At 68.6% G+C, this 102,261-nt stretch carries 44 protein-coding genes (1 of these 44 running past the window's edge); 29 read left to right on the top strand and 15 right to left on the bottom strand.

Annotated elements, in window-relative coordinates:
• The first annotated feature begins 351 nt into the window (after window positions 1-351).
• From ACFW6D_RS11405 to ACFW6D_RS11375, 7 genes are all read left to right on the top strand, one after another.
• The gene (locus ACFW6D_RS11405) at window positions 352-9,690 is read left to right on the top strand and encodes an amino acid adenylation domain-containing protein (protein ID WP_379327151.1); all 9,339 of its coding nucleotides are present in this window, start codon (window positions 352-354) and stop codon (window positions 9,688-9,690) included.
• Window positions 9,691-9,843: 153 nt separating this feature from the next.
• Entirely contained in the window at window positions 9,844-15,621 is a 5,778-nt protein-coding gene (locus tag ACFW6D_RS11400) for an amino acid adenylation domain-containing protein (protein ID WP_379327149.1), read from the top strand.
• 287 nt (window positions 15,622-15,908) lie between these two features.
• Complete coding sequence (locus ACFW6D_RS11395) at window positions 15,909-28,313, top strand: amino acid adenylation domain-containing protein (protein WP_379327147.1); 12,405 nt, start codon at window positions 15,909-15,911, stop codon at window positions 28,311-28,313.
• 191 nt (window positions 28,314-28,504) lie between these two features.
• Window positions 28,505-36,040: an amino acid adenylation domain-containing protein gene (locus ACFW6D_RS11390; protein WP_379327145.1), complete on the top strand. Its 7,536-nt coding sequence runs from the start codon at window positions 28,505-28,507 to the stop codon at window positions 36,038-36,040.
• A 50-nt stretch (window positions 36,041-36,090) separates the two neighbouring features.
• Window positions 36,091-53,496, top strand: a complete 17,406-nt coding sequence (locus ACFW6D_RS11385; protein ID WP_379327143.1) for an amino acid adenylation domain-containing protein — start codon at window positions 36,091-36,093, stop codon at window positions 53,494-53,496.
• Between the two features lie 235 nt (window positions 53,497-53,731).
• Window positions 53,732-54,754 (top strand): alpha/beta hydrolase, encoded by a 1,023-nt coding sequence (locus tag ACFW6D_RS11380; protein WP_379327161.1) that lies wholly within the window; start codon window positions 53,732-53,734, stop codon window positions 54,752-54,754.
• Between the two features lie 147 nt (window positions 54,755-54,901).
• Complete coding sequence (locus ACFW6D_RS11375; RefSeq protein WP_379327141.1) at window positions 54,902-56,143, top strand: TetR/AcrR family transcriptional regulator; 1,242 nt, start codon at window positions 54,902-54,904, stop codon at window positions 56,141-56,143.
• Between the two features lie 107 nt (window positions 56,144-56,250).
• On the opposite strand, the gene ACFW6D_RS11370 is transcribed toward ACFW6D_RS11375, so the two are convergent.
• Entirely contained in the window at window positions 56,251-57,753 is a 1,503-nt protein-coding gene (locus ACFW6D_RS11370) for an aldehyde dehydrogenase family protein (protein ID WP_379327139.1), read from the bottom strand.
• A 320-nt stretch (window positions 57,754-58,073) separates the two neighbouring features.
• Between ACFW6D_RS11370 and ACFW6D_RS11365 the strand changes: the two genes are divergently transcribed.
• The 3 genes from ACFW6D_RS11365 to ACFW6D_RS11355 are packed head-to-tail and all read left to right on the top strand — an operon-like array spanning window position 58,074 to window position 60,726.
• Window positions 58,074-59,075 (top strand): ATP-binding cassette domain-containing protein, encoded by a 1,002-nt coding sequence (locus ACFW6D_RS11365; RefSeq protein ID WP_379327137.1) that lies wholly within the window; start codon window positions 58,074-58,076, stop codon window positions 59,073-59,075.
• Window positions 59,075-59,884, top strand: a complete 810-nt coding sequence (locus tag ACFW6D_RS11360) for an ABC transporter permease (RefSeq protein WP_379327135.1) — start codon at window positions 59,075-59,077, stop codon at window positions 59,882-59,884. The genes ACFW6D_RS11365 and ACFW6D_RS11360 overlap by 1 nt, the downstream gene beginning before the upstream one ends.
• Window positions 59,881-60,726, top strand: coding sequence for an ABC transporter permease (locus ACFW6D_RS11355; RefSeq protein WP_379327133.1), 846 nt, complete (start codon window positions 59,881-59,883; stop codon window positions 60,724-60,726). The genes ACFW6D_RS11360 and ACFW6D_RS11355 overlap by 4 nt, the downstream gene beginning before the upstream one ends.
• Before the next feature lie 69 nt (window positions 60,727-60,795).
• On the opposite strand, the gene ACFW6D_RS11350 is transcribed toward ACFW6D_RS11355, so the two are convergent.
• From ACFW6D_RS11350 to ACFW6D_RS11335, 4 genes are all read right to left on the bottom strand, one after another.
• The gene (locus tag ACFW6D_RS11350) at window positions 60,796-61,983 is read right to left on the bottom strand and encodes a lycopene cyclase family protein (RefSeq protein ID WP_379327131.1); all 1,188 of its coding nucleotides are present in this window, start codon (window positions 61,981-61,983) and stop codon (window positions 60,796-60,798) included.
• A gap of 89 nt (window positions 61,984-62,072) precedes the next feature.
• Entirely contained in the window at window positions 62,073-63,236 is a 1,164-nt protein-coding gene (locus ACFW6D_RS11345) for an ABC transporter permease (protein ID WP_379327129.1), read from the bottom strand.
• A 67-nt stretch (window positions 63,237-63,303) separates the two neighbouring features.
• Window positions 63,304-64,182 (bottom strand): ABC transporter ATP-binding protein, encoded by an 879-nt coding sequence (locus tag ACFW6D_RS11340; RefSeq protein WP_379327127.1) that lies wholly within the window; start codon window positions 64,180-64,182, stop codon window positions 63,304-63,306.
• A gap of 66 nt (window positions 64,183-64,248) precedes the next feature.
• On the bottom strand, window positions 64,249-64,725 hold the full coding sequence (locus ACFW6D_RS11335) for a hotdog fold domain-containing protein (RefSeq protein ID WP_379327125.1): 477 nt from the start codon (window positions 64,723-64,725) through the stop codon (window positions 64,249-64,251).
• Window positions 64,726-65,282: 557 nt separating this feature from the next.
• On the opposite strand from ACFW6D_RS11335, the gene rpsJ reads away from it, so the two are divergent.
• From rpsJ to rpsQ, 11 genes are read left to right on the top strand one after another with little or no spacing between them, the layout of a single operon-like run.
• Window positions 65,283-65,588, top strand: a complete 306-nt coding sequence (gene rpsJ / locus ACFW6D_RS11330) for a 30S ribosomal protein S10 (protein WP_040804197.1) — start codon at window positions 65,283-65,285, stop codon at window positions 65,586-65,588.
• A gap of 14 nt (window positions 65,589-65,602) precedes the next feature.
• Window positions 65,603-66,268 carry a 50S ribosomal protein L3 gene (gene rplC / locus ACFW6D_RS11325; RefSeq protein WP_379234187.1) on the top strand — a complete coding sequence of 222 codons (666 nt, stop codon included), beginning with the start codon at window positions 65,603-65,605 and terminating at the stop codon, window positions 66,266-66,268.
• Window positions 66,265-66,939, top strand: coding sequence for a 50S ribosomal protein L4 (rplD, locus tag ACFW6D_RS11320; RefSeq protein WP_379327123.1), 675 nt, complete (start codon window positions 66,265-66,267; stop codon window positions 66,937-66,939). The genes rplC and rplD overlap by 4 nt, the downstream gene beginning before the upstream one ends.
• Window positions 66,936-67,241 (top strand): 50S ribosomal protein L23, encoded by a 306-nt coding sequence (gene rplW, locus ACFW6D_RS11315; protein WP_067448314.1) that lies wholly within the window; start codon window positions 66,936-66,938, stop codon window positions 67,239-67,241. Before rplD ends, rplW begins: the two co-directional genes overlap by 4 nt.
• A 32-nt stretch (window positions 67,242-67,273) precedes the next feature.
• Window positions 67,274-68,110, top strand: a complete 837-nt coding sequence (gene rplB, locus ACFW6D_RS11310) for a 50S ribosomal protein L2 (RefSeq protein ID WP_378915816.1) — start codon at window positions 67,274-67,276, stop codon at window positions 68,108-68,110.
• A 14-nt stretch (window positions 68,111-68,124) separates the two neighbouring features.
• Window positions 68,125-68,406 (top strand): 30S ribosomal protein S19, encoded by a 282-nt coding sequence (gene rpsS / locus ACFW6D_RS11305; protein WP_056818481.1) that lies wholly within the window; start codon window positions 68,125-68,127, stop codon window positions 68,404-68,406.
• A complete protein-coding gene (rplV, locus tag ACFW6D_RS11300) occupies window positions 68,403-68,816 on the top strand; it encodes a 50S ribosomal protein L22 (RefSeq protein WP_379327121.1) in 414 nt (137 codons plus the stop codon). The genes rpsS and rplV overlap by 4 nt, the downstream gene beginning before the upstream one ends.
• Entirely contained in the window at window positions 68,817-69,614 is a 798-nt protein-coding gene (gene rpsC, locus ACFW6D_RS11295; RefSeq protein ID WP_379327119.1) for a 30S ribosomal protein S3, read from the top strand.
• Between the two features lie 3 nt (window positions 69,615-69,617).
• Window positions 69,618-70,034 (top strand): 50S ribosomal protein L16, encoded by a 417-nt coding sequence (rplP, locus tag ACFW6D_RS11290; RefSeq protein WP_056818475.1) that lies wholly within the window; start codon window positions 69,618-69,620, stop codon window positions 70,032-70,034.
• The gene (gene rpmC / locus ACFW6D_RS11285) at window positions 70,034-70,273 is read left to right on the top strand and encodes a 50S ribosomal protein L29 (RefSeq protein WP_378598401.1); all 240 of its coding nucleotides are present in this window, start codon (window positions 70,034-70,036) and stop codon (window positions 70,271-70,273) included. The genes rplP and rpmC overlap by 1 nt, the downstream gene beginning before the upstream one ends.
• Window positions 70,270-70,539 carry a 30S ribosomal protein S17 gene (rpsQ, locus tag ACFW6D_RS11280; protein ID WP_101464453.1) on the top strand — a complete coding sequence of 90 codons (270 nt, stop codon included), beginning with the start codon at window positions 70,270-70,272 and terminating at the stop codon, window positions 70,537-70,539. The genes rpmC and rpsQ overlap by 4 nt, the downstream gene beginning before the upstream one ends.
• Window positions 70,540-70,726: 187 nt before the next feature.
• Here the strand turns inward: rpsQ and ACFW6D_RS11275 are convergent, their stop codons facing one another.
• From ACFW6D_RS11275 to ACFW6D_RS11255, 5 genes are all read right to left on the bottom strand, one after another.
• Window positions 70,727-72,928, bottom strand: coding sequence for a hypothetical protein (locus tag ACFW6D_RS11275; RefSeq protein WP_379327117.1), 2,202 nt, complete (start codon window positions 72,926-72,928; stop codon window positions 70,727-70,729).
• A 256-nt stretch (window positions 72,929-73,184) separates the two neighbouring features.
• Window positions 73,185-74,021 (bottom strand): SDR family oxidoreductase, encoded by an 837-nt coding sequence (locus tag ACFW6D_RS11270; protein ID WP_379327115.1) that lies wholly within the window; start codon window positions 74,019-74,021, stop codon window positions 73,185-73,187.
• 200 nt (window positions 74,022-74,221) lie between these two features.
• Window positions 74,222-74,953 (bottom strand): type II CAAX prenyl endopeptidase Rce1 family protein, encoded by a 732-nt coding sequence (locus ACFW6D_RS11265; protein ID WP_379327113.1) that lies wholly within the window; start codon window positions 74,951-74,953, stop codon window positions 74,222-74,224.
• A gap of 127 nt (window positions 74,954-75,080) precedes the next feature.
• Complete coding sequence (locus tag ACFW6D_RS11260; protein WP_379327111.1) at window positions 75,081-76,022, bottom strand: RluA family pseudouridine synthase; 942 nt, start codon at window positions 76,020-76,022, stop codon at window positions 75,081-75,083.
• Window positions 76,023-76,153: 131 nt separating this feature from the next.
• Complete coding sequence (locus tag ACFW6D_RS11255) at window positions 76,154-76,729, bottom strand: putative glycolipid-binding domain-containing protein (protein ID WP_379327109.1); 576 nt, start codon at window positions 76,727-76,729, stop codon at window positions 76,154-76,156.
• 409 nt (window positions 76,730-77,138) lie between these two features.
• On the opposite strand from ACFW6D_RS11255, the gene ACFW6D_RS11250 reads away from it, so the two are divergent.
• Window positions 77,139-78,971: an ABC transporter ATP-binding protein gene (locus ACFW6D_RS11250; protein ID WP_379327107.1), complete on the top strand. Its 1,833-nt coding sequence runs from the start codon at window positions 77,139-77,141 to the stop codon at window positions 78,969-78,971.
• Entirely contained in the window at window positions 78,968-80,698 is a 1,731-nt protein-coding gene (locus ACFW6D_RS11245) for an ABC transporter ATP-binding protein (RefSeq protein WP_379327105.1), read from the top strand. The genes ACFW6D_RS11250 and ACFW6D_RS11245 overlap by 4 nt, the downstream gene beginning before the upstream one ends.
• 42 nt (window positions 80,699-80,740) lie before the next feature.
• On the opposite strand, the gene ACFW6D_RS11240 is transcribed toward ACFW6D_RS11245, so the two are convergent.
• From ACFW6D_RS11240 to ACFW6D_RS11230, 3 genes are all read right to left on the bottom strand, one after another.
• Window positions 80,741-81,952 (bottom strand): pyridoxal phosphate-dependent aminotransferase, encoded by a 1,212-nt coding sequence (locus ACFW6D_RS11240; protein ID WP_379327103.1) that lies wholly within the window; start codon window positions 81,950-81,952, stop codon window positions 80,741-80,743.
• Between the two features lie 71 nt (window positions 81,953-82,023).
• Window positions 82,024-82,443: a TIGR03667 family PPOX class F420-dependent oxidoreductase gene (locus ACFW6D_RS11235; protein ID WP_379327101.1), complete on the bottom strand. Its 420-nt coding sequence runs from the start codon at window positions 82,441-82,443 to the stop codon at window positions 82,024-82,026.
• Window positions 82,444-82,517: 74 nt separating this feature from the next.
• Window positions 82,518-83,225: a siderophore-interacting protein gene (locus tag ACFW6D_RS11230; protein ID WP_379327099.1), complete on the bottom strand. Its 708-nt coding sequence runs from the start codon at window positions 83,223-83,225 to the stop codon at window positions 82,518-82,520.
• A 104-nt stretch (window positions 83,226-83,329) separates the two neighbouring features.
• Here ACFW6D_RS11230 and ACFW6D_RS11225 point away from each other — a divergent pair, with 104 nt between their 5' ends.
• Entirely contained in the window at window positions 83,330-84,595 is a 1,266-nt protein-coding gene (locus tag ACFW6D_RS11225) for a SidA/IucD/PvdA family monooxygenase (RefSeq protein WP_379327097.1), read from the top strand.
• An 81-nt stretch (window positions 84,596-84,676) separates the two neighbouring features.
• Here ACFW6D_RS11225 and ACFW6D_RS11220 read toward each other — a convergent pair whose 3' ends face one another.
• Window positions 84,677-85,336, bottom strand: coding sequence for a GNAT family N-acetyltransferase (locus ACFW6D_RS11220; protein ID WP_379327095.1), 660 nt, complete (start codon window positions 85,334-85,336; stop codon window positions 84,677-84,679).
• Between the two features lie 272 nt (window positions 85,337-85,608).
• Here ACFW6D_RS11220 and ACFW6D_RS11215 point away from each other — a divergent pair, with 272 nt between their 5' ends.
• The 5 genes from ACFW6D_RS11215 (at window position 85,609) to ACFW6D_RS11195 (ending at window position 101,750) form a co-directional block, all read left to right on the top strand.
• Window positions 85,609-86,361, top strand: a complete 753-nt coding sequence (locus ACFW6D_RS11215; protein ID WP_379327093.1) for a thioesterase II family protein — start codon at window positions 85,609-85,611, stop codon at window positions 86,359-86,361.
• On the top strand, window positions 86,358-87,671 hold the full coding sequence (locus ACFW6D_RS11210) for a polyketide synthase (protein ID WP_379327091.1): 1,314 nt from the start codon (window positions 86,358-86,360) through the stop codon (window positions 87,669-87,671). Before ACFW6D_RS11215 ends, ACFW6D_RS11210 begins: the two co-directional genes overlap by 4 nt.
• Window positions 87,664-91,269 carry a nocobactin polyketide synthase NbtC gene (nbtC, locus tag ACFW6D_RS11205; protein ID WP_379327089.1) on the top strand — a complete coding sequence of 1,202 codons (3,606 nt, stop codon included), beginning with the start codon at window positions 87,664-87,666 and terminating at the stop codon, window positions 91,267-91,269. The genes ACFW6D_RS11210 and nbtC overlap by 8 nt, the downstream gene beginning before the upstream one ends.
• A 13-nt stretch (window positions 91,270-91,282) precedes the next feature.
• Window positions 91,283-96,910, top strand: a complete 5,628-nt coding sequence (locus ACFW6D_RS11200) for an amino acid adenylation domain-containing protein (protein WP_379327087.1) — start codon at window positions 91,283-91,285, stop codon at window positions 96,908-96,910.
• A gap of 145 nt (window positions 96,911-97,055) precedes the next feature.
• Entirely contained in the window at window positions 97,056-101,750 is a 4,695-nt protein-coding gene (locus ACFW6D_RS11195; RefSeq protein WP_379327085.1) for an amino acid adenylation domain-containing protein, read from the top strand.
• Between the two features lie 24 nt (window positions 101,751-101,774).
• Here the strand turns inward: ACFW6D_RS11195 and ACFW6D_RS11190 are convergent, their stop codons facing one another.
• Window positions 101,775-102,261, bottom strand: partial view of an ATP-binding protein gene (locus tag ACFW6D_RS11190; protein WP_379327159.1) — the end only. It continues 932 nt past the right edge of the window; only the last 487 of its 1,419 coding nucleotides appear in the window; the start codon falls outside the window, past its right edge; its stop codon occupies window positions 101,775-101,777.

The following is a 102,261-nucleotide window of genomic DNA, read 5'->3' as shown; positions in this document are numbered from 1 at the left end:
GTTCAGGCACCGTTGCTTGCTCCTTCGTCGCGTACGCAACGGCGCCTGAACAGCGGGACGGCCGCGAACCGCCGACTGCGTCGGCGGACCCTCCTCGAGGTCGGGTCGTGGGGGGCTGGGTCGGGAAGTATGTTCAGCGTTGTGTGAGCGTGTGACGGTGGTTCTTATGAGCCCCGTCACTTTGCTGTTTTATGCGGCAACACGTTCTGTGGGTGTGCCGATACTCCTGTGGACCCCTGGGTGCTGGGGGCACGCTGGGTCTGGCTCGCGTCGCCGGTCTATATGATGGCTCGATCTGCACTGTGCGGGGTCGCCGCGCGTTCAGGCTCGATGAGAGGTGAATGAACTCGAATGGAAACTGCCCGTCGTTCTGCCCGCGGTCCCCGTCGTCGCCGGTCGAGCAGTCCGACATTCGGGCAGTTACTGACGGGAGCCGTCGAGTCGGCCGCCGATCGGGTCGCGGTCCGGTTCAATCCGACCGGTGATCCCGCCGATCAGCGTCAGCTCACCTATTCCGAGTTCGATCAGCAGTCCTCGCGGCTGGCCCGCGCGCTCATTGCCCGTGGCATCGGCCCCGGTGACGTCGTCGCCATCGGTATCGCCCGTTCGATCGAATCCGTGCTCGCGGTGTGGGCCATCGCCAAGACCGGCGCCGCCTATGTCCCGGTCGACCCGAAGTACCCGGCCGACCGCATCGCCCACATCGTGTCCGACTCCGGCGCGGCCCTCGGGCTCACCACCGCCGCCCATCGCGAGCAGCTCGGCTCCGACCTGACCTGGCTCGAGCTCGACGACGCCGCGACGGCCGCCGACATCGCGGCGCAGCCCGCGCACCCGATCTCCTACACCGACCGGATCCGCACCCTCGACGAGCGGCACCCGGCCTACGTCATCTACACCTCCGGTTCCACCGGCAAGCCCAAGGGCGTGGTGGTGACCCACACCGGTCTGGCCGGTCTGGTCGCCGCCGAGCGCGCGCACTACCGCGTCGACGCCGATTCCCGCGTGCTGCACGTGTGCTCGCCGAACTTCGACGTGTCGGTGCTCGAACTGCTGCTCACCTTCTCGGCGGGCGCCACTCTGGTGATCTCCCCGCCTGCGGTGTTCGGTGGTTTCGAGCTCGCGGATCTGCTGCGCCGCGAACAGGTTTCGCACATGCTCATCACCCCGGGCGCGCTCGAGTCGGTCGATGCGAGCGACCTCGACGACCTGCGGGTCGTGGTCGTCGCCGGTGACAAGTTCGGGCCGGAACTGGTCGGGCGCTGGGCCGTCGGCGAGCGCGAGTTCTACAACGGTTACGGCCCCACCGAGGCCACCATCCTGGCCACCAGCACGCCGCCGATGGATCCGGCCGCGCCGGTGACGATCGGTGCCGCGATCGCCGGTGTGGGTGCGTTCGTGCTGGACTCGCGGTTGCGGCCGGTGCCTGCCGGGGTGATCGGTGAGCTGTATCTGTCGGGCCCCGCGCTCGCGCAGGGTTACCTGAACCGTCCCTCGCTCACCGCGGAACGGTTCGTCGCCAGCCCCTTCGGTGCCGAGTCCGGTGACCCGACCGCGCGGCTCTACCGCACCGGAGATCTGGTGCGGCGCAGCGAATCCGGTGACGGTGTCATCGAGTACATGGGCCGCTCGGACTTCCAGGTGAAGATCCGTGGCTTCCGGATCGAACTCGGTGAGATCGACAACGCGCTCACCACGCATTCCGCCATCGATTACGCGGCCACCCTCGGCAAGACGCTGCCTTCGGGTGCGACCGCGCTCGTGTCGTATGTGCTGGCGAGTCCCGGCGCGACAGTCGATATCGCCGCGCTGGGCGATCATCTGCGGGAGGTGTTGCCCGCGTACATGGTTCCCGCCTCGATCATGGTGCTCGACGAGATCCCGCTGACCCCGGTCGGCAAGCTGGATCGAAACGCGTTGCCGGAACCGGTGTTCGACTCGGGCACCTCCCGGGCGCCCGAGGGTCCGGTGGAGACCGCGCTTGCCGCATTGTTCGCCACGCTGCTCGGGCTCTCCGAGGTCGGCGCCGACGACTCGTTCTTCGCCATCGGTGGCGACAGCATCCTGTCCATGCAGCTGGTGGCCAGGGCGAGGGCCGCGGGTATCGCCTTCACCCCGCAGGACGTCTTCGAGCATCGCACCGTCGCCGCGCTGGCCAAGGTCGCCGCGGTCGGTGACGACACCGAGGTCGTGCGCCTGGACGAGCTGCCGGGCGGTGGCGTCGGTGCGGCCCCCGCGACGCCGGTGCTCACCCAATACCTCGACGAAGGTGTCTTCGGCCGCTTCTCGCAGAACATGACGCTCGGCCTGCCCGACGGCATCGACCGCGCCGGGCTGGTCAGCACCCTGACCGCCGTGCTCGCCCATCACGACGTGCTGCGCTCACGCGTGATCAACGAAGACGGCGCCTGGCGGCTCGACATGCCACCGGCCGACGGCTACGACGTCGAGGCTCTGCTCACCGAGGTCGACGTCCCGGCCGGCGTCTCGGCCGACGAACTGACCGAAATCGGCAGCACCGCACTGGATTCCGCGCTCGATCGGCTGGACCCGGCCGCGGGACGGATGCTCGCCTTCACCTGGCTGCGCAGGCCCGATGCCACCGATGCCCTGATCGTGGCCGCGCACCACCTGGTCGTCGACGGCGTCTCCTGGCGCATCATCATCCCCGACCTCGTCACCGCCTGGGCACAGCTGTCCGCCGGGCAGCGGGTGGGCCTCGACCCGGTAGGCACCTCCTTCCGGCGCTGGGCGCACGCCCTGGTCGACGCGGCCGCCGACAGCACAAGGGCCGACGAGATCGGTTACTGGCGTGAGGTTCTCACCGCCGCCGACCCGCTGCTCGGCACGCGGGCACTCGACCCGGTCGCCGACACCTACGCGACCGTGCGGCGGTTCAGCGTCGAGGTGCCGACCGAGGTCACCGAGGCGCTGCTGACCGAAGTTCCGGCGCTGTACCGCACCGGTGTGAACGACGGCCTGCTCGCCGCGCTCGCGCTGGCCGTGCGGCAGTGGCGAACCGATCGCGGCATCACCGCGCCGGTGACCCGGATCCGGATGGAAGGGCACGGCCGTGAGGAATCGGTGGTGCCCGGTGTCGACCTCACCCGCACTGTCGGCTGGTTCACCAGCGTCTACCCGATCGCGCTCGACCTGTCCGAGATCGACACCGCCGCCGCACTCGACGGCGGCGCCGAAACCGCCGCGACGCTGCGCTCGATCAAGGAGCAGCTGCTCGCGGTGCCCGACCGTGGTGTCGGCTTCGGCCTGCTGCGTCATCTGAATCCGGCCACCGCCGGTGGGCTCACCGGTCCGATCGCCCAGATCGGCTTCAACTACCTTGGCCGGGTCGGGAATGATTCGGCCGCAGCCGAATTCGCAGGCGCCGGTTTCCTGCCCACCGACGCGCTCGGTGAGATCAGCGCGGAACAGGATCCCACGATGCCGGCGGGCATGGTGGTCGACATCAACGCGATCGTCACCGACGGCGAGGCCGGACCGCGCATGTCGGTGTCGTTCCAGTACGCCGCGGGCGTGGTCGACGAGTCCGATGTCCGTGAGCTGGCGCAGGGTTGGGTCGCGGCGCTGACCGCGGTGGCCCGCCACACCCAGGATCCGGCGGCCGGTGGCCTCACCCCGGCCGACGTCGCGCTGGTGCGGGTGTCACAGTCGGAGCTGGATCGCTGGCGGGTCGACTATCCGGGCGTGAGCGACGTGCTGCCGTTGTCGCCGCTGCAGGAAGGCCTGCTTTTCCACTCCCAGCTCACCGCGGGGGAGACCGACGACTACGTCATCCAGTTCGCCCTCGAGCTGGGCGGCGACGTCGACCTCGAACGGCTGCGCCGGGCCGCCCAGGCCGTGCTCGACCGCAATTCGAGCATTCGCTCGGTGTTCGTCACCGCCGCAGACGGCACGCCGACGCAGGTCGTGGTGGACGGTCTCGATGTGCCGTGGCAGGTGATCGACGGTGTCGTCGACGCGGAACTGCCCGCGCTGCTGGAGCAGGATCAGCGCACCCGTTTCGACCTCACGCAGGTGCCGCTGGTGCGATTCACGGTGTACCGCACCGTATCCGGGCGGATCCAGCTGGTGCTCACCTCGCACCACCTGCTCTTCGACGGCTGGTCGCTGCCGCTGCTGATGAAGGATCTGCTGGTCCTCTACGCCACCCACGGCGACGCGACGATGCTGCCCCGGGTGCGCCCGTACCGCGACTACCTGGCCTGGCTGGCCAGGCAGGACCGCGATGTGACGATGCAGCGCTGGCAGTCGGCGCTGTCGGGTGCCCGGCCGACGGCCGTCGCGGAGGTGCTCGCGCCGCCCGCGCAGCCCGAAATCGGTGTCGGGGAAATCGAATTCGCGCTCTCCAAGGATCAGTCGGCGGCGCTGGGTGCGTTCGCGGCGGAGTCCGAGGTCACCGTGAACACGGTGATGCAGGCGATCTGGGGTCTGATCGTCGCCGCACTGACCGACCGCGACGACGTGGTGTTCGGCGCGGTCGTCGCGGGCCGACCGCCGCAGTTGGACGGTGTCGACGACATCATCGGTCTGTTCGTCAATACGCTGCCCGTGCGGGTGCGTCTCGATCACGCGGGCTCGGTGCGCGATCTGCTGCGCACGCTGCAGGCCGAGCAGGCCGCCCTGATGGACCACCACTACCTCGGCCTCGCCGAGATCCAGAGTGCGGTGGGCACCGGTGGTCTGTTCGATTCGCTGGTGGCCTACGAGTCCTATCCGATCGACGAGGAGGGCCTGAAGGAGGCCGGATCCTCGATCGACGGGCTGGCGGTGGGCGGGATCCAGTCGGTGACCTTCACCCACTATCCGGTCGCGGTGGTGGTGGAATCCGGTCCGCGACTGAAGGTTCGGATGTGGAATCGCCGCGACACCGTCTCCGATGCGGGTGCTCGCGCGCTCGCCGACATCGTGCGTCTGCTGATCGACCGGTTCACCGGTCACGACGGCGCGGAAGTGCCGCTGTCACAACAGGACTGGTGGCAAGCGCCCGCCGCGACGATCGATCGGCTGGAACTGCCGGTCGATCGACCGCGTGCGGCCCGCGCCGAGCACACCGTCGCCGAGGTGCGCACGGAAGTTCCGGTCAGCGTGCACGCGGCGCTGAATCAGCTTGCCGCCCAACGTGGTATCTCCTTGTTCACCGTGCTGCACGCCGCCTACGCCGCCCTGCTGGCCCGGCTGGCCGACGAGCGTTCCGTCGCGATCGGCGCCTACCCGCCCGAGGGTATGGTCACCGAGCCGGTGGTCGTGACGACCGAGGTCGCTCCCGGCGATACGTTCGCCGGACTGCTCGAACAGTTGCGACAGGCCGACGCGGCGGCATTCGTCCAGGCCGACACCGGTTCCCAACCGCTCGCCCACGTGCGTGACCTGATCCGCGTGAGCGCGGGCGCGCCGCCGTTCCGGGCCGCACTGACCCTGGGCGAGGACACCGTCGGTACCGCACCGGTCGAGCTGACCCTGCATGCGGTGGAGCAGCTGGACGGGACCGGCGAGCCGGTCGGCATGACGCTCGTGTTCGCCTATGCCGCTGAGCTTTTCGACGCCGATACCGTGTCCGGCTTCGCCGCGCGGTTCGGCCGGATTCTCGACGCGGCGGTCGCCGACGCGGACGTGGTACTCGGCGACATCGATGTGCTGGCCCCCGGCGAACGCGCATCCCTGCTCGAGGCCTGGACCACCCCCGGTGTCGACGCGGGCGCGGTCACCCTGGCCGACCTGATCACCGACCGTGCCCTGCGCACGCCGGACGCACCCGCTGTCCGGTTCAACGCGACCACCCTGACCTACGGCGAGCTGCTGCGCCGCTCCAGTGCCGTCGCCCGCACGCTGATCGCGGCGGGCGCCGGCCCGGAATCGCTGGTGGCGGTTGCCGTCTCGCGTGACGAGCGCCTGCCGATCGCTCTGCTCGGCGTCCTGCTCTCCGGTGCGGCCTATCTGCCGATCGACACGGCGTACCCGACACAGCGACTCGAGTTCATGCTCGGCGACGCGGCGCCGGTGTGCGTGTTGACCACCGCCGACGAGCTCGCGGCGGTTCCCGCCGGGCAGACGCCGGTGCTGCTGCTCGACGAGATCGCCGTCGAGGACGACGCGCCGGTCACCGACGCCGACCGCCGATCCCCGTTGCGCCCCGACCATCTCGCGTACGTCATCTACACCTCGGGCTCCACCGGTGTGCCGAAGGGCGTCGGCGTCGCGCACCGCAACGTGGCCGAACTGTTCGCCAACAGCCAGGTCAAGTTCGAGTTCGACGCCTCCGATGTGTGGACGATGTTCCACTCCTTCGCCTTCGACTTCTCGGTCTGGGAGCTGTGGGGTGCGCTCGCCACAGGCGGCTCGGTCGTGGTGGTCGACCACCTCACCTCGCGCTCGCCGGAGTTGTTCCGCGAGTTGCTGATTCGCGACGGCGTGACCGTGCTCAACCAGACGCCGTCGGCGTTCTATCAGCTCGCCGAGGCCGACCGGACCGCGTCGGCGGGCGAACTGGCGCTGCGGCACGTGATCTTCGGCGGCGAGGCCCTCGACCTGCGTCAGCTGACGCGCTGGTACGAGCGGCACCCGGCCGACGCGCCGCGGTTGGTGAACATGTACGGCATCACCGAGACCACCGTGCACGTGTCGTTCCTCGCGCTGGACCCCCAGCTCGCCCAGCGTCCGGCCAGCGTCATCGGCCGCCCGCTGCCCGGCCTGTCCGCGCGGGTGCTCGACGAGCGCCTTCGCCCGGCGCCGATCGGCGTGCGCGGGGAGATTTACGTCGACGGCGATCAGCTCGCGCGCGGCTACCTGGGTCGCCAGGCGCTGACCGCCACGCGGTTCGTCGCCAATCCGTACGGCGCACCCGGTTCACGGATGTACCGCACTGGCGACGTCGGTCGCTGGGCCGAGGTGGACGGCGTCGTCGACCTCGAGTACGCGGGCCGCAGCGACCAGCAGGTGCAGCTGCGTGGTTTCCGTATCGAGCTCGGCGAGATCGAGTCCGCGTTGCTGCGTTGCGAAGGCGTGAGCCAGGCGGTAGTGCTGGTTCGCACCGACGACGAAGTCGACCGACTGCTCGGATATGTTGTGCCCGAGGCGAATTCGGTGCTCGATCCGGTCGCCCTGCGGGCCGAGGTCGGCGAATTCCTCACCGGCTACATGGTTCCCGACGCCCTGATGGTGCTCGACGCGTTGCCGCTCACCCCGAACGGCAAGCTCGACCGTAAGGCGCTGCCCGCCCCGACCGTCGTCGGCGCGGGGGAGTACCGCGCGCCGGTCACCGAGGCGGAGCGGGCCGTCGCCGAGGTCTTCGCCGGACTGCTCGGGGTGGAACAGGTCGGCCTCGACGACGACTTCTTCACCCTCGGCGGCAACTCGTTGCTGGCCACCAGGGCGGTATCGCGGATCAATGAGGCACTCGGGGCCGATGTCACCGTCCGCGATCTGTTCGAGCGACCCTCGGTGGTGGCACTGGCCGCCGTCGTCGTCGCCGGTGTGGCGGACCGGCGTCCGCCGCTGGTGCCGGTCGAACGGCCCGACCGGGTGCCGCTGTCCTTGGCACAGCAGCGCATGTGGGTGCTCAGCCAGCTCGATCCCGAATCCCCTTCGTACAACATCCCGTTGGCGCTGCGACTGGCAGGCGCACTCGATGTCGACGCCCTGCGCCTGGCCGTCGACGATGTGCTCGAGCGGCACGAGGCGCTGCGCACCAGTTTCCCCGTCGACGGTCCCGGTGGCCTGCCGTTCCAGCACATCGTGTCGGTGGCCGAGGCGCTGCCCGGTGGCCTGACCGTGCGTCCGCTGGCCGATGCCGCCGATCAGGCCGCGCAACTGCTGTCGACCGGATTCGACGCTGCCGCACAGGTTCCCGTGCGGGCGACGCTGTTCACCGACAACACCGATGAGCACTATCTGGTGGTCGTCGTGCATCACATCTCCGCCGACGGTGTCTCCCTCGCACCGCTGGCGCGTGACCTGATCACCGCGTATGCCGCACGCTGCCACGGTGATTCGCCGCAGTGGACTCCGCTGCCCGTGCAGTACGCCGACTTCGCGCTCTGGCAGCACGCGGTGCTGGGCGAGGTCACCGATCCCGAGTCCGCCGCAGCGCGTCAGCTGGGGTTCTGGCGGGAACGGCTGGCAGGTGCGGGGACCGCGACGCTGCCGCTGGATCGGTCGCGACCGGCCGTACGGACCGGCGCCGGTGCCGAGACCGGGCTCGTCGTCCCGGCCGACGTACACGCCGGGCTGCTCCGGATCGCCAAGGCGCACAACGCATCCCTGTTCATGGTGGTGCACGCGGGCCTCGCGGCGCTGCTGAGCCGGATGACCGGCAGCGACGACGTGACGGTCGGTACCGCGATCGCCGGTCGCGGTGAACGGGTGCTCGACGATCTCGTCGGCATGTTCGTCAACACCCTCGCGCTACGCACCCAGGTCGACAAGACCGCCAGCTTCGACGTACTCGTCGATCGGGCGCGCGACACCGATCTGGCCGCTTTCGGCAACGCCGACATCCCGTTCGAGCAGGTGGCCGAGGCCGCCGGAGCCACCGGCGACACTTTGCTGCCGGTCGTGCTGTCCTTCCAGAACACCGAACGGCCCTCGCTGGAGCTGCCAGGTCTCACGGTCTCCGCCATGGAGAACGGACTGGTCACCGCCAAGTTCGACCTGCAGGTGACGGTCGATCCGCGCGAAGGTGACGACGGTGCCCCCGCGGGCCTCGGCGTCGCTTTGACCTATGCCACCGACGTTTTCGACGAGGCCACCGTGGCCGCCTTCGGCCGCAGGCTGCAGCGGGTGCTCGCGGCAGTGGCGGCCGATCCCCTCGTGGCCGTCGGCTCGGTCGACATCCTCGACGACGCCGAACGCGCACAGGCGGTCGCGTCGGCGAGCGTGTCCTCGGCGCTGCGCGGCATCGCGCTGCCGCAGCTGCTGACCGCCGTGGTGGACGAGGATCCCGACGGTCCGGCCCTGGTGTGGGGCGAGGAGGCGCTGTCCTACGCCGAGCTCGACGCGCGTTCGTCGCGGCTGGCGCGGGCGCTGATCGAGCGTGGTTGCGGGCCGGGTGTCGGTGTCGCGGTGGGTTCGGTGCGAGGTGTCGAGGCTGCGGTGGCGGCGTGGGCGGTCCTCAAGGCGGGTGCCGCAGTGGTGCCGCTGGACGAGTCCGGTGCCCTGCCCGCTGGGATCGTGGTCGAGGTCGGCGTCGGTGCGGGCGCACCGGCACTCGACTGGCTCACGCTCGACGATCCGGCGATAGCTGCCAAGTCGCCGGGGCCGGTCACCTACGCGCACCGCGTGAGCGCGCTGCGGGGTGAGGTCCCCGCGTTCGTCGGCGAGGTCGTGGTGACCTTCGATGAACTCGCGGCCTTGGTGAGCGCGGTCGGCGAGGCCACGGACGTGACTTTCGAGTCGCGCACGCTGTCCGCGGACACGAGTCGCTCCCGCGCCGCATTGGTCGAGTTGCTGGTGGCCGGTGCGGCCGGTGCTTCGGTGGTGTTTGCGGACGGTACGCTGTCGCTGCATGACCAGCTGGCCGAGGAATGGGTGACGCACCTGTTCATCGCCGGAGATCGGATGACCGAGCTCGGAGCGCAACCGCTGGAGGATTTGCAGGCGGTCATTGTGGACCGAGCGGTTTCATTCGTGCCGGAATGGGTACCGAACGTGGTGAGGCTCGACGATCTGAGATGACTGTGGCGCCGGGTGTGTCGCAGTGTCGCGCACCCCGGCGATCCGGGTGTTGCCCTCTCGATCGATATCGATGGTGAGATCCGGCGTTCCACCGTGCGCGCCGATGTGATGCGAAGGGTGCGATGGGGACGTGTTGATCGCTGGAGTGGATGCATGACCCGGCCGGTGCGGCAGCGGCCCACCCGGCAGCGGCAACCAAGGGTTGTCACCCTGCCGCAGCTCATGGCCGCCGCGGTCGAAGCCAACCCCGACGGTATCGCCCTCACCTGCACTGACGGGTCAGGAGCGGTGGCGAGCCTCGGCTATGCCGAGCTGGACGCCCGGTCGACCCAGTTGGCCAGACTCCTGATCGACCTGGGCATCGGCCCCGAGAATCTGGTCGCGATCGGCGCCCCCCGATCGATCGAATCGGTCGTCGCGGTGTGGGCCGTCGCCAAGACCGGCGCGGGTTTCGTGCCGGTCGACCCGGAATACCCGGCCGACCGGGTGGCGCACATGGTGTCGGACTCCGGGGTGGTGATCGGCTTGACCACCACCGCCGTGCACGAAGGCCTGCCCGATGATGTGGACTGGCTGGTCCTCGACGACGCGGGGTTCGCGGCCAAACTCGACGAGTATCCGACCGAGCCGGTGACCGGTGCCGAGCGCACCCGGCGGATTCGCGCCGAGAACCCGGCCTATGTGATCTACACCTCCGGCACCACCGGCCTGCCCAAAGGCGTGGTGATCTCGCACGGCGCGGTGGCGGCGTACGTACCGGTGATGGCGACTCGATACCGGGCCGCCGTCGACGCGCGGGTGCTGCACGTGGCTTCGCCCTCGTTCGACATCGCGGTGGCCGAACTGCTGCTGACCGTCGCGGCGGGCTCGACCATGGTCATCGCGCCGGCCGGGGTGTTCGGCGGCGAGGAACTCGGTGAGCTGCTGCGCACCGAGCGGGTGACCCACGTGATCATCACGCCGTCGGCGCTGGCGACCGTCGACCCGGAGGGTCTGGAAGCACTGCGCGTGGTGGTCGTTGGCGGCGAGGCGTGCCCGGCGGAACTGGTCGCGCGGTGGACCGGCGCTGTTGCGGATCTGACCTTCCGCAATGCGTACGGTCCGACCGAGACGACCATCGTCACCAACATCAGCGAACCGCTGCGCGCCGGGGTGCCGGTCACCCTCGGCCCGCCGGTCGAGGGCGCGATGGAACTCGTGCTCGACGATCGGTTGCGCCCGGTACCGGACGGCGTCGTCGGCGAGCTGTATATCGCGGGGCCGCAGCTGGCGCGCGGTTACCACCGTCGCCCCGCGCTGACCTCGGGCCGGTTCGTCACCAATCCCTTCGGTGCGCCCGGCGAGCGCATGTACCGCACCGGCGACACCGTCCGCTGGGTGCGCCGCGATGGTGTCTCGGACCTGGAATACCTGGGGCGCAACGACTTCCAGGTGAAGGTGCGCGGCCTGCGGATCGAGCTCGGCGAGATCGACGCCGTCCTGGCCGCCCACGAAACCATCGATTTCGCGGTCACGGTCGGCCACCAGCTCGACACCGGTGCGACCGTCCTGGCCGCCTATGTCCACGCCGCCACCGGCGCGCAGATCGACGTGGCGGCCGTGACCGCCTTCGTCGAACAGCGCTTGCCCGCGCACATGGTGCCCGCCTCGATCACGGTCCTTGCCACGATTCCGCTGACCCCCGCGGGCAAACTGAACCGTGCCGCGCTGCCGAAACCGCAGCTGCGGGTGACGCAATTCCGCGCGCCGACCGGCCGATACGAGGAACTGGTCGCCACGGTCTTCACCGAGTTGCTCGCACCGCGGGCCCCGATCGGCGCCGACGACAACTTCTTCGAACTCGGCGGCAACTCGCTGATCGCCACCCGGGTCGCCGCGCGGCTCGGTGCCGAGCTCGGCGCCAGGATCCCCGCCCGCATGCTGTTCGGCGCGGCCACGGTCGCCGACCTGGCGACCGCGCTCGCACCGTTGGCGGGCGGCGACACCGCGCGCGCGGCACTGCGGCCGATGCCGCGCCCGCCGCACATCCCGATGTCGCCCGCGCAGCAGCGCATGTGGTTCCTGTCCCAGTTCGACCCCGGCTCGCCTGCCGACAACATTCCGTTCGCGCTGCGCCTGCGCGGCCCGTTGGACCCCGCCGTGCTGCGTGCGGCCGTCGCCGACCTCATCGAACGCCACGAAACCCTGCGCACGGTCTACCCGGCGATCGACGGCACGGGCTACCAGGTGATCCTGCCCGCCGAACAAGCCGTGCCCGAGCTGCGCCCACAACCGCTGCGCGAGGACGAGCTGCCCGGCTGGCTGTCGGTCTCGGCCTCGGCGGGGTTCGATGTCGCCGCCGCGGTCCCGCTGCGGGTGGAGCTGGCCGAACTCGGCCCTGACGATCACGTGCTGGCGGTTGTCGTCCACCACATCGCCGCCGACGGTGCGTCCACGGCTCCGTTCGTGCGCGATCTGCTCACCGCCTACCTGGCCCGCGCGGCGGGAAGCGCACCGCAGTTCTCGCCACTGGCCGCGCAATACGCCGATTACGCGCTGTGGCAGCGGGAGCTGCTCGGCGACAGCAAAGATCCGGAATCACTTGCCGCACAACAACATAAGTACTGGCGCGAGACCCTGGCCGGTATCCCGGACCGGCTCGACTTGCCCGCGGACCGGCAACGGCCGACCGAGGCGACAGGCCGTGGCGCGGTATTCACCTTCGACCTCGGGCAGAGCCTGCACACTCGCCTCGAAGCGCTCGGACAGGCAAGTGGCGCATCGCCTTTCATGGTGGTCCACGCGGCCTTCGCGATGTTGCTCGCGCACCTGTCCGGTACCGAGGACATCGTGATCGGCACCCCGGTCGCCGGTCGTGGCGAGGCCGCGCTCGACGACCTGGTCGGCATGTTCGTCAACACCCTGGTGCTGCGCACACCGGTCGATCCGGCGCGCTCGTTCACCGAGTTCCTCGCCGAGGTGAAAGAGGCTGACCTGGCGGCCTTCTCACATACCGAGTTGCCGTTCGAGCAACTGGTCGAACTGCTCGATCCGGTGCGCACCCAGGCGCATCATCCGCTGTTCCAGGTCGCGTTGTTCTTCAACAACTTCGACACCCCGGCGATCGAACTGCCCGGCCTCGCGGTCGAAGCCGTCGAACCCGTCGGCGCGGTCGCGAAGTTCGACCTGCAGCTGTCCATCACCCCGCAGGGGGCCGGCGGCCTGAGCGCGGCATTCACCTATGCCACCGACCTGTTCGACGAGACCACCATCGCCGATTTCGCGCAGCGCCTGGTCCGGCTGCTCGACGTGGTGACCGCCGAACCGGCTGCGGCCATCGGGTCCGCCGATCTGCTCGCGGACAGTGAACGCGAACGAATCCTGCACGGCTGGAACGACACTCGACACCCCCTGGCGTCGGAACTGCTGCTCGACTCGTATCGGCGAGCCGTCGCCGAGCATCCCGATGCCGTCGCGGTGCACTTCGAGAGCACTGAGCTGTCCTATCGCGAGTTCGATCAGAAGGTGAACCGCCTGGCCCGCTTGCTCATCGAGCGCGGGGTCGGCGCGGAGTCGCTGGTCGGCCTCGCTGTCCGGCGCTCGCTGGATCTGGTGGTCGGCATGTACGCCGTCGTCACCGCCGGTGGTGCGTACGTGCCGCTCGATCCCGACCATCCGGCCGAGCGAATCGCGCACATTCTCGATACCGCCCAGCCGACGTGCGTGCTGACCACGACCGCCGACGCGGTGACCACAACCGCCGACCTGGTGTACCTGGACACGGTCGACCTGGCCGAATTCGATGACAGCCCGGTTCGTGCGACCGAACTCCGCCGCCCGGTGCGGCCGGAGAACCCCGCGTACGTCATCTTCACCTCCGGTTCCACCGGCCGTCCCAAGGGCGTGGCTGTCTCGCACGCCGCGATCCACAACCAGATCTCCTGGATGCTGGCCGAGTACCCCCTCGGACCCGAGGACGTGTACCTACAGAAGACCGCCACCACGTTCGACGTGTCGCTGTGGGGCTATTTCATGCCGCTGCGGGTGGGCGCGAAGTTGGTCGTCGCCACCCACGACGGACACCGCGATCCGGCCTATGTCGCCGAAGTCATTGCCCGCCAACGGGTTACGGTCACCGACTTCGTGCCGTCGATGCTGACGGTGTTCGCCGCGCACACCTGCGCCGAGCTGCTGAAAAGCCTGCGGGAGGTGTTCGTGATCGGAGAGGCGTTGCCGCCGGAGACGGTGGCAACCTTCGCCGAGGTGTCCGATGCGCGCGTCCACAACCTGTACGGCCCGACGGAGGCCGCGGTGTCAGTGACGTATTGGCAGGCGCACGGTGGGGACAAATCCGTGCCGATCGGTGTACCGCAGTGGAATGTCGAAGTGTTCGTGCTGGATTCGCGGTTGCGGCCGGTGCCCGCGGGTGTGCCCGGTGAGTTGTATCTGGCCGGTGACCAGCTCGCGCTCGGCTATGTGGGCCGGGCCGATCTGACCTCGGATCGTTTCGTGGCGAGCCCGTTCGCGCCCGGTGCGCGGATGTATCGCACCGGCGATCTGGTGCGGTGGCTGGCGGATCCGACGCCGCGTCTGGACTACATCGGGCGCACCGACTTCCAGGTGAAGTTCCGTGGCCAGCGGATCGAGCTGGGCGAGATCGAGACGGCGCTGCTCGGGCAGTCCGCCGTGAGCCAGTCCGTCGCGGTGGTGTCCGATTCGCCGACGGGTGAGCAGCTGGTGGCGTATGTGGTGCCGGTGCCGGGGACGGAGATCGACGCCGAGAAGCTGCGTGCCGCGGTGACCGAGGTGCTGCCCGGATACATGGTTCCGTCGACGGTGATGGTCCTGGACGCGCTGCCGCTGAACCCCAGTGGCAAGCTCGACCGCAGGGCGCTGCCCGCCCCGGTGTTCGATGCGCGGGAGTTCCGGGCGCCCTCGACCCCGTCGGAGGAGGCTGTCGCCGAGGTGTTCGGTGCGGTGTTGGGGATCGACCGGGTCGGCGCCGACGACGATTTCTTCGCCCTCGGCGGCAATTCGCTGATCGCCACCAAGGTCGTGCACCGTCTGCGCGAGCGCACGGGTGCCGACGTGACCGTGGCCACGTTTTTCGCCTACCCGGTCGTGGCGGACCTCGCGGCGCGGATCGACGGCGCGGGCACCGACGACCTGGCGGCCACGCTCGGCGTGGTGCTGCCGATCAGTCCGGACGGCGACCGCACCCCGCTGCTGTGTCTGCACCCCGTCTCCGGCTTGGCGTGGGCGTACACGAGCCTGGTGCCCTACCTCCCGGCCGACCAGCCGATCATCGGGATCCAATCGCCCGGCCTGTCCGACCCGGACTTCCGGCCCGACTCGGCGGACGAACTGGTCGACCGCTACCTCGCCGAGATCCGCGCGGTTCAGCCGCACGGCCCCTACCAGCTGCTCGGCTGGTCCCTCGGTGGTGTGTTGGCGCAGGCCGTGGCCACCCGCTTGCAGGCAGCAGGCGAGACGGTCAGCTCGCTCGTCATGCTCGACGCCGTACCCGGTACCGAGCTGACCGGTTTCGCCACCGAACTCCGGCAGTCGATCATCGACCTCGGCGTTCCGGAGCAGCAGCTGCCCGAAGCCGACCGGCTGGCCGAGCTGGGCGACGATGCGGTCGGCGACCTGCACAGGGCGTTGACGGGCGAGCTGGACATACCCCGCGAGCAGTTCGTCGGCATGTACCGCAGTGCGCTGCGCTCGATGGACCTTGTCACCGAGCTGGCGCCGGTCCCCTACGACGGTGACCTCACCTACCTCACCGCGGCGCGCACGAACGGCGGCAGCGCCTCGCAGTGGCGACCCTTCATCAGCGGCGTCATCACCGATCACCCGGTCGACGCGACACATCACGAAATGCTCGGCTCGGCACCATCGGCAACGGTGGGACCGGTGCTGGCAGCTGCCCTCGGAGGTCCTCCGGAGTAGCGCATCGACCTGGCGCATCAGGCGGAGTGCGTCTGCTCACGGCCCGGCGATACGCTGTGGTCGGTTGAGTCGATCGATACGAGAGGGGAGTGGTCTGTGAACATTCTCCGCTGCTCCCGATGTAACGGTACGCGTCGGCTCACCGGTTTACAGACGGTCGCCAGGTGCCGATTCGCGCACCTCGACCGTGTCATCGGCACTGCCGGCGTTATCGGAATTCTCGAGGGAACACAAGCATGACTCGTCCGGCCAGGCAGCGCCCGACTCGCACTCGACGGCCCCATGTCGTGACCCTCCCGCAGCTCATGTCGGCCGCGGTCGAGGCCAACTCGGGCGGCACCGCCGTGGTGTTCGCCGACGGCACCGCCACCGTGGCGAGCCTCGGTTACGCCGAACTCGACGAGCGTTCGACACGGTTGGCCCGGTATCTGATCGACCTCGGCGTCGGCCCGGAGAGCCTGGTCGCGGTCGGAATTCCGCGGTCGATCGAGTCGGTGCTGGCCGTCTGGGCGGTGGCCAAGACCGGCGCGGGGTTCGTCCCGGTCGACCCGAACTACCCGGCCGACCGCGTCGCGCACATGGTCACCGACTCCGGTGCGGTGCTCGGCCTCACCGTCGAGGCGGTGCACGCGGACCTGCCGCTGGCGGTGCAGTGGCTGGTGCTCGACAACCCGGAATTCGCGGCACAGCTCGCCGAGTACCCGGTCGAGACCATCACCGGCGCCGAGCGGACCCGCCCGATCCGCGCCGAGCACCCGGCCTATGTCATCTACACCTCGGGTTCCACCGGCACACCGAAGGGTGTGGTGGTCACCCAGGCCGGGCTGGCCGGATTCTGTGAGGAGCAGCGCGAGCGCTACATGCTCACCCCGCAGGCGCGGACCCTGCACTTCGCCTCGCCCTCGTTCGACGCCTCGGTGCTCGAGTTGCTGCTCGCCCTCGGCGGCGGCGCGACGATGGTCGTCGTCTCGCCAGAGGTGCTCGGTGGCGACGACCTGGTAGCGCTGCTGCGCCGGGAACGGGTGACCCACGGTTTCATCACCCCCGCCGTGCTGGCCTCGATCGACCCGGCCGGACTCGACGACTTCCGGGTCGTCGTCGCGGGCGGCGAGGCCTGCCCGCCGGAATTGGTGCGGCGCTGGGCCATCGACGGCCGCGAGTTCTTCAACGGGTACGGCCCCACCGAGACCACGATCATGACCAACATCAGCGACCCGTTGGTCGCCGGTGAGCGGGTCACCATCGGCGCGCCGACTCGCGGCATCACCGAATTCGTTCTCGACGAACGACTTTCGGCCGTGCCGGACGGCGTGACGGGCGAGCTCTACATCACCGGTGCCCAGCTGGCGCGCGGCTACCACGATCGGTCCGCGCTCACCGCAGTGCGTTTCGTGGCGAACCCCTTCGACTCGGGTTCGCGGCTGTACCGCACCGGCGACCTGGTCCGCAGGTTGGCGAGCGGCGAGCTGGAATATCTGGGGCGCAACGATTTCCAGGTCAAGATCCGCGGTTTCCGGATCGAACTCGGCGAGATCGACGCCGTGCTCGCCGCGCACGACACCGTCGACTTCGCGGTCACCGTGGGCCACACCCTCGACACCGGCGCGACGATGCTGGCTGCCTACGTGCACGCCGCCACCGGCGCGCAGATCGATGTCGACGAACTCACCGCGCATGCCGCGCGCAGCCTGCCCGCGCACATGGTGCCGCAGTCGGTCACCGTCCTCGACCGGGTTCCGCTGACCCCCGTCGGCAAGCTGGACCGCGCGGCGCTGCCCGCACCGCAGTTGCGGGTCAAGGAGTTTCGCGCGCCCGAGGGCCGGTTCGAGAAACTGGTCGCGACGGTCTACGCCGAACTGCTCGAACCCACCGACCCGATCGGCGCCGACGACGACTTCTTCGAGCTCGGTGGCAACTCGCTGATCGCCACCCGGGTCGCGGCGCGCCTCGGCGCCGAGATCGCCGCGCGGGTGCCCGCCCGGTTGCTGTTCACCGCGACGACCGTGGCCGAACTCGCGGCCGAACTCGTCGGGCTGGCGGACCAGGACGCGCCTCGGCTGCCGTTGACGGCGATGCCGCGTCCTGACTACATTCCGCTGTCGCTGGCGCAGCAGCGCATGTGGTTCCTGTCCCAGTTCGACGCGGCCTCGGCGGCCAACAACATTCCGTTCGCGCTGCGGCTGACCGGCCCCCTCGACGTGGCGGCCCTGCGCGCGGCGTTCGCCGACCTGATCGAACGGCACGAGTCGCTGCGCACCGTCTACCCGGTGTTCGACGCGGGCACTGTCGTCGACGCCGCCCACCCGGCCGACGGCAGTGGCTATCAGCTGATCCTGCCCACCGAACAGGCTGTGCCGCAGCTACCTTCGCAGCCGATGACCGCCGACGAGATCCCCGGCTGGCTCGCCGGGCTTGCCTCGACCGGCTTCGACGTGGCGGCGCAGGTTCCGCTGCGGGTCGCACTGGCCGAGCTCGGCCCCGAAGAACACGTGCTGGCCGTGGTGGCCCACCACATCACCGCCGACGGCGCCTCGATCGGGCCGTTCGTGCGGGATCTGCTCACCGCGTTCCTCGCCCGTCGCGTCGGCGCGACACCGGTTTTCGCTCCGCTGGCCGTGCAGTACGCCGACTACACGCTGTGGCAGCGCGCGATGCTCGGTACCGAGCACGATCCGCGATCCTTGGCCACGGCCCAGATCCAGTACTGGCGTGACACTCTCGCAGGCGTACCGGACCGGCTGGATCTGCCCGCGGATCGGGCACGTCCGACCGTCGCCTCCGGGAGCGGCGCGGTGTTCTTCTTCGACGTCGATCCCGCGCTGCAGGCCCGGATCGACCAGCTCGCCCACGCGGGCGGTGCGTCGCCGTTCATGGTGGTGCACAGCGCGTTTGCCGCGTTGCTGGCGCGGCTGGCAGGTCAGGACGACATCGTCATCGGTTCGCCGGTCGCGGGCCGGGGCGAGGCGGCGCTGGACGATCTGGTCGGCATGTTCGTCAACACCCTGGTGCTGCGGACCAGGATCGATCCGTCGGCCTCGTTCGCCGAGCTGCTCGCGCAGGTGAAAGAGACCGACCTGGCAGCCTTTTCGCACAGCGAGCTGCCGTTCGAGCGGCTGGTCGAGGTGCTCGATCCGGTGCGCACGCAGGCGCATCATCCGCTGTTCCAGGTCGCGCTGTTCTTCAACAACTTCGACACGCCTCAGGTCGAGCTGCCGGGGCTGACGGCCGAGGCGGTCGAACTCGACGGCGCGGTGGCGAAATTCGATCTGCAGCTGTCGATCACGCCGAAGGGCGCGGGCAACGACGGTCTGACGGCCACGTTCACCTACGCCACCGAGCTGTTCGACGAAGCCACCGTCGCCGTGTTCGCCGAACGGTTCGTGCGGTTGCTGGAGTCGGTGACCGCCGCCCCCGATGCGGCCGTCGGCACCGTGGAACTGCTCGGTGAGTCCGAGCGGGAACGAATCCTGCGGGGCTGGAACGACACTCGCCAGATGCTGGCGCCGGAACTGCTCCTCGACGGCTACCGACGCGCCGTCCTCGACCATCCCGACGCGATCGCGGTGCACCACGAAGGCACCGAACTCACGTATCGCGAGTTCGATCAGCGGGTCAACCGCCTGGCCCGCCTGCTCATCGAGCGCGGCGTCGGCACGGAATCCCTTGTCGGCCTGGCACTGCGGCGCTCGCTGGACCTGGTCGTCGGCATGTATGCCATCGTCACCGCGGGCGGCGCGTACGTTCCGCTCGATCCCGATCACCCGGCCGAACGCATCGCCCACATCCTCGACACCGCCCAGCCCACCTGCGTGCTCTCCACCGGTGCCGACGCGGTGGCTGTACCCGCCGGAACCGAACTGGTACTGCTGGATTCGGTCGAGCTGAGCGGCTACGCCGACACCGAAGTCCGCCCGGCCGAACTGCTGCGCCCGGTGCGACCGGAGAACCCGGCCTACGTCATCTTCACCTCCGGCTCCACCGGCCGCCCCAAGGGCGTGGCCGTGTCGCACGCCGCCATCCACAATCAGACCGCGTGGATGCTGGCCGAATACCCGCTCGGCCCCGACGACGTGTACCTGCAGAAGACCGCCACCACCTTCGACGTGTCGCTGTGGGGCTATTTCATGCCGCTGCGCACCGGGGCGAAGCTGGTGGTCGCCACCCACGACGGGCACCGCGATCCGGCCTACGTCGCCGAAATGGTTGCCCGGCACGGGGTTACGGTCACCGACTTCGTGCCCTCGATGCTCACCGTCTTCGCCACCCACACCGCACCCGGCCTGCTCGACAGCCTGCGCGAGGTGTTCGTCATCGGCGAGGCGTTGCCGCCGGAGACCGTCGCCGCGTTCGCCGAGGTGTCGGCCGCGCGGGTGCACAACCTCTACGGGCCCACCGAGGCCGCGGTCTCGGTCACCTACTGGCAGGCCCGTGGCGACGAGCGCGGCTCGGTACCGATCGGCCTGCCCGAATGGAATGTCGAGGTCTACGTCCTGGACGGGCGCCTGCGTCCGGTCCCGGCCGGGGTCCCCGGTGAGCTGTATCTGGCCGGCGACCAGCTGGCCCGCGGCTATGTGCGCCGTCCCGATCTGACCTCGGATCGTTTCGTGGCGAGCCCGTTCGGTGACGGCGCCCGGATGTATCGCACCGGTGATCTCGTGCTGTGGCGGGCGGGCGTCGGTGAGCTGCCCGCGCGGCTGGACTACATCGGCCGCACCGACTTCCAGGTGAAGTTCCGTGGCCAGCGCATCGAACTCGGCGAGATCGAAACGGCGCTGCTGGCACAGCCTTCGGTGAGTCAGGTCGTCGCCTTGGTAATGGGTTCCGCGCTGGGTGACCAGCTGGTGGCCTACGCCGTACCGACCCCGGGACACGAGATCGAGCCCGACGCCTTGCGGGCCGCGATCACCGAAGTGCTTCCGGCGTACATGATTCCGTCGGTCATCGTGGCCCTGGAAGCGTTCCCGCTGAACCCCAGTGGCAAACTCGACCGAAAAGCCTTGCCGGAACCGGTATTCGGCGCGGGCGAGTTCCGTGCGCCGGCCACGCCGGTCGAGGAGATCGTGGCCAGTGCGTTCGCCGAGGTGCTCGGGATCGAGCGGGTCGGCGCCGACGACGACTTCTTCGCCCTCGGCGGCAACTCCCTGGTAGCCACCCAGGTGGTGGCCCGCCTCGGCGCCGCCCTCGGCGACCGGGTGCCGGTTCGCGCGCTGTTCGAAACACCCACCGTCACCGCGCTGGCCGCCGCGATCGGGACCGAACGACGCGGCGGTCCGGTCGTGGAGCTGGGCAGTATCGAACGCCCGCAACAACTTCCGCTGTCGCTGGCGCAGCAGCGCATGTGGTTCCTCAACCGCTTCGAAGACGGTGGCGACGGCGCGGCGAGCTCGGGCTCGGCGGCCTACAACCTGCCGTTCGCACTGCGGCTCACCGGCGACCTCGACGTCGCGGCGCTCAGTGCGGCCTTCGACGATGTGGTCGCCAGGCACGAAGTGCTGCGCACGGTCTACCCCGAGACCGCGGCGGGTCCGAGTCAGGTGGTGCTGCCGGTCGGCCCGTCGACCGGGCTGACCGCGACCACGGTGACGGCCGACCAGGTCGCCGCCGAGGTGTACGCCCTGGCGATGACGCCGTTCGACGTCACCCGCGATGTGCCGATCCGGGTTCGGTTGCTGGCGGTCGAACCCGAAGGCTCCCGGGAGTTCGTGCTGGCCGTGGTGGCCCACCACATCGCCGCCGACGGCTCCTCGATGGGCCCGCTGGTCCGCGACATCATGACCGCCTACGCCGCCCGCACCACCGGCGGCGAACCCGGCTGGGCGCCGCTGGCCGTGCAGTACGCCGACTACGCGCTGTGGCAGCGCGCGGTGCTCGGTGACGAGGACGTCGCGGATTCGGTCGCCGCCCGCCAGCTCGACTACTGGCGCACCGAACTCGCCGACCTGCCGGATCTGCTCGAACTGCCCGCCGACCGTCCGCGCCCGGCCGTGGCCTCGCTGGTGGGCGCCCGGCGCACCGTCGACATCAGCCCGGATGTCCACGCCGGGTTGGTGAAGCTGGCCCGCGAGCACAACGCGACGCTGTTCATGGTGGTACACACCGCCTTCGCCGTGCTCATGGCCCGGCTGTCGGGGTCGACCGACATCGCCATCGGTACCCCGGTGGCCGGGCGTGGTGAGCGCGAACTCGACGACTTGATCGGCATGTTCGTCAACACAGTCGTCTTCCGCACCCGCCTGCACGGCGGCGAGAGCTTCGCCGACCTCCTCGCAGCCCAGCGGGAAACCGACCTGGCCGCCTTCTCCCATGCCGACATCCCGTTCGAGCGCCTGGTCGAGGCGCTGAGCCCGCCCCGCACCACCGCGCACCACCCGCTGTTCCAGGTCGGCCTGTCCTTCCAGAACATGGCGCGCAGCGCACTGGAGCTGCCCGGCCTGACGGTGGCGCCGGTGAACGCGGACACCGATGTCTCCCAGTTCGATCTGCACCTGATCGTCTCCGACGGCTACGACGAAACCGGCGCGCCGACGGGCATCGGCGGCTTCCTCACCTACGCCACCGAGCTGTTCGACGAAGCGACCGTGGTGAGTTTCCTCGCTCGGCTCGACCGGCTACTCGCCGCTGTCGTCGCGGACGCCTCCGTGATGGTCGGCGACATCGAGCTGCTGGCACCGGCCGAACGCACCCAGATCCTCGACGCCCGCAACGCCACTACGAACCCGATCGATACCGAGGCCACCCTGGTCTCGCTGCTCGATGCGACGGTGGCCGCCGATCCGAAGGCGACCGCGCTGGTCGCCGACGACGGCCCCCACCCGTCGGCCGACCACGAACCCGCGTCGACGCGCCTCACCGACCCGTCGTCCGACCTGCGTCCCTCATCGACGCGCGGCGCTGTTCTTTCCTACGCCGAACTCGACGCGAAGGTGAATCGCCTTGCGCGGCACCTGATCTCGCTCGGTGTGGGCCCGGAGTCGCGGGTCGCGCTGGCGATGCGCCGCTCGGTGGACCTGGTCGTCGCGATGTACGCGGTCGCCAAGTCCGGTGGTGCGTATGTGCCGGTCGATCCCGATCAAGCGGCCGAGCGCACCGACTACATCCTCGAGACAGCAGCACCGGTCTGCGTGCTGACCAATGCCGAGTTCACCACTGATGCAGCCCCTGTGGTGCGTATCGACGAGCTGGGCTTGGAATCGTTCAGTGCCGCACCGATTTACGACATCGAGCGCACGAAGCCGCTGCGCCCGGAGAACACCGCGTACGTGATCTTCACGTCCGGCTCCACCGGTCGACCGAAGGGTGTGGCGGTTCCGCATGCCGCCGTGGTCAACCAGTTGCTCTGGAAGACAGCGGAATTCGACCTCGGCGCCGACGACGCGGTCCTGCTCAAGACCGCCGCCACCTTCGACCTCTCGGTCTGGGAATTCTGGTCGGCCGCCGTCGCGGGTGCTCGCCTGGTGATCGCCGCGCCCGACGGCCATCGCGATCCCGCCTACCTCGACGAGCTCATGGCCCGCGAGCGGGTCACCACCCTGCACGCCGTCCCCTCGATGCTCGACGCCCTGCTCACCACAGACGCTGCCGGACTCGCCGGCCTGCGCCGGGTGCTCGCCATCGGCGAGGCACTGCCCGCCACCGTGGCGCAACGCCTGCGCACGCGCTGCCCCGAGCTCGCGCTGTACAACCTCTACGGCCCCACCGAAGCCGCGGTATCGATCACCTCGCACCGGGTCACCGCCGCCGACACCGGGTCGGTCTCCATCGGCACCCCCGAATGGAACAGCCGCGTCTACGTGCTGGATTCGCGCCTGAACCCGGTACCTGACGGCGTCTCCGGTGAGCTGTATCTGTCCGGCGCCCAACTGGCCAGGGGCTACCACGGCCTCCCCGCCATGACCGCCGACCGCTTCGTCGCCGACCCCTTCGGCCCCGCAGGTGCTCGCATGTACCGCACCGGCGACCTGGTGGCCTGGCGCTGTATTGACGGCGAACTGGACTACCGCGGCCGCACCGACTTCCAGGTGAAGATCCGCGGCTTCCGTATCGAACTCGGCGAGATCGAGGCCGCACTGCTCGCGCTGCCCGAGATCGCCAAGGCCGCGGTCATCGCCAAGTCCGACCCGCTGACCGGCGACCGACTGGTGGCCTATCTGGTCGGTGCCGCGTCGAAGGGTGCGGCGCAAGGGGGCGGGCAGTCCGTCGGCGCTGGCGCGTCGTCGCTGACCGCTACGAGCGAACTGGATCCGCCCACTCGCGGCCGCGCGCACTCGGTCGCCGATCAGGCTGGTGACGCGAATATAGATGTGACACAGATCAAGTCGGTGCTATCGGCCGGGCTGCCGTCCTACATGGTGCCCGCCGCGTTCGTCGTCATGGACGCGCTGCCGCTGAACGTGAACGGCAAGCTCGACCGAAAGGCGTTGCCGGAGCCGGAGTTCGAGGCCCAGACCTTCCGCGCGCCGTCGACCCCGATCGAGGAGATCGTGGCTGGGGTGTTCGCCGATGTGCTCGGTGCCGACCGTGTCGGTGCCGACGACGACTTCTTCGCCCTCGGCGGTAACTCGCTGCTGGCCACCCAGGTCGCGGCCCGCCTCGGCGCCGCGTTCGACACCCGCGTCCCGGTGCGCGTGCTGTTCGAAGCGAGCACGGTGGCCGCCTTGGCGGTCAAGGTCGAGCGATACCAGGGCGCTGGTGGCAGGGTCGCGCTCACCCCGCGCGAGCGGCCTGCTCGCATTCCGCTGTCGCTGGCCCAGCAGCGCATGTGGTTCGTCAACCAGTTCGATACCGCCGCCGCGGTGTACAACGTGCCCGCCGCAGTACAGCTCACCGGTGCGATCGATGTCGAGGCGCTGCGTGCGGCGGTCGTCGATGTGCTGAGCAGGCACGAAGTGCTGCGCACGGTCTACCCCCAGACCGACGGTGTCCCCGAACAGGTCGTGCTGGCGACCAACGGCGACATTCCGCGGCTCGGGGTCGGGTCGGTGACACGTGCCGAGCTGCGGACGCGGATCACCGCCATCGCGAGCGCCGGGTTCGACGTGACGACCGAGGTGCCGGTGCGCGCGGAGTTGCTGCGGATCACCGACGCCGAGGACGACGAGAACGTGCTGGTCCTGGTCGCCCATCACATCGCGGCCGACGGCTGGTCGATGGCGCCGCTGACCCGCGACCTGATGATCGCCTATGCGGCCCGCTCGGCCGGCGCCGCGCCGGGCTGGGCGCCGCTTCCGGTCCAGTACGCCGACTTCAGTCTGTGGCAGCGGGAATCGCTCGGCGACGAGTCCGATCCGGCCAGTGTGCTCGCCGCGCAGGCGAACTACTGGCGTACCGCACTGTCCGGTGCGCCCGATGAGCTGAACCTGCCCACCGACCGGATGCGACCCGCGCGGGCGACATATCGGGGTGGCCGCGTGGTCTTCGCCATCGATCCCGACCTGGCCGCCGGATTGCACCGGGTCGCCCGCGAACACAACGCGACCTTGTTCATGGTGGCCCACGCCGCCCTCGCGGTGCTGCTGGCACGACTGTGTGGCACCGCCGATGTCGTGATCGGCACGCCGATCGCGGGTCGCGGCGAGGCCGAGCTGGACGAGCTCGTCGGCATGTTCGTCAACACCTTGGTGCTGCGCACCGAAGTCGACGAGCGTGGCGACTTCGCCGCGCTGCTCGAGCAGGTCAGGTCGGTCGACCTGGCGGCCTTCGCGCACGCGGACATGCCGTTCGAGCGGTTGGTGGAATTGGTCGAGCCGCACCGCTCGCCCGCCCGCAACCCACTGTTCCAGGTGGCGCTGGCACTGCAGAACGTACCGGAGAGTTCCTTCGAGCTACCCGGATTGCGGGTCGCCGCAGCCGAATTCGACGCCGACAGCACCAAGTTCGATCTGCAGCTCACCTTGCGCGAGCAGGGCGCCGACAACGGGATCTACGCCGAATTGGGTTTCGCGCGTGATCTTTTCGATGAGCAGACGGTGGCCGGTTTCGCTGCGCGGTACCAGCGGATCCTGACCGCGATCGCGGCGAGTCCGGTACCGGTCATCGGTGACCTCGAGCTGCTCGACACCGCTGAACAGGCCGAATTGCTCACGCGCGGCAGCATTCCCGGCGCGGGGCGCGACACGTTGGCCGACATTCTCACGGCTGCGGTGGCCGCCGACGGCGACCGGATCGCGGTGATCGACGGTGACCGTTCGATCACCTATGCCGAGCTGGATCGGGTGTCCTCGCAGCTGGCTCGAGCGCTCATCGTCGGTGGCGCCGGTCCGGAGAAGACTGTCGCGATCGCGATTCCACGGTCTGCGGACAACATCGTCGCGATCTGGGCGGTCGTCAAAACGGGGGCAGCGTTCCTGCCGGTGGATCCGCGCTATCCCAGCGACCGCTTGCGTCACATGATGTCGGATTCCGGTGCGATTCTGGGGGTTACGGTCGCCGCGGAGGTGGCTGCGCTGCCGCTGCCCGCGTCGGGTGCGTGGTTCGTGCTCGACGATCCGGTCGTCGGTTCGTATTCGTCGGCGCCGCTGCCGGATGCCGAACGGCTCGCGCCGCTGCGCCGGGACAATGCGGCCTACATGATCTACACCTCGGGCTCCACGGGATTGCCCAAGGGCGTGACGGTGACCCATGCCGGTATCGCCGATTTCGCGGACACCGAAACCGCGCTGATGGGTGTCGGCGGTGATTCGCGGGTGCTGACGTTCGCGTCGCCGTCGTTCGACGCGTCGCTGCTGGAATTCCTGCTTGCCTTCCGGGCCGCCGCGACACTGGTGATCAGTCCGCCCGGTGTGGTCGGCGGTGCCGAGCTGGCGCAGGTCGTACGCGCGAATCGAGTGACACACGCGTTCCTGACGCCGCTGGTGGCGGCATCGATCGCGACCGAGTCGATGCCCTCGCTCACCGAGCTCGCGGTGGGTGGGGACAAGGTCCCCGCGGAGCTGGTGTCGGCGTGGTCCGCCGCGGGCAGCCGGACCAGGATCCGCAATATGTACGGGCCGACCGAGGCCACTGTCGCCAGCAATATCTCGGCTCCGCTGCGGCCGGGGCAGGCGGTGCTGCTCGGCGCCGCGATCCCCGGCGCGCGCACGCTGGTGCTGGATTCGCGGTTGCGCCCGGTGCCCGACGGTGTCGCCGGTGAGCTGTACCTGGGTGGGCCCGCGTTGGCTCGCGGCTATCACGCCAGGCCGGATCTGACGGCGAGCCGTTTCGTCGCCGATCCGTTCGGCGAAGCCGGTTCGCGGCTCTATCGCACCGGCGACCTGGTGCGCTGGGTCCGTCCGGCCGACGGTGGCCAACCGCAGTTGGAGTACCTGGGCCGCACCGACTTCCAGGTGAAGGTGCGCGGTTTCCGGATCGAGCTGGGCGAGATCGATACCGTGCTCGAAGACCATGCCGACGTCGAGTTCGTCGTCACGGTCGGCGCCGACACACCCGCGGGCAGTACCGCGCTGGTCTCCTATGTGGTGCCGGTCAAGGGCAGGCAGATCGTGCCCTCGGAGCTCACCGCCCACGCCGCACGCAGGTTGCCCGCGCACATGGTGCCATCGGTGATCATGGCGCTGGATGCGGTGCCGCTGACGCCTGTTGGCAAGCTGGACCGGAATGCGTTGCCCGCGCCGGTGTTCGAACAGGCAGTCTTCCGGCCTGCCCAGACCCCGAATGAGATCGCTGTCGCACAGGCGTTCGCCGACGTGCTCGGACTCGCCGAGGTCGGACTCGACGACGACTTCTTCGCCCTCGGCGGAAACTCGCTGTCGGCCAGCCAGGTTGTCGCCCGGCTGCGGGCCGCGACGGGTGCCGACCTCACCGTTGCCTCGTTCTTCAGCTCCTCCACCGTCGCCCAGCTGGCCGAGCGGACGACGACAGGCGGTAGCGGGAAAGCTGACTTCGAGTCCGCGCTCGGCGTGCTGTTGCCGATCCGCGCGGAGGGCACCGCGCCCCCGCTGATCTGCCTGCACCCGATGTCGGGTCTGGCCTGGGTGTACTCGGGTCTGGCCGAGCATCTGCCCGCGGGCAGACCGATTCTGGGTATCCAGTCCCCGGCGCTGACCGAGCCGGATTTCCGGCCCGCCACCGCGCGTGAACTGGTCGAGCGTTATGTCGCCGAAGTCCGTGCCGCGCAGCCGCACGGGCCGTATCACCTGCTCGGCTGGTCACTCGGCGGCACGCTCGCCCATGCGGTCGCCACCGAGCTGCGGGCCGTCGGCGAACAGGTGGATCTGGTGGCGATGCTCGACAGCGTGCCGGGCGCGGACATGGACGGGTTCCGGGCCGAACTGCGCCAGGCATTCGTCGATATGGGTGTGCCCGACGAACAGCTGCCGCCGACCGATCGCCTGCACGATCTCGATGACGAGGCGATGTCGGCGCTGTCCGCGCTGGTGGCCGGGGATTCGCCGCTGACCGCCGAGCAGTTCGCCGGAATGTACCGTGGCGCACTACATCTGGTGGAGTTGGCGGCCACGGTGGAACCGGCGGTCTTCGACGGTGATCTGACATACTTCACCGCGATGGTCGCCACCGAAGGCGCGCGGCCGCACGGCGGGGCCTCGCTGTGGCGCCACCATGTCGCCGGGGTGATCGCCGACCACGCGGTGGTCGCGACGCACCAGGGGATGACCGCACCCGCGGCGCTGGCGACGATCGCACCGGTCCTCGCGGAGCTGCTCGACTCGTCGCCGATAGCTACTCGGACTCTGTAATTGCGCAGGTCGACGCGGGTATAACCGGATCCTGCGATACCTGTCCGTAATCCACTGCATGGGCACTACGATTCCGAAACGTTGGAGTGGGTGTGTCCTGGCGCACACCTCGGCGACGGTCGGCAACTGCTGTGTAGGTGTGGCTATGCTGTGTCCGACTCGGCTGCCGGACGCGAGAGGTTGATTTGTCTGTGGAAACCCCCCGCCGTACGGACCGTGCCGGTCGCCGACGGGCGGTCGGCGCACCCCTGTTCGGTCAGCTGCTCACGGCCGCCGTGGAATCCGCAGCCGATTCGATCGCGCTTCGCTTTAACCCGACGGGCGAGCCCGGCGCGCAACGACAACTCACCTATCGCGAGCTCGACGAGCAATCCTCGCGCCTGGCACGTGAACTCGTCGACCGTGGCATGGGCGCCGGCGATGTCGTCGCGATCGCGATCGCCCGCTCGATCGAATCTGTGCTCGCGGTCTGGGCGATCGCCAAGACCGGCGCCGCGTTCGTGCCGGTGGACCCCGCCTACCCCGCCGATCGGATCGCCCACATCGTCGCCGATTCCGGCGCGAGCATCGGCCTGACCACCGCCGCGCACCGCGCCCGCCTCGGCACCACCGCGTACTGGATCGAACTCGACGATCCCGTTGTCGCCGAGCGCATCGCCGTGCGACCAGGGCACACGGTCAGTTATGCCGACCGGGTCCGCCCGATCGACGAGGACAACCCCGCCTACGTCATCTACACCTCCGGCTCCACCGGCAAGCCAAAGGGTGTCGTGGTGACCCATGCCGGGCTGGGCACGCTGGTCGCCGCCGAGCGCGAGCACTTCGGCGTGGAACCGGATTCGCGGGTGCTGCATGTTTGCTCGCCGAACTTCGATGTGTCGGTGCTCGAGCTGCTGTTGCCGTTCGGCGTCGGTGCGACACTGGTGATCTCGCCGCCGCGGGTGTTCGGCGGGCACGAACTGTCGGACCTCTTGCGCCGCGAGCGCGCGACCCATCTGCTGATCACCCCGGGCGCACTGGAATCCGTCGATTCGGCCGGGCTGCCGGATCTGACGACGGTGATCGTCGCGGGCGACAGGTTCGGTCCGGAACTGGTCGGGCGCTGGGCCAGGGACGGGAGGGCCTTCTACAACGGGTACGGGCCGACCGAGGCGACCATCCTCGCCACCAGTACCGCGGCGCTGGCGCCGCACGCGCCGATCACCATCGGCACCGCGGTGCCCGGCATGGGGCTCTACGTGCTCGACCCGCGGTTGCGGCCGGTGCCCGCCGGAGTCGTCGGCGAACTGTACCTATCGGGCCCCGCGCTCGCGCAGGGGTATCTGGGCAGGCCGGGGCTGACTTCGCAACGTTTCGTCGCCTCGCCGTTCGGGCCGGGCAGGCTGTACCGCACCGGTGATCTGGTGCGCCGCTACGACCACGACGGCACGCTGGAATACCTGGGCCGCACCGACTTCCAGGTGAAGGTGCGCGGTTTCCGGATCGAGCTCGGCGAGATCGACAACGCGCTCACCGCGCACCCCGACCTCGATTACGCGGTGACTCTCGGCCGGGCGACACCCTCGGGTGCGACGGCCCTGGTCGCCTATGTACTGCCCCGCGTCGGGGCCACGGTGGACACCGGCGAGCTGGCGGAATTCATCGGGGAATCGTTGCCCGCGTACATGATTCCGTCGGTGATCATGGTCCTCGACGAGCTGCCGCTGACCACGGTCGGCAAGCTCGATCGGGCCGCGCTGCCGACGCCGGTGTTCGCGGTGCGCGGTTTCCGTGCGCCCGCCACCCCGGCCGAGCAGGTGGTCGCCGATGTGTTCGCCGCGCTGTTGCTGCGCGACGGTGCGGGCCGGGTCGGCGCCGACGACGACTTCTTCGAACTCGGTGGCGATTCGTTGCTCGCCGCACAGGCCGTGGCCCGCATCGGCGCCGCGCTGGACATGCGGGTGCCGGTGCAGACCGTCTTCGAGGCGCCCACCGTCGCGGCGCTGGCCAATCGCGCCGAGCAGCAACGGCTTTCGGCGCATGCGCTGCCGCTCACGCCGCGTCCGCGCCCCGAGCTGATCCCGCTGTCCTACGCCCAGCAGCGGATGTGGTTCCTCAACCGCTTCGATCCCGCCTCGGCCATGGACAACATCCCGGTCGCGGTGCGCCTGTCCGGACGCCTCGACCTGCCCGCCCTGCGCGGTGCGATCGCCGACCTGATCGCACGCCACGAAGTTCTTCGCACCGTCTACCCGGCGTCGAGTGGGTCCGTGGGCAGCGCCTTCGGTGGCGCCGGGCAGGATTTTTCGGCCGAGGGCGGGGGCGCGGTGCTCGACGGGGAAGGCCACCAGGTGGTGCTCGCCGCGGGCGACCCCGCCGCGATCCCCGACTTCGATGTTGTCGAAGTACCGGAGGACGAGGTGACCGAGGCGATCGGCGCCGTCGCGCTGATCGGCTTCGACGTCACCGCCGGGCCGCCGGTGCGAGTGCGGGTGCTCGCCCTGTCCGAGACCGAGCATGTCGTGGTCTGCGTGGTGCACCACATCGCCGCCGACGGTTTCTCGTTCGCGCCGCTCATCCGCGATCTGCTCACCGCCTACGCCGAGCGGCGCGGCGGCGGCGCACCGCATTGGCCGCCGCTGCCGGTGCAGTACGTGGACTACACGCTGTGGCAGCGCGAACTGCTCGGCGCCGAGACCGACCCGGACTCGCTGCTCGCCGCGCAACTCGCCTTCTGGGATGCGACCCTGTCCGGCTTGCCCGAACAGCTCGAACTGCCCACCGACCGGCCCCGCCCCGCCGTGTCGAGCCGGGCGGGCGGCACGTTGAGCATTCAGGTGCCCGCGTCGGTGCACGCCGGTCTGTCCGCACTGGCCCGGGTGCACAACGCCACCCTGTTCATGGTTGTGCACACCGCGCTGGCCGTGCTGCTGGCCCGGCTCTCCGGCACCCGCGACATCGCGATCGGCACCCCGGTCGCAGGCCGCGGTGAGCAGGCCCTCGACGAGCTGATCGGCATGTTCGTCAACACCCTTGTCCTGCGCACCGAGGTGGATTCCGGGGTCGGCTTCACCGACCTGCTCACCGAGGTCCGCGCCCGCGACCTCGCGGCTTTCGGCCATGCGGATGTCCCGTTCGAACGGCTCGTCGAACTGCTCGAGCCGGTGCGTTCGACCGCGCGCCACCCGCTGTTCCAGGTGATGCTGACCTTCCAGAACCTGGGCCGCACCGAGCTCGCGCTGCCCGGCCTCGCTGTGTCCGCCGCCGATTTCACCGTCCCGTTGGCGAAGTTCGACCTGCAGGTGGAACTCGTCGAACACATCGGCGAAGACGGTGCACCGCAGGGCATGGCGGCCAATTTCGTCTACGCCACAGACCTTTTCGACCGTGGCACCGTCGCCGACTTCGCCGACCGCTGGACCAGGGTCCTCGCCGCGGTCGTCGCGAATCCGTCGCGGCCGGTCGGCGATATCGACGTGCTCGCCCCCGGGGAACGCGAATTCGTGCTCCGCGAAGGGACTTCGGCCGGTGTCCCGGTGCCGGAGGTGACCCTCGCCGATCTGATCAGCGCCCAGGCCCAGCAGCGGCCCGATGCGATCGCGGTCAAGGCGGGGGAGCGGTCCCTCACTTTCGCCGACCTCATCGGCCGCGCCTCGGCACTGGCCCGCGCGCTCATCGCGAACGGCGCCGGACCGGAAACCCTGGTGGCCGTTGCCGTTCCACGCACCGAAGAACTGCCGGTCGCTTTACTGGCCGTGCTGCTGTCGGGCGCCGGGTATCTGCCGATCGACTCCGGATACCCCATGCAGCGCCTGGAATACGTGATCGCCGACGCGAAACCCACTGTGCTGCTTTCGACCTCGGCCGACTACGAACTGCTCGGGGCGCCCGCCGCCGGTGATCCGCTGTCGACGGTGCCGCTGGGAACCGCGCTGGCGAAGCTGCCGGTGGTGCTGCTCGACGACGACCTCGACTTCGCCGCCACACCGCTGCGGTCGTCGGAACGCCACGTCCCCCTGCGTCCCGATCACCTGGCCTACGTCATCTACACCTCGGGCTCCACCGGCCTGCCCAAGGGCGTCGGCGTGACCCATCGCAATGTGCTCGAACTGTTCGCCAACACCCAGCTCCTGTTCGACTTCGACGCCGACGACGTGTGGACGGTGTTCCACTCCTTCGCCTTCGACTTCTCGGTCTGGGAACTGTGGTGCGCGCTGGCGGGCGGTTCGTCGGTGGTCGTGGTGGACCACCTGACCTCGCGCTCGCCGAACGAGTTCCGCCAGCTGCTGGCTCGTGAACAGGTGACGGTGCTGAGCCAGACCCCCACCGCCTTCGCCCAGCTCGACGAGGCCGACCGCGCCGCCCAGGCGGCGGGCGCCACCCCGCTGCCGCTGCGCTATGTGGTCTTCGGCGGCGAGGTGCTCGACCCCCGCAAACTCAACCGCTGGTACGACCGCTACGGAAACGGCTCGGGCGCACCGGAACTCGTCAATATGTACGGCATCACCGAGACCGCCGTTCACGTCTCGCACCAGGTCTTGACCACGCGGGCCACCGAGATCGGGGACGCCGACCACGCCGCCGAACTGCCCGGCAGTCTCATCGGTCGCGCACTGCCCGGCCTGTCGGTGGTCGTCCTCGACGACCGACTGCGCCCGGTCCCGTTCGGGGTGGCGGGCGAGCTCTACATCGCGGGCAAGCAACTCGCGCGCGGCTACCTCGGCAAGCCGGGCCTGACCGCGACGCGCTTCGTCGCCGACCCGTTCGGCGAACCGGGCGCCCGTCGCTACCGCTCCGGTGACCTCGGCCGCTGGATCGGTTTCCGCGGCGCCCCCACCCTCGAATACGGCGGTCGCGGCGATCAGCAGGTCCAGTTGCGTGGCTTTCGGATCGAACCGGGCGAGATCGAGGCGGCCCTGCTGTGCGTGCCCGGCGTCGGACAGGCCGCGGTGATCGTGCGTGCCGACGAACACGCGGGCGACCGCCTGATCGCCTATGTGGTCCCGGCCTCGGAGGTGGTACCCGCTGCCGTTCCGAAGGGTCCGGTGGGGGCTCGTTTCGGCCGCCCCGATGCCGACGCCGAGTCCGCGGACGAACCCACCGCGCTCGACCCCGTGGCAGTGCGCACCGCCGTCGGCGAATTCCTGACCGGTTACATGGTTCCCGACGCCGTGGTGGTGGTCGCGGAACTGCCGATGACCACCAACGGCAAACTCGACCGGGCCGCGCTGCCCGCGCCGGAGTTCACCGCCGCCACCGTCTTCCGCGCCCCGACCACCCCCATCGAACTCAGCGTCGCCGAGGTCTTCGCGACCCTGCTCGGCGTGCCCGAAATCGGCCTGGACGACAACTTCTTCGACCGCGGCGGCAACTCGCTGCTGGCCACCAGGGCCATCGCCCGCATCGACCAGGCGCTGAGCACCGATCTGGTGGTGCGTGACCTGTTCGAGGCGCCGACGGTCGGCTCGCTGGCCGCCCGCGTGCGTCCCGGTTCGGTGGCCGCGCCGCGCCCGCCGCTCACCCCGGCGCCCGAGCGCGGCGTCATCCCGCTCTCGCCCGCGCAGCAGCGGATGTGGTTGCTCAACCGCATCGACCCCGACTCCCCGGCCTACAACATCCCGCTGGTGCTGCGGCTGCGCGGCACCCTCGACACCTCGGCGCTGCGCTACGCCGTCGCCGATGTGCTCGAACGGCACGAGGCACTGCGCACCCGTTTCCCCGCCGACGGCCCGGAAGCTGTTCCCTACCAGGAGATCCTGCCTGTCAGCGCGGTCCTGCCGACCGGCCTGCCGATCGAGGAGTGCGACGATCCGCAGGATCGGGTAACACGTTTGCTCGCAGGCGGATTCGACGTCGCCGAGCGAGTTCCGTTGCGCGCCGGTCTGTTCACGGTCCCCGGCGAGGATCCGCTGGCCGAGGAAGAGCATGTGCTCGCCGTGGTGGTGCAGCACATCATCGCCGACGGCGCCTCGCTCGCACCCCTCGCTCGCGACCTGGCGATCGCCTACCGAGCGCGCGTGGAAGGCCGCTCCCCGAGCTGGGCGCCCCTACCCGTGCAGTACGCCGACTACGCCCTGTGGCAGCGCGCGGTCCTCGGCTCCGAAGACGACGAGACCTCCACCGCCGCACGGCAGTTGGATTTCTGGCGAACCGGACTGGCCGGGTTGTCGGGCACGGTCGAACTGCCCTACGACCACCCGCGCCCACCGCACGCCTCGCTGCGCGGTGCGCAGGTGCTCACCACGCTGCCCGCCGAGATCCACGTCGCACTGGCCGAGATCGCCCGCGAGCACAACGCCTCGCTGTTCATGGTCGTGCACGCGGTACTGGCCGCGCTGCTCGCGCGGATCTCCGGCAGCACCGATATCGCGATCGGCACCCCGATCTCCGGGCGCGGCGAACCCGAACTCGACGACCTCGTCGGCATGTTCGTCAATACCCTCACCCTGCGCACCCAGGTGGACCCGCAGCGCGGATTCGACGAATTGGTCAGCACCGCACGCGAAGTCGGCCTCGCCGCGTTCGCCAACGCCGACCTGCCGTTCGAGCGCATCGTCGAGGAGGTGGCGCCCACCGGCACGACCTCGCACAATCCGCTGTTCCAGGTGGCGCTCTCGTTCCACAACACCGAGACGCCCGCGCTGCGCCTGCCCGGCCTCACGATCGAGGCGATGGACCGCACCGCCCGCTCGGCCAAGGTCGACCTGCAGGTCAACGTGGAGCCACACCTCACCGCGACCGGCGAACCCGATCAGCTCGGCGTCGTGATCACCTATGCCACCGACCTTTTCGAGGAGCCCACGATCGCCACGATCGTGCGCGGGCTCACCGAACTCGTCACCGCCGTGGCCGCCGATCCAGCAGTCCGCATCGGTGACATCGACCTGCGCGACGCCGACGAACGCGAACGCGCGCTGACCGCGGCCGCCTACGCGCCCGCACCGTCGGCCAACGGGGCCGCACTGGCACAGGAACTGGCCGCCGCCGTCGACGAGGACCCGGACGCGCCCGCCATCGACCTCGGCGGCGAGGAACTCACCTATCATCAGTTCGACGCCCGCTCTTCGCAATTGGCGCGGTCGCTGATCGCGCGCGGTGCCGGGCCCGGCACCGGTGTCGCGGTGCGCCTCGATCGCAACGTGCACGCCGCGATCGCCACCTGGGCCGTGCTCAAGGCGGGCGCCGCGCTGGTGCCGCTGATGTCGATGGACGCGTACCTGCCCGACCAGGTCGAGGTGAAGCTGGGCTTGGCCTTCGACATCCTCGACCCGCCGGACGGTCTGGACTGGTACGACCTGTCCGACCCCGCGCTGGTGGCCGAACTGGCCGCCGAATCGCCGCGCCCGATCGGCTACGCCCACCGGACCCGCGCCCTGCGTGGTGACGATGTGGCCTTCGTCGGCGGCGATCGTTGCCTGAGCTACGACGTCCTCGCCGGTGCGGCCGGGCGGGTGGTCGGGCAGGCCGGGCTCACCTACGAATCACGCACCAGAGCAGCCGGACGGCCGGATTCGGTGGCCGGTGTGCTGGAGATCGTCGCGGCGAGCATCGCCGGTGCGACCCTGGTGCTCGCGCCCGAGGACGGCACCGACGAGGTGAGCCATGTGTTCACCGAGTCGGCGGTGGCCGTCGCGGCACCGGGTGACGGTGCAGGCGCGACCATAGTCGCGCTGAGTGAGATGATCGGCAACGCCGGACAGTCGCAACAGCGTCACGCGGCAGTCGGGATGGATAGAACAGGTGGTTAGTGCATGACTGGGCAGCGACTGGTCGGCTCCGTCGTTCGGAGGGGACTGTTGTGACCCGGATGTCTCGGGCATCGCGTGCCGTGCAGCGTGGGAAGTCTCTGCCGCAACTGTTGTCGATCGCCGTGGAGTCCAATCCGGACGGCGTCGCGCTGTCCTGGTCAGACGGTGTTTCCGAGCCCGTGCGGGTGACCTACGCCGAGCTCGACCGGCGCGCCAACCAGCTGGCCCGCTTGCTGATCGCGCGCGGTGTCGGACCCGAAGACGTGGTCGCCATCGGCATTGCGCGTTCGCCGGAGTCGGTGCTCGCCCTGTGGGCGGTGACCAAGACCGGTGCCGCGTTCCTGCCCGTCGACCCGAACTATCCGCCCGCCCGGCTGGCCCACATGCTCGGCGATGCCGATGTGATCCTGGGTGTCGCGGTCGGTGCCGCGATGGACCGGCTCCCCGACACCGTTGACTGGCTGCGCCTCGACGATCCCGCCCTGCACCGGGTCACCGACGAGCTGTCGGGCGACCCGGTGACCCGCGACGACCGGGTCCGTCCGCTGCGCCTAGCCCACCCCGCCTACCTCGTCTACACCTCCGGCTCCACGGGGCTGCCCCGCGGCGTCGTGGTGACCCACGCCGGCCTGTCGAACGTCTACGAGTACCAGCGCGAGCACTACCGGCTCGGTCCTGATTCGCGGATTCTGCAGCTCGCCTCGCCGTCCTTCGACGCCTCGGTGTTCGAGGTGCTGATGGCGCTGTGCGGTGCGGCGACCCTGGTGGTGGCCCCGCCGACCGTCTACGGCGGTGACGACCTGGCTCAGCTGCTGCGCCGGGAACGCGTCACCCACGGTTTCGTCACCCCGTCGGCGCTCGCCTCGGTGGATCCGCACGGTCTCGACGACTTCCGGGTGGTCGTCGTCGGCGGCGAGGCGTGTCCGCCGGAATTGGTGCGGCGCTGGGCGATTCCGCTCGCCGACGGCGGCACCCGTGCGCTGCACAACGGCTACGGCCCCACCGAGGCCACCATGGGCACCAATTTCAGTGCGCCGCTGGTGGCAGGGGAAGCGGTGACGATCGGTCCGCCGATCCGCAATGTCACCGAGTACGTACTCGACGAGCGGCTGGTGCCGGTACCCGACGGCATCGTCGGTGAGCTCTACGTCGCGGGCAACGCACTGGCCCGCGCCTACCACCGGCAACCTGCGGTCACCGCGGCCCGCTTCGTCGCCGACCCCAACGACTCGGCGGGTGGGCGGATGTACCGCACCGGCGACCTCGTGCGCCGACGGGCCGACGGCGCGCTGGAATACCACGGCCGCAACGACTTCCAGGTGAAGGTCCGTGGGTTCCGGATCGAGCTGGGCGAGATCGACGCCGTACTCGCCGCGCACGACAGCGTCGACTTCGCGGTCACTCTCGGATACGAACTTGACAACGGCACAACGATTCTCGCCGCCTATGTGCACGCCGCTCCCGGTGCGAGCATCGACACCGATGAGCTGTTCGCGCACGCCGAATCGGGTCTGCCCGCGCACATGGTGCCCACCGCGCTGACCGTCCTGGAAACGATTCCGTTGACGCCGGTCGGCAAGCTCGACCGCGCCGCGCTGCCCGCACCGACGCTGCGCGCCGCGGAGTTCCGTGCGCCTGCCGGAGCGATGGAAGAGCTGGTGGCGCAGATCTTCACCGAGCTGCTCGCCCCGACGGAGCCGGTCGGCGCGGAGGACGACTTCTTCTCCCTCGGCGGCAATTCGCTGCTCGCCACCCAGGCCGCGGCGCGGCTCGGGTCCGCGCTCTCGGCGCGGGTACCCGCAGGCCATGTCTTCGAAAGTCCTACTGTCGCGGGGCTTGCCGCGCTGCTCGGACCGCTGAAGGGCGCCGGGGGACTCGCGCCGCTCACCCACCGCGAACGGCCCCAGCTGATCCCGCTCTCGCCCGCGCAGCAGCGGATGTGGTTCCTCAACCAGTTCGATCCGAGTTCCACCGCCGAGACGGTCCCGTTCGCCATCCGGCTTTCCGGCCCCTTCGACCCGCGCGCGCTGCACGCGGCACTGTCGGACCTCGTCGGTCGGCACGAATCGCTGCGCACCTGGTATCCGATGGTCGACGGTGTCGGCTATCAGGTGATCCTGCCGTTGGCCGAAGCCGTGCCCGATGTGCTGTTCGATTCGCTCACCGAAGACGAATTGCCCCTGTGGCTGGCCGAATTCGCCGCCACGAGCTTCGATGTCGCCGCCGGTGTGCCGTTGCGGGTGGCGTTGGCCGAGTTGGGTCCCCGCGAACACGTGCTCGCCCTCGCCCTGCATCACATCACCGCCGACGGCGCCTCGGTCAAGCCACTGCTGCGTGACCTGATCGGCGCCTACCTCGCCCGGCGCAATCGCTCGCGACCCAGTTGGCAGCCGCTGCCGGTGCAGTACGCCGACTACACGCTGTGGCATCGGGAACTGCTCGGCGCCGAGGACGATCCCGGTTCTGTCGCGGCCGAACAGATCGCGCACTGGCGCACGGCGCTGGCCGGGCTGCCCGACCGGATCGATCTGCCCACCGATCGCCCGCGTCCGCCGGTATTCACCGGGCGCGGCGCCGAATTCGGCTTCCAGGTCCCGGCGCGGGTGCATACCGGGATCGCCGCCCTCGCCCAGCGCAGCGGTACCTCCGAATTCATGGTCGTGCACGCGGCCTTCGCGGTGCTGCTCGGCCGCCTCGCGCACACCGACGACATCGCCATCGGCACCCCCGTGGCCGGGCGCGGCGCCCGCGAACTCGACGACCTGATCGGCATGTTCGTCAACACCCTCGTACTGCGCTCACACCTGGACCCCCGGTCGAGCTTCACCGAACTGCTGCACGCCACCAAGCGCACCGACCTCGCCGCGTTCGCCCATGCGGATCTGCCGTTCGAACGGCTGGTCGAGCTCATCGACCCGGTCCGCTCGCAGGCCCACCACCCGCTGTTCCAGGTGGCACTGTTCTTCCAGAACCTGGATCTGCCGAACCTTCGACTACCCGGCCTCGACGCCAGACCTGTCGAATTCGACGGTGCCGTAGCGCGTTTCGACCTGCAACTCACAGTCGTGCCCGGCAACGATCCGGCCGAACCGATGGCCGCGTCGTTCACCTACGCCACCGATCTGTTCGATGCCGACACCATCGAGATCCTGGCGGCCCGGTTCACCCGGTTGCTCGACACGGTGGCCACCGACGCCGACCTCGCGATCGCCGATATCGACCTGCTCACCGAGGTCGAGCGCGAACAAACCCTGGTGGCCTGGAACGACACCCGTCATCCGGTGCCGCCGGAGCTTCTGCTCGACGCGTATCGCCGTGCGGTGCAGATACATCCGGATGCGACCGCGTTGGCTTCCGGGGACACCGACCTGACCTATCGGCAGTTCGACGAGCGGGTGAATGCTCTCGCCCGGATGCTGATCGCGGCAGGGGTCGGTCCCGAAACCCTTGTCGGACTGGCTGTCCGGCGCTCGCCAGAGCTGGTGATCGGCATGTACGCGGTGCTCACCGCGGGCGGTGCCTATGTGCCGCTCGACCCCGACCATCCGGCCGAGCGCATCGCCTACATCCTCGACACCGCCCGCCCGGCCTGCGTGCTGAGTACCCGCGCCGATGCCGTCGCGGTCCCGGACGGCACCGCGTTGGTGCTGCTCGACGAACTCGATCCGACTGGCGTCCAACACGATCCGGTTCAGCCGTCGGAGCTGCTCGCGCCACTGCGTCCCGACCACCCGGCCTACGTCATCTTCACCTCGGGTTCCACCGGCAAGCCCAAGGGTGTCGCGATCTCGCATGCCGCCATCGGCAATCAGCTGGTGTGGATGCTGGCGAAATACCCACTGGCACTGGGTGATGTGTACCTGCAGAAGACCGCGACCACCTTCGACGTGTCGCTGTGGGGTTACTTCATGCCGTTGCGCGTCGGCGCGAAACTGGTGCTCGCCGACGCTGACGGCCACCGCGACCCCGCCGCTCTGATCGATCTGATCGCCCGGCACAAGGTCACCGTCACCGACTTCGTCCCGTCGACGCTGGCTCTGTTCGCCGCGCAGGCCGACACGTCGGGCCTGGAATCGCTGCGCGAGGTCTTCGTCATCGGTGAGGCGCTGCCTGCCGAGACCGTCGACGCGATGGCCGCGGTCAGTTCGGCCAGGTTGCACAACCTGTACGGACCTACCGAGGCGGCCGTCTCGGTGACCTACTGGCCCGCTCGACCGGGCGAACGCTCGGTGCCGATCGGTTTGCCGCAGTGGAACTCTCGGGTCTACGTGCTCGACGAGCGACTTCGCCCGGTGCCCCCCGGGGTCGCGGGGGAGCTGTATCTCGCGGGCGATCAGCTCGCCCGCGGGTATGTCGCGCGACCCGGTCTGACGTCCGATCGCTTGGTCGCCGACCCGTTCGCTGCCGCCGGCGCCCGCATGTACCGCACCGGGGACCTCGTGGTGTGGCGTCGGCCCAGCTCGCGCACGCCGCATCGCCTGGACTTCCTGGGGCGCATCGATTTTCAGGTGAAGTTCCGTGGTCAGCGCATCGAGCTCGGGGAGATCGAGACTGCGCTGCTCGCGCACGAAACCGTCAGCCAGGCAGTGGCATCGGTGGCTTCGACCGAGCTCGGCGACCAGCTGGTTGCCTACGTCGTGCCCACCCCTGGCCGTGCCGCCGAGCCGGACCGGCTCCAAGCGACCCTTTCGAAAACCCTTCCGGCCTATATGGTTCCGGCGTCGATCACCGTGCTCGACGAACTGCCGCTCAATCCCAGCGGCAAACTCGACCGCAGGGCGCTGCCCGCACCGAGCTTCACCACCAGGGCCTTCCGCGCACCCACCACCGCGCAGGAGCGGCTCGTCGCCGAGCTGTTCGGGGAAGTGCTCGGCCGCAACGACATCGGTGCCGACGACGACTTCTTCACCCTCGGCGGCAACTCACTGATCGCCACCCGCCTGGTCGCCCGGCTCGGTGCCGCCACGGGTGATCGGGTCGCCGTGCGCACTCTGTTCGAAACGCCCACTGTCGCTGGGCTCGCCGCTGTCCTCGATCCCGATGCGGTGGCCGAGTCGATCTCTGGACTTGGCACCCTGCCCCGACCCGCCGAGCTACCCCTGTCGCCGGCCCAGCGCCGCATGTGGTTCCTCAACCGCTTCGACCAGGGCGTCGACGCGGCCGCCGCCTACAACCTCCCGTTCGCCCTGCGCTTCACCGGCGCCCTCGACGTGGCGGCCCTCACCGCCGCCCTGCGCGATGTGCTGGCCCGCCACGAGGTCCTGCGCACGATCTACCCCGACACTCCCAACGGCCCGATCCAGCAGATACTCCCGGTTGACGAGGTGGGTATCGACCTCGCCGTGCATCGTGTCGGTCCCGGTCGGCCGGTCGACCGGGACGCCGATGCGGACCGCCATTCGGCAGCGCCGCCACTCGACGGACCCCTCGCGGACGGCCATTGGGCAGCGGCGCGGGTCGACGGACCGCTGGCGGGCAGCGAACCGGCGCCGGCGCGCGACGAGTCCTCGGTTTCCGCGACCGGGCTGATCGAGCAGGTGGGCGCGCTCGCGTCGACCGCGTTCGACGTGACGACCGAGGTTCCGCTGCGGGTCCGGCTGTTCGACATCACGGGCAGTGGTCCCGACGCACCGACGGAGTACGTGCTCGCGGTGGTGGTGCACCACATCGCGGCCGATGCCTCCTCGATGGTGCCGCTCGTGCGCGACGTGACTGCCGCATACCTCGCCCGCGCCGCAGGTCACGCCCCCGATCAGGCCGCTCTGCCGGTGCAGTACGCCGACTACACACTGTGGCAGCTGGACCGGCTCGGTGCCGAGGACGACGCCGATTCGGTCGCTGCGCAACAGCTTTCGTTCTGGCGTTCCGAACTGGCCGGTCTGCCGGATCTGCTGGAACTGCCCGCCGACCGCCCCCGTCCCGCCGTCGCCTCGCTCGCAGGTGACCGGGTGCCGGTACGCATCGATGCCGAGACCCACGCCGCGCTGGCGCGGATCGCGCGCGAGCACGGTTCGACCGTATTCATGGTGCTGCACACCGCTTTCGCCGTGCTGCTGGCTCGGCTCTCGGGTGCCGCCGACGTAGCGGTGGGCACGCCCGTCGCCGGGCGGGGTGAGCGCGAACTCGACGATCTGATCGGCATGTTCGTCAACACCGTCGTCCTGCGCACGCGCTATGACGGTGGCGCCACGTTCGCCGACCTGCTCGCCGCCCAGCGCGCCAGCGATCTGGCCGCGTTCGCCGCCGCCGATGTTCCGTTCGAGCGACTCGTGGAGGTGCTCGATCCGCCGCGCTCCACCGCACGTCATCCGCTGTTCCAGGTGGGGCTGTCCTTCCAGAACGTCGATCGTGCGGCACTGGAACTTCCCGGGCTGCGGATCGCGCCGATCGCCGCGGAACTCGCTGTGTCGCAATTCGATCTGCACCTCATCGTCGGCGACAGCTATGCCGCGGACGGGACGCCGACAGGCATCGAGGGGTTCTTCACCTACGCCACCGACCTCTTCGACGCCGCGACCGTGACGGCTTTCGCTGACCGGTTGAATGTGCTGCTCGACGCGGTCGCGAGCGAGCCGTCCGTGGTGGTCGGCGATGTCGACCTGCGTACCCCCGCTGAGCTGGCCTCCGAGATCGTCAGCGGTGCGGCAGATCTCGCTGTGCCGGGTGGCACGCTGGCCGAGCTACCGCTGGTCGCTCGTCCTGAAGCCGTCGCGCTCGTCGCGGATCTGCCGGAGGGGCGACTGGAACTCACCTACGCCGAGTTCGATTCGCGAGTGAACAAGCTTGCGCGCCACCTGATCTCGATCGGTGTGGGGCCGGAATCGCTGGTCGCGCTGGCGCTGCCGCGTGGGATCGATCTCGTGGTCGCCATGTTCGCGGTCACCAGGTCCGGTGGCGCTTACGTGCCCATCGACCCCGACCAGCCCGCCGATCGCACTGACTACATCCTGCACACCGCAGCACCGATCTGCGTGCTCACCAACGGTTTCCGCACCGACGCCGCGCCCGTGGTGCGCGTCGACCACCCGGTGATCGCCTCGGCCGATCCCCGCCCGATCACCGACGCCGACCGCCGTGCACCGCTGCGCCCGGAGAACACCGCCTACGTCATCTTCACCTCCGGCTCCACCGGCCGCCCGAAGGGTGTCGCGGTGCCGCACGCGGCAGTGGTCAACCAGTTGCAGTGGCTGCGTGGCGAATTCGGCACCGACGCCGCCGATATCTTCCTGCTGAAGACCCCCGCCACCTTCGACTTGTCGGTCTGGGAATTCTGGTCCGCCGCTGTCTGCGGTGGGCGCCTGGTGATCGTCGCCCCCGACGGCCACCGCGATCCCGCCTACCTGGACGACCTCATCGCCGACACCGGTGTCACCACGCTCACCGCGGTGCCGTCCCTGCTCGACGCGCTCTCTGGCTACTGGGAGTCACGCTCGCGCGGAATGTCGGCTGCCGACGACCCGACCCGGACCGGTTCGCGTTCGCCTGCCGCGGTTCGCCACGAGCCGGTCGGCGCACGCGGCGCGACCGGCCTGACCAGGATCCTCGCGATCGGTGAGGTGTTGTCGGCGCCATTGGCCCAGCGTCTGCTGAAAGCATTGCCCGACACCAGGATCGACAATCTGTACGGCCCGACCGAGGCCGCCGTGTCGATCACCGATCACCGCGTCACCGCCGCCGACGTACTGACCGTCCCGATCGGTGCCCCCGTGTGGAACAGCCGCGTCTACGTCCTCGACGAACGCCTGCGCCCCGTCGCCCCCGGCATCACCGGTGAGCTGTACCTCGGTGGCATTCAGCTCGCGCGCGGATACCTGCGCAAAGCCGCCCTCACCGCCGAGCGTTTCATCGCCGACCCGTTCGAGCCCGGTGCGCGCATGTACCGCACCGGAGACCTGGTTGCTCGCACCCCGGTAGCCGATGCGCGTTCGGCCCGTACGGACCCGTTCGCATCCGTGGATCGAGGTTCGGGCGCTGCCTGCCGCGGGACGGGTGGTGGCCTTATCTACTTGGGCCGCAGTGATTTTCAGGTGAAGATCCGTGGCTTCCGGGTGGAGCCGGGTGAGATCGAGGCGGTCCTGCTCGGCGTGCCCGGCGTGACCGCGGCCGCTGTGGTCGCGCGCACCGACGCGCACCTCGGCGATCGTCTGGTCGGCTATGTGGTCGGCGCCGATCTCGATGTCGCCCAGGTGCAATCGGCGCTGGCGGGCAAGCTGCCGACCTACCTCGTGCCGGATGTGTTCGTCGTGCTCGACGAACTGCCCTACACCGCCAACGGCAAACTGGACCGAAAGGCGTTGCCCGCGCCGGGTTTCGAGCCCGCGACCTTCCGGGCGCCCGCGACCCCGGCCGAGCAAGTGGTTGCCGATGTCTATGCCGAGATCCTCGGCGTCACCACTGTCGGTGCCGAGGACGACTTCTTCGCCCTCGGCGGGAATTCGCTGCTCGCCACCAGGGCCGCGGCCCGGATCGGGGCGGCGCTCGATCGCACGGTCGGCGTCCGATTGCTGTTCGAAGCCCCGACGGTGGCCGATCTCGCGCTGCGCGTGAACCGCTCCGACGAGGCCACCGCCCCGGCGATGCTCGCGGGTCCGCGCCCGCAGCGGGTGCCGCTCTCGCTCGCTCAGCAGCGGATGTGGTTGCTCAACCGACTCGACCCCGAGGCGACCGTCTACAACATCCCCGCCGCGATCCGCCTCACCGGCGCCCTCGACGTGCCCGCCCTCAGCCTCGCGGTAGCCGACGTGTTCGCCCGCCACGAGATCCTGCGCACCCGCTACCCGGTGGCCAGCGGTGCCGCACCTACCCGGCCACGCCCCGGACCTGCGGGTTCTGGTGCCGCCGCCGATAGTGCGTCCGCGGCCCACGGTGTCTCCGCTGTTCCCGCCGGCCAAGCCGGTGACTTCGGTCGGAGCGGATCCGCGCTTCCCGACAGCCGCGAAGCGCGTGTCGACGTGCCGTTCCAGGACGTGCTCGCACCCGACGCGATGCAGGTCGACCTGACGCCGGTGCCGGTCACGGCCGACGATCTCGCCGACGAGGTGCGACTGACCGTCGCCACCGGATTCGACGTCACCGCGCAACCGCCGGTCCGCCTGCGTCTGCTGCGCCTCGGCACCGACGACCACGTCCTCGTCTTCGTCGCCCACCACATCAGCGCCGACGGTTTCTCCATGGGACCGCTCGTCCGCGACCTCGTCCTCGCCTACACCGCGCGCACCGCGGGCGCACCGCCCGCCTGGTCGCCGCTCCCACTGCAGTACGCCGATTACGCAGTGTGGCAACGGGACTCACTCGGCGACGAAGCCGACCCCACATCCACCGCGGCTGTCCAGCTGGCCTACTGGCGCGATGAGCTCGCCGGGCTGACCGAGGAAATCCCACTGCCCGCCGACCGCCCGCGACCGGCGATGCAGTCCTTCGCCGGTGGCACCACCACCTTCGAGATCGACGCCGACCTGCACGCCGAGTTGGCCGGACTGGCCCGTGCGCAGGGCATCACCGTGTTCATGGTCGTGCAGGCTGCGCTCGCGGTGCTGCTGGCCCGGCTCAGCGGCACCGACGACGTCGCCATCGGCACCCCGATCGCCGGCCGTGGCGCCCGCGAACTCGACGATCTGGTCGGCATGTTCGTCAACACCCTGGTCCTGCGCAGCCGGATCGCCGAGAACGAACCGTTCACCGCGCTCTTGGCCCGGACCCGCGATACCGATCTGCGTGCCTTCGCCAACGCCGACATCCCGTTCGAGCGGGTGGTCGAGGCCGTCCAGCCCGCGAGGTCGGCAGGCAGGCATCCGCTGTTCCAGGTGGCGCTGTCATTCGAGAACCTCGCGCCGATCGCCTTCGAATTGCCCGAAATCACGGTGGGCGCCTTGGACTCCCGCATCGCCGAGGCCAAATTCGACCTGCTGCTCACCGTGCGCGAGCAGCCGCACAACGGCGGCATGCACGCCGAATTCACCTACGCGACAGACCTGTTCGATGCGAAGACGGTGCGCAGTTTCGGCGAGCGGTTCACCCGCCTACTCGCCGCGGTGGCCGCCGACCCCGACCTCGCCGTCGGCGATATCGCCCTGCTCGACGCCGCCGAATTCGCCGCGCACACCACCTTCGCGGGGCCGGTGGCCGAACCGGCACGCACCCTGTCGCAGTTGATGGACGACGCGGTGCGCGCCGATCCGACCGGCATCGCCCTGCGCGGCGACGGTCGCGGATTCTCCTACACCGAACTCGACGCGGCCGCCAACCAGCTCGCACGCGGTCTCATCGCTCGTGGTGCCGGCCCGGAAACCGCTGTTGCCGTGGCTATTCGACGTTCGGTCGAATCGGTGCTCGCGGTCTGGGCGATCGCCCGCACTGGCGCGATGATCGTGCCGATCGACCCCGGTTACCCCGCCGAGCGGATCAGTCACATGGTCACCGACTCGGACGCGGTCTTCGGTATCACCCTCGCCGCCGAACTCGCCGGTCTGCCCGCATTGCCCGGCGATCGCAGTTGGATCGCGCTCGACGATCGGACGTTCACCGCCGAGGTGGCCGGTTGCGCGACGGTGAGCCTGCGCGAAATCGAACTCCTGAGACCGCCGAACACCGGCAACGGCGCGTACATGATCTACACCTCCGGCTCGACGGGGCTGCCCAAGGGTGTTGTCGTCACCCACGCCGGACTCGCCAACTTCAGCGCCGAGCAGAAAAAGCGCTATCGCCTCGACTCCGATACGCGCGCACTGGCTTTCGCATCACCGTCGTTCGACGCGTCCATGCTGGAACTGCTGCTCGCCATCGGTGGCGCGGGCACCCTGGTGATGGCGCCCGCCGGATTCGTCGGCGGCACCCAACTCGCCGAACTGATCCGCACCGAGGGCGTCACCCACACCTTCCTCACCCCGTCGGTCCTGGCCACCCTCGACCCCGACGGCGTCCCCGGCCTGCGCACCCTGATCGTCGGCGGCGAACCCGTCCCCGACGACCTGGCCGCGCGCTGGAACACGCTGCCCCAGCGCCACTTCCACAATGGTTACGGACCCACCGAAACCACCATCATGGCCACCATCAGCGACGCACTGCGCCCCGGCGACCCCGTCCACATGGGCGGCCCGATCCGCGGCACCCGCGCCCTGATCCTCGACGAACGCCTGCGCCCCGTCCCCGAAGGCGTCACCGGCGAGCTCTACCTCGGCGGCATCCAACTCGCTCGCGGCTACCACCGGCGACCGGCCCTCACCGCATCACGCTTCATCGCCGACCCCTTCGGCGTCGCGGCGTTGTCCAGCTCATCTGTGGGTGATGCCACGAGTTCGGTGGCCATCTCGGAGAACGCGGTGGCGTCCGGCGCCGCTGCGAGTGGCACCGTGAGACCGACAACCGAACCGGGCCGGGCGGACAATGTTGCTTCAGGTGCGGTCGGCTCCGTGGGGGGCCGCTTGTACCGCACCGGTGACCTCGTTCGCCGTCGCGGCGATGTCCTGGAGTTCGTGGGCCGCAACGACTTCCAGGTCAAGATCCGCGGCCTGCGGATCGAACTCGGTGAGATCGACGCCGTGCTCGCCGCCGCACCCGGCGTCGCCTGGGCCACCACGCTCGGCCGCGACAACGGCACCGGTTCGACGATGCTGGTCTCCTACGTCAAGGGCGAGCGCATCGACACCGCCGAGCTCACCGCCCTCGCCGCCAGGGTCCTGCCCGATCACATGGTGCCCGCCGCGATCGTCGTCCTCGACGAGGTTCCGCTGACCCCCGTCGGCAAACTGGACCGCCGCGCGCTGCCGGACCCGGTCGCCGTCCGCGCCGAACACCGCCCACCGCGCACCGCCGCCGAGAAGACCATCGCGCGGGTGATGGCCGAGGTCATCGGCCGCGACCGGGTCGGTCTCGACGACGACTTCTTCGCCATCGGCGGCGACAGCATCACCGCCATCCAGGTGGTGTCACGGGCCGCCTCCGCCGGTGTGGTGCTGCGACCGCGCGACCTGTTCGACGCGCGCACCGTCGCCGCCCTCGCCGAACGCGCCGACCTCACCGCCGAACCGGGCGCCCCGTCCACCTCGCTCCCGCTCACCGCGACCGCCGCCCAGCTCATCGAAGCGGGAGAGACGGCGGTCGAACCACGCGCGGTGCTCCTGGAAGTGCCCGCCGACTGCCCGGACGAGTCCGTCGCCGCCGCGGCGGCCGCGGTGATGAACCAGCACCCGATGCTGTGGGCCCTGCTCGACCGCACCGGCGACACCCCGGTGCTGCGCATCCCGCTGCCAGAGGAACGCACCGGCGGCGCCTTCCGCAGGCTCGACACCGAAGACGGCGAATCGTCGCTGCCCGTCGACGATGTCGTCGCCGCGGCCGCCGCGGCACTCGACCCGGACGAGGGTCGCAACATCCACTTCATCCTCACCGGTGAGGCCGAAGGCTCGGCGACCCTGATCGTGGTCGCGAATGCCCTTGTCCTGGACGAGAGTTCGTGGCGCTCGGTGGTCGACCAGCTGACCACGGCATGGAGCCGCGGCCGCCACGCCGCACCCGCCGCCCCCGACGCCGGGCTCGGCGACCTGATGCGCAAACTCGCCGACTACCCCGCCACCGGCGCCGCGCGTGCCGAGCGTGCGTACTGGCACCGCGCGATCCGTTCCAGGGCAGGCGAATCCGCGGATCTGCGCCAGCGCAACCGGGTCTCGCTGAGCATCACCGGCGAGGGCACCACCGCCGTCGGCACCGTCGCCGAGGCCTACCGCGCCACCGTCGACGAGGTGCTGCTCACCGCCGCCGCGCTGGCCCTGCACACCGCGGCCGACACCGCCGCGGCCCGGGTGATCGGCACCGTGGTTCGCCTGCGCGCCGACCAGCGCCTGCTCGGCCGGGCCGACGCCGAGAACGTGGTCGGCGGGTTCACCACCGACTACCCGCTGGCCCTGCGCCTGGACGGGATCGACGTCGCCGACGCGCTCGTCGGTGGACCCGCCGCGGGCGTGGCCCTGGCCCAGATCAAGGAACTGCGCCGCGCGGTCCCCGCCCACGGCGCCGGCTTCGGCCTGCTGCGCTACCTCGACACCGAGACCTCCGACAGCGTCCGCACCCTGGACCGCGGCCGGTTCGCGGTGCGCGTGCGGGACCTGCGCCCGGCCCGAGTGCACACCGACGTCGCCGCCGACGACCTGGCGCTGGTGCTCACCGTCGACGCCACCGACGACGGCATGATGGCCCGATTCGACTACGCCACCGCCGTACTCACCGCCGACGCGGTCAAAATCTTCGCCGAACACTGGATCCGCGCCCTCGGTGGACTCGCCGAACACGGATTGCAGCCCAGCGCAGGCGGATTCACCCCGTCGGACTTCCCGCTGGTCCGCCTGGGCCAGACCGAACTGAACCGTCTGGTCCGCCGCTACCCACTGGTCAGCGACGTGTGGCCGGTGACCCCGTTGCAATCGGGCATGCTGTTCCACGCCCTGCTCGCGGAGAACTCGGTCGACCCCTACATCACCCAGTTCGTCCTCGACCTCGACCCGTCGGTGGACGACGAGCGACTCCACGACGCCGCCCAGGCCGTGCTCGACCGGCACGACAACCTGCGCGTCGCCTTCGCCACCGACGCCGCGGGCACCCCGCTACAGGTGGTCCTCGACGACCTCGACGTGCCGTGGCGGGTCATCGACACAGTGCCCGATCGCGCCCCTTCCGAAGGGCCCGCGCGGTCACCCTCCGTGCCCACCGGTCGGGGCGCGCAAGACACCGCCTACCAGCGCATCCGCGCCGCCGACCTGGCCGCGCACTTCGACATGGCCGCCGCTCCGCTGCTGCGGTTCACCCTGGTACGCACGGCAGACACCGCGCATCTGCTCGTCACCAGCCATCACATTCTGATCGACGGCTGGTCGATGCCGCTGCTGCTGCAGGAGTTGCTGTCCGCCTACGTGGTCGGCTCGCGGAGCAGGCGCCTGGCGAAGGTCGCGCCCTACCGCGACTACCTGGCCTGGCTGGTCGACCAGGATCCCGAAGCCGCGCGAACAGCCTGGCGGGCGGCCCTCACCGGCCTGGCCGAGCCGACGCCGCTCGCCCCCGTCGACCAGGGCCGCGAGATCGCCACCGGCACCGGCGAAACCGGTTTCGCCCTCTCACCGGCCGACACCGCCGCGCTGAGCGAGCTAGCCGCGAGCCTCGGCGTCACGGTGAACACCGTGGTCCAGGCGGCGTGGGCGCTGCTCATCGCCCGGCTCGTGGATCGCGACGACGTGGTGTTCGGCGCCACCGTCTCCGGGCGCCCCGCCGAGCTCGCCGGGGTGGAGCGGATGGTCGGGCTCTTCCTCAACGCCATTCCGGTTCGGGTGCGGTTGCGGCCCGGCGACACCGTCGCCGAGCTGCTACGCACGCTGCAGGACGAGCAGGCCGCGCTGTTCGATCACCACTACCTCGGCCTCGGCGAGATCCAGGACATCGCGGGCATCGACGCCCTGTTCGATTCGCTGGTCGTGTTCGAGTCGTTCCCGGTCGACCGCGCGGCGCTGGCGCAGGCCGCGTCCGGATCGGCCACCGTCACCGGGATGGACTCCGCCAACGGCACCCACTACCCGCTGACCGTGCAGGTGGTCGCCGACGAGCAGTTGCGCGTCTCGGTGAAGTACCTGCGCGATGTGTTCGGTGAGGACGCTGCGAGCACACTGGCGCAACGCTTTTCGATGCTGCTGGCGCGATTCGCCGCAGACCCGCGGGCTCGGATCGCCGAGATCGATGTGCTCCTCGCGGAGGAGCGCGCGACCCTGGCGGCGATCAATGCCACCGACGCCCCCGAACTGCTCGACGAGGCGACCCTGCTGACGCTGTTCGACGACCAGGTCAAGCGCACACCGCACGCCACCGCACTCGTCGACGGCGAAACCACCTACACCTACGCGGAATTCGATGCACGCGTGCGCAAGCTCGCCGGTGCCCTTCGCGCGCGGGGTGCCCGGCCGGAAACGCTCGTCGCGGTCGCGATGCGGCGCGGCATCGACCTGGTGACCGCGATCCACGCGGTGCTGCGGACCGGGGCGGCCTACGTACCGCTCGACCCGGACCATCCGGCCGAACGAACCGAACGAGTGCTGGCCGCGGCCGCGCCGATCTGCGTGCTCACCACCGACGGATTCACGACCACCTCGGATATTCCGGTCCTCGAAATAGGCGCTCTCGGTGAGGAAGTAGCGGACCTGGGGATGCCGAAGGCGGACAATCTCGCCTACGTCATCCATACCTCCGGGTCCACCGGAATGCCGAAGGGCGTCATGCTCACCCACCGTCAGCTGGTCAACCAGTTCCGCTGGGCGCAGCGCACCTACCCGCACGGACCCGGCGACGTGGTCCTGCACAAGACGCCGGTCACCTTCGACATCGCCGCCTGGGAATTGTTGTGGCCGTTGCACACCGGCGCCACCGTGGTGATCGCCGCGCCCGACGGTCACCACGATCCGGACTATCTGGCCGAGCTGATCGCCGAACGTGCCGTCACCACAGTGCATTTCGTGCCATCGATGCTGGATGCCTTCCTCTCCGAGCGCGACGGCGGCGAATTCCCCACGCTGCGACGGGTGTTCGCCGCGGGAGAGGCACTGTCGTCGGCGACCGCGCGCCGGTTCGCTCAGCTGGTACCTACGGCCACGTTGGTGAACTGGTACGGGCCCGCCGAAGCCACGGTGGTCACCGCTGAGGAAGTCGAAGCCGTTGCCGCCGTGGGTGTCCCGATCGGCACACCGGTCGCCAACACGCGCGTTCACGTGCTCGACCGTCAACTGCGACCCGTCCCGCCCGGCACCGCGGGGGAGCTGTACCTGGAAGGTGTGCAGCTGGCTCGCGGCTACCTCGGTGCCCCCACCCTCACGGCCGAACGCTTCGTCGCCCATCCCGGCGGCGGCAGGCTCTACCGCACCGGCGACATCGGGCGCTGGACCGCCGACGAGAGCCTGGAATACCTGGGCCGCAGCGACTTCCAGGTGAAACTGCGCGGTCAGCGCATCGAACTCGGTGAAGTCGAAGCCGTGCTGCGCGATCATCACAGTGTTCGCCACGCGGCCGTCGCGCTCGTCCACGGACCGACGGGCGATCGCCTTGTCGGCTACGTGGTGCCTGCCGAAGCTCAGACCGAGGCAGCTCGACCGGCATCCCGTCCCGAGGGGTACTCGATCGAAAGTGGCGCTGCTACCACTGGTTTCGATCCGGTGGTCCTGCTCGCCCACGCCAAATCGACACTCCCCCCGTACATGGTTCCGGCCACCCTGGTGATGCTGAAGTCTTTGCCGCTCAACGCCAGCGGCAAACTCGACCGCACCGCCCTGCCCGTCCCGGCCTTCACCACCCGCGCCTACCGCCCGCCGTCCACGCCGTTGCAGCGCGCCGTCGCCGAGGTCTACGCGGAGGTGCTCGGCGCGGGCAAGGTCGGCCTCGACGACGACTTCTTCGAACTCGGCGGCAACTCCCTGATCGCCACCAAGGCGATCAGCCGCCTGCGCACCAGAGTCGGCGCCGAGGTACGGGTGCAGTGGTTCTTCACCGATGCCACCGTCGCCGCGCTGGCCGAGCGCATCGACGCCTCCCAGTCCGCCGCGGGCGGGGGCGACCTCAGCTCCGACCTCGAATCCGACGACGACGCCCTCGGCGTGCTGCTGACCATCCGCAACCGGGTACCGCACGGCACCGAGGCGGGCGGGACCCTGTTCTGTATCCACCCCATGTACGGGCTGTCCTGGTGCTATGCCGGTCTGGCGCAATATATTCCGGCGCGCAGGCCGATCTTCGGCCTGCAGTCACCCGCGCTCACCGAGGCCGCCTACCTGCCGGGCACGCTCGCCGAGATGGCGCGGCGCTATGTCGCCGAGATCAGGGCCGAGCAACCGCACGGCCCGTACCGGCTGCTCGGCTGGTCGCTCGGCGGCGTGCTCGCCCACTCCGTCGCCACCGAACTGCAGGCGGCGGGCGAGCAGGTGTCGCTGCTGGCCATGCTGGACTCGCACCCCGATATCGACGTCCCCGATTTCCACACCGCGGTCCGCGACGGGCTCGCCGAACTCGGCGTCGACGTCCATGCGGCGCTGCCCGCCGCGGGCGTGCGCGAACTCAGCGACGAGGCGCTGGCCGCCCTGCACGCGATCGTCCCCGCCAACATGGCCGTGCTCACCCCGGTCCGGTTGCGGCGGATCTATCGCAGCGCGGTGCGCTCGGCCGAGCTGATCGCCGAGCACCGGCCCGCGGTGTTCCGGGGCACGGTCGAATACTTCAGCGCGCTCGGACACGATGCGGCCGCGGCGAATTGGGCCCGGTATGTCGACGGCAAGGTCAATGATCGACCGGTCGCGGTGGTGCATGATCAGATGACCTCGCCGCAGGCACTGGCCGAAATCGGGCCACGGCTGGCGGAACTGCTCGACGCCGGTGATCGTGCGGCGGGGCGCGGTGATTCGGCGCCGGGCCGCGATGACACGAGCGTCGGGCCGCGATGACACGAGCGCCGGGGCGCGATGACATCAGTGATACCCGTGAGGCATGATGTGACCGCGCTGTTGTAACGATTACCCCTGTTGTAACTACCGGATAACCCGTAGGGTCTGGCGTGTTGCAACTTCGTGCCCTGTTGGGGTGCACGGACCGAGTCGGAATTCGAGACGAAGCGAAGGTGCGAAATTGATGCGTCGGCCCACCCGGCTCGCTAGGTTCAGTGGCCTCAGGGCCGCGGCGATGATCGCGGCAACGGCAGTGGCGGCGGGACTGATGTCGGGCATCGGCACCAGCCCGGCATCCGCTGACCCGATCATCGACTCCAAGAGCCTGCTCGCCAACCCGGTCTCCGACAACGGCTCCAAGATCGTCAAGGCCGAAGTGAAGGACGCGCGCAGTCTGCGACTGCACGTGTACTCCGCGTCCATGGCCTCCAACATCATCGTCGATGTACAGCGCCCCGCCGACGCCTCGGTTCCGCGCCCCACCCTGTACCTGCTCAATGGTGCGGGCGGCGGCGAGGATTCGGCGTCGTGGGTGGCCAAGACCGATGCGCTCGCCTTCCTCGGCGACAAGAACGTCAACGTCATCCAGCCGATCGGTGGCGCCTGGAGCTACTACACCGACTGGATCGCCGACGACCCGGTCGTCGGGCGCAACAAGTGGAAGACCTTCTTCACCGAGGAGCTGCCCCCGCTGGTCGACGGCGCCCTCGGCACCAACGGTGTGAACGCCATCGCGGGCCTTTCCACCTCGGGCACCACCGTGCTCGCGCTGCCGATCGCCAAGCCCGGCCTGTACAAGGCCGCCGCGGCGTACAGCGGTTGCGCGCAGACCTCCGACCCGGTCGGTTCGGAGTTCGTGAAGCTCACGGTCGAGACCTGGGGCGGCGGCGACACCATGAACATGTGGGGTCCGCAGGGCTCCGAGGAATGGGCCAAGAACGACCCGTACGTGAATGCCGAGGGTTTGCGCGGCGTGGATCTGTACGTGTCCACCGGCAACGGCCTGCCCGGTCCGTACGACACCCTCGACGGCCCCTACGCGCTGCCAGGCGCCTACGGCCTCGCCAACCAGATCGTCATCGGCGGCGTGATCGAGGCGGGCACCAACTACTGCACGCACAACCTGGCCAACCGGCTCAACGAGCTCGGCATTCCGGCCACCTTCAACTTCCGGCCGAGCGGCACCCACTCGTGGGGCTACTGGAAGGACGAGCTGAAGCTGTCGTGGCCGACCCTGGCTCGCGGGCTCGGCCTGTAGAACCCCAGTTCTCGTCGGCACCGCCTCGGTAGCGAGCACGTCGCTGCCGGGGCGGTTCCATTTCCTCGACCTGCCCTCGACGTTTGCGAATTGTGGTTAACTTAGGTTGACTGGACCAACCCGATTCGCGCAACGGAAAGTGAGTGCATGGTCGCCGATCGCAGTGAGGCCGAACAGGCCGGCGAGCCGACGACCGCACCTGCCCGCGTCGTGCGCCGCAGGCCCAAAGACCGCAAGATGCAGATCATGCGGGCCGCCGCCCGTGCGTTCAGCGCGCGCGGCTATTACCCCGTCGGCGTGGACGAGATCGCCGCCGAGGTCGGCATCTCGGGACCCGCGCTCTACCGCCATTTCGCCAACAAGTACGCCCTGCTCGTAGCCGCCGCGGAAGAGGGCGCTCGGAGTTTGCGCGATGTCGCCGCCGCGGCCGACGACCCGGCGCTGAGCCCGGAAGCCAGGCTGAACGCGGTGCTCACCGCCGTCGCCGAACGCAATATCGACATCCGCCGCGAGGCCGGGCTCTACCGCTGGGAACGCCGCTACCTCGAGCGCGAGGACCGGGTGCGCATTCGCGCGTTCTACCGCGAACTCGAAGCCAACGTGGCAGCCCGGATTGCCGAGGTCCGACCGGAGGCGAGCGCCGACGACGTCATCCTGCTCGCGGTCGGCGCGCTGAGTTCGCTGGCCAGTATCGCCGCGCACCGCACCACCCTCTCGCACCCTCGGTTGCTCGCCGTGCAGCTCGAGATGGCCTGGGCGATCGTGCGCGCCGAACTGCCGCCGACCCCCGCCGCGGCCGAACCCGACAAGCAGACCCGTGGCCTGCCGGTCACCTCGAAACGCGAACAGCTGCTCACCGAGGCGATCCGGATCTTCGGCCGCAACGGCTATCACGAATCGGGCATCGAGGAGATCGGCGCCGCAGTCGGCATCAACGCCTCCAGCGTGTACCGCCACTTCGACAGCAAGGCCGACCTGCTCGCCGCCGCCTTCCACCGCACCGCCGACCGGCTCGCGGTCGCGATCGGCGAGGCACTGGCCGAGGGCACCGACCGTGCCGACGCCGCCCGCCGCATCGCCGACCAGCACGCGCGCCTCACCTTCGCGACGCCCGAGATCATGCCGGTCTACTACGCGGAATTCAGCAATCTTCCGCAGGCCGAGCAACACCGCCTGCGCGCCATCCAGCGCCAGAACATCCTCGAATGGGCCAACCTGCTAGACGGCGACCCGATCGAAGCCCGTTTCCGGGTGCACGCCGCCGTCGGCCAGATCATCGATGTCGGCCGGCTGCTTCGGTTCGACTCGCGCCCCGAACAGCTCGCCCGCCTCGCCGCCCTCACCGACGCGGTGCTGCTCGGCAGCGGCTCGGCCGACAAAAACCCCTAGGCCCGTCGGCGATCCAGGCGGCAGTAGGGCCGAGAACTCGCGTCGCTGAGTGCAGGTGGGTGTCGAGGACCACCGTGCGCTCGGCCGTGTCGCGCGGGTGCAGCGGGTCAGCCGCGGCGTAAGCGGAACAGGGCTTTCGCCGTCTGTAAATGCCCTGGTCGCCGGTCGAAGGTCGACAGCCGGACCGGGGCACGGTAGCGCCTGCGGGCGATCGACATCGTCCGGCTGTACTCGCGCAGACCTTGCTGACCGTGACTGTGTCCCTGGCCGTACTCGCCGACGCCGCCGAACGGCAGCGCCGGAATGCCGGTGAACGCGGTCGACGAATTCACCGTCACCACACCGACTTTCAACTGTTCGGCGACGAACTCCGCGCTGGGGATGTCGAGGGTGAAGATCGTGACGGCGATGCCGTTGCCCGCCGCGTTGACCCGGGTGACCGCGTCGGCCAGGTCGGCGACACGGTTCACCACGAGTACCGGGCCGATTCCCTCGCCGGTGATCGCGATGCTCTCCTCCGGCACCTCGGCCAGCACGATCGGCTCCACATACGGGTCGCGGAACGAATCGAGCCCGCCGAGCACCGCGTGCCCGCCGTGGGCGAGCGCGTCGCGGACCTGTTTGCGCACCACGTCGACCTGGGTGGCATTGATCATCGGGCCGTAGGAGGCGCGGTTGTCGGCGCCGGGCCGCAGCTTCGCCGCCCGCTCCGCAACCTTCGCGAGGAAGTCGTCGAAAACAGAATCGGCGACATAACAGCGCTGAATCCCGGAGGCGTTCTGGCCCGCGTTGGCCATCGCGCCGAACACCGCGGCCTCCGCGGCCGCGTCGAGTACCGCGTCGACGTGCACGATCATGGAGCCCTTGCCGCTGTGTTCCACCACCACCGGCGTCAGCGTCTGTGCGCAGAGCGCGATCACCTCGCGTCCGCCCGCCTCCGGCCCGGCGTAGGCGATCTTGTCCACCTCGGCTTTGCACAGGGCGGTCGCGGTCCGCGAATTGCCGGTAACCGCTTGCAGCACAGGCTGTTCGGGCGAGACCGCGGCCCAGCTGTCGGCCAGCCAGCTGCCGACCCCGGTACTGAGTTCGTGCGGGTTGAACACCACCGCGTTACCGGCGGCCATGGCATAGGCGATCGAACCCATCGGGGTGAACACCGGGTTGTTCCACGCGCCGAGCACCCCGATCACCCCCAGCGGCAGATAGCCGACCGAAGCGTGCTGATTGCGGGTGAACCAGCCGGTGGACAAGCGCTTTCGACCAAGAGTGCGCTCGGCGTTGCGGGCGGCCCAGTCCAGATTCTCGACCGCGAGCATCACTTCGAGGGTGGCGTCGGCCTCCGGCTTGCCGGTCTCGCTGCGCAGGATCTCCACCAATTCGCCTGCGTTGCGGGCGATCTGGCGCCGCCAGTCGAGTAAGAGGTGTTTGCGCTCACCGAAATCCAGTTCGCCCCACCAGTTCTGGGCAGCGCGTGCGGTGCGCACCGCACGCGCGACCTCGGCACTGCCCTGCACGGGATACTGCGCGAGCTGTTCTCCGGTGCGCGGGTCGTATGACGTGAGCACATCGGACCGACCTGTCGGTACGGCTGCAGCGGCCGACTCGAGCATGGTCACCTCCCCACAAGATCGAACTCACCCGCATGCGGGCCGGTTGACGTGTGTTTCCCCGAAGGTCAGCGTATGGGTGCGCAGCCGTGCCGACAAGACCAGCGCACTGCCCTTGCACTGCCCACGTGAGGAACACAACACCGCGACCCTCGTGCGCCAGGACCGGCAAACCGGGCGCATCGACGCCAGACCGGGTCGGGAAAACCACCGGACCGGTAACATCGCGCCGAACGGTATGGATCACTTACCGGGAAGTATTTGTTCCGCGTGCGCTCGTCTCGTAAAACAGCCGTGCGCACCCGGCCGATGGTGGAGAGTTGATGCCGAGTTCGATCTCAGTGGATTCGCCCGCAGGTGGCGTCGCGTCGAGCGACAGTGAACCCGCGGTGCTGGTGTCCGACGTGCGCAAGTCGTTCGGCGATGTGCACGCTTTGCAGGGCATCAGTTTCCAGGCGAACAAGGCCAGTGTGCTCGGCATTCTCGGGCCCAACGGCGCGGGCAAGACCACCATGGTCAAGATCCTGTCGACGCTGCTGCGCCCCGACTCCGGCACCGCCGTGGTCGCCGGACACGACGTGCTCACCGATGCCGCGGGCGTGCGCCGGTCGATCATGATGACCGGCCAGTACGCCGCGCTCGACGAGAACCTGACCGGCCGGGAGAACCTCGAGCTGTTCGGTCGCCTGATGGGTCTGCCCAAGTCGGCCGCCCGCAAGCGCGCCGAGGTGCTCCTCGAGGAGTTCGACTTGGTCAGTGCGGGTAAGCGCGCCGTGCGCAACTACTCCGGTGGCATGCGCCGTCGTGTCGACATCGCCTGCGGGCTGGTCGTGCGGCCCGAGGTGGTGTTCCTCGACGAGCCGACCACCGGTCTCGACCCGCGCAGCAGGCAGGGCGTGTGGGACCTGGTCACCGCGCTCAAGAACCAGGGCATCACGGTGCTGCTCACCACGCAGTACCTCGAAGAAGCCGACGTGCTCAGCGACAACATCATCGTGATCGACAAGGGCACCGTCATCGCCGAGGGCACCGCCGACGAGCTCAAGGCCAAGACCGGCGGCAGCTTCTGCGAGATCGTCCCCCTCGACCTGAGCCGCATCCCGCAAACCGTGAAAGCCCTCGGCGACCTGGTCCCGGCCGCCGTCGCCGCCGAGATCGAGGGCGCCGACAAACTGTCCATCCCCGCCCCCGACGGCGCCGCCACCCTCGCCGAGGCACTGCGCAGGCTCGACAACGCCGGCATCGACCTGGCCGACATCGCCCTGCGCCGCCCCTCGCTCGACGACGTGTTCCTGTCGATCACCGGCCACTCGGGCGGCCACTAGTGAGCGTCTCCACCCCCGCGGCGAACACCTTGTTCGCAGAGCTTCCCGCTGTGCACCCGAGCAGTTTCGCGCAGTGGCGCGCGCTGACCGGGCGCATCGTGTTCACCATGGCCACCAAGGGTGAGCTGATCGTCGCGGTGCTCACCCCGCTCGTGGTGACCGTGGCCTTCTACCTGCCGCTGCGGTACGTGATGAAGGTCCAGGGCATCGACTACGCGCAGTACGTGATGCCGATCGTCATTCTGCAGACGATGGCCATGACGATGATGTCGAACGCGCAGCTCGCCGCGTTCGAGGCGCTCACCGGGTTGAGCACTCGACTGCAGACCATGCCGATCGGTTCGCTGGTTCCGTTGCTGTCGCGCATCTGCGCGGGTCTGGTTCGGTCGATCGTCTCGCTGATCGCGACTGTCGGCTACGGCTATCTGATCGGGTTCCGGTTCACCGGCGGCTGGGTGCAGGCGCTCGCGTTCTGCGGCTTCGCGCTGACCGTCGGCCTGGTACTCACCCTCGGCGCCGACGCGCTCGGCAGCCTCACCAAGAACCCCGAGGCGCTGAGCCAGGCCCTCACGCTGCCGATTCTGATCTTCGGCATGATGTCGACCGGGTTCGTGCCCGAAGCCAGCTTCCCGACCTGGGTGCGGCCCTTCGCACGCAATCAGCCGATCTCCCAGTTCGCCCAGACCCTCAGCGATATGGCCGAAGGCCACCTGAGCTGGGCCGGGACCTGGGTATCGCTGGCGTGGCTCGGCGGACTCGCTGTTTTCTTCCTCCCACTGGCTGTGTGGGCGAGTGTGAGGCGATCATGACAACAATCGAGAAGGCACAGGTCGAGGAGGCCGCGGCCGACCTGCCGGTGGTGCACGCCAAGCCGGAGGGTTCGGTGTCGGTGTGGTTCACCCACAGCCTGATCCAGACCAAGCGGCTGCTGATGGTGTGGTTGCGCGATCCGTCGACGACCATCCAGACCATCGCCTACCCCGCGGTGACGCTGCTGATGTTTCGCATCGTGCTCGGTGACTCGATCACCGCGGCTACCGGAGCCCCCAGCATCTACGGCCAGGCCGCGCTGCTCACCCTGGTCGCGGCCATGACCGGCGCGGTGGTGAGTGCCCTCGGGTTCAAACGCGAGAAGGCATCGGGGCTGCTCAGCCGGTTCTACACGATGCCGCTGAACAAGGCATCGCTGCTGACCGGTCGACTGCTGGCCGAGATGCTGCGCATCCTGATCACCACGCTGATCGTGCTGCTCGTCGCGGTGCCGCTGGGGTTCCTGTTCATGGAGGACCCGTTCGCCAATATCGCGCTGGTGCTGGTGCCGGTGCTGTTCGGTGTCGGGTTCGCGGTGATGGTGACCGCGCTGGCCACGATCACCGAGGGCGTGATGCTGATCAGCCTCATCGGCATCCTCAACACGCTGCTGATGTTCTTCAACACCGGCTTCGTCCCGGTCTTCGCCTACCCCACCTGGTTGCAGGATGTGGTCGCTAACCAGCCGATGAGCTGTGCGATCGATGCGATGAAGGGGCTGTCCTACGGCGGGCCGGTCGCTGAACCGCTGCTCAAGACGGTCGCGTGGACGGTCGGGCTGGTCGCGGTGTTCGCCTATCCCGCGATCGTCGGGTACAAGAAGGCGGCCGAGTCCGCGTAGGACCGCGCTCAGTGTTCACAGATCGCCTCTCCTGTCGAAATCTCGACGGGGGAGGCGATTTGTGTGTGATCAGCGCGGTTGCTCGTCGAGTTCCGATGCGTGATCGAAGGGGTAGTCGAGCCACCGGTTGCGGTTGGTCCAGCCGACGAGGTCGTAGCGCCAGCGGAACGGCCAGGTGTGGGCGACGGTGTTGAACAGGGCCGCGCCCAGCGCGGTGTAGTCGTCGTGGGCCGACAGCAGTGCGCGCTGGCGGCGGTCGGACTCGGTGAAGAAGGCGTCGAACATGGCGATCGACTGGTCGGTGGTGAGCCGGCCCAGACCCCACAGGCCGCGCATCCGCATCCAGTACACGGCACGCGCCTTCAACGGCCAGAGCGCGTCGATCGGGTTCTCGCCCCGTTGCACGGCGGCGACTGCGGTGTCTGCCAGCGCGAGTGAATCGGCCACGCTGTAGCCGGTGCAGGGGTGCATCATGCCGCCACGCGAGCCGAACGGGACGGCGATCGCGGCGCCTTTCTTCGGGGGCGGCTGATCGAGGGGATAGTGGGCGGCTTCGTGCGGTTCGTCGCCGGTAAGCGTGATCCCGTGTGCCGCGAGCCGGTTCAGCGTGCGTTTGCGTAATTCGTGTTGTGGCATGCCGCCGCGTAAGCCGAGGCTGGTCTCCTCGAAGATCACCGTGCCGTCCCCGAGCGGGACCGCGTAGAGGAACGACGGCGGCTCGTCCGGGCCGGCGCCGTTCTCCGGACGCCAATCCAGCAGCAACCCTTCACCTTCCGCGACCATCGGCGCCGCGGTTTCGGCATCGACGAAGATCCCGTGCGCCGATGCGGCCCTGCGCTGTCCCAGCGTCGGCAGTCCGCGCGTATCGAACACCGTGGCTGCCGAGATCACCGTGCCGTCCGCGAGCTCCACCTCGTGCGCGTCGACCCGCCGCGCCCGATCCGCGAAAACCGTGGCGTCGTCCAAGGCCAGCGCCGCATGCAGCCCGGCCTTCGAGAGCACGCAGTAGGGCCGCTCGATCCGATGCTCACCCTTGGTCCACACTGTCGGGGCCGCGATCCGCTGCGCGATCGCACTCTCGGGCAACCACTCCGGCAGTTCGTCGATCCAGCAGGAGAAGGTCGGCGGAAACAGCCGCTCGGGTCGAGGATCCACGGCCGCTACCCGCAACCCGGCAACGGCCGCGCGATGCGCCAACCCCCGCCCGGCCGGACCGAGCCCGACCACACAGATATCGAATTCCCGCGCAACGCTCACGCCCGCATTCAATCCGCAGCACCCGTCACCACGCAAGCGCCGGTGACCGGGTCGTCACGTCTGCCTCGAAGCCGCACGCTCGGTTCCGCCTAGTCCTCCAAGGCCAAGGCCTGGCGCATGGTCAGGCGGCCCTGGGTCTGCATCAGGGACCGTCGGTAGATCTTCTCGGCGACAACGACGATGCCGTAGGTGGTCACGGCCATCAGCGCCAGCGCGATGAACGGCTCCCACCAGGCCGCGGTGCCGTCGGCCAGTCGGCCTGGCATGGCGACGATGGACATGATCGGGACGTAGGAGTCGATCACCCGGGCGGTGCCGGTGAGGAAGATGCCCGCGAACAGCACGATCATGATCAGCATCGACAGGGGAGTGGCGGTGGACTGGAGATCCTCGCTGCGCGTGGCCAGCGAACCGGCGACCGCCCACAGACTCGCCAGGGCGAGGAACCCGACGACGAAGAAGACGATGAACCAACCAGCGGCCCCGGCCACCTGGCCGAGCTGAGCACCCCGGTCGGTCACCGCCAACCCGACCAGCCCGGCGCCGACGAACAGCACCAGCTGCCCGAACGCCAGCGCCGCGTTGCCCGCGACCTTGCCGATCAGCAACTGCCGCAACGGCATCGCGCTGGCGAGGATTTCCACGATCCGGTTCTGTTTCTCCTCGACCACGCTCTGTGCGATGGACATGCCGAACAGAATCGACGCCAGATAGAACAAGAACGCGAAGACGAACGCGACGATCTTGGCCAGTCCCGGGTCGATCGAGCCCTGCTCGAGCAGGTCGTAGGACACCGTCGCGCCCCGACTCAACTCCTCGAGTGAGACGCCCGCGGCGGCGGCATTGCGCTGCAACGCCACCTGCTGGGCGGCGGCGGTGATGTAGGTGGTGGCGTTGTCGTCCTGCGCGGTCTTGCCGATCAGTTGCCAGCCGCTGGGTTCGGCGGGGACCAGACCGACCTCGACCTCGTCGGCGCGCACCAGCCGCTCGACTTCGGCCCGGTCGGTCACCGGGCGTGCGGTGAACGTGGTGTTCTCACTCGCGGCCAGGCTGTTGGCCGTGTCGAGCACGACCGAGGTGTCCGTGCCCGTGATCGCGACGTCGACCTTGTCGGGCCTGCTGCTGAGGAACCCGGAGAGCAACAGCGACGCGACGATCACCACGAGCGTCACCGCCGTCGAGATGACGAAGTTGCGGTCACGCAGTTTCACCGCGACCTCCCGCGCGGCAACGATCCGCCACACGCCGTTCATGCCGTATCTCCTCGGTGTGATCGGGCGCCTTCGGTGGCCACGCGCGTTACCGCCCCTGGGTGACCTTTCACTTCGTCGCCTCCCGGTAGATCTCGGCGACAGTCGGCCGCACCTCGGTGAACTCGCGCACCGATCCCCGCGACAGCGCCTCCTGCAACACGGCGTCGGTGCCCGCGCCGTCGATCTCGAACAGCACGCCCGGTCCGGCACTGTCGACCACCTGAAGCCCCGGGTACTCTCGCAGCCAGCCCGGATCTCCGTCGACCACGAGCCGATACCGCGCCGCGCCACTCGACCGCAGCTCGTCGACCGAACCTTGCCCGACGACCCGCCCCGAGGCGAGCACGACCAGCTGATCGCACAGCCGCTCCACCAGGTCCAGCTGATGCGAGGAGAACAGCACCGGCACACCCTGATCGGCATACTCACGCAGCAACTCCACCATCGAATCCACGGCCAGTGGATCGAGCCCGGAGAACGGTTCGTCCAGGATCAGCGCGGTCGGCTGCGCGATCACGGCCGCCGCGATCTGCACGCGTTGCTGATTGCCCAGTGACAACGATTCGAGCTTGTCCTTGCCGCGCGCACCGAGATCGAACCGTTCCAGCAGGCTCGTGGTGCGCGCCTTCGCTTCCTCGGCGGACAATCCGCGCAACCGCGCCAGGTACACGAGCTGGTCGAACACCGGCTGCTTGGGATAGAGGCCACGCTCCTCGGGCATGTACCCGAACGAGCGCCGATCCAGCTCGGTCACCGGCAGCCCGTCCCACCGGATCTCACCGGCCTGAATTGCCAAGACGCCCATAATCATTCGCATTGTGGTGGTCTTGCCCGCGCCGTTGCCGCCGACGAACCCGGTGAGCGCGCCGGGCGGCACCGCGAACGACACGTCGTGGACCGCCAAGTTCTCCCCGAATCGGCGCGTCACATGAGCGACTTCCAACATCGAACTCCCCGTCCTTTGTTGCCTCGGCCCACAACCGTACCGGTGCGACGGTTCACATGGCGGGGGTCAGCGGGGCGAGACCCAGGTGGTGATGTCGGCGTGCACGACCTCGACGCCGTCCTTGTCGTAGATCGAGACGGGGACGGTCAGTTCCTGGCCCTTGGTGATCGCGGCGAAGTCGGGGATCTCGGCCAGTTTCGCGACCGCGCGCAGGCTGGATTCGGCCTTGGCCAGGTATTGCACGTTCATCGACTTGGGGATCCAGCGGTGGGTGGTTGGGACGGTGGCCTCGCTGAGCATGCCCATCGCCACCTCGGCGAGGTTGCACGCGGCGATGGCGTGGAAGGTGCCTAGATGGTTGTGGATGCCGAACCACTTCGGGGAGGTGACCTCGCAGATACCGGGTTCCAGGCGGACCACCTGGGGCAGCACGGTGCCGAAGTAGGGGACCCGGGCGACCATGCCGAGCGAGAACAGCGCGTGCCCGATGCGGTTGTCGGGCAGCTTCTTCCAGCCGCGGTAGGTCGCGGTTTCCTGTGTCATGGCCTCTATCTTACTCAAAAGTAAGTTAAGTGGAAGGCCTCCGCTGGTCGGGGTCGGCGACGAGCCAGCTACCATTCATCGGTACAGCCCAGCCGGCGGTGCGGTCGAGGTGGAAGCCCCTGTGTGGGCGTGATCGATACCTCATGACCCCCGATTTGAAGGACGTCGTCGGCATGGTGCATACTGTTCGGGTTGCCTTGCGCAGGATTGTTCGACTCTCCGGAGCGGATACCTGAACAAGGGGAGCAGTAGTTTGTATCTCGCCGGTTCGCCGGTGTGGATACGTTCGGAACCACGCACTTCCGTCCCATGGTGAGCAATCGACCGGGGTCGGAGATTAAGAGTTAGGGCGACACGCCCGACCGCGTGGACCGGAGAACCATGACAGATGAACAGCGGCGAGGACTAGGTAGTGCCTTTTGGTGCGCCCTGGTTGCGGGTCTTTAGTGGGAAACCACGCTGAGGCGTCTTTCTTGTGTTCGGGCTGTGCAAATTGAGGGTGGTGCGGGAGCTAGCTCCTGTGACCACGAAGGAAAGCGGAGAAAAGGACACTTAGCGTGGCGGGACAAAAGATCCGCATCAGGCTCAAGGCCTATGACCACGAGGCGATCGACGCGTCAGCGCGCAAGATCGTGGAAACGGTGACCCGCACCGGCGCCCGTGTGGTCGGGCCTGTGCCGTTGCCGACCGAGAAGAACATCTACTGCGTCATCCGTTCGCCGCACAAGTACAAGGACTCGCGCGAACACTTCGAGATGCGCACGCACAAACGCCTCATCGACATCCTCGACCCGACGCCGAAGACGGTTGACGCGCTCATGCGCATCGACCTCCCGGCCAGCGTCGACGTCAACATTCAGTGACGGGGACTCGAGACATGACTGACAACAAGAACCGGCCCGCAGCCGGCATCCTGGGCACCAAGCTCGGCATGACCCAGGTCTTCGACGAGAAGAACCGCGTCGTCCCGGTCACCGTCATCAAGGCGGGCCCGAACGTGGTCACCCAGATTCGTACCGTGGAGCGCGACGGCTATTCGGCCGTTCAGATCGCTTTCGGCGCCATCGACCCGCGCAAGGTGAACAAGCCGGTTTCCGGCCAGTTCGCCAAGGCCGGCGTCACGCCGCGTCGCCACGTCACCGAGATCCGCGTCGCGGATGCCTCCACCTTCGAGATCGGCCAGGAACTCTCGGCTGATGTCTTCGAAGAGGGCACCTACGTCGACGTGACCGGAATCAGCAAGGGCAAGGGCTTCGCAGGCACCATGAAGCGTCACGGCTTCAAGGGCCAGGGCGCCTCGCACGGTGCGCAGGCTGTGCACCGTCGCCCGGGTTCCATCGGTGGCTGTGCCACTCCCGGCCGCGTGTTCAAGGGCATGCGCATGTCGGGCCGTATGGGTAACGACCGCGTCACCACGCAGAACCTCTCGGTTCACAAGGTGGATGCCGAGAACGGTTTGCTCCTGGTCAAGGGTGCTATCCCGGGCCGCAAGGGCAACATCGTGATCGTCAAGAGCGCCGTGAAGGGTGGTGCGCACGCATGACCAGCCTCGATAAGAAGGCCAACCTGACGCTGACCGTCAAGGCCGCAGGCGGCAAGACCGAAGGCACCGTCGAACTCCCCTCGGAGATCTTCGACGTGACCGCCAACGTCGCGCTGATGCACCAGGTCGTCATCGCTCAGCTGGCCGCCGCTCGCCAGGGCACCCACTCCACGAAGACTCGTGGCGAGGTGCGCGGTGGTGGCAAGAAGCCGTACCGCCAGAAGGGCACCGGCCGCGCCCGTCAGGGCTCGACCCGTGCACCGCAGTTCGCCGGCGGTGGCACCGTCCACGGCCCGCAGCCGCGTGACTACAGCCAGCGGACCCCCAAGAAGATGAAGGCTGCCGCCCTGCGCGGTGCCCTGTCCGACCGGGCCCGCAACGAGCGCATCCACGTGATCACCGAACTGGTCTCGGGTCAGAACCCGTCGACCAAGGTGGCCAAGGACTTCCTGGCCGAGCTCTCGGGTCGCAAGAAGTTCCTGGTCGTCGTCGGCCGCGAGGACGTCGCCGCGTGGAAGAGCGTGGCGAACCTGCAGAACGTGCTGCCGATCGCCCCGGATCAGCTCAACACCTACGACGTGCTCAACAGCGACGACGTGGTGTTCAGCGTCGAGGCCCTGAACGCGTTCGTTCACGGTCCCGCCGAGGCGGCCCAGGAGGAGAGCAAGTGAGCACCATCGCCGACCCCCGCGACATCCTGCTCGCACCGGTCATCTCGGAGAAGTCCTACGGACTCATCGAGGAAGGCACTTACACCTTCCTGGTGCACCCGGACTCGAACAAGACGCAGATCAAGATCGCCGTCGAGAAGGTTTTCGGCGTCAAGGTCACCAGCGTCAATACCGCCAACCGTCAGGGCAAGCGCAAGCGGACCAAATTCGGTTACGGAAAGCGCAAGGACACCAAGCGCGCACTCGTGACCCTCTCGGCCGATAGCAAGCCCATCGAGATCTTCGGAGGACCGGTCGCGTAAGCGCCTGGGACTCCAGAAAGCGAGAAGAACTCATGGCAATCCGTAAGTACAAGCCGACAACGCCGGGCCGTCGTGGTTCCAGCGTCTCGGACTTCGCCGAGATCACCCGGTCGACGCCGGAGAAGTCGCTGCTGCGCCCGCTCACCAAGTCCGGTGGTCGTAACGCGCACGGTCGCATCACCACGCGTCACCGCGGTGGCGGTCACAAGCGGGCCTACCGTGTCATCGACTTCCGTCGACTGGACAAGGACGGCATCCCGGCCAAGGTCGCTCACATCGAGTACGACCCCAACCGCACCGCCAACATCGCACTGCTGCACTTTGCCGACGGCGAGAAGCGCTACATCATCGCGCCGAAGGGCATCAAGCAGGGCAGCCCGATCGAGTCCGGCCCCACGGCCGACATCAAGCCGGGTAACAACCTGCCGCTGCGCAACATCCCGACCGGTACCACGATTCACAACGTGGAGCTGCGTCCGGGCGGCGGCGCCAAGATGGCTCGTTCCGCTGGAATGAGCATTCAGCTGCTGGGCAAGGAAGGGCCGTACGCGACCCTTCGTATGCCCTCGGGTGAAATCCGCCGTGTCGACGTGCGCTGCCGCGCCACCGTCGGCGAGGTCGGCAACGCCGAGCAGTCGAACATCAACTGGGGCAAGGCCGGCCGTATGCGCTGGAAGGGCCGTCGTCCCACCGTCCGTGGTGTCGTCATGAACCCGGTCGACCACCCGCACGGTGGTGGTGAGGGTAAGACCTCCGGTGGTCGCCACCCGGTCTCCCCGTGGGGTCAGCCTGAGGGCCGCACCCGCAAGCCCAACCGCCCGAGCGACAAGCTCATCGTCCGCCGCCGTAAAACCGGCAAGAAGCGCTAAGGAGGAGGTAAGAAATGCCACGCAGCCTCAAGAAGGGCCCGTTCGTCGACGACCACCTCCTCGCGAAGGTGGACGTCCAGAACGAAAAGGGCACGAAGCAGGTCATCAAGACCTGGTCGCGTCGCTCGACCATCATCCCCGATTTCATCGGCCACACTTTCGCCGTCCACGACGGTCGCAAGCATGTCCCGGTGTTCATTTCGGACAACATGGTCGGACACAAGCTCGGTGAGTTCGCGCCGACCAGGACGTTCAAGAGCCACGTCAAGGACGACCGGAAGAGCAAGCGGCGATGACTGAAACCAATACCGAAACGGTTCAGAACCCGACTGCACGCGCTACCGCCAAGCACGTTCGGGTCACCCCGATGAAGGCCCGTCGCGTCGTGGACCTGGTCCGCGGCAAGAGCGTCGAGGACGCGCTGGCCATCCTGCGGTTCGCACCGCAGGCTGCCAGCGAGCCCGTGGCCAAGGTCGTGGCTTCGGCCGCGGCGAACGCCGAGAACAACCTCGGCCTCAACCCGGCCACCTTGGTCGTTTCGACTGCATTTGTCGACGAGGGTGCCACCATGAAGCGTTTCCAGCCGCGGGCCCAGGGTCGTGCGTTCCGGATTCGTAAGCGCACCAGCCACATCACCATCGAGGTCGAGAGCGTGCCCACCACCGGCGCTGCCACTCGTAGCCGCCGGAAGGGAGGGGCAAAGTAAATGGGACAGAAAATTAACCCCCATGGCTTCCGCCTCGGTATCACCACCGACTGGAAGTCGCGTTGGTACGCGGACAAGCAGTACGCGGAATACGTGAAGGAAGACGTTCAGATCCGCAAGCTCCTGGCCACTGGCATGGAGCGTGCAGGTATCTCGAAGGTCGAGATCGAGCGCACCCGTGATCGTGTCCGTGTGGATATCTTCACCGCGCGTCCCGGCATCGTGATCGGTCGCCGTGGAGCGGAAGCCGATCGCATCCGTTCCGAGCTGGAGAAGCTCACCAAGAAGCAGGTTCAGCTCAACATCCTCGAGGTCAAGAACCCCGAATCGGATGCGCAGCTGGTTGCTCAGGGTGTTGCCGAGCAGCTGTCCAACCGTGTGGCGTTCCGTCGTGCGATGCGTAAGGCCATTCAGTCGGCCATGCGTTCGCCGAACGTCAAGGGCATCCGCGTGCAGTGCTCGGGCCGCCTCGGTGGCGCCGAAATGTCGCGCTCGGAGTTCTACCGTGAAGGTCGCGTTCCGCTGCACACGCTGCGTGCGGACATCGACTACGGCCTCTACGAGGCCAAGACCACCTTCGGTCGCATCGGTGTGAAGGTCTGGATCTACAAGGGTGACATCGTCGGTGGTCGTCGTGAGGTGACCGCTGCCGCTGCTGCTGCTCCGGATCGCCAGCGTCGCGAGCGTCCGAGCCGCCCCCGTCGGTCCGGCGCCACTGGCACCACCGCGACCAGCACCGAGGTCGGTCGCGCCGCCACTGCAGTGGCGGAGGCTCCGGCAGAGAACAAGGAGGGCTGACGCATGCTGATGCCCCGTCGCGTCAAGCACCGCAAGCAGCACCACCCCGGTCGCTCGGGTATGGCCAAGGGCGGCACCGCGGTGGCCTTCGGTGAGTACGGCATCCAGGCTCTCGAGCCCGCCTACGTCACCAACCGTCAGATCGAGTCGGCACGTATTGCGATGACCCGCCACATCAAGCGTGGCGGCAAGATCTGGATCAACATCTACCCCGATCGTCCGCTCACGAAGAAGCCGGCCGAAACCCGCATGGGTTCCGGTAAGGGTTCGCCGGAGTGGTGGGTCGCGAACGTGAAGCCCGGTCGGGTCATGTTCGAGATGTCTTACCCCAACGAGGAGACCGCTCGTGAGGCCCTGCGCCGCGCGATGCACAAGCTCCCGATGAAATGCAGGATCGTGACCAGGGAGGAGCAGTTCTGATGGCTACAGAAACACCGGCCGCAGAGCTCCGTGAGCTCAACGAAGAAGAGCTCGTGGCCAAACTGCGCGAGTCGAAGGAAGAGCTGTTCAACCTGCGCTTCCAGATGGCGACGGGTCAGCTCGACAACAACCGTCGACTGCGCGTCGTCCGCCACGAGATCGCGCGCATTTACACGGTCATGCGTGAGCGCGAGCTCGGCCTGGCCACGGCGCCCGCTGGCAAGGGAGATGCGGCATGAGCGAGAACACCACAGAGCGCAACAGCCGCAAGGTTCGCAGCGGCTACGTTGTCTCGGACAAGATGAACAAGACGATCGTCGTCGAGCTGGAAGACCGTCACCGGCACAAGCTCTACGGCAAGATCATTCGCACCACCTCCAAGGTGAAGGCGCATGACGAGAACGAGATCGCCCACGTCGGCGACCACGTTCAGCTGATGGAGACTCGTCCGCTGTCGGCCACCAAGCGCTGGCGTCTGGTCGAGGTCCTGGAGAAGGCCAAGTAAGGTCCCTCCTCGATCCATCGAGATCGTTTTCTGCGAAGGCCCGTTTCCCCCTGTGGGAGACGGGCCTTCGTCGTTGGGTTACGAGGTAGGTCTCGCGGTCTGGCACCTACGACGGTCTCGTCGGCATACATGAAGGCCCGCCTCCCCGTGTTTCGAGGGCGGCGGGCCTTTGCTGTGTGAGGCTCGGTCAGCCGGTGAAGGCGTAGGGCTGGCGGATCTTGTGGGCGAATTCGACGATATTGGTGACGGTGCTGCTGGGGACGCCGACTTCGCTGCCGATGCTGTGGGTCGGCCAGGATTGATCGGTGAGTTCGAGGATCTCTTCGATCTGGCTGAGGGTCAGGCGCAGCGGGCTGCGGTGGGCGATCTGGCGGGCCAGGGCGCGGACCTCGGTGTCTTCGTCGAAGTCGAAGTCGGGGGCCGGGAAATCGTCCTCGTCTTCCTCGGGGGCATCAGCGTCGACGGGGTCGGCTATTGCGGAGGGCTTGTCGAAGGCGGCAGCGGGGGCAGAGCCGGACGTTGTCGGCTGCGTGGTGGCCAGTGTCGGCTCAGGTGACGGGGTTTCGATGGGGTGATCGACCCGGCTGGCGGCGGTCGGGTCGACCCGGCTGCGGGTCGGGGCTGTGACGGTGGGTGCGGTCCGCTCGGGCGCTGGGGCTGCGACGGCGGAGTCAGTCCGCTCGGGGGCTGGGGCTGTGACGGTGGTGGCGGTACGTTCGGGGGCAGAAGCCGGGCCGGTGAGGTCGGGGCGCTCGGTGGGTGCAGGCTCCGGTTGTAGGACCAGTTGCTCGGCGGGTTCGGCGGTGAGTGTCAGCTGCTCCGGTTCCGCGGCGGGAGGCTGTGGATCATTGTGTACCGCGACCGGATCGGTGCTCGTTGAGGTTTCGCCATCAGGGTCACGGGCGACGGTGCCGGCGTGCATCGTCGCCTCGGGAACCGGGTCGGTACCGGTCGCTTCGCCGGCGGGGGAGTGCGCGGCGGTGGTGACCGGTATTCGCCGCAAGATCGAGGCGGCCCCGTTGGTCCGGGTGGCGTGCTCGGTGCCGTTGCGACGATGGTCGGCCGCCGCCTTGTGGATGAGTTCGAGAGTGCCGGGCGCGCTCGGCTTGTCGGCGGAGGGGCGGCGCAGGGTGTGCGGGTAGGCGCGCTCGGCCGCCGACGCTGCTAGCCCGTCGGCTGCTGCGACCAGCGGCGCCACGCTCGGTGCCGAGGCATCGCGAACTACCGGCTCCGAGACGATCGACAGGTCGAGCGATTCGGCAGGCTCGCGTTCGGCGGAGTTCGGCTGCGCATCGGCCTTGCGATCGGCGGCGTTTTTCTGAGCAGAAGCGGCGACGGTCTCGGACACCATTTCGGCTGCGGGGACACTCGATTCGTTGCCGCCTGCATCAGACTCCGTGTTTGCGGCGGCGGATGCCAGGGTCTCGCGCGGGATGTGTGCCGGAGCGGTGGGGCCGACCGTAGCGAGCTCGGTCAGCGGCGATCGGAGTTCGGGGGCAATGCCGTTCATCACCGTGTGGGCGTGCGCTTGCCTATCGTCGCCGAGCGAATCGGCCTGCCTCTGCGAGAAGGCAGGGACCCGTTCGGCGGTGGAATAGGCGGTGTCGCCGGGCAATTCGACCGATGCACTTTCGATCAACATTGCGTACCGGGCCGACACCCAGGCGTGCAGCCAGATGACCACACCGACCATTACCGGAGCGATGGCGAATTCGGCTGCGCGGCCGAAGGATCCGGCGGCGAGGTGGGGGCCTGCGTTGAGGGCGATGGTCGTGCCGAGGAGGGCGAGTTCGAACACGATCACTTTGCCGCGCTCGAGTTCGCGGCCCCAGCGGGCAGCGGTGGTGGCGGTGACCATGATGACGATGATCGGGATCGAGATCATCGCCTCGATGCCGTAGCTGAGCCAGTAGAGCGGATCGCTCATGTCCCCACTGGGGACAAGATTGCGCTGCACGTTCACACCGGCCCACACCATGCCGAGGACGACGACACCGATCAGCGCCCGCGAGGACCATTCCGACCGCCGGTACAACTGGGCCAGGCGCGCATCGGCGCTCGATACCCGACGCCGCGCGGCCAAGGCTTTGCGATGCCAGCGCGCGTCGGCTTCGTCGGTGCGGCGGATCAGGGCGTTGGTGCGACGGTCGCGTTGCTCGGCGGCGAGTTCATCGCCAACCGCACGGCGGCGTTGTTTGCGCCGCTGCGTGCGAATCCATTCGGCCAGTTCCCGTTCGGCGCGGATCTCGTTGTCGGAGAGCGCGTCGTAGAGGGCGGTGTCGTGCTGCAGGGGCAGCTTGTCGCGGGCCGTCGCGACCTGCTGGGCAAGCGCCGTGATCTCGGTGTTCGGCGCGATGGCGGCATTCTCGCTCAACCGATCGTCGGACATACCGCGCCTTCCGCCACTCGAACATATGGACTATCGAACATATGTGTGATTGCCAGAGAGCGTAAACGGCGACTCCGCCCGGGTCAATGATTTGGCGGCCGGCGCCGCGATCGCGGCCCTTCGGGCCCTGATTCTTCGCTCCCGGCGGGTGCCCCCTTCGTCACAGGAATGACGGGTCAGCTCCAACCCCGGGACCCTCCGGTCAGTCCAGAATCGGGCGGGCCGCGAGAACTGGATCCCGGGTGCGGCAGGCGGTTCAGCTATCGGGCTCGCCGTCGACAAGCCGCTTTTCGTAAGCCGCGCGCCTCGACGAGTTGGAAACCGCTGCAACCTGATTCGGTACGGTGCGCCGCAACACGATGTCGCGCAACCACTGTGGCAGTGCTCCGGCCAGACCGACAAGTGGTCCGAGATGCGCGGGCAAGGTCACCTCGAATCGTGGTCGTGCAACCGCATCGAGCACCGCCGCGGCGACATCGCGAGGTTGCAGCAATTGTGCTGCACCCGTGGAGGTTCCGGCCGCGAGCTCGGTATCGACCACGCCCGGCATGATCGCGGTCAACTGCACACCACTGCCACGCAATTCCTCACGCACCGCGGTCAGATAACCCAGCACGCCGTGTTTGGTCGCGGCATAGGTCGCTTCGCCGGCGGGGGAGAGCTTGGACGCGATCGAGGCGATGGTGACGATGTGCCCACGCCCGCGTGTCCGCATCGTGGGCGCCGCCAGGCGCACCCCGCGAATCACCCCGTGCAGATTCACCGCGAGCATCCGCGCCGTCGCACTGTCGGGTTCGGCGTCGAACGCCCCGACCCACATCACTCCGGCATTGTTGACGAGCACATCGACCGGCCCGAGGATCGCCTCGGCGACAGCGAGAAAATCGTGAAACGACCGCTCATCGGTGACATCGAGCTCGCACCCGTGCACGGTTCCCGGCAGCCGGGCCGCGGCATCGCGCGCCGCGTTCCCCGACAGGTCCCCGAGGCATACCCGGGCCCCCGCCTCCGCGAACTGCCGCGCGATCTCCAGCCCGATCCCAGCGGCCCCGCCGGTCACCGCGACGACCCGTCCAGTATGCGTTCGCGTCATGCGGAAATGCCCCCTCGAGAGACCGCTATGTCTGACTTACCGTCCAGTCACAAATTGCCCGCCAGTATTCCACGCAACCACACCCCACGATAGGCGAGCAGGCACCGTTTCTGGACAAATGATCACCATGCCGTGGTGGCGTTCTGTGAGTCTGAATCCCTGCCTGAGGGCATGGTGATCGACTGACCAGCGCGGGTCGGTCAGCGCAGGGCAGTGTGCCAGACGAGGGCGGCGGCGAGGGCGCCTGCTCCGTTGAGCGACCAGTGCAGGGCGATGGGGGCGAGCAGGCTGCCGCTGCGGCGGCGCAGCCAGGTGAAGACGACGCCCGCCGCGGCGGTGGCTGCGACGGCGAGGGTGATGCCGATGATCTGGCCGAGTAGGCCGCCGCCGACAATGCTGGACAGGCCCTTGTTGCCGGAAGTGAGGCCGAACGAGGACGCGATGTGCCAGAGGCCGAACATCAACGACCCGGCCGCGAACAGTCCGCGGACGCCGAGGACTCGATCCAAAGTCCCGTGCAGCACGCCACGGAACGCGAGCTCTTCGGGGATCACGGTCTGCAGCGGGATGACGATCATCGACGCGATCAGCGCGCCGGAAATCGTCGCGTAGCGGTCGGCGAGGAAGAACGGCCTGGTCAGCGGCAACAACGCGCCGATCGCAACCGCGGTCACCACGATCCCGACAGCGCCGAGTGCATATACCGTCCCGCGCTTCCAGTGCCTGGGTGACAGCCCGAGTTCGGCCCAGCCGAGGCCACGCTGACGCATCAGCGCCAAGAGCGCGATCGCCGCGACGGGCACGACAACGATATTGGCCCAGGCCGTAGTGAAGTGCGCGATCAGATTGGTCCCGGCCAGCACAACGACAACCACCGCGATATCGATGTAGGCATGCAGCTTCGGCCGGGATTCGGCAAGGGCGACGGACACCCGACCGAGTGTACGGAATTATCACGAAAAGGAAACGGTCCGGTGAATGCGGGACAATCGGCCGACCCCAGTGTTGAGCGGCCAGGAATCACCCCATCAAGATCGATAGGCGCAAACAGGCTGTGAGCTACTCGACAGCCGATCCGGACCATCCGGCCATATCGGTCCACGCCTGCAACGTGCGCCGCGTCTCGAATCGCCTCGGCTCCCCGCTGATCGGGTCGGTGAATTCGAGCGACGCCGCCAGCAATTGCAACGGCCGCGTGTAATCGTCGACCGATTTGTCGGTGATCTCCGGATAGAAATCGTCGCCGAGAATCGGCACGCCGAGCCCGTTCATGTGCAGACGCAGCTGATGGGTTCGTCCCGTGTGCGGGCGCAGCAGGTAGCGTCCGAGCCCGTCGCGGTGCTCGACCAACTCCACCTCGGTCTCGGCATTGGGCTCGCCGTCCACCTCGAAAGCGGCGAGCACCTGCTTCTCCTTGATGATCCGGCTGCGCACCGTCCGCGGCAGCTCGAGCGCGGGATCGTAGGGCGCGATGGCCTCGTACTCCTTGCGCACGGTCTTGCGATGGAACATCGTCTGGTAGGCACCGCGCCGCGCCGGATTCACCACGAACAGCAGCAGGCCCGCGGTGGCCCGGTCCAGTCGGTGGGCCGGGATCAAGTCGGGCAGTTCGAGGTCGTTGCGCAGCCGCACCAGCGCGGTTTGGAGGATGTGCTGACCGCGCGGGATGGTCGCGAGGAAGTGCGGCTTGTCGATCACGAGGATGTCGTCGTCGCGGTGCACGATGCCGATCTCGAACGGCACCTCGGCCTCGACGGGCAGGTCGCGGTGGAACCACACGGCCCCGCCCGGCACGTACGGCGCGTCCGGTGTGAGGGGACCTTCCAGATCTACGATCTCGCCCGCCACCAGCATCGCGTCGATCCGGGACGGGTCCACCCGGGGCAGCCGCTCGACGAGGTGGTCGCGCACGGTCGCCCACTGCCCGTCTTCGGGGAGTCGGAGTCGAGCGGGATCCAGGCCGTGCCGTTTCGGCAGCGGCGGCTGCTGCCTACGTCGCATAGGAGCAGTGTTGTCGGCCGTCGGGGGCCAGGTGTTCGCGGCCCCCTCCTGGCCCATCGCCGGGCTCGTCGGAGGCAGCTGGTTCAGGCCCGCGAGTGGGTTCGTCGCCGGGCTTTTCGGAGGCTGCAGGTTCAGGCCGCGCGTGTGGCCAGTCCGGGATAGTCGATGATCAGACCCGACTCGTCGTAGTCCAGGGTGGCGCGGAAGTCGAAGTCGGGCGCGCGGTAGTCGTAGCGCTGCCCGGTCCCGTCGACGACCCGGCGATAGTGCTGCGGTAATCGGGCTGCTGCGAGATCGGCGGCCCGTACATACACCGCGGGCGCGTCGGCGGCATCCCCGACAGCGAGCCCGAGGCGATGCACCGGCAGCGCATTGGTGAACGCCGACGCCTCGAGGTCGATATCGAGACACCCGTCGAGCTCGGGCGCGGGCGTCCCGTCGACCTGCCAGCGCCCCAACCCGTCCGACTGCAGTGTCACCGCCCGCCTGCCCGCGGGATAGCGCCCGACGATGTGCGCCGACCGCGTATGCCAACTCCCGTCGAGCCGCAGCCGATAGTCGATCGCCCAGACTTCGGCGTCCTCGACCGCTGTCACGCATCCTTCGATGAGAACTCCGCGTGCGTCGTCGCGGAAATATGTCACTTCGAATCCGGTACGGGCGTCCCGATGTAACCAGGCGGCCGAAGATGGCAGGGGAGTGAACATGGCAAACGCATTCCCTGAATTCGACTTCTCAATCGTTACCCGGCGCGCTGATCGAGCACCATCAGTTTCGCTTCGACGAGAACCTGACGCGCGCGCCGCCGCACCCGGCAGAGATCCACACTGCATTCCAGATGTATCTGCATCGCCCGATGTGCCTGTTCGGGCGAGAGCTTTCCCGGATCGGAATGACAGTCGGCAATGGCTGAAATGATTGACGTGACAAACATTTTCGTTCTCCCACCGCTAAAAGAGATCAAGAGGTACGGAGGAAATTACGCGGAGGAATTACGAATTGCCGACGGGTTGACTGGTAGTTCACACAACCTTCCCCGACAGGCCACAACCGTTCAACTTAGGCTAACCTATCCTTGCGGATTTGCCGCGGACAGGTTCGAGAGGCGAGAACGATATGACGGTGCAGTTAGCGCCGCCGCCGGGGGCGGAGTCGGGGAACCGGCTGCCCAAGGCAGCAGCGAAAGCGCAGAAGCAGCGGGAAGCGCTGGCGCGCAAGGAGATTCTGGCACCGGTATCGGGGATGCTCACGGTGGCGAGCCTGCTCGTGGCCCTCGCGTCGGTCTGCTCGGTGGTCCCGTTCCTGTTGATCGTGGCGGCCTGCCGTGAACTGCTGAACACCCCGGTCGACACCGACCGCGTGTGGTGGCTGTTCGGCGCGGCCGTGATCGTGCTGGTGGCGCGAGCGCTACTGCAGGCCGTCGCGCTGACGTGGTCGCACGCGGTCGACGCCGGCTACCAGCTCACCCTGCGCCGACTGCTCGCCGACAAGCTCACCCGCGTACCGCTCGGCTGGTTCGGCGAGCGCAGTTCCGGCGAAGTCAAGAACTACCTGCGCGACGATGTCGAGGCCCTGCACTACCTGGTCGCGCACGCCCGCCTCGAATTCGTCGGCGCACTGGTGGTTCCGGTGGTCACCATCGGCTATCTGGTCACCGTCGACTGGCGGCTCAGTCTGGTGCTGCTGGTTCCGCTGATCGCCTACTTCGTGCTGTTCGGCAAGATCATGGACCGCGACGGTCGCGACCGGCTCGCGGTCTACACCCGCTGGGAGCGTCGCACCGCCGAGGCGACCATCGAGTTCGTCGACGGCATCCAGGTGGTGCGCGCGTTCGGGCAGGCGGGCAAGGCGCACAAGGAGTTCCAGGATTCGGTCGACGGCCAGGTCAACGCCGCGCATCGGATGAAGATGCCGATCATTCGCGTGCAGTCGGCCTCCGACATCGTGGTGATGCCGGTGTTCGTCATGTTGGTGGTGGTGCTCGGCGGGCTCGCCGGTGTCGGCCTCGGCTGGGTGGATCCCCTCGATATGTTGCCGTTCCTGCTGGTGGGACTGGGTATCGGCAGCTCGCTGCTCGGCCTCGGTTACGGTTCACAGGCCCTGCGTGCCGGAGGTGCCGCCGCACTGCGTCTGCACGAACTGATGCAGACACCGGAACTGGAAACCGCCTCCTCCGAGGCGACCGCCAAGACCGGGATCGTCCGATTCGAGGGCGTCGAATTCGCTTACCGCACCGGCCATGACGTGCTGCGCGGCATCGACCTCGAACTCAACCCCGGCACGATCACCGCGCTGGTCGGCCCGAGCGGTTCCGGCAAGTCGACCCTGGCAAAACTGCTGCCCCGCTTCTACGACGTCGGCGCGGGCCGAATCACCATCGACGGCCGCGATATTCGCGCGTTCTCCAGCGAAGAGCTGTACCGCAGTGTCGGATTCGTCTTCCAGGATGTTCGCCTCATCCGTGGTTCGATGCGCGAAAACCTCCTGCTCGCGCGCCCAGGCGCGGATGACGACGCCATCGAGCGCGCGGCCGTAGCGGCCCAGATCCACGACCGGATCCTGGCCCTGCCCCGCGGCTACGACTCCGAGATCGGCGTCGACGCGACCCTGTCCGGCGGTGAAGCACAGCGTCTTTCGATCGCCAGGGCACTGCTGGCCGACACCCCGGTCCTCGTCCTCGACGAGGCCACCGCCTTCGCCGATCCCGAATCCGAGGCCGCGGTCCAGGACGCATTGGCCGCCCTGGTGGCCGGGCGCACGGTCCTGGTGATCGCGCACCGGCTGCACACCATCACCGGTGTCGACCGAATCCTGGTGCTGGACAACGGCACCATCGTCGAACAGGGCACGCACCCCGAGTTGCGCGGCGCGGGCGGGCTGTACCAGCAGCTGTGGGAGATCAACGAAGCCGCGCTCGGCACGCTCGCCCTGGTGGAGGAAACACGATGATTCGCAAGGTTTTCCGCCTCGTCCCCGACGAGTTCGCCCCGCTGATCCCGCGCCTGCTCACGGTGATCGTGCTGCAGGCGGTGTTCCAGGCCATCGCCTACCTGCTGCTGGTCCCCGTGCTGGAAGCGCTGTTCGACAACAACCTGAGCGGCGCCTGGCTGTGGGCGCTCGGCATGACCGCCGCCGTGGCGGGCGTGGTCGTCTTCGGTTACCTGCAGGCCGTGATCGGACTGCGCATCGGCCTCGGCATGCAGCGCGGTTTGCAGACCCGCCTCGGTGATCAGCTGAACGCGTTGCCGCTCGGCTGGTTCGAAGATCGCGACGCGGGCCCGCTCTCGCGCGTGATGGTCGAGCACGTGCGCGAGATGCAGGGTCTCATCGCCTACCTGCTCACCAAGGTGCTCACCGGCATCATCGTGCCGCTGGTCGTCGCGATCGGCATGCTGTTCATCGACTGGCGGATCGGGGTGGCGATGTTGCTCGCCGCGCCGGTGCTCTACCTGGTCAACAATCTCGCGAACCGCGCCTACACCGGTGCTGACGCGCGCCTGCACGCCGCCGCGGCCGAAGCCGATTCGCGGGTCGTCGAATTCGCGCAGGCGCAGCCCGTGCTGCGGGCCTTCGGTGCCGTCGGTACCGGCAACAAGAAGCTGGAATCAGCACTGGTGCAGCAACGTTCGGCCGTACTGAAGATGATGGTCGCGACGGTCCCGGGCCTGATCGTGTTCGCACTGTTCGTGCAGGCCGTGTTCCTGGTGCTGGCCTACATCGCGGTCGTGCAGGTGACCGACGGCTCCGTCTCGGCCGCCGCCGCGATCGCGCTGATCGCGGTGAGCGCGCGCTTCATCGAACCGGTGAACCAGGCCGCCCAACTGGGCACCGCCCTGCGCTCGGCCGCCTCGGCCGCGGATCGCATCACCGACCTGCTCGCCGAGCAGCCGCTGCCCAGCCCCACCGAGCCGGTCGCGCCCGGTGCGCCCGCGGTGGTCTTCGAGGACGTGAGCTTCGGCTACCGCCCCGGCGAATCAGTCCTGTCCGACCTCACCTTCACCGTCCCGGCGGGCACCACCACCGCCATCGTCGGACCGAGCGGCTCGGGCAAGACGACCCTGCTCCGCCTGGCCGCCCGCTTCTACGATGTGGACTCCGGCGTGGTCTCGGTCGGCGAACACGATGTGCGCCAACAACCTTCGGACACCCTCCTGGACCAGCTCGCCCTGGTCTTCCAGAATGTCTACCTGTTCAACCGCTCGGTCGCCGACAACATCCGCATCGGCAAGCCTGACGCCACCGACGCCGACCTGCACCGCGCAGCCGAAGCGGCCAGGGTCGACGAGATCGTCGAACGCTTGCCCGACGGTTTCGACACCACCGTCGGTGAAGGCGGCACCTCGCTGTCCGGCGGTGAACGTCAACGGGTTTCGATCGCCCGCGCCCTGCTCAAGGACGCCCCCATCGTCCTGCTCGACGAGGCGACCAGCGCCCTCGACCCGCACAGCGAAGCCGTGGTGGTCCGCGGCATTCACGAACTGACCAGGGACAAAACGGTTCTCGTCGTGGCGCACCGTCTCTCGACGATCGCCCACGCCGACCAGATCCTGTTCCTGGACTCGGGCCGCATCACCGAACGCGGCACGCACGCAGAGCTTCTCGCCCTCGACGGCCGCTACGCCGCCTTCTGGAACGAGCGTGAACGGGCTTCCGGCTGGCGCTTGCAGCCTGCGTGAAACCGAGGCCTCGGCGGTGCCACAACACCGCCGAGGCCTTGCTCACTGCTGGTAGGTGGACAGGAATTCGCCGATCCTGCCGATGATCTGGTCGAGATCATCGGCCTGCGGCAACGTCACGATGCGGAAGTGGTCAGGCGTCGGCCAGTTGAACCCCGTGCCCTGCACCACGTGAATCTTGGTGGCCAGCAACAGATCCAGCACGAACTTCTCGTCGTTGTCGATCCGGTACGTAGCCCGATCCAGCTTGGGGAACGCGTACAGCGCCCCCTTGGGCTTCACGCACGACACCCCGGGAATCGCGTTCAAAGCAGTCCACGCCCGATCGCGCTGTTCGAGTAGTCGCCCGCCGGGCAGCGTGAGTTCGTGAATACTCTGATGCCCACCCAGGGCCGCCTGAACAGCCTGCTGCGCAGGCACATTCGCGCACAGCCGCAACCCGGCCAGCATCGTCAAGCCTTCGAGGTAGCTCTCGGCATGCCGGGTCGGACCGGAAACGGCAAGCCAACCGGAGCGGAAACCGGCCAGCCGATACGCCTTCGACAACCCGTTGAACGTCAAACACAGCAGGTCGGGCGCGAGCGAGGCCGTGGCGGTGTGGGTCACGTCGTCGTAGAGGATCTTGTCGTAGATCTCGTCGGAGCAGACGATCAGATTGTGCTGGCGAGCCAGCTCCAGCATCTGCTCGAGCACCTCGTTCGGATACACCGCGCCCGTCGGATTGTTCGGATTGATGATCACGATGGCCCGGGTGCGGTCGGTGATCTTGGCGGCGATATCGGCGATGTCGGGATACCAGTCGGCGCTCTCGTCGCACCGGTAGTGCACCGCCCTGCCCCCGTTGAGGTGCACCGCGGCGGTCCACAGCGGGAAATCCGGTGCGGGAACAAGGACTTCGTCACCGTTCTCGATCAGCGCGGTCATCGCCATCATGATCAGCTCGGACGCGCCGTTGCCGAGGAAGACGTTCTCGACATCGAGACCGTCCACCCCGCGCCCCTCGTAGTACTGCACCACCGCGCGCCGAGCGGGCAGCAACCCCTTCGACGTCACATACCCCGACGACATCGGCAGATTGGCGATCACATCGCGCAACAGCTCCGACGGCGCGTCGAAGCCGAACGGTAGCGGGTTACCGGTGTTGAGCTTGATCACTCGGTGACCCTCGGCCTCCAGCCGAGCGGCGTGCTCGGATATCGGGCCGCGGATCTCATAGGAAACATTCGCGAGCTTGCTCGACTGTTTGAACTGCATGTCGGCTCCCACCGTGATACGGACGGAGCTCGCCACAGTACTCGCCGGGAGCGCGCCCCCGCACGCGAGTTTCAGAAGCCGCGCAAGCGGTGCGGGGCGATCCGGATCGGCACCGAGTACGCCTCGAAGAATTCCGACTCGGTCATTTTGATATCGACGAAGCCTTTGGTGTATTTCCGTGCGTAGTGGGCGATTTCGTCCTTGGTGGGCGGTTCGTCCACGCGTGCGGTGCCGGTGAAGACCGCCACCTCGTCGCCGGTCTCGGTGGCGTTGAAGTTCAGCGAGACCCGCGGGTTGTTCGCGATGTGGCGCAGCTTCTTCGCCTTGGGCATGGTGAAGATGAGGAACTCGTCGTTCTCCCAGTGGAACCACACCGGGTTCGGCTGCGGGGTGGTGTCCGCGCCGACGGTGGTCAACCAGATCACGGTTTCGGAGGCCAGGCGCTTACCGACTTCTTCGCCGAAGGGGGTGGCGGCATCGAGAATGGACACTGTGTACTCCTCGCAGGTAGGGGACACTTCCGCCCTCTACCTTTGCCGAAAACAGGCCGCCGCGCCACCCGCGCTCACTTCCAGTAGGCCTGCGCCTTGATCGCGGTCTTGGGCAGGGTGTGCTGGGCTTTGAGCGTTTTCACGATCGAGCGGGTGGTGTGGCCGCAGCAGGCCACCCACGCGAAAGCGTCTGCGGGGCAGGTGATTTCCTGCGCGGCCTCGCGCAGTAGGCGGCCGTCGTCGACGCGCTGGAGCCAGGTGACCTGGTGGTGAGGCTTGTTGTTGACCGGGATGGTCTGGTCGGACTCGTGCTGCCATTCCAGCCAGACGCGCGCGGGAGTGTCGCCGATGGAGTCGAGCAGCGAGTTGATCGCGGGCAGGGAGGCGGTGTCGCCGAAGACCACGTACTCGCTCGGCGACTGCTCGGGGAGCTGGAAGTCCGAGCCGAGCACGGTGGCATCGAGGGGGTCGCCCGGCTTGGCGGAGCGGGCCCAGTCGGCGGCGGGGCCGTCGTGCAGGGCGAAGTCGATGGCCACGGTGTCTTCGGCCGGGTTCTGGGCGACCAGGGTGAAGCCGCGGTGGTGCAGCTTGTCGCTGTTCGCCTCCGGGATCCACAGCCGGACCCACTGGGTCGGATGCACCGGGTGGTCGGCGAGCAAGCCGCCCGCGGTGAAACCGATGCGTACGAATTTGTCGGTGATCTGCTCGGAAGACGTGACCGTCAGCCGGTAGTCAGCACCACCCCACGCCTTGCAGATGAGTCCGTTGAATCCTTTGCCCATGGCGTTAGGTTAGCCTAACGCAACCCGCCTGTCTGCAGCGGTGGCAAATTAAGGTAAGCCTGTGCAAATATTAGCGCGTGCGTGGAAGAGTGGAGCAAGAACCGGTGCAAACCCTCCTGGTAGTCGGGGCCGGGCCGAAAGCCCTTGCGGTAGCGGCTAAATCGCACGTTCTGCGCTCGCTCGGCCTGCCCGCGCCCCGTGTTGTCGTGGTCGAGGCGCACGCCGTCGGCGGAAACTGGCTGCCCACCGGCGGCTGGACCGACGGACAGCACCGCCTCGGCACCAGTCCCGAGAAGGACATCGGCTTCCCGTACCACTCCACCTGGGCGCGCGGACGCAACCGCGACATCGACCACGCGATGGCCGCCTTCAGTTGGACCACCTTCCTGATCGAACACGGCACCTACGCCGAGTGGATCGACCGCGGCAGGCCGAGCCCGCAGCACCACGTGTGGGCCAAGTACCTGCAGTGGGTCGCGAAATCCATCGAGCTCGAGTTGGTCCTCGGCCGCGTGGAGCGGATCAGCCACAGCGACCAGTGGCAGGTCGAGGTGGTCGACGCCGACGGCGCACGCACCGAACTCACCGCCGACGGCCTGATGATCACCGGCCCCGGCCGCAGCAGTCGCGCCCTCGCCGACCATCCGCGCGTGCTCAGCATCGCCGACTTCTGGGACCTCGCGGGAAAGCGCGCCCTGCCCGCCGCCTCGCGCGCCGCGGTGATCGGCGGCGGCGAGACCGGCGGCTCAGCGCTCGACGAACTGGTACGCCACGAGATGCTCACCATCTCGGTGATCTCCCCCCTGGCGACCCTCTACACCCGTGGCGAAAGCTTCTTCGAGAACTCGCTGTTCAGCGATCCGGTGAAGTGGGCGGCACTGAGCGTGCAGGAACGTCGTGACGTGATCCGGCGCACCGACCGCGGGGTGTTCTCGGTGCGCGTGCAGGAAAGTCTGTTGGGCGACAACCGCGTTCACCACCTGCAGGGCCGGGTCACCAAGATCGTCCCGCAGGGCGAATCGCTGGCCCTGACATTGAGCAACGAGCTGCGCGCGGACCAGGTGCACAATTTCGACCTGGTGGTGGACGCGACCGGCGGTCAGCCGCTGTGGTTCCTGGACCTGTTCGACCAGCGGACCGCCGACCAGCTCGAACTCGCCGTCGGCGGGGCGCTCACGCAGCCACGGATCGAATCGTCGATCGGCTACGACCTGGCCGTCACCGGGCTTGCGGGCAAGCTCTACCTGCCCAATATGGCCGCGATGGCGCAGGGGCCCGGGTTCCCGAATCTCAGTTGCCTCGGCGAACTCTCGGATCGGGTGTTGCAGACGGTGCCCGCCAGGGCGCGGGCCGCCGCACTCGCCCGCTGAGTCCGGCGTAATCGTACAAACGCGCCGAAATAATCAGAAAACTGATTCTGTGAAGGCGAATTGGGCGATTACGCCAGTCGGTCAGACGACCGGGAGATCGGCGGGAGTGCGGGGGAACGCGTGCAGCGCGATCCGGCGGTCGGGCCGAACGTCGATCTCGGCGAGCCGATGGAACCCGATCTTGGCCAGGCTGCGCTCGATCGCCTTGTTGCGGTAGTCCGGGTCGCCCATCACGCGGCGGCAACTGGGGTCGGCGGCGAAGACGGCGGCGTTCAACGTCGACATCCACGCGGTGATGATGCCCTTGCCGATCACCGCGGTCTCGGCGGTAGCGATGTGGTAGCCGATGTCGCCGGGGTCGCTGTCGTAGAAGGCGCCGATCTCGTCCTTGGCGGCGCGGTAGAACTCGAGGTAGGCGATTTCGCGCACACCCAGTTCCGGCTGACCGAGGACGGCGAAGTCCATGCTGAGAAAGCAAGGGCGGGAATAGTTTCCGGCGAGCTGGGCGCGGAAGTTCTCGCGACGACGTTCGGCGTCCCAGTCCTGCTCCCAGGCCTCGAGCAGGTGCGGGCGGGCCATCCATTCGGCCATGAGTTCGGGGTCGGTGCCGTCGGGGTCGGCCACACGTAGCGAGAAAGGTGCCGCGAAAACTGGCAGTATGGGTGCGGGTGCGGCAGCTACCTCGGCGGGCAGGTCGGTCCGCTCGCGGGGCAGTGCGCTGGGGGTCCCGGCGGGATTCATCTGCTCGGTGCTCCGTTCAATAAACCTTGGTTCAATCGTAACCTTGGTCACCTCGACTGGTAAGGCTAGCCTATACTAATGGGTTGGTGTTACTGTTGCCCGACCGATCGCCCGGTAATAGCCGGGCTACCCGAAGGACCGGGTCGGATTCGGATGCAACAGGATTCGCCCAGGTCCCGGCCGTTTGTGCCGGGCGGGCCCGTGCGTGAGCGCGGTGTTGGACAAGTGCGAAACGGTAGCGCAGCTGTGTGCGGCCGGTGAGGGAGAGCGTCATGGCAAGAGAACTCGGCTGGATCAGGCAATTCCAAGCTCCCAGGACCGATTCCCTACCGCCCCTGATCGTCTTCCCGCACGCGGGCGCGGGCGCGTCGGCCTACCGGGTGTTCGCCAAGCGGATGGCAGCCGATTTCGACACCACCATCGTGCAGTACCCCGGCCGCCAGGACCGCGCGCGCGAAGCCGCCGCCGAGACGCTGCCCGAGCTGGCCGCAGGCGCTTTCGAAGCCTTCCGTACTTCGGCTCACCACACCGGCGCCCCGCTGACCGTCTTCGGCCACAGCATGGGCTCCATCGTCGCGTTCGAATTCGCCCGGCTGGCAGAGGCTGCCGGGTTGACTGTGCGTTTGCTGGTGGTGTCGGCGGCGGCCGCGCCACAGCGGATCGCCGAGCTCCCCGGTCATCCCACCGAGGACGACGAATTGCTCGACCACATGGCCGCGCTCAACGGCACCGGCAGCGATGTGATGGCCAGCCGCGAGGTGATGCGAATGGCGCTGCCCGTACTCAAGGCCGACTACCGCGCCTTCGACGCCTACTCGTGCGGCACCGAGGTGCGGATCTCCGCGCCCGTGCTGGTGCTCGGTGGCGACGACGACCCGTTCGTCGGCCCGCGTGATCTCCACAGCTGGGAGCAGAGCACCACCGCCGAGATCGAGGTCAACCTGTTCGACGGCGGCCACTTCTACATCGACGACAACATCGACGGCATCGCCGAGGCGCTCGTGGGCCAGGCGCTCGCTCGATGAGCATTGATCCCATTGTGATCGTCGGGATGGGCATCGAAGCCCCCGGCGGTATCGAGAACCTGCCCGATTTCTGGTCCGCGCTGGTCTCCGGCCGCGAGCTGATCGGGCCGTTCCCGCGCGACCGTGACTGGCCGCTCGACGAGCTGTTCGCGCTCGGCAGACTCGACGGGTGGGCCACGGTCCGTGACCGAGGTGGCTTCCTCGACGGCGCCGCCGAGTTCGACGCGCAGTTCTTCGGCATCACCCCGCGTGAAGCCGTGGCGATGGATCCCCAGCAGCGGGTCGCCATGCGGGTGGCCTGGCGGGCACTCGAGCATGCCGGTCTGAATCCTGGTGCGCTGGACGGTGATTCGGCCGGGGTCTGGATGGGCGTCTCGATGATCGAGTACGGGCCGCGAGCCGGTTCGGTGCACGAGCACAGCGGTTATCGCGCCACCGGCACCGCGCTCGGTGCGGTGGCAGGCCGGATCTCGCACGGGCTCGGCCTGACCGGGCCGTCGATCAGCGTGGATACCGCGTGCGCGTCGTCGCTGACCGCCGTGCACCAGGCCGCCTCGGCGATCCGTGCGGGGGAGTGCGACTGGGCGTTGGCCGGCGGCGTGTGCGTGATGGGTTCGCCGGGTGCGTTCTACGAGTTCTCCAAGAACAATGCACTCGCCACCGACGGCCACTGCCGTTCCTACGCTGCCGACCCGACCGGCACCCTCTGGGGTGAAGGTGCGGGAGTCATTGTGCTGGAACGGGAATCGCGGGCGAAGGCGCTCGGCCACCGAATCTACGGGCAGCTGCTCGGCTCGCGGGTCAACCACAACGGTGCGGGTGCGCCGCTGGCGGTGCCGAGTTCGGCCGCCCAGCAGCGGCTGATCGAATCCACCGTCGCAGCCGCGGGCGTCAGTGCCGACGACATCGGTCTGATCGAAGGGCACGGCACTGGTACCGCAGTCGGCGATCCGCTCGAATTGGCCGCACTGGCAGCGATTTACGGCCATCCCGACCGGGCTGACGGCCCGCTGCTCGGTTCGGTGAAGTCCAATATCGGTCACGCCCAGGCGGCCTCGGGGATGCTCGGGCTGATCAAGGTACTGCTGTGCGGTGCGCACGGTGTGGTCGCACCGAGCCTGTGGGCCGACCAGCCGACCACCGAGATCGACTGGGACGCAACCAGTCTGCGGCTCGCCGCCGAACTGACCGACTGGGCACCGCGCGCGGACGGCCTGCGCTACGCCGCGGTCTCGTCGTTCGGTGTCGCGGGAACCAATGCGCACGCCATCGTCGGCCTGCCGGTGCTGGAGGAAATCGATCATGGCTGAGTACCGCTTACCGGACGGCAGTGTTCCCGTCCTGCTGTCCTCCGACAGTGTCGATGGGTTGCGTGCCGAGGCCGCCGCGCTGCGCGACTACCTCACCGCGTACCCTTCCGTGACATCGGAACGCTTGGCGGACATGCTGTTCCGCACGCGCACACCCCGCCGTCGCCGCGCGCTGATCTTGGCGCCACCGACATACGCCCGCGGCGCCGCTGACCTGAGTACCGCAACTGCCGACGCGGTGAACGGGGTGCCGGCCGATCTGTCCACAGTCGCAGCGGCTGGCACCGCCGGCCGTACACCGACTCGACTGAGCTCGGCTGGCACCGGACAGCATCGCGAACCTGCTGTCGCCGGTGCGGGTTTCGGGTCGAAGCCTGATCCTGCGGCTGCCGCGCCGATCACCAATTCGGGTGGGAGCGCGAACGAGCTGTGGTCCGCGCTCGACGCGGTCGCCAACGGTGTCGAGCACGCCCTGGTCGTGCACGGGGATACTCCGGCGAGCGCTCGCCGCATCGGCTTCGTTTTCCCCGGTCAGGGCAGTCAGCGGCCAGGGATGGGCGCGCTGTTCTACGCGCAGTCGCAGGCCTACCGCGATGTCGTCGACGAATGCGCCGCTCTGCACCTGGAGCGTTTCGGCCACTCGCAGCCGCTGCACTATCTGCTCGGCAATGAAGGCCAGTTCGAGGACACGGTGTGGGAAGTGCAGCCCGCGTTGATGTTTCACATGACCGGCCTGGCCGCGCTGTGGCGGGCCGCCGGCGTCGACCCGCACGCGACGATCGGCCACAGCCAGGGTGAGCTCGCCGCCAGCGTGGTCGCGGGCGTCATGACCGTGCGCGATGCGATGCTCGCGGTGACCCACCGTGCCCGCATGGTCGAGCGCATTTCCCCCCGCGGCTACTCGATGGCCGTGCTCGGGATGGACCGCGACACTGTCGAGGCACTGCTGGCCCGCCACTCCGGGTGGGCCGAGCTGTCGGTGATCAATTCCCCGCACATCCTGGCTATTTCCGGCGACCGCGAGACCATCGTCGACCTCGTCGACACCGCGACCGCACGCGGCCAGTTCGCACGCGAGATCCGCGTCGCCTACCCCGCGCACACCTCGATCGTGGCCGAATTGCGTTCCGATTTCATCGAGATGCTCGGTGACGAGATGAGCCGGAAGAACTTCGTCGAGTCCGAGATCACCTGCTACGGAGCGACTCTCGGCGTCCCGATCACCTCCGACCTCACCCACCGGGACTACTGGTACTTGAACCTGCGCAACCGCGTGCGCTTCGACCGCGCGGTCGTCGGCGCGGGCACTGACGGCGTCGACCTGCTCATCGAGATCGCCGAGCACCCGGTGCTGCAACTGGCCCTCCAGGAAAACCTCGGCCTCGTCCCGACCCGTCCCGGCATGCCCGCACGCGACTTCCGCGTCCTCGGCACCTCGCTGCGCACCGCGAACGACCTGTCCGAGTTCACCCGCAATCTCGCCCAGGTCGCCGTCCTCGACAGCGACTACCGCTGGGACGCACTGCGAGTCGACGACACCGTCACCCTCCCGCTGCGCGACTTCCCGCACACGATCACCAACCCGAAGCGCCTCTGGGCACCGATGGGCGCCAACGAAACTCCGGCAGAGCTCGCTGTCACCACACCGAAACCCCAACGGCTGGTGGAACAGTGGACCCCGCTGCAGCGCCGTTCGCTCACCGCACCCCGCAGCCTGCTCATCGTCGACCACACCGGCGAATGTGGCGACCTTGCCGCCGCTCTCGTCACCGCAGCCGACCGGCACGGCGCCGAAGCGCGGGTAGTCGGTCCACGGGACTTCGGTGCCGAGACCTCCGCACCTCACCTGCGCATCGTCGGCGAGCAGGTGTCCGGAACAGATATCGCCGACAGTGACAGCGGAAGCAGAACGGGAGCCGACCAACTCTCCGCTGACGCCGTGGTCATCCTGCTCCCCTCGGGCATCGACGACGACAGCGCCTCAGCGATAGCGTCGCTGAGCTCGTTCTATGCCGAACGTGCATGGGCCCCCGCGCTTTCCGCGCTGTCTCCCGGTGGTGAGTGCTGGTTGTTGACCACCGGCGGCGAGTCCGTGCACGACAGCGATCCGATCCTCGGGCTGTTCCAGGCGGGTGTCGCCGCTGGATTCCGCAGTGTCGGTATCGAACATCCCGGCATCCTGTTCCGGCATCTCGACCTGGCCGCGAACGAATCCGCTCCCGCGCAGGCCGCCAAGATCGTCGGTGCGGTGCATTCCAGCGGTGAGGCCGAGCTCGCGCTGCGGTCGGGCAAGCTCTTCGTCAAGCGCCTGGTCGTCGATGCGACCAGTGAAACCGGTTCGCTCGGAACAGATCTCGATCACGTGGTGATCGTGGGCGGCACCGGTCAGCTGGGTCTGCGGTTCGCCGACCACCTGGCGCGCACGGGCGCGGGCCGGGTCACGCTGCTGAGCCGCAGTGGTGAGACCGAGGCGCTGGCGCCGGAACTGGCGCGGCTGCGTGGCCTCGGTGCGACCGAGATCGTGGTGCGGTCCTGTGATGTGAGCGAGATCGAGGGCGCGAAGGCCTTCGGTACCGAGATCGCCGATCGCCCAGTGGATCTGGTGATTCATGCTGCGGTCAACTACGTCGACGCCGAACTCGATCAGATCACCGCCGACGCCGTGAACACCGCCGCCGCCGCGAAACTGCGCGGTCTCGACAACCTGATCGACACCGTCCCGCTGACCGTCGACTGCCGGGTCCTGCTGTGCTCCTCGATCGCGGCGACGCTCGGCGGACGCGGACAGATCCTGTACGCGGTGACCAACCGCATGCTGGATGTGGCGGCCCGCAGGATGCGCGCCCGTGGCATCGCCGCCGCCAGCCTGCAGTGGGGGCTGTGGAGCGTGGCCGGTCCGCTCGATGACGCCGGGTTCGCCCGGGTCGAAGAGGCAGGCGTGTTCCCGATGGTGCCCGCCGACGCGATCGAGGCCGGGCTCGCCGCGCCGGTCCGCGACGGCATGATCGTCGCCGCCGACTGGGACTTCCTGCGCGAGGTGCTCGGGGCGTTCGGCCAGGGCGGTGTGCTCACGGGGCTCGAATCCGCCACGCCGCGGAACCCCGGCGGTTCCGGTGTCACTACCGGCGTGCGCTCCGGACCAGGAGTCGGCGCCTCTGACACATCGGGCCTCCATATGTCGGCTTCGGGCGGGACGAATCCTGGCGCGAGCGGCACACGATCGGGCGCCGACGTGCCGGCGTCGGACGGGGCGAACTGCGGGACGAGCAGTACGCGATCGAACTCCGGCGCGATGGGATCGACCGCTGGGCAAGCGGGGGGCGCGCTCCAAGGCCACCCGACCGGTGGCGAGGACAGCATCTCGCTCGACTTGCGCGTGCGTACCGAACTGCTCAAAGTGATCGGCGGCGACAGTGCCGAATCCATCGACGCCACCATGCCTTTGGTCGCACTCGGCCTGGATTCCTTGCAGGCCTTGGACTTCCGCAAGCGCGTGAAGGCCGAACTGGATCGCGATCTCCCGGTCGCGGCGATTCTCGGCGGCGCATCGCTCGACGATGTCGTGCTGCTCATGGCACGCAACACCAACCAGGGCTGAGGGGCCGAAGAACATGTCTGACACCGAAGCCACCCTGTCCGTCGCGGAACGCCGCAAACTGCTGCTGCAGCAGAAGCTGCGCGAACGCGGCATGGCCGTCGCGACCGCCGAACCTGTTGCCGTACCGCGTATTACGGCGGGGGAACGCCGTCCGCTGACCCCCGGCCAGCTGCGCATGTGGTTCCTGCAGACCCGCGACACCGAGGACACGGCCCTCAACATCTGCGTCGCCTACCGCCTCACCGGCCCCCTCGACGCCGACGGCCTGCACGCCGCATTCGACACCGTGGTGGCTCGCCACGACATCCTGCGCACCACCTACGGCGCGGATGCCGAGGGCACCCCGTTCCAGGTATTCGCCACCGATACCCGTGCCGCCTGGTCGACCCATGATCTCACCGACCTCCCGGAATCCGGTCGCGATCTGCGCGTCGAGGTGCTGGCCCAACGCGACTTCGCCCGCCCCTTCGCCCTCGCCACCGAACTCCCGTTGCGCGCCACCCTGATCCGCACCGGCCCCGACGAGCACGTCGTGCTCTTCACCATCCACCACATCTGCTGGGACGACGACTCCTGGGCGGTGTTCTTCACCGAACTCAACGCCGCCTACCGCGGGGGAGTACCTGCTGCCGATCAGAGCGGAGCCGGGGTGGTCGACCCAGCGAGCGGCCCGGCTTCGACGAACACCGCGCCTTCGTCGGGCGAGGTGAACGCCAGCACTTCAGCGAACACCGCGCCTTCGTCGGGCGAGATGAACGCCAGCATTTCAGCGAATGCCGCGCCCTCCCCGGACGAGGTGAACGCCGCCGGGCGTGCACCAGACGCCGCTGGCGAAACGGTCCAATTCGCCGCGCTCGCCCCCATCGCCGAGCCCGCCGAGGCCGATGTCGCGTATTGGCGCGAAGCCATGCGCCCGCTGCCCGAACCCCTCGAACTTCCCGGCGCCGCCTCGGCAAGCCCGAGCAGGACCGCCAAGCGTCGCACCCATCGCCTGCCCGCCGACCTCGTCACCCGCACCGAACAGTTCGCGCGCGAGCACTCCGCGACCCCGTTCATGGTGCTGCTGGCCGGTTTCGACGCCCTCGTCCACCGCTACACCGCCGCCGCCGACTTCCTCGTCTCCATCCCGGTGACCGACCGCCCCGCAGGCACCGAACAGCTCATCGGCTACTTCGGCAACACCCTGCTGCTGCGTGCGGGCATCGGCGCCCGCGACGACTTCGCCACCCTGGTCGCCGGTGTGCGCGACACCTGCACCGGTGCGTTCGCCCGCCGTGGCGTCGGCATCGATCGTGTTGTCCGCGAAGCGAACCCGGGCCGCGTCGCCGGACGCGACGGCCTCGACCAGCTGGTCCGCCTCGGCTTCAGTGTGCGCAAGAGCGCCGACGGTTTCGCCATCGACGGCGTCACGTCCACCCAGCTCGAGCTGGGTGCGGCGAGCGCGCAGGTGCCCTTGGCCTTCGCCGTGGTCCTGGACGCCGACGGCACCGCGGTCGTGGAAGCCGAATACCAGACCGACGTGCTCGCCGACACCCTCATCGACCAGCTGCTCGCCCACTTCGGCCGCCTCCTCGACAGCGCCCTGCGCGACCCGAACCGCAGGCTCGCCGATCTCGACATGCTCGGCGCCGCCGACCGCGCCGCGCTGCTCGACCGCTCGCACGGCGTGCTCGTCGACCAGCCCGCGACAACCCTTGTCGCCCTGCTGGAATCGGCCGCCACCGCCACTCCCGACGCGCTCGCCCTCGTCTCCGACGACGTAGAACTCACCTACGCCGCGCTGCACACCCGCGCGAATCGCTTGGCGCACTGGCTGATCGAGCAGGGCATCGGCACCGAGGACATCGTCGGCCTTCGCCTCGGCACGTCGGTGGAGTTCATCGTCGCCGTGCTCGCGGTACTGAAGGCCGGTGGCGCGTACCTGCCCATCGACCCCTCCTATCCGGACGACCGCATCGAGTACCTGATCGAGGACGCGAAGCCCCGATTATTACTCGGCGCAGTCGAATTGGCTGCTGCGGAGGAGATCGCGGCCGACCTGTCCGTCGCCGCACCCACCGACGCCGACCGGCTGCGTCCGCTGCGTCCGTCGAACCTCGCCTACGTCATCTACACCTCGGGTTCCACCGGCAAGCCCAAGGGTGTTCCGGTGCCGCACAACGCGATTGCCGAACACATCGTCTGCTTCTCCGCCGACTGGGACATGGTCCCCACCGACCGCCTGATGCAGTCCGCGTCCGTGAGCTTCGATGCCTCGCTGGCCGACATCGCGCTCACCCTCACCGTCGGCGCACAGCTGATCGTGCCGAAACCTCAGGCGTTCCGCGACATTCGCTACGTCGCCGACCTCATCACCCGGCGCGAGGTGACGGTGCTGCAGATGGTGCCCTCGATGCTGAGCACCTTCCTGCTGCTGCCCGAGATCAGCGAGTGGCAGTCGCTGCGCCAGATCCCCGTCGGCGGCGAAGCGCTGCCCGGCGAGGTCGCCGACCGCCTCGCCAACACCCTCGACGCCGAACTGCGCAACCACTACGGCCCGACGGAAGCCGTCGTCTGCTCGACCTACATGGCGGTCGAGGGCCCGCAGGGCACCGGCATCGTGCCGATCGGCATCCCCAACCGAAACGTCTACACCTATGTCCTGGACGAGGCGCTGCAACTGGTGCCCGACGGCGTGATCGGTGAGCTCTACCTCGGTGGCGACCAGCTGGCCCGTGGCTACCTCGAGCGCGCCGGGCTCAGTGCCGAGCGCTTTGTCGCGGATCCGTTCGCGGTCATGGCGAGTGCGGTGCGCGGGTCGACCCTCGAAGAGTCGGCCGCCGTCGTTGCAGGCACGCCCGCTGCTACCGGCGCTACCAGAACTAACGCCGCTATAGCTAGCGAGGATATTGATTCTAGCGACGCTACAGCCAGTGTCGGAACCGTGGTGGGTGCGCGTATGTACCGATCCGGTGATCTGGTGCGCCGCAACAGTTTCGGCGAACTCGAGTTCATCGGCCGCGCCGACGAGCAGGTGAAGGTGCGCGGGTTCCGCATCGAACTCGGCGAGGTCGAAGCCGCGATCGCCGCCCATCCCGCCGTCGCCCACTGCGTCGTCGTGGTGACCGAGAACCCCGCCCTCGGCGCGATGCTGGCCGCTTACGTCGTGCCCGCCGAGGCGACCATCGACCTCGCACAGATCCAGGCTTTCGCGTCGTCCGGCCTGCCGGAATTCATGGTGCCCAGCGCCTTCGCGGTGATCCCGGAAATCCCGCTCACCGTCAACGGCAAGCTAGACAAGCGCGCCCTGCCCACCGCGACCCCCGCCGTCGCGCGCACCCACCGCGCCCCGGCCACCGCCACCGAACGCAAGGTCTGCGCCCTGTTCGGCGCCCTGTTCGACCAAGACGAGGTGAGCGCCGAGGACTCCTTCTTCGAACTCGGCGGCCACTCGCTGCTGGCTGCCCGCCTGGTAGCCCAGATCCGCGCGGAATTCGGCATCGAACTCGACGTCCGCGTCGTCTTCGACAGCCCGACCCCAGCCGCCCTGGCCGCGAACCTCGTCGCCCGATTCCTCGCTGAATTCGATATCGACCTCGATGCGGTCGACAACGACTTCGACGAAGCGCCCGCCACAGATGACAGCGCGGCATCGGTCGCGTCTGCCACAGGCGATTCGGCTGCGGGCTCGGCCGGCTCCGCCGTTGGCGCGGCTGATCGGGGCGTCACGGCCACCGTTCCCACCGGATCAGGTGCAGCCGGAACGGCAGACGTCCCCGAATCGAGCGGTGCGGACACCGATTCCGGCCTGCCCGGCGCCCCCGAATCGAGCGGCGCCGACACCGATTCCGGCCGGCCCGGCGTCCCCGATCGGATCTCCGCCGTGGGATCGGTGCGGTCCAACCGCCCCGAGATCGCCGCTCGCCCGCGTCCGGAACGCATCCCACTGTCGTACTCGCAGCTGGCGATGTGGTTCCAGTACCGGATGGAGGGCGCCGGTTCGGTCGGGAACCTGCCGCTGGCCGTGCGTTTCGACGGCCCGCTCGACATCGCGGCGCTGCGTGCGGCGCTGGACGATGTCGTGGCCCGCCACGAGTCCCTGCGCAGCACCTTCCCCGAGCACGCAGGCTCGCCCTACCAGGTCGTCCACCCCGCCGCGCCGGTCCCGCTTCCGGTCCGCGAGGTCGCCGCCGAGCAGCTCTCCGCCGCCCTGGCCGAGATCGCCGACTACCACTTCACCCTCGACGGCGAGCCGCTGATCCGGGCCGAACTGCTGGTCCTCGACGCGAACACCCACGTGCTCTCGCTGCTCGTGCACCACATCGTCGCCGACCACGCCTCCTTCGGCGTGCTGCTCGACGACCTCACCACCGCCTACCGCGCCCGCAGCGAAACCGGCGGGGCACCCGGGTGGGCGCCGCTGCCGCTCCAGTTCGCCGATTACGCCCTGTGGCAGCAGGAACTGTTCGACCGTTCCGTGCCCAGCGAGTTCGCCCAGGCCCAGATCGACTACTGGCGTACGGCTTTGGACGGCGTGCCCGACGAGATCTCGGTCGCCCACGACCGCGCCCGTCCGCGCGAACTCGGCAAGCGCGGCGAAGTGGTCACTTTCGCCCTGCCCGCCTCGGTCCGCTCCGGCCTCGAGCAGCTGGCGATGCGCAGTGGCGCAACAGAATTCATGGTCTGCGAAGCCGCCGTCGCGACTCTGCTGCACGCCCTCGGCGGTGGTGACGACATCACCCTCGGCACCCCGGTGGCCGCCCGCACCGACCAGGCGACCACGAACATGATCGGCCTGTTCGCCAACATGGTGGTGCTGCGCAACGACCTGTCGAACGCACCGACCCTGCGCGACACCGTGATTCGCGCACGCAACGTCGTGCTGGACGCCAACGCCCATCAGGACCTGCCGATCGAGCGTCTGGTGGAAACCCTCAACCCGCGCCGCTCCCGCTCACGGAACCCCCTGTTCCAGAGCATGATCCACTTCCGCGGCGCCGACTGGGCACCCACCACCGTGCCCTTCTCGACCTCGGGCGAGAGCACCGTCACGGTGCTGCCCGCCGACTTCGACGTCTCGTTCCTGGATCTGAACCTGAGCCTGAACGTGACCGCCGAGGGCGGCATGGACGTGCGCGTCGTCGTGAACGCCGACCTCTACGAACCCGCCACCGCCGCCCTGATCGCCGACGCGCTCGCCGCCACACTGCGCGCCTTCGCCGAGACCCCCGACCTGCCCGTCGCCGACCTACGCGTGCTGCCTGCCGCTGACCTGGAGCGACTGCTGGCAGTACCGGCCCCGGCCGCCGCGAACGTCGTCGCCGCGGGGCCGGCCGACTCCGATACCGAGCGCACGCTCATCACGCTGATCGAGGAACTCCTCGATACCGAGGACGTCACCGGTGAGGACAACTTCTTCGCCATCGGCGGCGACAGCGTCATCTCCATCCAGTGGTCGGCCCGCGCCGCCGAACTCGGCCTGGCGTTGACCCCGCAGCTGGTCTTCGAGTGCGCCACCATCACCGAACTCGCGGCCGCCGTCGATGCGGCCGCGCCGGAAACCGAAGAGCCCGAACAGGTGTCGCACGCTCCGATGAGTGCTTCCGGCCTGGAGGCCGATGCGTTGTCGGCGCTGACCGCGGCTTGGTCAGCCCAGGGATGAGTGTGCGGCGATGGCGGGGTGGGGTGGTGTGCTGCCGTAATCGCACACCACTGCCGTCATCGGTGCAGATTTCGACCGAACGCCGAGAAAGTGTGCGGCCAGCGCATTCGCGCAGCAACAACCAGCAGCTAGGAGAGGACGCAGCATGAGTGCGCCGAAGATCGAAGACGTACTCGCGCTGAGCCCGCTGCAGGAGGGCCTGTTCTCCCTGTCGCGGCTGACCGGCACCGAGATCGACCTCTACACGATGCAATTCGTCGTCGATATCGGCGGACCGCTCGACGCTGACCTGCTGCACCGCAGCGCCCAGGCCATGCTGGATCGTCACCCGAACCTGCGTGCCGCCTTCTGGGACACCGACGTGCCCAAGCCGGTGCAGATCATTCCGTCGCACGCCGAACTGCCGTGGACCGAACGAGACGCGCGATCAACGGAATTCGACTCGATCGCCGAATCCGAACGCCGCGTGCCGTTCGTGCTGAGCCGTGGGCCCGCGCTGCGCGTGCTGTTGCTCAACGTCACCGACGCGCCCGAGCCGCGCAGGCGGATGATCCTCACCGCGCACCACATCCTGATGGACGGCTGGGCGGTCGCGGTCTTCTTCCGAGAACTGCTCGCCGTGTATCAGGCCGGCGGCACCCTCGACGGCCTGCCCGCCCCGCGCCCCTACCGTGACTACATCGGCTGGCTCGGCGCCCAGGACCACGACGACGCCGCCCGCCGCTGGGCCGAGTACCTGCAGCAGGTCAGCGCCCCGCTGGTGCTGGCCGACGGCACCGGGGGCGCGGGTGTTCCGCAGACGACACGACTTCGGTTGTCCACCAACGAAACCGAGCAATTGCAGCAGTGGGCACGCGCCAACGGCATGACGCTCAACACCGCCGTGCAGTTCGCGTGGACGCTGTTGCTCGGCCGCATCACCGACCGCCGCGACGTCGTCTACGGCACCACCATCTCCGGCCGCCCGGAGAAGCTCACCGGTGTCGAAGGCATGGTTGGGCTGTTCATCAACACCGTCCCGGTGGTGCACCGCCTCGACCCCGCCGAGCCGGTAGTCGCGCAATGCGCACGCCTGCAACGTGATTCGGCCGCCATGCGCGACATCGGCTACCTCAGCCTGTCGACCCTGCAGCGCGCGGCCGGTCACGGCGCCCTGTTCGACACCCTGTTCGTGTTCGAGAACGCCCCCATCGACGACGCCATCAAGACCGTCACCGCCCCCGACGGAGCGCAGTTCCGCCCGATCGAGATGGAAAGCCTCGCCCACTACCCGCTCACGGTCGTCTCCCACCTGAGCGACGGCGAACTCCTCGTCCTGGTCGAAGCGATCCCCGCCCTGCTCGGCCACCTCGACCCCGCTGACCTCGGCGCCCGCATGCTCACCATCCTGCGCACCTTGCCGACTCTCGACATCACCGCGACCATCGAGGCGATCGACCTGCTCACACCCGCTGAGCACGCTGAACTCCGCAGCGCGGCAACGGATATCACCCCGGCTCCGACGGCCACCCCCTGGGAACTGTTCGAGCAGCAGACCATCGCCACTCCCGACGCTGTCGCCCTCACCACCACTGCCGGCGAGGTCTTCACGTACCGCGCCCTGCGCGACGAGGCCTGCCGAATGGCGGGCGAGTTCGCCGCCCACGGCGTCGAACCGGAAACCGTTGTCGCCCTGATGCTCCCGCGCGGCCCGCGCTCGATCATCGCCATCCTGGCCACCTTCGCCGCAGGCGCCGCCTATGTTCCGGTGGACATCTCACTTCCCGCCAGCCGCATCGAATCGATTCTGCGCCAGTCGAACCCGACGCTTGCGGTGCTGCTCGGTTCGGACCGTGCCCTGCTGGACGAAGCCACGGTGTCTGTCGACGGCGGTCTCAGCGACGCTCGTGTCGCCACGGTCGATCGACAGCCGATCCAGGTGCTGGCGCTCGACGAGCCCGCCGTCGTGGACCGGATCGCCGTCCGACCCGCACACGCCCCCTCCGTGCATCGCGAACTCGACCACGCCGCCTACATCATCTTCACCTCGGGCTCCACCGGCGAACCCAAGGGCGTCGTCGGCACCAACGCGGCACTGAGCGGCTACTTCGCCGATCACCTCGAGCGCTTCTACCGCCCCGCCATGGCGAAACTCGGCCGCCCCTTGCGCATCGCCCACGCCTGGTCGCTCGGCTTCGACGCCTCCTGGCAGCCCATGGTCGGCTTCTTCGCCGGCCAGGCCCTGCACCTGTTCGACGCCGACGAAATGCGCGACGCGCACCGAATCGTCTCGGGGATGGCCGAATTCGACATCGACATGATCGACACCACCCCCTCGATGCTCGCCCAACTGGCGGCGGCAGGCCTGCTCGATCGCGAACTGTCGGTCCTCGCCCTCGGTGGCGAGGCCATCGACACCGCCCTGTGGACGCGACTGCGCGCCCTGCCCGACACTGCTGTGTACAACTGCTACGGCCCCACCGAGACGACCGTCGAAGCCGTGGTCGCCCCCGTCGCCACCTCGGAAATCCCCACGATCGGCACCGCCAACGGCGGCATGGTCGGCTACGTCCTCGACTCCCGGCTGCGCCCGGTCCCGCAGGGCATCGTCGGCGAGCTCTACCTGTCCGGTATGCAGCTCGCCCGCGGCTACCTCGGCAAGCCCGCCATCACCGCGGACCGCTTCGTCGCCGACCCCACTCGCCCCGGCCAGCGCATGTACCGCACCGGCGACCTCGTGCGCCGACTGCCCGGCGGCCGCTTCGGCTACCTCGGCCGCGCCGACGCCCAGGTCAAGGTACGCGGCTATCGCATCGAGGTCGGTGAGATCGAGACCGCGCTGCGCCGCTCCGCCGACATCGACACTGCCGCAGTCACTGTGGTGCGTCGCGCCGGTGGTGCGTCGCTGGTCGGCTTCGTCGTCGGCAAGGCAGGACGTGCGGTGATCGTCAGCCGGGTCCGCGCCGATCTCGCACAACGCTTGCCCGCGTACATGATTCCCGCGCGCATCATCGTCATGGAACAGCTGCCGGTGAACGTCAACGGCAAGCTCGACACCCATGCCCTCAACGAGCTTGCCGAACAGTCGCTTTCGGCTGCCGACAGCAACGCCGCCGCCGAGACCCCCACTGAGATCGCGCTGAGCGAACTCTTCGCCGAACTCTTCGACGGCCGCGCCCCCGGCATCGACGCCGACTTCTACGAACTCGGCGTCGACAGCATCGTCGCGATCTCCCTCGTCAACAAGGCCCGCCGCCGCGGCCTGGCCCTCAACCCGCGAATGGTGCTGGCCTGCCCGACCATTCGCGAACTGGCCGCCGCCGTCGACGACGCCCCTGCCGCCGCCGCACAATCCGGAGAAGACGCCTACGGCGTGGTCCCGCCGCTGCCGGTCGTCTCCTGGATGTACGAATACGGCAACTACCGCCGCTTCACCCAAACCGCGCTCCTGCGCCTGCCCGCCGGAATCGACCGCGCGGCAATCGAAGCCACGCTCCAATCACTGCTCGACGCGCACGACACCCTGCGCGCGATCCTCACCGACACCACCGACGGGCCGCGCATGGTCACCCGCGCACCCGGCGTGGTGAACGCCGCCGACGTGGTGATCGAAGCGCCTCGGAACCTTTCCGGTGCCGAACTCCACACAGCCATCGGGGAATTCGCGCGCACCGCCAACGATGCGATCGATCCGCGTTCCGGTGAGATGATGCGTGCCGTCTGGTTCCCGGCCACGAAATCCGGAGTGCACTCCGGGCCGAGAACAAGCGCGGATTCGTCGACGGCCGGTCTCGAACCGGTGGTCGGTGGCGTCGACGTCGATGAGACCGGTCCGATGGCAGATGGCGAGTCCGGCGACATCCTGCTGCTCGCCGTGCACCACCTCGCGGTCGACGTCGTCTCCTGGCACATCATGCTCGACGCCCTCGCCGCCGCCTGGCAGCAGATCCAGTCCGGCGTGACCCCGAAGATGCTGCCCGAGTTCACTTCCTACCGTCAGTGGTCCGAAGCCATGTGGCAGCGCGCCTCCGAACCGGAAGTCCTCGCCCAGCGCGACTACTGGGCCGCCCAGGTGCGCGAACCCGACGCCCCCCTCGGCTCCCGTCACCCCGCACCGACCACCGACACCTGGTCGAGCCTGCGCGTCAGCACAGTAGCCACTCCGGTAGCCGTCACCGACCGCCTGCTCAACCGCATCGGCAAGGACGAGGGCGTCCGCGAATTCCTCCTCACGGCACTCACCATCACCATGGCGTCGCTGCATGCCGACAACGGAAACGACCTCGCCGCAGGCGCATTGATCGCCATGGAAGGCCACGGCCGAGCCGACACCACCCTCGGCACCGACACCGCCAACACCCTCGGCTGGTTCACCAGCGTCTTCCCCGTCCGCCTCGGCGTCGGCGACAACGCCGTGGACATCGCACGCGCACAAGCGAACCCAGCCGCCGCCTGCACCCTGCTCGACTCGGTCTCCACCCACCTACGCGAAATCCCCAACCAGGGCCTCGATTACGGACTCCTCCGCTACGTCACCCGCGCCGCAGAACTCTGCACCGCCGCCGAACCCCAGGTCGAATTCAACTACATCGGCCGAATCGACCTGAGCGGCAACGAATCCGACTCCTGGTCCCTCCTCGTAGGCGAACACGACCACGCCCTCCCCCTCGACCCCGAACCCGACCTCCCCTTGCGCTACGCGATCGACGTCATCGCAGGCATCGGCACCACCCCCGAAGGCCCAGCCCTCACCACCAACTTCCGCTGGAGCACAGCCCTTTTCACCGAACCCGAGGCGACCCGCTTCGCCGAACTCTGGGAGTTGGCGATCACCACCCTCGCCGACGCGTTGGACAACTGACACTGAGCGCCCACATCTGGTCGACTATCGCGGTTTCCACGCCGCGATCAGGTCGGCGGGGCTGAAGGAGGCGGCAAGATGGTCGGTGGAGACACCTGAGCGACTGACGGCGATCAAAGGGATGTGGGCGTCGGTCAACCGGAAGCGGTGATTCTGTAGCTCGGTGAGGTCATGGATGTCGAAGGGTGAGTTCTCGAGCCACTTGATAGAACCGAGAAAGGTCAGTTCCTTCGCGACGGGTTCCCGGTCGGCGCCCACGATGTCGATCTCTACGTCGTTGGTGCGAGTCCAGTATCCGCCGATGGCGGGCGCAGCGGGGATGCCTTCGGCCGGGAGCAGCCGGGCGAGCGAGTCGCGGATCAGGGGTTCCACCGCACGCCCACGCCAACTCGTCCAACCGCGGCGAATCCGATCCACCGTCAGGTCGCTGCGGAGGCGATCCAGTTCAGAGAGGTAGGGGCCGAGAAAGGTGAGCCAAAACCGCAGGTAGGAGTCAGTGATCCGGTAGCGG

The sequence above is a fragment of the Nocardia sp. NPDC058705 genome (assembly GCF_042749305.1).
In the GTDB taxonomy this organism is placed as follows: Bacteria; Actinomycetota; Actinomycetes; order Mycobacteriales; family Mycobacteriaceae; genus Nocardia.
This window is presented reverse-complemented; position numbering and strand designations above follow the sequence as displayed.

Bases quoted from the DNA above. Each gene is read 5' to 3' on its own strand.
- ACFW6D_RS11405 (WP_379327151.1), top strand. From the start codon at position 352: ATGGAAACTGCCCGTCGTTCTGCCCGCGGTCCCCGTCGTCGCCGGTCG.
- ACFW6D_RS11400 (WP_379327149.1), top strand. From the start codon at position 9,844: ATGACCCGGCCGGTGCGGCAGCGGCCCACCCGGCAGCGGCAACCAAGG.
- ACFW6D_RS11380 (WP_379327161.1), top strand. From the start codon at position 53,732: ATGATCGCGGCAACGGCAGTGGCGGCGGGACTGATGTCGGGCATCGGC.
- ACFW6D_RS11375 (WP_379327141.1), top strand. From the start codon at position 54,902: ATGGTCGCCGATCGCAGTGAGGCCGAACAGGCCGGCGAGCCGACGACC.
- ACFW6D_RS11370 (WP_379327139.1), bottom strand. From the start codon at position 57,753: ATGCTCGAGTCGGCCGCTGCAGCCGTACCGACAGGTCGGTCCGATGTG.
- ACFW6D_RS11365 (WP_379327137.1), top strand. From the start codon at position 58,074: ATGCCGAGTTCGATCTCAGTGGATTCGCCCGCAGGTGGCGTCGCGTCG.
- ACFW6D_RS11355 (WP_379327133.1), top strand. From the start codon at position 59,881: ATGACAACAATCGAGAAGGCACAGGTCGAGGAGGCCGCGGCCGACCTG.
- ACFW6D_RS11345 (WP_379327129.1), bottom strand. From the start codon at position 63,236: ATGAACGGCGTGTGGCGGATCGTTGCCGCGCGGGAGGTCGCGGTGAAA.
- ACFW6D_RS11340 (WP_379327127.1), bottom strand. From the start codon at position 64,182: ATGTTGGAAGTCGCTCATGTGACGCGCCGATTCGGGGAGAACTTGGCG.
- ACFW6D_RS11335 (WP_379327125.1), bottom strand. From the start codon at position 64,725: ATGACACAGGAAACCGCGACCTACCGCGGCTGGAAGAAGCTGCCCGAC.
- rplC (WP_379234187.1), top strand. From the start codon at position 65,603: ATGACTGACAACAAGAACCGGCCCGCAGCCGGCATCCTGGGCACCAAG.
- rplD (WP_379327123.1), top strand. From the start codon at position 66,265: ATGACCAGCCTCGATAAGAAGGCCAACCTGACGCTGACCGTCAAGGCC.
- rplB (WP_378915816.1), top strand. From the start codon at position 67,274: ATGGCAATCCGTAAGTACAAGCCGACAACGCCGGGCCGTCGTGGTTCC.
- rpsS (WP_056818481.1), top strand. From the start codon at position 68,125: ATGCCACGCAGCCTCAAGAAGGGCCCGTTCGTCGACGACCACCTCCTC.
- rplV (WP_379327121.1), top strand. From the start codon at position 68,403: ATGACTGAAACCAATACCGAAACGGTTCAGAACCCGACTGCACGCGCT.
- rpsC (WP_379327119.1), top strand. From the start codon at position 68,817: ATGGGACAGAAAATTAACCCCCATGGCTTCCGCCTCGGTATCACCACC.
- rplP (WP_056818475.1), top strand. From the start codon at position 69,618: ATGCTGATGCCCCGTCGCGTCAAGCACCGCAAGCAGCACCACCCCGGT.
- rpmC (WP_378598401.1), top strand. From the start codon at position 70,034: ATGGCTACAGAAACACCGGCCGCAGAGCTCCGTGAGCTCAACGAAGAA.
- rpsQ (WP_101464453.1), top strand. From the start codon at position 70,270: ATGAGCGAGAACACCACAGAGCGCAACAGCCGCAAGGTTCGCAGCGGC.
- ACFW6D_RS11275 (WP_379327117.1), bottom strand. From the start codon at position 72,928: ATGTCCGACGATCGGTTGAGCGAGAATGCCGCCATCGCGCCGAACACC.
- ACFW6D_RS11270 (WP_379327115.1), bottom strand. From the start codon at position 74,021: ATGACGCGAACGCATACTGGACGGGTCGTCGCGGTGACCGGCGGGGCC.
- ACFW6D_RS11260 (WP_379327111.1), bottom strand. From the start codon at position 76,022: ATGCGACGTAGGCAGCAGCCGCCGCTGCCGAAACGGCACGGCCTGGAT.
- ACFW6D_RS11255 (WP_379327109.1), bottom strand. From the start codon at position 76,729: ATGTTCACTCCCCTGCCATCTTCGGCCGCCTGGTTACATCGGGACGCC.
- ACFW6D_RS11250 (WP_379327107.1), top strand. From the start codon at position 77,139: ATGACGGTGCAGTTAGCGCCGCCGCCGGGGGCGGAGTCGGGGAACCGG.
- ACFW6D_RS11245 (WP_379327105.1), top strand. From the start codon at position 78,968: ATGATTCGCAAGGTTTTCCGCCTCGTCCCCGACGAGTTCGCCCCGCTG.
- ACFW6D_RS11240 (WP_379327103.1), bottom strand. From the start codon at position 81,952: ATGCAGTTCAAACAGTCGAGCAAGCTCGCGAATGTTTCCTATGAGATC.
- ACFW6D_RS11230 (WP_379327099.1), bottom strand. From the start codon at position 83,225: ATGGGCAAAGGATTCAACGGACTCATCTGCAAGGCGTGGGGTGGTGCT.
- ACFW6D_RS11220 (WP_379327095.1), bottom strand. From the start codon at position 85,336: ATGAATCCCGCCGGGACCCCCAGCGCACTGCCCCGCGAGCGGACCGAC.
- ACFW6D_RS11215 (WP_379327093.1), top strand. From the start codon at position 85,609: ATGGCAAGAGAACTCGGCTGGATCAGGCAATTCCAAGCTCCCAGGACC.
- ACFW6D_RS11210 (WP_379327091.1), top strand. From the start codon at position 86,358: ATGAGCATTGATCCCATTGTGATCGTCGGGATGGGCATCGAAGCCCCC.
- nbtC (WP_379327089.1), top strand. From the start codon at position 87,664: ATGGCTGAGTACCGCTTACCGGACGGCAGTGTTCCCGTCCTGCTGTCC.
- ACFW6D_RS11200 (WP_379327087.1), top strand. From the start codon at position 91,283: ATGTCTGACACCGAAGCCACCCTGTCCGTCGCGGAACGCCGCAAACTG.
- ACFW6D_RS11195 (WP_379327085.1), top strand. From the start codon at position 97,056: ATGAGTGCGCCGAAGATCGAAGACGTACTCGCGCTGAGCCCGCTGCAG.